Here is a 99,588-nt window from a genome sequence, read left to right as displayed (position 1 = left end):
TAGCCTTTTTCAAGGTATCGGTAGATAGAAGCTCTGGATGCCGAAAGTTCATTTGAGGCGATGATGTGGTTGAGGTGTTGTCCTTTTTTGATGGCAGAAGAGACAATTTCGTCCATGCGATAGAATTCTTCCTTGTTTAGGGCAACACCTGTTCTCGACTCTGAGAGCTTAGCTTCATAATCCAGCTGAGCTCTTTTTGCGTAGTAGAACTGTTTCTGGTATCCGCAGTTGCTTCTCTTTTTCGGACAGGCATTACAAACGTAGGGAGCCTTTTTGAGCAGAGGGCAGGTCTCACAATTGGAGGTACTAGAGTTCTCTTTTATCACCCTATTTCTCCGAACTTCTTTTGAGATTGTGGACGGGTCTTTTCCTAGCTTAGTAGCGATAGCCGAGAAGGGCTTAAGTTGTTCAATTCCTATTTGAATATCGTTGCGATCAGAGAGAGTTAAGTGTTTGTTTTTCATTGTCGATTACCAACTTGTCCCATAGTAAGTTCTACCTTATTTCTTTGTCTCATTCTAGTTTCCAGTTTTTAAGACAGACTAGAACTTACTTTGGGAATTTACTCCTCCATTAAATTATCAGAATATTTAATAAAAAGACTTTACAAGTAGGTAAAAAAGAGTATAATAGGGTGTATAAATTTAAGGAGGTAAGGTATGAAGAAGAGCTTCATTCATCAGCAAGAGGAGATTTCTTTCGTTAAAAATACATTCACACAGTATTTGAAAGACAAGCTAGAAATCGTAGAAGTGCAAGGACCGATTTTGAGTCGTGTCGGGGATGGTATGCAGGATAATTTGTCCGGTGTGGAGAATGCGGTTACTGTTAATGTGAAGTTAATTCCAGATGTGACCTATGAAGTGGTTCACTCACTTGCTAAGTGGAAGCGCCATACCTTGGCTCGATTCGGTTTTAATGAGGGAGAAGGGCTCTTTGTTCACATGAAGGCTCTTCGTCCTGACGAGGATTCCTTGGATCCCATTCACTCAGTATACGTGGATCAATGGGACTGGGAGAAGGTTATTCCTGATGGCCGTCGGAATTTAGCTTACTTGAAGGAAACGGTAGAGCAGATTTACAAGGCTATCCGTCTGACCGAATTGGCAGTTGAAGCTCGTTACGACATTGAGTCTGTTTTACCAAAGAAAATCACCTTTATCCACACAGAGGACTTGGTAAAGAACTTCCCAGACTTGACACCAAAAGAGCGTGAGAATGTGGTTGCCAAAGAATACGGTGCAGTTTTCCTAATCGGTATCGGCGGTGAACTGGCAGATGGTAAACCACATGATGGACGTGCACCAGACTATGATGACTGGACAAGCCCATCAGAAGCAGGCTACAAAGGACTCAATGGAGACATCTTGGTTTGGAACGAAGCACTTGGTTCAGCCTTTGAGTTGTCCTCAATGGGGATTCGTGTAGATGAAGAAGCGCTTAAGCGCCAGGTTGCGATTACAGGTGACGAGGACCGTTTGGAATTTGATTGGCATCGGGCTCTTTTGAATGGTCTCTTCCCGCTTTCAATCGGTGGCGGTATCGGTCAATCCCGTCTGGCCATGTTCTTGCTTCGTAAGAAACATATTGGTGAAGTCCAGTCCAGTGTTTGGCCACAAGAAGTGCGCGATAATTTTGAGAACATTTTATAAGAGATTGGCTTCAATCTCTTTTCTTCTGCTTTCAATCTGCTATCTGAAAACATTTACAACAAGATTATCTGTGATTTTTGCGCCAATCTATGATATACTTTTTTAGTTAAATTAAAATATATAGAGGATATTATGACAAAACTTAGAGAAGACATCCGTAACGTAGCCATTATTGCCCACGTTGACCACGGAAAAACAACCCTCGTTGATGAATTATTGAAACAATCCCAAACACTTGATGAGCGTACGCAGTTGGATGAGCGTGCCATGGACTCAAATGACATCGAAAAAGAGCGTGGAATCACTATCCTTGCTAAAAACACTGCCGTAGCTTATAACGGTACTCGTATCAACATCATGGACACACCAGGACACGCGGACTTCGGTGGTGAGGTTGAGCGTATCATGAAAATGGTTGACGGTGTTGTCCTTGTCGTAGATGCCTACGAAGGTACTATGCCGCAGACTCGTTTCGTATTGAAAAAAGCACTTGAACAAAACTTGACACCAATCGTCGTTGTCAACAAGATTGACAAGCCTTCTGCTCGTCCAGAAGAAGTTGTGGATGAAGTACTTGAACTCTTCATCGAATTGGGTGCAGATGATGACCAGTTGGAATTCCCTGTTGTTTACGCGTCAGCTATCAACGGAACTTCTTCCTTGTCTGACAATCCAGATGACCAAGAAGAAACAATGGCACCAATTTTTGATACCATTATCGAGCATATTCCAGCGCCAGTCGATAACTCAGATGAGCCTTTGCAGTTCCAAGTATCCCTTTTGGACTACAACGACTTCGTAGGTCGTATCGGTATCGGTCGTGTCTTCCGTGGAACTGTTAAAGTAGGTGACCAAGTTACCCTTTCTAAGCTAGATGGCACAACGAAAAACTTCCGCGTTACAAAACTCTTTGGTTTCTTCGGTCTTGAGCGTAAAGAAATCCAAGAAGCAAAAGCTGGTGATTTGATTGCCGTTTCTGGTATGGAAGACATCTTCGTTGGTGAAACTGTGACTCCGACAGATGCAGTTGAGGCACTTCCAGTTCTTCGTATCGATGAGCCAACTCTTCAAATGACTTTCTTGGTGAACAACTCACCGTTTGCAGGTCGTGAAGGTAAATGGGTGACATCTCGCAAGATTGAAGAGCGCCTTTTGGCCGAGTTGCAAACAGACGTTTCTCTCCGTGTTGACCCTACTGACTCTCCAGATAAATGGACTGTTTCAGGTCGTGGTGAATTGCACTTGTCTATCTTGATTGAAACCATGCGTCGTGAAGGCTATGAGCTTCAAGTATCACGTCCAGAAGTTATCATCAAGGAAATTGACGGCGTGAAAATGGAGCCATTCGAGCGCGTGCAAATCGATACTCCAGAAGAATACCAAGGTTCTGTTATCCAATCCCTATCTGAGCGTAAGGGTGATATGTTGGATATGGTTGCGACAGGTAATGGTCAAACTCGTCTTGTTTTCCTTGTGCCTGCGCGTGGTTTGATTGGTTATTCAACAGAATTCCTTTCAATGACTCGTGGTTATGGTATCATGAACCATACTTTCGACCAATACTTGCCAGTTGTTCAAGGTGAGATCGGTGGTCGTCACCGTGGTGCCCTTGTTTCTATCGACCAAGGTAAGGCAACGACATACTCTATCATGCGTATTGAAGAGCGTGGTACCATCTTTGTAAACCCAGGTACTGAAGTGTACGAAGGAATGATTATCGGTGAAAACTCGCGTGAAAATGACTTGACAGTTAACATCACAACTGCAAAACAAATGACCAACGTTCGTTCAGCTACCAAAGACCAAACGTCTGTAATTAAGACACCACGTATCTTGACTCTTGAAGAATCACTAGAATTCTTGAACGATGATGAATACATGGAAGTAACGCCAGAATCTATCCGTCTTCGTAAGCAAATCTTGAACAAGGCAGAGCGTGATAAGGCTGCGAAGAAGAAAAAATTAGCGACTGAGGAATAATTTCTAGGAGAAGAAGCATGTTTTATTTAATCCTTGCCATCATGTTAGTACTTTTTTATATTTTTATTGCACCTCGCAATATTAAGGGGACTATGAATTTGATTGCGGCAGTATTTTTACTGGTAGCATTAGTGATTGCCTTGGTACTTGGATTTTTAAGAATCGTGCAATTTCCAAAGGAAATTTGGGTTGGTCTACTAATGATTCTGATTGGTTTTTGGGCGATGCGGGATATTTATCAATTAAATGACGATACAAAATTTTAGCAGAGTCTTTGATTTTTGAATACCGTAATACGATATTACTAAGGAATTTTATCCAGCTTTTTGGACAGTAGTGGCAATCTATTAGCTAAAGAAATTATATTCTGTGATACATCTTGAAGAAGCTCTCGTTATTTATAATAAATGACAAGCGCATTTTCAAGGTGTTTTTATGTAGATAAATTTTAATACTCAATGAAATCCCCAAAATAGCAAGTTTTTAGTACAGTCATTTAAATTAACTCTGATACATCGCCGCTTTCAGCTTGCCGCACTCTACGAAAGTGACTCGTTTCGCATGTCTTATTTCCAACCTAGAACAGCCTCTAGGCTGTTCTAGCTACCTGCACATCGGTTCCTTGTCTGAAAGCTAATTCATTAGACCATACAAGGCAATGAGCTGCCGCCGCCAACTTTTATCAACATCTTAGCAATTTGCGTTTTACAGTCTGAAGCTGATCTCTATAATTGACGGGAGTGGGAAAGACATCCCTACATTAAAGTAATTAAAGACAAATTAAATAACTATATTAGCCATTAACACCTAAATGAGAGGGATTCGTTTTATAAAATATTGCTAACAGTTTTCCCTTAGAAAACTCATATTACTAGACAATAAATGGAAACTATAGTAAAATACCAAGTATTGTTATTAAGTTGCACCTCAATTTAATTGTATAATATTTTGGTAAAAGAGAGGAAACGCAGATGGATGTAAAAGATCTTCGGAAATTAAAGCGAATTGAGTTATATGAGATTATGTTGGCTCAAAGTGAAGAGATTGATTGCTTGAGAAATCAACTTGAGAAGATTAAAACAGAGTTGGCTGATAGAAGAATTATGATTAGTCAATCTGGCTCCATAGCGGAAGCCTCAATGAGACTGACTAATATTTTTGAAGAAGCGCAAAAAGCTGCTGATTTATATCTCTATAATGTGAAAAACAAAATTGGTGATGTTCATGAATAGTTCAAACCTCAGGGGAAAGGAACTTCCAAAAACTTCAGAATTAAAAGAGCTATATCAGCATGAAAGATATAGACATACATTTTGGAGGACAGTGAAAAGTACAGTGTTTATGTTGGTAGTAGTTGCAGCATTTGCAATACTAATCGCTGTATTATTTTTGCCTATTTTGAGAATATACGGAGATTCAATGAAAGGAACCCTGAATAGTGGGGACATCGTTGTATCAGTAAAGAGCAATGATTTTGAAAGCAGTGATGTTGTTGCTTTTTATTACAATAACAATATTCTGGTCAAGCGCGTCATCGCTGAAGCTGGGGATTGGGTAGATATGGATGAAGAAGGCAATGTATATGTGAATAAGAAAAAACTGGACGAGCCATATTTGGCAAATAGGGATTATGGTCATACAGATATTGAGTTTCCCTATCAGGTACCGGAAAATCGAATCTTTGTCATGGGAGATAACCGGAAAGAGTCCATTGATTCGCGAAACAACGCTATTGGTACAGTCTCTAATGAACAGATTGTTGGTAAATTGGTTTTTAGAGTATGGCCTTTGACAGAGATGGGAGTAATTGATTAAAAATGATGAACTTAAAGTTAGATAGTTAAAGCAATTTAGGGGGAGGAACATGCAAAATAATTTTAAGTTTAAAAGATTATCTTTATGGCAGAAAAAATATAGAAAATTTGTTAATTTTGTAGCTGTTGTGGTTGTATTTGTAACAACGTATGCATTGATTTTACCAGCTCTGACACTGGACCAAGATAAGGTAAATCAAACTTCTGGTATAAATACTGGCTTGGAACAGTTACCATCAGACAGTAGTAGTATATTAGAAACGAGCACTGAAGCTGGGATAAAAGCTGTTGTCGAACCACATCAAACGGAAGCTTCTACTCAAGTTGAATCACCGGTATCAGTATCTGCAGACGAGAGTAGTAAGAATATTTTTGACCAAGAACGGATTACCGAACCAACTACAATGGTTTATAGTTCTCATGATTATGAATTGACTGCTGAATTTGATGCTACTGCTCAATTTCCAAAAGGCGTTGAGTTAATTGTTAGAGAATTGGATAGCCAATCAGAAGAATACCAGGCACATTATGAGAAAACGAAGGAGAATCTTGGGGTTAAAAACTTGGTATATGCACGATTCTTTGATATTCATTTTTCTTACCGGGGGCAAGAGGTCGAGCCGGCAGCCCCTGTGAAGATTAAGATTATAAACAAGGAATTGGTTCGACGACCCGATGATAGTAAGCTGAAAATTGTCCACTTTGAAGAGAATAGCCAGATAGAGTTTTTAGAGGCTGAAACGAAGGAAAATGAGCAACAAATTTCCGAGATTAGTTTTGACGCTAGCCATTTTTCTGTTTATGGTGATGTATTAGCAAATTATTATACTGTCAAGTTTACCTATATTGACACAGCGGGTCAAGAACAAATCATTACGAGCTTGATTGATAAGACTGTAGGGACGACACTCGGTAGTTTGCCAGAAGCGCCTTTTAAAAACGGTTATGTATTTTCGCATTGGATTAATAAAGCTACTGGTGAGCGGATTGATGAAAATACGGTGATTACTGGCGACCTGACTGCTGAAGCGGTATTTAATAACATCAATATTTATACTATTGATGTTACATACTTCTACCACAATGTTTCTAAAAACCAAGATATTACGATTGATAAAGAAACCGTACAGCTGGAAGTTAGTGATACTCCGTATCAACTGACACCACCTGCTTCTACGGAGGTGAGCAATAAAGAGGATCCCTCCTTACCAGCAGTGGCTGTTTACTACCCTGAAAAACCCATTCTTGAGTTCACTGGAGATAAGTTAGAAGAACTAGACTTAGCAGATGGAGTAGATGATAATCGCATTTCTGAACGTGTCAAGTTTGTTCCATATAATGCTGAGTATGAAGTTGTTTATAAACTTAAGAATCTGACTGGTTCAGGATATTCTGATATTCAGACAGTTCCTACTCGTGGAGTTCTAGGTTCAACTGTTACGCCACAAATCTTAACATACAGTTATGCTGACTTTGAGCGCGTTGATACTAAAAAAATCGATAGTGCTAGTGGTCAAAAAATGTATGTTTATTATACTCGAAAAAACTTTACACTTTCTTATAATTCCAATGGTGGGAGTAATGTTTCACAACAATCTGGTCTGTATGATAGCCGGATTAAGATTTCGACAACTACCCCAACTAAAGAAGGATATACATTTGAAGGTTGGTATGATAATCCTGACCTGACTGGTAGCAAGATTACGAATTTCCTCACTTTAAAGAAAGATACAACTTTGTATGCGAAGTGGACACCGAATTCAGTTGCTTATACAGTTGTTTATTATAAGCAACAATACGATAATGCTACGGGAACTATTAAGTGGGTTTACGATAGTGCCAAAGAGGCTACGGCAAAAGTAGGTACGACTGTTTCCGCAACAAATGCACCGACTATTCCCACTAATCTGCCTTATCATGAAGTAGATGCTACTGAAAATGCTACCTCAACTGTTGAGATAGCAGCAGATGGCAGTTCAATTTTGCCGGTTTACTATAAGTTAAAGAGATACACCTTTGTGTTCAACTTGAACGGTCCTGCTTATTGGGATACGGGCCGTATCAGAATTAACAATGTGACCTATAATCTTTCGAATTACACTATTCCGAATGTAGTTTTAGGACAAGATATTTCTAGTCTTTGGCCCTCTTCTTCAGAAGAAGTTTATGATGAGTATGGAAATTACTTTTTTGATTACTGGAGAGAGTCACGTTCTAAAACTAAGCGGTTCGAGGTAACACCTGATCTATTGAACTTGGCAAGTGAAAATAATCTAATCTTTCAAACGGCAGTTTGGATAAATTCTGGGACAAGAGCCTCTGTTGAGTACTGGCTACAATCAGCTGATAATCCAAATCTTTATGTCCTGTCGAATAAATACAGCCAGTCCTTTATTCGAACAGGTGGACTGACAGCTAAGGAAATCTTTGGATATACTTATCAGGGAAATTATACTCCTCCTGGTTATCAAGCGTCTCAAACAAGAGGGAATCCCTATGTATATCGCTTTTACTATAACAGAACAAATTACAAGATAGATTATTACTTTAATGGTAGTCGGTTAAGGACAATTGATAGGATTCCGTTCGAGCGTAGTATTGATGATTCTACTCATAATTACATACCAGAACGATCAAACAATGTTGACCCAGACTATACATGGGGTGGTTGGTATACAGATTCGTTATTGACAGAGAAGTATAACTTTAATAAAATGCCTGCCAATAACTTAGTTCTCTATGCTAAGTGGATTGCTCCAAAATTTAAGGTTGCTTTTGATATCAACGGTGGTAATGGAACCGCCCCTGCCGATCAAAGTGTTGAAAAATACAAATACGCTAAGGCCCCTGCTGATCCAACGAGGGAACATTACAATTTTCTTGGTTGGTCTACAGAAGATGGTAAACTCTATAGTTGGAGTGACCAAGTAACCAAAGATGTCAAGTTGACTGCCAAGTGGGAATTGAAACCTTTGACTTATACTGTTCGCTATCTTGAAGCAGGTACAAATACGCAACTGGCTGCTGATAAAGTGATTACGAGCCCAGCGCTTGTATTGAATCAAGCTATCACAGAAAGGGCATTGGGAATTACAGGTTATCGACCAGATAAGAGTAGTCAAACAATTAACCTGAATTTTAGAGGGAACGAAATAACTTTCTACTATACACCGAAGGTAAAAGATGTTGTTTACACCATCAAGTATGTCTTGAAGGATAACCCAGCTATTGAGGTAGCGCCTACAGTTACTCGTAAGGTTGACGGAAGTATCATCCGTGCGAAAGAAGCTGCTGCAGATGTGAATAAACAGCATTTGCAGAGTCAGTCTGGTGTTACTGCTGAAATGCTGGAAATGGATTACTATCCAACTGTAAATACTCAAAGTTTGATTCTAACTTCTAATGATGCAAATAATGTGATTGTTTTTGAATATGTCGGATTCGATACTCAAACCTTTACGGTAAATTATTTGGATATGGATGGTAAGAAAATCGATGGTCAAGAACCATTGGTAGTTTACCGAAAGAAACCAGGTAGTTTCGTGGTAGATCATAAGACTATAAATGGTTATACCTATGATCATTCGTTAGACAGTGAGAATGCAGCTGATAAGACAGTATACCGTGTAAGTAAGGGTGGCCACATAACCATTGATCTCTATTATAAGAAAAACCTAACACTGACCGCATTAGATAAGTCCAAAGTTTATGATGGCACTGCCCTATCAAGTTCGGGTCTATCTGATTTAAAACCTACTTACAGTACAGCATTGAAAGCAGGAGACAATCTGACTGTCATCCGTTACGATGGTAGCCAAACAGATACAGGAGTTAGTGCTACAACGCCTAAAAATGCTAAAATTATTGACGCGACTGGGGCTGATCGAACCAACTTCTATCATATAACCTATCAGCCCGCTAATCTGACTGTTGAGCAACAACCAGTTGTTATAGTGATTAAAGGTGAGAAGAAGTCGAAGGTCTATGATGGCGAGACAGCAACTATAGGATATAAAGTCACCGAAATCCAAGATACTAGCGGTCTCTATAAAGAATCTGACATCAGCTTTAATGGCGCAAGCGCCGAACAGACAGTTAAGAAAAAGGATGCTGGCATTTACCCACTATCTTTGCAAAATAGATTCTCTAATAGTAATCAAAATTTCAAGGTTGATTTCTTGATTTCTGATGGGGAATTAAGAATAGATAGACGGCAACTGACCATAACATCTGACTCCGCTAGCAAGGCTTATGACGGTAGCGAGCTTCGTGCTGACAATATCACAGTCTCTGTACCTGCTGGTGTTGACTACACAGGTTTTGTCGATGGCGAAGGGATTATACCAACCTTCCTAGGCGGTCCAATCGATTCTGGAATGATGCCAAATTTCTTTGAATATGCTCCAAAATCTGGCACGAATTTAGCTAATTATGAGTTAGATATCCAGTTTGGCCAGCTCAAGGTCAAAGAAGTCATCAAGATTCAGAAAACAGACCTGGCCTGGCAGGCCCTTTCAGGTGGTAAGTTTGAATTGAGCAAATGGGATGGTTTGAACTGGGTTCAGGTAGATGGGGCGCAGGAATTTGCCATAACCAGCAATGATGGTATTCGGATACCAGTAGGCTTGGAAGCTGGTCGCTACCGTCTGCAAGAATTGGCAGCACCTGATGGTTTTATCGTCTTGGATAGCTATATCTACTTCAGCATCAAGGAAATCTTTAACGAAGATAAGACATATTCCTTCTACACAGTTTCCTTGTCTGATGAAGCAGGCAAGGATGCTAGTCCGGAACGAGCAACGCTTACCAAGGTTAGTGGTGATGCCAGTCATCGCATCCAAGTGGCCAATGAGCAAGGCAAAGCCTTGCCAAGCACAGGCGGAGATGGACAGAAGTGGTTTATTCTTTCTGGCCTTGTCCTCATAGCCATCTCCTATCTGATGCATCTGTTTGTTCAATGTCGAAGGTAAAGGAGATAGTGACAATCTCCAAATCCCTTAGTAGTAAATCGTCTCAGCTTTCTAAGTAACGTCCAGTTTCTTAGACCTAATCCAAATAAATAAAAGAAGGAATATTATGAAAAAATTACAACAATTCTTTACATCCCTTGTGGCAGTACTGACAGTCTTCGCTTTTGGTTCCACGGCCTTGGCGCAAACTGTTGATAGCGGAAAAAGTGGAGCAGGCACTATTACTGTCTCTAACGCTTCACAAGGTCAAACTTACACTGCCTATAAACTCTTTGATGCAACTGTAACCACAGATGGTTCTGGTATCTCATACAAACTTCCTGCTGGTAAAACTGCAACGAACTTTGGTGGTGATACTTGGTTCGAAGTGGACAGCAAAGGAAATGTAACTGCAAAAGCAGGAGCGGATCTGACATCTGCAGAATTTAAAGGATGGGCAGTTGCTAATGGCGAGAAGATTGTGTCTGCACAAGCTGAGGACAATACTCTTGTCTTTACTAACGTACCTTATGGTTATTACTATATTGAATCCTCACTAGGTTCCATCATCACAGTTGATAGCACCAAACCGAATGTAACAGTTATTGATAAAAATACCACCAAACCAACCATTCCAGATCCAAATGATGGTGGTGGTAAGAAAATCCTTAGCAATGGTGCTACAACTAGTGAAACAACTGCAAAGATTGGTGATACAGTTAACTTCCAAATTAAGTTTAATGCGACAAACTATCTGACCAAAGACAGACAAACTACGCAAATTGTTTCTTATACAATTACAGATACACCAACAGCCCTCGCAATTAATCAAAATTCTGTTAACGTTAAAGTGGATGGTGTGGATATCACAGCAAAAATTTCGAAGACTTTTGATGCAACAGGCAAAATGAATCTTGTCCTTACATGGGCGGATGCGGCAGCCAATAATAAAACCATCTATAACTCTCCAGTTGAAGTTATTATCACCTACTCAGCAGTGGTGACTAAAGATGCCAAGGAGGGAGAAGCAACCAACTCAGCGACTATTGGTTACAATACAATTGATAATCCAGCAACTCCTCCAACACCAGTTGATCCAGACAAGCCAACTGAAACAACAAAAGTAACCACTCACCGTTTCACTTTGAAGAAAACAAACGAAGCAAAAGCTACTCTGACTGGAGCAGAATTTAAGCTTTATGATGCAGTCAATAATGGAACTGAAATCAAGGTTGTCAAGGAATCTGACGGAGTATATCGTGTTGCGCAGGCTGATGAGCAAGGCGTTGCGATTGAAGCTGGCGAAGTTGTGATTAAAGGTCTGAAACATAGCACGACCTATTATCTTGAAGAAGTGAAAGCACCGAATGGTTATAATATTTTGACAGAGCGTCAAGCCATCGAAGTTACGAAAGATAACACAGCTCAAGCAAATATCGTCAATAAAAAGGGTGGTGTCTTGCCAAGCACTGGTGCGATTGGAACAACTTTATTCTATCTAGTTGGTTCAATTCTACTTTTGGTAGCATTGGTTTATACTATTTCAAAACGTCGTATGAACAATATCTAATTGTCCATACAATACCTAATATTTAGAATCTATCTTCGGAAGTGCAAAAGCAAGAGTGGAAGTATTTCCGAAGATATTTCTTTGGTCTTAACATAAGGAAAGGAGGGGATTTCATGATCAAATGGCTCAAAAAGAAAGTTCCGTCTTTTATCATGCCATTAATTTTTATATTGGGGATTGGACTATTGGCTTATCCATCGGTCAGTGATTATTGGAATTCCTTCCACCAATCAGAGGCCATTATGTCCTATTCTGACACAGTATCAGATATGACAGAGGATCAATACAAAGAAATCATTGATAGTGCGCGCCAGTATAATCAAGAAAACCCCTTAAACTGGAATGTGACTGCATCTGACATTGAAGCCTATAATCAGGAATTGAATTTCAATAAAGATGGCATCATGGGCTATATTGAGATTCCTAAAATTGATGTCAAGTTATCTATATTTCATGGGACAGACGAAACGGTTTTAGAGACTTCTATTGGACATCTAGAAGGAACATCGTTGCCTGTAGGAGGTTTGGGAACTCATAGTGTGCTTTCAGGGCATCGTGGGCTCCCATCTGCCCGTCTGTTTTCTGATTTAGATAAGTTGAGAGAAGGCGATATATTTACCATTCACGTTCTCAATGAAACACTAACTTATAAAGTGGACCAGATTCGAGTGGTTGAGCCATCAGATTTATCGGCTCTTACCATAGAACCTCAGAAAGACTTATTGACTTTGGTAACCTGTACACCCTACGGTATTAATACACATAGGCTATTAGTTCGTGGCTATCGTATTGAAAATGTTAATGGTAGTGCTTTGGTTACCTCTGATGCTATCCAAATTAAAGCAATTTTTATTGCTCCATTTATCGCAACTCCAATTCTATTTGTAATCTTAATTTATATTTTTATAACAACTAGTAAAACATTTCGTTCTTGGAATAGGAATCAAGTGTTGGATGATTTTTTAGTTCCCAAGAAATTTTGAACTATTGAAAATGTTTCAAAGTCGATTTGACTCTGGAACATTTTTCTATTATAGACATTAGACAATATGGCTGAATGAGGTAATTGTTTAACTTCTAACCTCCTGTCAACTCAAATCAATTGCCTAGACCGACGATTGAAACGACTTCTTTCTAGTAACGGACCACGAGAAAAGAGGTGGCAGATGTTGTAGAAATGGCGTTGAGATGTCATACCTAGTTCAGCTTGTAACAAAAGCAAGACAAGGAGCGATTCATCTGAAACTTTGGCTAAGCCAACATTTCGCCGATATTTGAAGGGTAGAAGTGATGACAAATTTGTGATAATTGGCGTACATTCCATTGCAAATGATGAGATTTAGCGGTATACTGTAAGTGGCTCATTTGGACTACCCCTCTGTATGTTTCGTCGCTTACAGTGTAGTCCATTTGGGCTTTTTATTGTATTTTGAAATGAACTAGCACCACGGGTAGAGTTTACTTTTCTGTCCTCTGGCTTGAAAAAGGTCTTCGTAAAGGGTAAAATAAGGTGTTAGAAAGTAAAGGTATTTGAGATGAAGATGATTGATATTGTAAAAAATAAGAAAGTGTTAGTGCTAGGTTTAGCTAAATCAGGGGAATCTGCAGCCCGTCTCCTAGATAAATTGGGTGCTATCGTCACTGTTAACGATGGAAAGCCTTTTGAAGAAAATCCGACTGCTCAATCTTTGTTGGAAGATGGTATTCGTGTTATTTGCGGGAACCATCCCTTGGAATTATTGGATGAAGATTTCGCTTTGATGGTAAAAAATCCAGGAATTCGCTATGATAATCCTATGGTTGAAAAAGCAATTGGAAAAGGAATTCCAGTATGGACAGAGGTTGAATTGGCCTACTTGGTATCAGATGCTCCAATCGTGGGGATTACAGGTTCGAATGGCAAGACAACGACAACGACCATGATTGCAGAAGTCTTGAATGCTGGAAATAAACCTGCAAAATTATGTGGAAATATTGGTTATCCAGCATCTTCGGTCGCTCAAACTGCGACTGCAGAGGATACCTTGGTGATGGAATTATCATCTTTCCAGTTAATGGGGACAGAATCTTTCCATCCGCATATCGCCGTTGTGACCAACCTCATTGCCAGTCATATTGATTATCACGGGACTTTTGAAGACTACGTAGCAGCTAAATGGATGATTCAGCGTCAGATGACGGCTGAGGATTTTGTGGTAATCAACTTCAACCAGAAAGAGGCTAAGGAATTGGCTGGACAGACCAAGGCAATGGTTGTTCCATTTTCAACACAGGAAGTAGTTGATGGAGCTTATTTGGCAGATGGAAAACTCTATTTCAAGGGTGAATACATCATGGATGCTGACCAAATTGGTGTTCCAGGTTCACACAATGTTGAAAATGCCTTGGCAACAATTGTGGTTGCAAAATTGTTGGGAGTAGATCAGCAAGCGATTCAGGAAAGTTTGTCTGCCTTTGGAGGTGTCAAACACCGCTTGCAATTTGTAGGTGAAATCAACGGGGTTTCCTTCTACAATGATAGTAAGTCTACCAATATCTTAGCGACTCAAAAAGCTCTTTCAGGGTTTGACAATAGCAAGGTCATTTTGATTGCAGGTGGCTTGGACCGTGGTAATGAATTTGATGAATTAGTCCCTGATTTGGTCGGACTAAAGAAAATGGTGATCCTTGGTCAATCAGCTCCCCGTGTTCAACGTGCTGCAGATAAGGCAGAAGTGGAAACGATAGAAGCTCTCGATATTGCGGATGCGACTAGAAAAGCCTTTGCCATTGCGGAAAAAGGAGATATTGTCCTTTTAAGTCCAGCCAATGCAAGCTGGGATATGTATGCCAATTTTGAAGTGCGTGGCGATGTCTTCTTACAGACCTTTGAGGAGTTGAAATAATCATGAAAAAAATTGTTTTTACAGGCGGAGGGACTGTTGGGCACGTGACGCTCAATCTCCTTTTGATTCCGCGATTTTTGGAAGAAGGCTGGGAAGTCCACTATATTGGTGATGGGAACGGTATTGAGCATGAGCAGGTTGTGAAATCAGGTTTAGATGTCCATTTTCATTCTATTTCGACTGGGAAATTACGCCGTTATTTCTCTTTCCAAAATATGTTGGACGTGTTTAAAGTTGGTTTTGGTGTTCTTCAATCCTTGGCCATTATTGCTAAAATTCGTCCGCAAGCTCTTTTTTCAAAAGGTGGGTTTGTATCGGTTCCACCAGTTATTGCTGCTAATTTGCTGCGGGTTCCGGTCTTTATCCATGAATCAGACTTAACAATGGGACTGGCCAATAAAATAGCCTATAAATTTGCGACAACCATGTATAGTACTTTTGAGCAACCTGCCAGCTTGACTAAAGTAAAACATGTTGGTGCGGTTACAAAAGTGGGGCAAACGAATGACAAAGTTACACCAATTCAGTTGCCAGAAATTCTCAGTCACTTCGATAAAAGTCTGCCGACCTTACTGTTTGTAGGTGGTTCGGGCGGTGCTAAGGTCTTTAATGATTTAATCAGTCAGAATAGTGCTGCTCTGACCGAACGATTCAATATTATCAACTTGACAGGGGACAGTAGTCTCAACCAATTAGATAAAAACCTATATAGAGTTGACTATGTGACAGAACTTTATCAACCGTTGATGGATTTAGCGGATGTCGTTATTACCCGTGGTGGTTCCAATACTCTGTTTGAGTTGATTGCCATGCAACAACTCCATTTGATTGTGCCACTAGGACGGCAGGCCAGTCGAGGGGATCAAATTGAAAATGCTCTCTATGCAGAGAAAAAGGGATATTCTAAGCAGATTGATGAAAGTCAATTGACATTTGCCAGCCTGTTAGTAGAAGTCGATGAGCTATTGAAAAATAAGGAATTTTATATCCAAAACATGGCAAATTCTAATGAAATTCAGTCAGTAGATAGTTTTTACAATTTGCTTAGAGAAGATATGGGAAGGTAGGTTCTATGACAGAAAAAGATTCAAATGTAGAAGAATCAGTGCTAGAAGTGGAACAGGCATCCCAAGTAGAATTGGATTCAGAACAAATTTCACCAGCAGAGAAAGAATCTGTATTAGCCGAAGAAAAAGGACTTTCTACGGATGTAGACATACCTGAGATGACTGCTCCGGATGATGAAAAAAGTGCCTTTTTCGAACAATGGAAAGCACGCCATCAAGCCTACCTTGCTCATAAAGATGAGGCAGATGCTCAGGCAGTTGACGAAGGGCAGGCGGAACAGAAGAGCCCAAAAGCTAAAAAGAGTAAAAGGGTCCTTTTTCAGGGAATAGAAAGAAAAACAGAGAGTCTGGAATCTAAAAAGGAAACAGGGGAAAAGGTTCAAACTTTAAAAGTTGATATTCCTTCCAAAGTAGTCTGGAAAGCTATTCCGGTTCTTGTGACGAGTTTGTTACTGGCAGCGTCGGCTCTGTATTTTATTTCTCCAACCAGCAAGAAAAAACAGATAGAGGTCGTTGGAAATGAGCGACTGACTGCTGAACAGGTGGAAAATTATAGTCTGATTTCTCCAGATGATTACATTGTAACCATAGCTTTGCATGCAGATGCTTACGCAAAGAATATTAAGAAGAATAGTTCGTCCGTTGAGACAGCAACAATCAAGTTCCAGTTTCCGGCTACCTTTACCATTCACATCAAAGAATACGCTATAATAGGCTACATTCAGCAACAAAACCAGTGGTATCCGGTATTGTCTAGTGGAGAGATTGGCGGTGAACCGATTTCACAGGATTCCTTGCCAGAAGGCTATACAACAATCAATTTATCCGACAAGGAATTAATCAAGGAACTAGCCATTGAATTGGGGAAAATAGATGCAGGAATTCGTTCTGCTATTCAGACAATAAATTTAACGCCGAGTAAAGTGACCGCGGATTTGTTGACATTCAATATGAGAGATGGAAATACTGTATTAATCCCGTTGGGTGAGATTAGCCAGAAGATGTCTTACTATACAAAAATAGCAGCAGAAGTGACTGTTCCAACAACAATTGATATGGAAGTTGGTATTTATAGGTATGCAAGCTGAAATAGATAATTTTGTAAAGAAAAAGGTAAATTCTCAAAGTAAGTTCTAGTTCCCGTCCTTCCAGAAGTTACTTTGAGAAAACTGCATAACACCAACAGAATTTAGTCTCAGACTAAGTTCTGTTTTTGCCTAAAGCTGCAGATTCAAGGAATTTTTAGGGTTGAAAATGTTGAAAAAAAGAGTACACTAAAGTTACTGGCTCTGAGACGTCTCAAAGTAAGTTCTAGCTATTTGGAATTTTGGCTGGGACAAGTTCCTTTCTATTTTGAAATTATTTTTATGATAAAAACGAGCGATTACTTATCTAATAATCGAGGTGATTGGATGACGTTCTCAGGGTCAATTTTAGAGATTCCCAAAAGTGTTGCCAATTCTTCACCGTAGGTAAACGTAAAGAGTTCATAAGCCGATTTTCCGTTGAAAGCAGCTCGTTTGACGCTGTTGACATGCGAACAAACCAGGTTGATGTCCTCCTGTGTCAAGTTGTCAAACGAACTTCCTTTAGGAAGAATGTCTCTGATAAGTGTGTGGTTTTTCTCAATTCTCCCTTTCTGGTCAGAACGATTTGGGTCACAGAAGAATAGCTTAGACTCTCCGCGAACATCCATTTCGATATCGTCTACTCTAGCGAACTCACCACCATTGTCGGTCAGAATGACAGGAAATAGTTCGCAGAAGCTCATCTCTTTCTGGTGCAGGTCATTCTTGATAGCGTAGAGGTGTTTAGCGACCTCATTAGCTGTTTTATTATCCAGTAATCGAGCGAATATAAAGTTGCAGTAGGAGAGATTAAAGGTGAGAAGCAGCTTTCCGCCGATACGTCCAGTAACGGTGTCCATTTCCAGCCAATAGCTGATGCCTTCTTTTGTGAGAAAGCGTTGGAAGTCCTCGTAGGATCGTCCTTCTCTGGCAGATTTAGGAATGGGTTGTAGTTTTCTGGTTCTCCGTTTTCTGAATTTCACGACACGTGGGAAATCAATGGGTTTTGTGGAAAGATAGCCTTTTTCAAGGGATCGGTAGATAGAAGCTCTGGATGCCGCCAGTTCGTTTGAGGCGATGATGTGGTTGAGGTGTTGTCCTTTTTTGATGGCAGAAGAGACAATCTCGTCCATGCGATAGAATTCTTCCTTGTTTAGGGCAACACCTGTTCTCGACTCTGAGAGCTTAGCTTCATAATCAAGCTGAGCTCTTTTTGCGTAGTAGAACTGTTTCTGGTATCCTCAGTTGCTTCTCTTTTTCGGACAGGCATTACAAACGTAGGGAGCCTTTTTGAGTAGAGGGCAGGTTTCACAATTAGATGTCACAGAATTTTCTTTAACCACTCTATTTCTCCGAACTTCTTTTGAGATTGTGGACGAATCTTTTCCTAGCTTAACAGCGATAGCCGAGAAGGGCTTAAGTTGTTCAATTCCTATTTGAATATCATTGCGATCAGAGAGAGTTAAGTGTTTGTTTTTCATTGTCGGTTACCAACTTGTCCCATAGTAAGTTCTACCTTATTTCTTTGTCTCATTCCAGTTTCCAGTTTTTAAGACAGACTAGAACTTACTTTGGGAATTTACTGGTAAAATTCGACTAAAAATAAATACCATTTTATATAGACAAACAAAATACAATATGTTATGATACATTTATGAAAGACGTTGAAAAGAAAAATGAAAATAATTCACTTTTCTTTAAGGAAACGCTTTCATTTTTTTATACTCTATGCTATAATACATGTATCATATATATTAAGGAGTGGTTAGATGGCTCAAAATAAAATGTTAGCTATGATTCTTGCTGGTGGACGTGGAACACGTCTAGAAGGGTTGACAAAAAAAGTCGCCAAACCAGCGGTCGCATTTGGCGGAAAGTACCGCATTATTGACTTTCCTCTCAGTAACTGTGCCAACTCAGGTATTGATATTGTCGGAGTTTTGACTCAGTATGAGCCTGTTCTCTTGAACTCATACGTTGCTCAATCTCAACGTTGGGGGCTTGATGTACAAGGATCTGGTGTCTTTGTATTGCCACCGAGTGAAAAAATCGAAGGTTTCGGACTTTACAAAGGTACAGCCGACGCTATTACACAGAACATCGATTTCATTGATCTTCACGATCCAGAGTACGTATTGATTTTGTCTGGTGACCACATCTATAAGATGAACTACGACAAACTCCTTGATACACATATTCAGAAAAAAGCAGATGCCACGATTGCGGTTATCGAAGTTCCAATCAAAGAAGCTTCACGTTTTGGTATCATGAATACGGACGAAGATTACCGTATTGAAGAATTTGAAGAAAAACCAGAAAATCCTAAGAGCAATTTGGCATCAATGGGTATCTATATCTTCACTTGGAAGACCTTGAAAAAGTACCTTCAAGAAGATGACAAATTGGACACTTCATCTCACGATTTTGGGCATGACATCATTCCGAAATACTTAGAAGATGGCCGCACTCTCATTGCCCATCCATTCCGTGGTTATTGGAAAGACGTAGGTACCGTTAACAGCCTCTGGGAATCCAATATGGACTTGATTGATCACGCTGGAGATTTGGACCTTTCTGATCGCTCATGGAGAATCTATTCAGAGGATAAGGGATCTCCTGCCCAAGTCATTGGTGCGACTGCAACTGTTAAATCTGCCTATATTGATAAAGGAGCAGTTATTGATGGTACAGTAGTACATTCTGTTATTTCAACAGATGTACAGGTCAACCAAGATGCCGTCGTAAAAAATTCTGTCGTCCTGCCTGGTGCTATTATCGGCGAAGGTGTTGAGCTTGACTACGTCATCGTCGCTGAAAATATTAAAATTGCTGACGGAGTTAAACTCACAGGAGACATCGACCATATCCTCTTGATCGACAAGAATGTAACCAAGTAAGAAAGGACTGCTATGCTAAGAAATACTCTCGGAATTGTAAATATTGAAGGAAACAACGTACATTTTGGTGATGTGATGAAGCACCGTGGCGTACAAGCTTTCGGTTTCTTAGGTCGTTATCGCCTAATTGACTTTGCTCTATCCAATATGTCAAACTCTGGAATTACAGAATTCCAAGTGTACATGCCTGCCGAAATGCGTTCAACAATTCAGCACGTTGGTACAGGAAAACACTATAATATCAACAGTAAACGCGGTACCCTTCGCTTGCTCAATAGCGCAACAGACCCAAATAGTGTCTATCGTCACGATATTAATGCTTTCACAGAAAACATCCACTACATCGAAAATTCTACAAAAGATTATGTACTAGTTGCTCCATCTTACTTCATCTATAGCCAGGATTTTTCAAAAGTCATGGATGACCATATCGCAACGGATGCTGATATTACCGTTCTTTATAAAAACGTTTCAGATGCTAAAGAAAATTTCATCGGCTGCCAAACTCTCAAATTTGGTGAAGACCATCGTGTCGTAGCTTTTGAGGAAAACCATGGTAAATATAAAAACCGTCCCGTTTCCCTTGAAGCCTACATTATGAAACGGACTACATTTATCGACTTGATTAAACGTGCTAACAAAGTGTCATCTCTCTACTGGTTAAAAGATATTTTACGTGATACAGTTGACCAGTACAAGATTATGGGCTATGCACATCGTGATTATGTCGCATGTATCAATACGACTGCTTCCTACTTCAATACTCAAATTGAATTGATCGACCAAGATACCCGCAAACTCCTCTTCAAACATGATTGGCCAATCCATACCCAAACAAGTGATAGCTCACCATGTTTGTATGGTCCATTGGCAGAGGTCAAACGTAGCCTAATTTCAAACGGGGCGAACATCAATGGTCAAGTCGAAAATTCAGTCATTGACCGCGATGTTATCATCGAAGAAGGCGTTGTTATCAAAAACTCAATCATTCTCAATGGCGTGACAATCAAGAGTGGGGCGAATATTGAAAATGCAATTATCGATAAAGCAACTAAAATTATTCACCCAATTGACATCAAGGGAAGCGAAACTTCGCCTTCATACTTGAAACCACACCAAATCATTTAGGAGCTAACATGACAAAAAAATCTGTTCTCTTTGTAGCATCCGAGGGACTTCCATTCATCAAGACTGGCGGATTGGCTGATGTTATTGGCTCTTTACCAAAAGAATTGGTAAAACAGGGTTTAGATGTCCGAGTCGTTCTACCACTCTACAAAAAAATTGCAGTAAACAATCACTCTGATTTCGATTACGTATCAAGTTTTGATGTGCGGGCTGGCGACATCCAATCTATGGCAAATGTTTACAGTCAGGTTGTTGATGGAGTAACATTCTATTTTATTGAGCACCGCGATTTCTTTGAACGCGATGAACTATATGGATACGACGATGATGCCATGCGTTTTGGCTATTTCCAACATGCTACATGTCGTCTGTTAGAAGCACTTCATTTCTTCCCGGATGTCATGCACACACATGACTGGCACACTGCTGCCCTTCCATTCCTTTGCCGTACTTTCTATAGCTACCGCGAAGAATTCCGTAATATCAAGCATGTATTCACTATTCATAACTTGGCTTTTCAAGGTATTTTCCACAAACAAGCACTTTGGTCAGCGCTTGGCATGGACTATAGCTACTATTTGGATGGTATTGCACGTTTTCATGATGAATGTATCAGCTTCATGAAGCTTGGTATCCTATACGCTGACAAGGTTACTACAGTTTCTGAAACTTATGCTCGCGAAATCCTAACGGAAGAATTCGGTGAAAACATGCAACATGTATTAGAGTTGCGCAAATATGACTTGGTTGGTATTGTCAATGGTATCGACTATGACAGTTGGGATAGTCAAACAGACCAGTACCTTGTGAGAAATTATAGTCTTGAAACGATTGAAAGTAAAAAGGCTAATAAACTGGCCCTGCAAGCACAATTTGCCCTTCCCCAAGATGAGAATGTCCTATTGATAGGTATCGTCTCTCGTTTGACATGGCAAAAAGGGTTCTACCTCTTGACCGAGGTACTTGGCCATCTTCTTCAAGCCCATGTCCAATTTGTTATCTTAGGAAATGGTGAGGAAGACATTGAAAATGCCTTTAATCACTTTAAACATGCTTATCCTGATAAATTTGCATTCTACCGTGGTTACAATGAACCACTTGCCCACCAAATTTATGCAGCAAGTGATCTCTTCCTCATGCCTTCTATGTTTGAACCATGCGGCATTAGCCAGTTGATTTCAATGCACTACGGAACACTCCCTCTAGTGCGTGAAACAGGTGGCTTGGTTGATACTGTAGCACCATACAATATGTCTACCAAGGAAGGAACTGGTTTTAGCTTTGGAGGGCGTGACGCTTACAATATGCGACAAGTCTATGATTTAGCCCTTCAAACCTACTATGACCGTCCCGATGACTGGTATGCCATGGTTGAACAAGCTATGAAGCGTGATTTTAGTTGGACAGCTTCGGCAGAGAAATACATCTGGCTCTACCGTGAAATTAGTGGTTAGGAAATAAGATGAAAAAATATACTGAATCGGAGTGGGACCCTAGTCCACTCCTTTTCGGCAATGGAGATTGCTATGACAGAATTTACTGACCTAGATTTATATTATATGAATACTGGTGAGCATACCACTCTTTACGAAAAAATGGGTGCTCATATTATAAAAGAAGGAAACAAAATTATCGGAACCCAATTTCGTGTCTATGCCCCAAATGCCAGAGAAGTATTCTTAGTTGGCAACTTTAACGAGTGGCAACGCAGTCACTCTATGGAGCGTGAAATTGATGGAGTATTTCAACTTTATGTAGACGGATTAAAATCCCTTGAAGATTATAAATACCTGATTATCACACACGATGGGAGTGAAATATATAAGGCTGACCCTTATGCATTTTTCAGCCAAGTTCGTCCAGACACTGCCTCTACAACCTACAATTCGCGTTATAAATTCAAAGATGACATCTGGATGTATAATCGTGTTAACTATGATTTTAAAGAACAGCCAGTATCCATCTACGAGGTGCACTTAGGTTCGTGGAAGCAAAAATTTGCTAATAAAAATGAAGGAGGAGCTCCTGTAGAAGCTTTCAATAGTTATAAGGAAATTACTCCACTTCTCATCGAACATATCAGGGAAAATAACTACACACATATTGAATTATTGCCAATTACCGAGCATCCTCTCGATGCGTCTTGGGGCTATCAGGTAACAGGCTACTACAGTCCAACTAGTCGCTATGGCAAGCCAGATGAACTTAAGTATTTAGTTGACCAATGTCACCAAGCAGGAATCGGAGTGATTCTTGACTGGGTACCACTTCATTTCTGTAAAGATGCTCATGGGCTCTACCAATTTGATGGTAGTTGGCTATACGAATACTCCTACGAACAAGACCGTGAAAACCACCAGTGGGGGACTGCTAATTTTGACCTTGGAAAAGGACTGACTCGTTCTTTCCTTCTTTCTAATTTAAAATATTGGTTGGAATATTTCCATTTTGATGGCATCCGTGTTGATGCACTATCTTATCTCCTCTATTGGCGTGGTGAAACAGATGAAGATAAGATAAATCATGCCGCTATTGACTTTATCAAACGTGTCAACGCCATGGTCCATACCGACTATAAGGGAGTCTTGATGATTGCTGAAGACTCTTCAAGCTTCCCTAAAGTCACACATCCTCTAGAAGATGGCGGTATCGGATTTGATATGAAATGGGATCTGGGCTGGATGAATGATACACTAAAATTCGTGGAACGCCCTGCTATTTATCGAAAATATCACTCAAATGAAATCACTTTTGGTATGTACTATAACCAAAACGAGCAATTCTTACTACCACTTTCGCACGACGAAGTTGTTCATGGGAAGCACTCCATTATCGAGAAAATGAATGGCGACTACGAAGATAAGTTCCATCTGGCTCGAGTCTACTACAGCTTTTACTTTGCCCATCCTGGAAAGAAATTACTCTTCATGGGAAATGAATGGGGTCATATCCGTGAATGGCACGAATATACAGAAATGGACTGGGGACTGCTACAATTTCCAATCCACCATTCTTTCTATCAAATGATGAAAACATTATCTACTTTCTATAAAGAACATGATGCTTTCTGGAAATATGACTACCAAGCCTATGAAAAAGGATTTAATTGGGTAAAAATAGATGAAGAAGCAAGCCTGTATGCTTTTTCTCGCACTAGTGATGTGCAAGAAATCTTGACTATTCATAACTTTAATGATCAAGAACTATTTGATGTACACTTGGATTTGCCAGCTGACAGCGAATATAAACTTGTCTTCTCATCTAATGCTATTCCAATGGACACATTTAGCCTCTATCCCGATGAAAATGGAGCCAGAATTACTGTACCACGTTTGACCAGTTTTTATCTAGAGCGTGTGAAATAATTATCTATTGTGAAATAATTATCTATAAAGAATGGAGTATTGAACCGACCCCAATTTTCTGTCTAACTTTTGGGGTGTGGCTCACTTACTCCATTCTTTTTTGCATGCAAAAACAACCACCGTTTCCGATGATTGTTCATTTCTCTTATTCAACACTTGTATATGTTGCAGCTTTCTCAAGGAAAGTATCAAACTCACCACTTGCTTTTACTTCTGCGATAACCTTGTCTATCGCAGTTTTTAGTTCTGTACTACCTTTTGGCAAAGCAATGACTTTCGAATTCTCATCAATCGTTGGAAATTCAACGGATGCAACGGCTAAATCTGAATTCTGTGAAACATAACCAGCAGCAACTGGAGAATCCATTAAAATAGCATCAATTTTTCCTGATTTGAGCTCATTTACAGCTTCACCCATCAAGGTTAAAGAAATTAGGTTAGCTTGACTAATGTTTTCTTGTGCGTAGGCTTCCTGTGTTGAACCCTTTTGTACCGCAAGAGTTTTCCCGCTCATAGCATCAATTGAAGTGAGTGAATTGGCGCTATCTTTTTTGATAAGTAATACATCAGAAATTTGATAGTAACTTTCAGAGAAATCAAAAACTTTTGCACGCTCTTCCGAATAAGATAGACCGGCAATTGCAATATCAGCTTTGCCATTTTGAACGCTAGACAATACATTGTCAAAACTCATTGCTGAAACTTCAAGCTTGACCCCAAGTTCGTCGGCTATTTTTTGAGCCAACATAATATCTGCACCAACAACTTCATTCTTTCCATCAACTAGTGCCTGAAACTCGAATGGAGCATAGTCTGGACTAGTTGCCACTACTAATGTTCCTTTTTCTTTAATTTTATCTAATGCGGATTGTGATGACGTCGAAGAACAAGCTGCCAATGTCAGTCCAGCTAAAACTGTTGCTGCTAATGCCAAGATTTTTTTCATATTTCTTAAATACCTTCTCTTTATTTTAATAAAATACTTATTCTAAAAAACAGAAGCTTATTGATTTTCATTGTATTTTCTTGCAGTTTTTCAGAATGTATTCTCATTTTAATTCATTTTTATACATTTGTCAAGAAAATATTATTTTTATTCACTTTAATTGTATAAAATTTAATTATTAGCAATGGATAATTCATAGGCTTCTTGAACAAATTGATCCATCTGTCCAGATTCCACTAGTTTTGTAATGACAGAGTCAACTTTTTCCTTTAAAGCTGTACTTCCTTTTGGCAAGGCAATAGCATAGGCATCTGAATAGCTACTTTTTATCTCAGTATCTAAAATAACCAAGTCATCATTTTTGGCAACATAGGCTTTCGCAATCGGCTCTTCAAAAATAACTGCTTCTACCTTCTGTGATTTTAATTGATTAATCAGCTCTCCGTTCGAAGCTAGAGCAATAACCGTGGAGGACGGAAGCTGTTCTTTAATAATTTGTTCTTGAATAGAACCTTTTTGTGCTCCTATATTTGCCTCAGCTAGAGAATCAAGCGATGTATATTGTGCAAGATCCTCTTTATTTATAATAACTTTATTGGTTGAGGTGTAGTAAGGAATGGAAAAATCATACACTTTTGCACGCTCTTCAGTGGCTGAAATTCCTGAAATGGCAATATCCGATTGCCCTGACTGGACATTGTTCAAAACATTATCAAAACTCATCGCTGAAAATTCGACTTCTACACCCAATTCTTGCCCAATGGCTTTTGCAAGCTCAATGTCAGCTCCAACGATTGTATCTTTGCCATCAACCAGTGTTCTAAACTCAAATGGTGGAAATTCTGGATTTAATGCAACAATTAGTTTTCCCTTTTCCTGAACATCCTTCAAAGAAGTATCTTCTTGAGTAGCATTTCCACTACAAGCGCTTAGGGTCATCGTTGCCAGTAAAACCAAGCTTGTCCCAATATATTTTTGCATCATCATATTCTCCTTTAAAATAATCCTGTGCATACTTATACCGTTTTTTTATATAAAACATCGGACTTTCATTGTAGTAAAATGCATATTTTTTCTCCTTTTTTGAAAGATAAAAACATTTTATGTCATTTTTATACATTTGTCAACTTATTTATTGTATTTTTATTCAAATGACGTAAAAAAGAAGCTATTTCTAGCTTCTACCTAAAATTCTTATCCCACTCTCCATCTTCATTTTTTCTAGTATAAAAGAACTCGGACAAATCTGGCTCATCCATGACTTTCAGGATTTCTAGTAAGTCATAGGCCAAATCCATCTGAGGCAGTTCCGACTTCTCAACCCAACGCACCTCGCCTTCTTCAGTTGATCGGATAGTTCCTGTAAACTCTGTTGCCTTATAGAGAAATACAATGTAACGATGCCCTTCCTTATCCGGCCAATGTTTAAGACCAACCAAGCGAGCATCAGTGACTGTTAAACCCGTTTCTTCTTGCACTTCTCTAACAACCGAATCATGGAAATTCTCGCCTTCTTCAATATGTCCACCTGGAAAGGCAACACCAGACCAACGATAACGCTTGGGATCTCGAATCTGTACAACGACCTTCCCTTCCTTATCTTCGATTAGACACATGTTAGTCAAAGTGACCATTTCTTTTCTAGCCATTTTTTCTCTCTTTCTGTTTAAAAATCATTCTATATTCTGTACGTTCTGCGCCTAAATTGACCGTTTTTTTGACACCATCAAATCGGAAGCCCACTTTTTCATAGAAGGTAATGGCACGCGCATTCCCCTCCAATACCCAGAGAGTAGCGGTTTCGTAGCTCTGCAATTTTTCCAAAGCTGCCTGCATGAGCTGGTAGCCTATCTTCTGACCATAATAGTCCGCCAAGACATAGAGGGCGTAGAGCTCCCCTGCCCCTTGCAAATCCTCCTGACTAGACGAGCCGTAACAGGCAAAGCCAACCACCTTATCATCCATCACAGCTATCAAGATATTCTGAGGATACCGAACCGCCCAGTCTTGACAGCGTTCTAAGGTGTAAGTATTCTTTAAAAATTCCTGAGGTAACAAGTCAGCATAGGCCTCCTGCCACGATTTCCAATGAACATAGGCCTTGCCTAGCATTTCACTTTTCGTTTCCAGTGGTTTAATCATCATCTAATGTACCTCCAAATTTTTTTCTCTAGTATACATTAAAAAACAAGTTGGCACAAGACCAACTTGTTAATGATTATTTAATTAAAAATCGATGTTCTGAAATCATTTGTAGAGTTCATCAAAGCTTGATAAACTTTCACTTTGAGTGCATGAATACGACTGTTGTTCAAGTTGAGGCTGTTCGCTTGGATGTCTGCCTCCATAGCTTCTTTCATCAAGGTTTGCAACTGTTCAAAGTTTGTGATGGTTACTTCCTTGGTTGAATCAGCAACACCTAATTCGTATTGCATGGTGAATGGTTTGAGCTGGCCAGCTGCTACTTTTGCCAAGCGTTCAGCAAACATTGCTTTCTTGAAGTCAGCCCATGAGGTATATTGACCTTGGAAGACATATTCTAAGACATGGTCATCCGTAATCAAACCAGTGTTCTTCTTGTTCCAAGTATCATAGATGATTGAGCCTTTTTCCATGGCTAGGTCAGACAACTGGCCAGAAGCATACGGCACAAAACCATCTGTGTAGCCTTTGGCAGCAATCAATTCAAAGGCCATACGGCGGAACATGATGTCGCCTGGTGAACCGTTTGAGTTTGAAAGGGCAGAGAAGTTAGCCGCAAACATTGGCACGCTGACATAACTGTTTCGATCCCACTTCTTGCTTGTATTTCCTGTATTGTTTACATATTGGCGCTGAACGATAATACTCTGATCAATCAAATCATTGAAGGACTTCAAGCTTGCAACTTCGTCATCTGTCAATGCACGCGCAGAGTTTCCAGCATGGGTATCAACTCCATTATTTTGGACATAGTAGTTTTCAATCTTACGCAACCAAGCTTTCTTCGCTGCATCCGATTGAGCCAAAATATTTGTCCCTTCTAGGTAATCCAACAAGTACAGCACATCAAACTGGTTATGGTAATACTCATTGAAATCAGCTTCGCTGTTGAAACGTGCAACTGGATCTCCGACATGAACACGGTTGGCAGCATCGCTATTATAGACAGCGTTGAATCCAAGGTTCATCTCAGTGACATTGAAGACGTTTTGCAGAAGACCCTGAGCGTAAACTTCCATACCTTGACCGATTCGGCGGCCATAGCCTTTCAGATAAATATCGCCATCTTGGTTGTGGACCATTTCGTGGGTATAAAGGGCTGTGCCATAATCTGACAGCATATCGTAAGTGATATAGTAGGTCTCACTTCCATCCGCAAAGGCTGTCTTAATAGACGGATGCTCACGGTACCATTTGTTGATAGGACCGTAAAAATCTTGGATAGCATCAACATCGGCTGTCAAGTTGCGATAAGACTTCGTGCCATCTTTACCGTACATGACGTAACCTTCGTTATTGAGGACAGATCTGAAGAGCTTGTCACGGTTGGTTTCGTCCAGCATCTTATACCAGAAGTCCGCATTGTCACGCTGACGTTCTGCCGCCAAATCAACCATCTGACGAACCTTATCACGATTTTCCACTGTTGAATAATCATCCACGTAGTGCTCGTATGAACCAATCGCGATGGTGTTCATGTTGGTAATGATAAAGATATTTTCTTGTGGCAGGGTCAAGAGTGGTAAGAGCATGTGGTTGTACTTCCAAGTTGGGTTAGACACCGTGTCATTCACAATCTTGCTGTAGGCCCCGACATTGTACTTGCTGTAAGTATCTGTCGTTTCCTGCTTAGCAGCTACTTCTGGAATCAAGGACTTACCTTCAACCACATATGCTTTAGTCGTTTGTTTGAACCAATCGTTGTTGGTCATTTCTGGCAAGAAGAGCTGACGATAATCTTCCAGCATATCGAAAAGCTTGGTCTGATTATTTTGTTTACCAATGATGGATGCAAAAGTGGTCACGTTGTTGTGGGCACGAAGAACATCGTAGCCACCATTACCAATTGCAAGAATCATATCAAGAGCAGACGCCGCATCATTTCCGAAGAAGTCAGGTTCAAAGATGGTCAAATCTTTGGTATTCATCTCTCCAAAGTTGATGTCATACCAACGGTTCAAGTAGGTCAAACCGAGCACAAAGGCTTCTTTGTTATTGGTGATTTTCTCTTTGATGTAGTCTTCAGAAGCCTGACCTTGACCATTTAGACTAGCAACCAAAATCTTACGAACGTTGCTTTCTAGGTTGGCCATCACTTGGTCATAGCTTTCACCAAAGTAGAAGTCTTTAGCTGTGCCAGTCTGAGTATCCGCATTCAAAGTCGTTGGATAATTGATAAGCGCCTTCATAGCATCCGAGTCAAGGACAACCGTAGATAAGCTGCTTACCAAGTCATTGACAAGGGCACTTCTGTCATTCAAGAATGATTCTGGCGTGTAAATCAAGTCCGTACCTGAAATGGTGTACTCGACCACATGATTATTCTTGAAGTCTTCTAGATAAGAAACTGTCTTGTAGTCCACAGTGCCGTCTGCATAGTGAAGCATAATCTTATTGATATTAGCCTTCTCAGCGTAGACATCAGCAACTACAGCATTGTCCTTCATTGGAACAACATCCAGCAAACGAACCTTGTTGAGCTTATCGTTGGTTGCAATCTTGTTTCCATAATAGACAAGAAGTTCCTTGTTGTAGAATGGCAAGATTTTCTCCATGTTGTAGTAGGCGATTTCATGGTCAGCCTGTGCCTTATCCAAGGTCAAGTAGTCTACTGAATAGTTGTTTAAGTTGAGCGGTACAGAATCGTTGATTGTCGCTCGAATAGCCATAGCTTCCACTTTTGCTTGCGCTTCTTCATCAGTGATAACAGTGACGTTGGTCAAGCTATCAGATGTTGTAGTGAAACCGTCTTTAATTTTACCAGTTGGATTATCCGGAAGTCCGATAATGCTTGTCGTACCAGTCATATCGCTAATGACATTGTTGACATTACCACTATATCTAGCATAGGCACCCGTTACTTGGTTGGCACCAGCAATTCCGCCGACAATGGCTGCCGATTCAGTCGTCACAATGGAACCAGTTGCATAAGAATTATAGACACTTCCTGGTACATCGTAGACAAGCATGGTACGACCGACAATACCACCAGCTACTTGATTTGCCGTCCCTGGGAGGGTAATGGTCGCATCAACCTTGGCATTTCCGACACTTGCCATCGTACCGTTACCCAAGATACCACCAGTTAGGCTTGCATCGGTTCCGGTTACTTCAATACTACCCTTGAAGGATACATCCTTGATAGTAGAGTTGGTTGCAGAATGAACCAGACCTGATACGTTTTGTGGACCTTTGATAGATGCTTCTACTGCTACGTTTGTAATGGTTGCTCCATTGGCATTGATAGCAATTGTCGCAAGTGGGTTCTTAGAGCTTGTATTCAGGCTTGCATTTTTGATGTCCAAGTTTTGAACTTTACCACCAAGGTTAAAGAACAATGGTGCTTTCAAGTTGCTGATAGAAAAGGCGTAGCCGTCATTTAAGCCATCCAAGGTACCGCTAAAGTTGGTCACATACGATGCAACATCTCCAACAGGAACTTCACTTGCGTCCAAATGCGCTCCTAGTTTGAAGGTGCCTTTTGGATTTGCCTTCATAGCGTCAATCAAAGCTTTGAAGGATGTGTAGGTATTTGCATCAGTCGCCATCTTCGGAATGTAGAATTCACGGTTGGCAACGTATTGGGCATTCTTGTCCTGTACCAATTCATCAAAGGATGAAACTAGTTTGAAGACCGCCTTGCCATTCAAGGTTGTTTCTTCAATGCTTGACACAGGTAGGTATACTTCCTTGAAGCGGTCTGAAGTCACCTTGATAAACAATTCATCGGTGGATGTTGGCAGTTCTTCCAAGAATTCTTGACCGATGTAGCTACCATTTTTGCGACGGTATACAGTCACCGCATCAATATCTTTGACTTCAATCTTTTTATAGACTAAATCAAATTTGCGCATGCTTTCAAGAATAGCTTCTTGTTCCGAGCTTTGTTCCTGCTCTGCCATTGTGTAGAAAATCTTAGTCTTAACAGTGTAATCTGTGTAGAAATCAAGATTTTCAAGTGTCAACTGGCCATTTGGATCCGTAATTGCCTGTTCCTGTACCAAGGCACCTGTATTATCATAGAGGAGAGCAACAGCTCGTTGGAAGTTAGCGGTTTCGTCTGTCAACTTGTAGCTGATTGTCGCTGACTTGGCATCGTCATTTTCAACCAAGTCTGTGATAATCACTTGTGGGACTTTTTCAACCTTTGTACCACGCGCAATCACTTGCTTGACTGGTTGTTTGGTGATTTCTTCTGTTACAGTAGGATTTTCCTGACGAACTCCCTTGATAGTCTGGTAAGTTGTTGTAACTGTCTTAGAGCCATTTACACCCGCCGTTACAACTTTGGTCTTACCTTCTAGCAGTGTCGGGTCATCAACATACTCTGTTTCAAAGGTAATTTCAACTTGATTAGTTTCGGTTTCCGTACCTTCTATTGGTTTTGTTCCTTTGAGAGCCTCTTTCGTTGTTGGCTCTTCAAGGACTCTCTCAGTCACTGTTGGGTTTGGTTGACGGACTCCGTTGATTGTCTGATAAGTAGTGGTAACTTCCTTAGAACCAACCTTACCTTCAGTAATGAATTTTTCTTCTCCAACATAAAGTTCTTCTGTTTCTGTGACTGTCGTTTCAAACGGAAGCTCTTCTGTTGTTACAACGGTTTCAGATCCAATAACATCTGTTGTTTTCGTGCCTACTCTTACAACTTCTGTTACTGGTTCTTTTGTCACTACATCTGAAACTTGTTCGGATTTGATTAGTACACCATCGGCATAATAATTCTTAGTCTCGATTGTCCGAACACCATCTTGTCCCTTCTGTTCAACTTCACGACTACCTTCTGCCAAGTTTACATCATAGATTTCTTGCACATCAAAGGCAAAGACTTCGGTATGAGTAACTGTTTCTTCTGTTAAAGAATTCGTCGAGTTTTCATAACTTGGTTCTGTATCTGGTACTTCTGTAACAATATCATCGGTTGCTTGTTTTGTACCAACTTCAACAATCTTTGGAACAGCAGTTTTTGTAACCGTCGAGGAAATCTCTTCTTCCGAAATAATTTGACCTTTTGAATGGACTTGTTTAATCGTTACAGTACGCTCCCCATCCTGTCCTTCTTGTACCACTCGCTCTGTCCCCGCAGATAATTGGGGATTTTCTACGGTTTGAATTTCAAATGGAATAGTCTCTGTCTTGTTGACAATGGTTTCTGTACGGATTCCTTCTGATGCTGGGAATTCCGCTGTTTTTTCCTCTTCCGAAGTAGTTTGTTCAATAGCTTTGCTATCCTTCAAATATCCTACATAAACGTAGCCATCAATCTCAGCTGGGGTCGGCAATGCTTGTCCTGCAGATATTTCAATAGCATGGTTATATCGAGCCAAAATTTGACTCGTCAATGCGGAGCTAGTTGGACCCAAGAAGCTTGCTCCCGTAGCTGTCAAAAGGATGACACCCGCCAACTCCTTCTTACCTTTTTTACCAAATCTAACAGCCAATAATAGGAGAGACACTCCGCCTGCCACCAATAGTCCAGTTTCTACGGAGCCAGTATTTGGCAAAACTTGAGACGTGCTTGTCGATGGAGTAGATGCTGTGCCAGTAGCTGGACGATAAATCAGGTAATAATTTGCATCCGTTTCCTGAGCTAAGCCAGGCAAGTCACGAATAATCAACTCCTTTTCTGCATCTGTCAACTCTTGCTCTGTCACATAGGAATAATTGATAGACTGAGCACTAGCTGACGGTGCTGCTGCGACCGACGATGCAAAAAACAAACTTGCTACAGCTGCCGAGACAAGTCCAATTGACAGTTTCCGAAAACCGAACCGCTGTCGTTTTTCACCAAAAATATTCTTCATAAAAACTCCCCTATTCCCTAAATAGTATAGAAACCATTATAACCTTTTATAGGGATAAGGACAAATTTTTTGTCCCTAAGTCCCCAAGTAAAAATTTTAAGTATTATAAAAGGTGGCAGGTCAATTTCTACCTGCCGCCTCTTGTAATTTCATTCTACTTAAATCACTGAATTTAGCAACTCTTACTACATATTTTTCAACTCAGTAACTATGTCACGAATCTGGGCTGCCAATTCAAAGTCAAGTACTTCTGCAGCTTCCTGCATTTGACCTTCCAGTTTCTTGATCATAGCCTTACGTTCGTCTTTGTTGAGGGCATTGAAGTCCACCACTTCTTCCTTGTCCTGAGTGACAGCCTTGGTCACGCTAATCAGGTCACGGATTTCCTTTTTAATAGTTTGTGGAATGATGCCATGTTCTTTATTATAAGCCATTTGGATTTGGCGGCGGCGGGCTGTTTCCTCCATGGCCTTCCGCATGGACTCGGTGACCTTGTCCGCATACATAATCACATGGCCTTCAGAGTTACGAGCTGCCCGACCAATTGTCTGGATGAGCCCTCGTTCATTACGGAGGAAGCCTTCCTTGTCAGCATCTAGAATAGCCACCAGACTAACTTCTGGCACGTCAATCCCTTCACGCAAGAGGTTAATCCCTATCAAGACATCAAAGACACCCAGGCGCAAATCACGGATAATCTCCGTACGCTCCAAGGTCTTGATATCCGAGTGCATATACTTGACCTTAACGCCCATTTCTTTCAGGTAGTCAGTCAAGTCCTCTGCCATTTTCTTGGTCAGGGTAGTGATAAAGGTCCGCTCACCCTTCTCAACACGGGCATTGATTTCACCTAAAAGGTCATCCATTTGGCCCATGGTTGGACGGACTTCCACTTCTGGATCCAAAAGCCCTGTCGGCCGAATAATCTGCTCAACAACGGTATCGGTCTGCTCCATCTCATAGTCACCCGGCGTCGCAGATACATAGACAATCTGGTGGACATGACTCTCAAATTCTTCCCTGCGCAGCGGACGGTTGTCCAGTGCACTTGGGAGGCGGAAACCATAATTAACCAACATCTCCTTGCGTGAGCGGTCACCATTGTACATCCCCTTAATCTGCCCCATGGTCATGTGGCTCTCGTCAATCATAATCAGATAGTCTTCAGGGAAAAAGTCCAGCAGGGTATACGGAGGCTCGCCCTCGCTTCGCCCATCCATGTGTCGCGAATAGTTCTCAACTCCGTTGGTGTAGCCCATTTCCCGAAGCATCTCAATGTCGTAGTCGGTCCGTTGTTTCAATCGCTGAGCTTCTAAGAGTTTTCCTTCTGCCTCAAAGACCTTGAGCTGCTCTTCCAGTTCCGCCTGAATCTTGGCAATGGCCGTTTCCATGTGGTCGTCGTTGGTCACGAAGTGGGTGGCAGGGAAAATCGCCAAGTGGTCCACATCGCCCAAAACCTTACCTGTCAGGCTCTCAATCTCACGAATGCGGTCGATTTCATCCCCGAAAAACTCCACACGAAAGGCATGCTCATCACGAGAAGCTGGGAAAATCTCCACCACATCTCCACGTACACGGAAACGCCCCCGTTGGAAGTCGATGTCGTTCCGCTCAAACTGAATATCGACCAGAGAATTAAGCAACTGGTCGCGGGAAATCTCCTGACCTGGGCGCAGGCTGACTACGCTATCTGAATATTCCTTGGGCGATCCCAAACCGTAGATACAGGAAACGGAGGCCACGACGATGACATCATTCCGTTCGAGAAGAGCTGAGGTCGCTGAGTGACGGAGTTTGTCAATCTCATCATTGACCGAACTGTCCTTTTCGATATAGGTATCGCTAGACGGTACATAGGCTTCTGGCTGGTAGTAATCATAGTAAGACACGAAGTATTCGACCGCATTTTCTGGGAAGAACTCCTTGAACTCACTGTAGAGCTGACCAGCTAGAGTCTTGTTGTGGGCGATGACCAAGATAGGCTTATTGACACGGGCAATGACCTGACTCATGGTGTAGGTCTTACCAGTACCGGTCGCCCCCATGAGAATCTGGGCTTTTTCGCCCCCCTCGATGTTATCAACCAAGGTTTCAATGGCTTGGGGCTGGTCACCAGACGGTGCATATTTTGACACAAGTTTAAATTGGTTTTCAGTATTTCGGTTGATCATTTGTTCAATTTTCTTTCTTCTAGTAAATCTTGCAACTTCTCTTCGGAAAAATGCTCAATTGGGCCGGGTTCAATATTAAGAATCGAAGTTTCCGCCGTGTATTTCAATAAATTCTTTATCTTAATTCCATATTGTTTAGCATAAAAGACAGCTCGCTCACTGTCATGAAATAATATCAATAAGTGCGTGTAGGTGTCCGACAAACTGGCCCTTGCACTCGTTTTAGCCCCAGTCGCAAATGCGATTGTCTTCCCTACAGATTCTACTGTTTTTTCAGAAACATTTCCAAAAAGACGGCTCAAGCCTGCTCCTAGCGTCTGCTCTTCTATTCCTATAAACTCAATTTCGTTTATAGGAGTGGACACAGCTTTTCTTCGAAATATTCCCCGATAGAGAACAAAGTGATTCTCTGTCAGTTCAAATGCTTTTAATCCAAAAAAGAGGCGCTGAATAGAAACGATAATAACCAGATGTGAAGACAAGGTTGGAATGCCAAAGATTAGTAAAAACACAATCCCACCGAGGGTCACTGTCGCTACATCTTCTCCCCATAAACTGATAAATAAAACAACCGTTACATAAGACAATGGCAAGCCAAAAAATAAACTCAGACCCAAGGCCAACAAAGATTTCCATCTGCTATAACGAACAATCATCCCCATTCCTTTCACTATTCTATTTTACCACAAGTCTGCTTGAACTTACTCAAAATCAATTGCCCTAAAATATTAAATTTTCTCACATTTTAATGACTTTGTATGTCAGAAATTCTAACATCGCAAAAACCTCGATTTTGCATTAATTGTCAGAATATGATATACTAGGGCAGTTATTTTATAATAGAAGGAGTATGGAAATGAAGAAAAAACTACTCATGTTATTGGCAAGCATTCTGCCAGTATTCTTTATTTTTACTGGCGTTAAAGCTGACGATACTATTGATGTCGTATTTGACAATGCTTACGCCCCATTCGAGTTTAAAGACTCAGATCAAATTTATAAAGGATTAGATGTTGACATCATCAACGAAGTAGCCAAGCGCTCAGGTTGGACCATGAATCAAAGCTTTCCAGGATTTGATGCAGCTGTCAACGCTGTACAGGCTGGATCTGCGGACGCCCTAATGGCAGGTACAACTATCACCGAAGCACGTAAGAAAGTATTTACTTTCTCAGACCCTTACTTCGACACCAAAATCGTTATCGCTACCACAAAGGTAAATACCATCTCTTCATATAAGGACCTTAAAGGCAAGACTGTCGGTGTCAAAAACGGTACCGCAGCTCAAAACTTCCTAGAAGAAAACAAAGACAAGTACGGATACAACGTAAAAACTTTTGATACTGGCGATTTGATGTATAATAGCCTTTCTGCTGGTGCTGTTGATGCTGTAATGGACGACGAAGCAGTTATTCAGTACGCTATTCAACAAGGTCAAGATCTAAGCATTGATATTGACGGCGAAGCCATCGGTTCATTCGGTTTCTCTGTCAAAAAAGGTAGCCAGTATGAATATCTTGTTGAAGACTTTAACAAAGCTTTAGCTGAGATGAAAAAGGATGGTACCTACGAAACAATCATGAACAAATGGTTGGGAGCTTCTACCACTTCTACCGAAAGTGCCGACTACTCATCTCGTTTAAGCTTAACAGGAAACGCATCAGCTAAAGCAACACCTGTCAAATCAAGCTACACAATTGTGGCAGATTCTTCTTTTGCTCCATTTGAATACCAAGATGAATCAGGTAACTATGTCGGTATTGACATGGAATTAATCAAGGCAATCGCTGAACAACAAGGATTTACTATTACCATTCAAAACCTTGGTTTCGACGCTGCACTAAATGCTGTTCAAGCTGGACAAGCTGATGCAGTTATTGCAGGTATGTCTATCACAGATGCTCGTAAGGAAATCTTTGACTTCTCAAACGCCTACTATACTTCAAACATCCTATTAGCTGTTAAAAATGGTAGTGACATCGCTTCTTACGAAGACTTAAAAGGGAAAACTGTTGGGGCTAAAAATGGTACTGCTTCATATAGCTTCTTAGAAGAAAACAAGGCAAAATATGGTTATACCCTAAAAGCCTTCGACGAAGCTTCAAGTATGTATGACAGTTTAAACTCTGGTTCTATCGATGCTCTTATGGATGACGAAGCCGTTCTTCTATATGCCATCCAACAAGGTCGCGACTTTGCAACACCAATCCCTGGCGAAAAATCAGGTGAATATGGATTTGCCGTTAAAAAAGGTGCCAACCCAGAATTGATTGAAATGTTTAACAACGGTTTAGCTGCCCTGGTTGAATCAGGCAAGTATGATGAAATCCTTAATAAGTATTTCAACTCAACGGAAGAAGCAAGCGCAACAACTTCAACTGTTGATGAGACAACGATTGTTGGTCTTTTGAAAAACAACTACGGTCAATTGCTCTCAGGCCTTGGTATCACAATTGGACTTGCCCTTCTATCATTTGCTATTGCAATTGTCATCGGTATTATCTTTGGTATGTTTGCAGTCAGCCCAGTTAAAGCACTCCGTGTTACTTCATCTGTTTTTGTAGATGTTGTTCGTGGTATTCCGCTCATGATTGTCGCTGCATTCATCTTCTGGGGTATTCCAAACTTAATCGAGTCGATTACTGGTCAACAATCTCCAATCAATGACTTTGTCGCTGGTACGATTGCCCTATCCCTCAACTCTGGTGCCTATATTGCTGAGATTGTTCGTGGCGGTATTCAGGCAGTTCCAGCTGGTCAGATGGAAGCATCTCGCAGTTTGGGTATTTCCTACGGAACAACCATGCGTAAGATTATCCTACCTCAAGCTGGTAAAATTATGTTGCCTAACTTTATCAACCAGTTTGTTATTACTCTGAAAGATACTACTATCATTTCTGCGATTGGTTTGGTAGAACTCTTCCAAGCAGGTAAAATCATTATTGCACGTAACTACCAATCCTTCCGTATGTATGCAATTCTTGCCATCATTTACTTGGTAGTTATCACACTCTTGACTCGCTTAGCACGCAAACTCGAAAAAGGAGGCAAATAATGGCTCAATTAAAAATCAACGTCCATGACTTACACAAGTCTTATGGAAAAAACGAGGTCCTCAAAGGTATTACTGCTAAGTTCTATGAAGGCGATGTTGTTTGTATCATCGGTCCTTCTGGTTCAGGTAAATCGACCTTCCTTCGTACAATGAACTTACTTGAAACCATTACAAGTGGTCAAGTAACAGTCGATGGATATGACTTAACCGATCCTAAGACAGATGTTGATGCCTTCCGTTCAAATGTCGGAATGATATTCCAGCACTTTAACCTTTTCCCACACATGTCAGTCCTAGACAATATCACATTTGCGCCAATCGAACACAAATTGATGGACAAGTCTGAAGCTGAAAAGGTCGGCATGGAATTATTGGAAAAAGTTGGATTGGCAGACAAACGCGACGCTATGCCAGACAGCCTTTCAGGTGGTCAGAAGCAACGTGTTGCCATCGCTCGTGCCCTCGCTATGAACCCAGACATCATGCTCTTTGACGAACCAACTTCCGCCCTTGACCCTGAAATGGTCGGAGACGTTCTTAACGTAATGAAAGACTTGGCTGAGCAAGGTATGACCATGTTGATCGTCACACACGAGATGGGCTTCGCCCGCAAGGTTGCTAACCGCGTTATCTTCACGGATGGCGGCGAGTTCCTTGAAGATGGTACACCAGAGCAAATCTTTGACAACCCACAACATCCACGTTTACAAGACTTCCTAGATAAGGTATTGAACGTGTAAAAATACAAAAAGCCTTTGACCAAGTGTGTCAGAGGCTTTTTAACATCTCACAATTAATACCTATAACATCTTTTTGTAAGAACATCCTTTCTCTGTCTTCTTTACTGCTTCAAAACCACATTTCTCAAACAGCTTTCGTGAACCAAGATTCCAATCGTAAATTTCTTCGACAAGTATTTCCACAAAGCTAAGCTCCCTTGCACGTTCTACCATTCGCTGCAATACCTTGGTTCCAATTCCTTTGTTCCAATACCGCTTATCTCCAATGGCAATGGCAAAATCATCTGCAAACAACGTCACATCACCAATTGGGATAAACTGATCGTCTTCAAAAATTTCAATAAAGTAACATTCGCCATTTTTAGACAAATAATCATACATACGATCGAGCAAGTCAAGACTATAACGTTCTTGATCACCATCAATCAGCCAGACCAATTCTAGATCTTGGTGCCATTCAAAAGCAAAATCATGCTGACCATCATACCGACGTAAACGGACTTGTTTGTCTATTTCTAAAATGTCTGCTTGCTCAATTCCAGTGATTGCCATTTCGGATCCCCTCTCATTTACAATAAGTTCATTTTAACATATATCTCTATCAAAATCTATGAATATTATAGCACGCTGATTGACAAGCTTCTATCGATATGCTATATTAAAACAAATAAAGTATGCGAGGTAAGGAGAAATGGACAATAACAAGTAAACTCAATTTAAGTTCTATACTTATTTAGTAGTTTTCTTGCGTCCATTTTTCTGTTCCCTCTATTCCTTGAATAGGGTCTTTTTGAGCAGATTTCGACACACTACTAAATAGGTAGTGTGTTTTTTCTTGTAAAGGAGGCCTTATGCTACTAATCACTCACCACCTATCCCTCGACCATCAAAAAGATTTGCGAAATCTAGTTCATGACCTAAACCTCATTGTCAACCCTGGCGATAAAATAGCCATCATCGGCGAAGAAGGAAATGGAAAATCCAGTCTATTACTAACCTTAATGGATTCAACTCTTGTCACAGATTACCTACTCCTATCAGGCAATATTCAACGAAATTTTTGCTCACCCATCTATATTCCCCAAAGTCTTCCACTGGAAATAGCAGAGCTGACATTGAACGACTACTTCTTCGCTGACATGGACAGTGACATTGATTACGGCCTACTCTACCTCTATGCTGACCAGCTTCAGTTTGACAGCGAGCGATTTGCCAGTCAACAATTGATTGGAAGCCTGTCAGGTGGCGAAAAATTAAAAATTCAGTTAATCAAATCTTTAGCAACTCCATCTGATATTATTTTTCTGGATGAGCCGTCCAATGACTTGGATTTAGATACCTTACTTTGGCTTGAAAACTATATCATCACGAGTCCTAAAACCATATTATTCGTTTCTCACGATGAAGACTTCCTCAGTAAAACAGCTACAAAAATCATTCACCTAGAATCGGTTAAAAAGAAAACACTTGCTCAGACCAAGGTTGAAGATCTTGACTACCAATATTACGCATTGGGACGCCAACAAGCCTATCAGAAGCAAGTCCAACAAGCTCGGAACGACAAAAAAGAATTTGACAAGGCTATGAACAAGCACCTACGTCAAAAATCACAGGTTCGTCATACCTTGCTCAACACCCACGATGCCACACTAGGACGGCTCATAGCCAAGAAAATGAAGAATGTCTTATCACGTGAAAAACGCTATGAAAGAATGAAGGAAAATCTCACACAAGTTCCTTTTCATGAAGATGCCATTTCCCTCTTCTTCTCAGACATTTCTCCACTACCAGCTAGAAAACAAGTGCTTGACTTAGAAAACTTCCAATTGAACATTAGAGGGCGACAATTAGTTCAAAATATCCATTTCAACTTAAATGGACAAGAGAAAATTGGCATCATTGGACAAAATGGAATTGGTAAATCCAGTTTTCTAAAGTTAATCTATCAAGAACTCAGGCAACGAGCGGACATAAACTTGGGCTACATGCCCCAGCACTATTCAGAAGTCCTTGATGAGTCTAAAACTCCACTTGATATTTTATTAGAAAATGGCAATTGTGAGCAGGAACAACTTATCTTAACACATCTAGCCAGTCTGCAGTTTACACGACAAGAAGTTCATCACAAGATCTGTGAACTTTCGGGGGGACAAAAAGCCAAGTTACTCTTGTTAAAAATGGTTCTTGATCAAGCCAATTTTCTCTTATTAGATGAACCCAGTCGAAACTTCTCTCCTACTTCTCAGCCATATATTCGTCAACTATTTGCCGATTATCCAGGTGGCTTGGTATGTGTATCACACGACAGACGTTTTTTGAAAGAAGTTTGTCAAAGAATCTACCGACTAAGTGAGAATGGACTGGAAGAACTAGAACAGATATAAAAAAGGAAATTGGCACACACGCCAAATTTCCTTTTCTAATAGTATTTCGAATATATTCGCTTTACAGCTTATAGTTTATCAAGAGCAAGCTGTAAGTCCTCAATCAAATCATTGACATTTTCAAGTCCGATGGATAGGCGAATTTGATTTGGTGTGACCCCAGCAGCAAGTAAATCTTCTGGAGCTAACTGAGCATGCGTGGTTGTAGCTGGATGAACTACTAGTGATTTAGCATCGGCAACGTTTGCTAAATTGGAAAAGATTTCCAAACTATCAATAACCTTACGCGCTTCTTCTGCTCCGCCTTTTACTTGGAAAGAGAAAATAGAGCCAACTCCCTTAGGCAGATATTTATCCGCCAAAGGCTTATAAGGACTATCTGGAAGTGATGGATAATTGACCGACTCTACCTGAGGATGACTAAGTAAAAAGTCAACAATTTTTTCAGCATTAGATACATGACGCTCTACACGGAGAGACAAGGTTTCTAACCCTTGCAAAAGCAAGAAGGCGTTGAATGGAGAAAGGGCAGCACCTGTATCACGAAGTAATTGTACACGAACTGCTACAATAAATGCAGCTGCACCAATATCACGAGTATAACTAATGTTATGATAGCTTGGATCTTCTTCAACAAATTGCGGAAACTTACCAGATGCCGCCCAATCAAACTTGCCGCTATCGACAATCACACCGCCAATGGTCGTACCATGCCCACCGATAAACTTGGTTGCTGAATGGACGGCAATATCAACACCATGAGAAAATACATTAATCAAATATGGAGTTGCGAAGGTATTATCTGAAACAAGCGGGATGTGGTGGGGGTGTGCAATTTCTGCCAATTTTTCAAGATCAGGAATATTGATAACAGGATTTCCCAAGGTTTCAATAAATACAAGTTTTGTATTATCTTGAATGGCAGCTTCTACTGCTTCAAAGTCATCAATATCTACAAAGCTTGTTGTAATACCATAGCGAGGAAGAGTTTCTTTGAATAGGTTAAAAGTCCCACCATAGAGTGTCGTTGCCGCCACAATATGATCACCAGCATGTGCTAATGCTAGAACAGTGTATGTGATAGCTGCCATTCCTGAAGAAGTGGCCAAGGCACCAATGCCACCTTCTAGAGCTGCCACACGATTTTCAAAAGTAGAGACCGTCGGATTAGTGATACGAGTATAGATATTCCCTGATTTACGCAAGGCAAATAAATCTTCTGCTTCTTGAGCGTCTTCAAAAACATAGGAAGTAGTTTGATAGATGGGTACAGCACGTGATTTTGAAGCAGAATCAACTTCTTGTCCAGCATGGAGTTGAAGGGTTTCAAATGAAAATTCTCTAGTCATAAAGGTACTCCTTTGGTCTTTTTCTGTATTCTACCTCATTTTTACCATCTTGACTAATACTTAAATATTAGATATATATATAGTTAACAACTATAGCCATAGGATCAGTTATTCTAGAAAAATAATATTCATTTTCCTTGAATAAAATAAGGACAAGATTTACAATAAGATTATGAATACCTTAATAGAATATATCGGTCCGATTACCCTCCTAGTACTAATAATCTCTTACAGCATCTATCGCAGATGCCATCCTAATAATATGGACACTAAACAAGCGCTCAAATGTCCAAAATGTAAGTCAATAAAACTGCAAACTTACGTTCCAACACAAAAAAGATATTCTCGTAAAGCCGGTATGATTGGTCATGCAATCAATGGCATAGAGGGAGCTATGTTTGCAATGCTCTATGAAGCTGATCGGACTTATTATCGTTGTCAACATTGCAGTTACCGATTTTCTAGAAAGGAGAATCGTTTTATTTCTAACATCGAATAACCTCCCTAATTTAAATAACTATAATGCAAAAGTATTCTCTCCAATTTTTATTAGCTGAAATATAATCCCATAAACGCATCATTAGACTTCTTCCTTTAAGATTCTAAGCTGATGCGCTTTTTTATTTATCTGTTACTCCAATCAGCATGAGATGTTTTCCTACAACTGTATCGGTTAACTGACTAGCTTAAAAATTCCTGTCCAATTTAGAAATGCCTTTCGACGCATTTGTTCAATTTCACAGCGAAATAATCCTGCTAAGGTTGCTCTATTTAAAACAATATCATTCTTACGAGAAAGGCTAGTTACTTTATTTACAAGCGTCTCGACTTCTTCACCATCTCTAATTCCCATATCCCATAACTCTTGAAGTACTGATTTTTTATACATTTTCTCATATTCTGCCATACCTTGTAGAGTCCAGTAACGTTCATTATTCTCAACTTCTAACCATTGCCACACAATTTCTGTATCAGCTACATTAGGTTTTTCATGCTGACAGGATAGACAGAGGACCATCTCATTAGCCAGGCTCGTATCCTTGCTCCATTTGCTTGATACAATCTGACACACAGCTACACCATGAAAACTTTTACATCTCCAACATTTTCCTTCAAGCAATTCATCAGCGCTCAAAATTCCTCTTTCTATCAAAGTATCATTCCAATACTCTGCAACTTTCGATACTTCAGCATTCTTATACAACAAATTAAACATTTTCATTCTCCTATTATAATTACTTTTCTAATATCTGCATCCGAACCATACTTGCCTGCAACATTGCTAACTCAACTACACAAGAATAATGGCTCAAATCAAGATTTTCCAACAAACGATAAGATACAAATAACTTCGGTTGCAATCGTGTGAGAGGTTTTGACCATATTACTGCTTCTGACTGGAATTGTTTGAGTGCCTGAAAATAAATCTGATTGACTGTAAGATAGGCTCTACCATTTAGTAAATATGCGTAATCTTGTATTAAATCTCTACAAAATGAAGCTACCCAAATAGCTGCGGTCTTCTCAGAATCAGTATTGTAATCGGCTAATAAGTCCAGCGTAATCAGACTTCCTTTTCCGAAATCCTTCGATTTCTGATCTCGCAATTTTTCAGCATTTATCGGAGTCGTCAAACCAAAATGATTAGCATAGGTTTCCCACTCTTTATAAATATCATTCCAAGAAATCTCTGTCATCCTTTTCATTTGCGACTCCTATTTTTCTTTTTGTGAGATTATCATAACACCGTTTTGATTTTTTGTCAAACATGTTAAACAAAATTTGCAAAAAATATTTTTTAATGGTATAATTGGTTAAACAGATAAGGAGACAACCATGATTTTAGGTGATATTTTAAAAGAATACCGAAGCAAGAATAAATTATCAATGGATAAATTCGCTGAATTATCTGGTTTAACAAAAGGCTATATTTCTATGTTGGAAAAGAACCAGCATCCCAAAACCAAAAAAGCTCTCCTGCCAACGATGGAGACGCTAGAAAAAGTCGCTAAGGGCATGGCTATATCGGTTGGTGAGCTAATCGAGCAACTAGATTCCAATCAGGATATAGCTTTAACGATTACTCCTTCCCAATTTAAACTCTTTCAACAGCCTATTCATCCAGAGATTCAAACCTTGGACAATGAATTAAAGGGTGATTTCCATGCACGATGGTTAACTTTTGGTCAAGAACAGTTAGCAGCTATGCAAACTGCCTCAGTTACTCCTTCTGCTTCTATTCTTCACTTGGATGACTACCGGGAGCGAATCGAATTACCTGTTCCTGGTAAGGTTTCTGCCGGTACAGGTTACTGGCAGGATGTAGATATGAACAATCTTGTATCATTCTATAACGATGAGATTCCGAATAACCAATCTTATGATACAATCGCTCAGGTTGTGGGAGATTCTATGGCTCCGCATATCAAGGATGGAGACTATCTCTTCATTCGCCTAACTCCTCATATTCCTCTAAATACGATTGGAATTTTTTCAGTCAATGGCGAAAATTTTGTTAAAAAGTTCAAAGGTGACTATTTGCAATCACTCAATTCTGACTATGATGACATCTATTTTAGCCCAGAAGACGATATTCGACCTATTGGTCAAGTTGTAGATATTTATAGTCCAGATTGATTTCTAAGCCTAGTTAATCACTAGTTATATTGGCTACATTCCTCCATCTAGTTTTGGAAAGTCTGTTTGTATAGCTGGCGTTTTTTCCTACTGAAAACAAACTGAAAAGCACAGTAAAGGGGGGCTATGACAGCCTCCCTTTTATATGTCAAATTGGAAAAGTCCATTACCAGATAGTTATTTGACAACAAGTTAATGATTAAATAATTATTCTGCTACCCTTATGTCTCTGATTGTCCTCTTACTATTTGTCTAAAGTGTGGAGATTGCTTATTATGATGAAAATCGCTAGAGGTTTTTGTGATTTTCTAAGGTTATGTTCAAAAGTTACAACATCTTGAACACATAGTAGTTACGACACGAATAATCTTAGCCTACTTCTGATTGAACCGGGTAGCAAGGCTAAATAATGAGTTAATGCTATGCATTTGACAATGGATATCACAAATAGATATAAAACAGGGATAACGGACTTTTCCCCCTACTAGCATCCCTCTCTTTTTATTAGAGAAAGATGACTAATAGTATATACACTTCTACGAACGCTAAAGAACTCCTTTCAGCAATTCAGATGGCGTTCAACATCTTAACTAACTATTTCCTTTTTTCAATTAGATTATACCACTATTATAAAACGCTTTCAAATAATTATGTGCTCCAAAGTTAATTTTTTTGCTTTTCTTTTTCCTTGATAAAGTTTTCCCACATTTTTTGTTGCGGCTTAGCAAATGGGTAGGTAGGAAAATCTTCTACAGAAACCCATTTCAATTCTTTTGATTCTGGAAGGTTAAGTGTTTCTGCCACACCTTCTACCATTTCTATCTGCCATTTGCGGTGACTAAAAATGTGCTGGACGATGCCAAATTCTTGCTCTTGCCAATTAACAGTCAGACCATAAAGTTCCGTAAAGCTCTGCCGAATATCTGGCTGAACAACTTCTTCTGCAACTTCAAAGAGAGAGACTTGTTTGTCAACGATTGCTCCTTTTTCCAAAAGCGGAAAAGACCAGAAACCTGATAGAAGACCTGCTTCATTATTTTTTTCCAATAAAAATTGATTGTCTTTATTTCTGATGAGAAATCCCTGGTAGGCCACGGGAATCGGCTTTTTCTTTGGTGCTTTGATTGGATACTTATCCATTGTACCGTTTAAGTAGGCTGCGCTAAAGGCTTTGACTGGGCTGTCCTGGGGACGTGGATTAACTGGCGATTCAATATCCGACCCCAGATCCATCAGGGCTTGGTTGAAATCGCCCGGTCGCTCTGGATCAATCAATAGCTCCATCATCGCTTGGAAAATCTTACGATTGGCAGGCAAACCAATATCATAATCAACCTCAAACAAGCGGCTGAGAACCCGCATCACATTACCATCTACCGCTGGTTCTGGCAAGTCAAAAGCAATACTGGAAATTGCTCCAGCAGTATAGGGACCAATGCCCTTTAGGCTTGAAATGGCTGCATGCGTGGTCGGAAATTGCCCATCAAAATCTTCTACCATTTGCTGTGCTGCCTCTTGCATATTCCGCACGCGCGAATAATAGCCCAATCCCTCCCAGAGTTTGAGAATGACCTCCTCTGGTGCTTGTGCTAAATCACTAATCGTAGGCAAGTGATGGAGAAAACGTTCATAATAAGGAATGACCGTGTCTACTCTTGTCTGTTGAAGCATGATTTCAGAAACCCATATAGCATATGGGTCCCTTGTCCTTCTCCAAGGCAAGTCACGTTTATTAGCATCATACCAATCTAAGAGTGCCTTGCGAAAAGCTTGAATCTTTTCCTCCGGCCACATTTCGATTCCATATTCTTTCAAATCTAACATACATCTAGTATAACACAAAGAAAGGGAGCCAGCTTTTGCCAACTCCCTTATATCGTTTATAATCAAAATCAAACTAGCTCCAAAGGTTTGGGGAAACTTTGGAGATTGGAAATAGAGCGAACGAAGTTCGTCTCTACAAAGGTTTGGGGAAACTTTGGAGGTTGGAGATTGAGCGAATGAATTTGTTTCTCTAAATCTAGCCAAGACTGTCTGTTTTTGATGTTCGAAGAATTTTATTCTACTTTACCTGTTACAAACATGGTAAAGCTTGCTGAAGCAAGTAGCTGTTTATCTTGGTTTTCTATCTTAACTTCGACGACCTTTGTCCTGCTTCCATCATGTGTGCAAGAGCCTATTACTGATAAGGTATCACCAAGTTTAGCTGCCTTTATATAATGTATATTGGACTGTAGGGTGACAGAATAAGAACCCCCTGCTACCGTTGTCAGACCTGCAACTGAATCTGCCAATGTGAAAAGAAAGCCTCCATGTGCTATGCCGTATGGATTGAGAGATTTTTCCGTCACCTTAGTAGTCAGTAGCACCTCTTTCTCATTGAGCATTGTAGCTTGATAGTCATCTAAAACCGTAATCGGTTGTAAGTTTAATTTATCTAACACTTTCATCCTCCTCTGTCTGCTGACTTGTTTGCATTTGATAATAAACGCCTTGTTCAGCCATCAATGCTTCATGATTCCCTTGTTCAACAATTTTTCCGTCCACCATGACCAAAATCAAGTCAGCTGATTGAATGGTTGATAGGCGATGAGCAATAATAAAGCTGGTCCGTCCTTCCATCAATTTGGCAAATGCTTCCTGTACTAAAATTTCTGTCCGTGTATCAATAGAGGAAGTCGCCTCATCTAAAATCAGGATTTTAGGTATTTTAACAAAGACACGCGCAATAGACAAAAGCTGACGTTGTCCCTGGGATAAGGCTTCACCTCCATCTGCCAAAACTGTATCGTACCCCTGCGGAAGCTGACGAATAAAGAAGTCTGCATTGGCCGCCTTAGCCGCCTCAATGACCAATTCCCGCGTGGCATTTGGATAGCCATAGGCAATATTATCATGAATGGTACCAGATTTGATCCATGTCTCCTGTAAAACCATCCCAATCTGTCTGCGAAGATCCTCACGACTGTACTGGCTAATCGGAACTCCATCTAAAGTAATTTGACCAGCTGTTACATCGTAGAAACGCATAAGCAGGTTAATCATGGTTGATTTACCAGCACCAGTAGGTCCAACAATGGCTACCTTTTGTCCAACTTTGACAGCAATATCCAGATGTTCAATCAGAGAACGGTCAGGACTATAGGAAAAAGACACATTTTCAAAGGAAATAGCTCCCTTCAGCTCCTCTGAATCAATTTTCCGCTCAGCCTGATCATCAATGCTATCTAGAGCCAAGATAGCAAACAGCCTGTCTGCACAAGCTAAGGCGCTCTGCAATTCCGATAGGACCGAGGAAATATCATTAAAAGGCTTGCTGTACTGACTAGCATAATTGAGAAAAGTTGTCAGAGACCCCACTGTAAAATTTCCTGCCATAATTCTCAGAGCTCCAAGTCCTGCAAGTAAGGCATAAATAATAGCATTGATAAACCGCGTACTTGGATTGACCGTTGAAGAGGCAAAGATAGCCTGTTGGGAATAGGTCGCATACTGTTCATTCACAACTTGAAAACCTTGCGTAAATTGCTCTTGAGCATTGAAAGATTGGATCAAGGTCAGTTGACTGATGGACTCTTCCAAATGCTGAGATTGCTTCCCACGTGCCTGAGTCTGTTGTCTATAATAACCATAGGATTTCTTAGCGATATAGCGTGCCACAAGCAGAGACACGGGAGTCAAGGCAACTACAACCAACATCATGGTCATGTCTAGTCTAGCCATAGTAAAAATGGTTAGGAAAATGGTCAAGATACCAATGAAAAATTGATTGAAAATCATCAAGAGACCATTTGTTAATTGCTCACTATCACTTGAAAAACGAGCCACCAAATCACCAACTGAATGACGATCCAGATAAGATAGGGGCATCTGGTGCAGCTTCACATAGACCTGTTCACGCAAATCGGCCACCATTCCGTAAACCAAGCGATTGGTTACCAAAGGTAAGTACCATTGCACCAGCGTATTAAGCAAGATAACCATCACCATTTTGCCTAAGATACCGAGCAAGACCTGACCATCCGATATCAATACTGCATCGACTGCCTGACCAATCAAGATAGGCAGATAAACTGTCAGAAGCACTTGCACCAAAGTTCCCACCAACATCAAGGACATTCGAAGGGGCTGTTGTAAAACCAATCTGACCAGTTCCTTAAAACTAGATTGTCTCATAGCTATCCTCCTCTCCTTGTTGTTGCGATTGGTGAATTTCTTGATAAATAGCAGAGCTTCTCAGCAAGTCCTCATGGCGACCAAGTCCAACTTGACGCCCTTGTTCCAAGACTAAAATCTGATCAGCTGTCCGTAAACTATTGGTTCTTTGTGACACCATGATTAAGTTTTGACCTGGTAATTCCTGGCGAATAGCCACTAATAACCGACTCTCCGTCAAATAATCCAGAGCAGATGTTGCATCATCCAAGATTAAAATCGGTGCTTTCTGTAAAATAGCGCGTGCAATGGTCAAACGTTGACGCTGTCCACCAGAAAAATTCTTACCAAAGGCTTCGACAGGGCTATCCAAACCACCTTTATCCTCTATGAAAGATTTAGCCTGTGCAATTTCTAATGCAGACCATAGGTCACTATCAGATATTTCTTCCAATCCTAAAGATAGATTAGAACGAATAGTTCCAGCAAAAAGCTGAGCCTGTTGCGGAACGATGGCAATTCGCTGCCGCCATTCTTTTAAATTCTTGGGACTTTTTCCATCAATGAAGAGAGAGAGCTGATTTGTTGGCACTGAATAGAGTGCCTGCAATAAATCTACTAGGGTGGACTTACCTGACCCAGTTCCCCCGATAATTCCCATAAACTGTCCCTTACGTAAGTCAAAAGCAATGTCAGACAGGGACTCCTCAGCAGATTTTGGATAAGAAAAGGAAAGATGGCGCACAGAAAAGATGATCTCCTTATCCTCACTAACCACTTTTGGCAAACTAGACTCTACATCCTCAGATGTTTGGTCAAAAACCTCTTGAATACGTTGCGCTGAAATATAGGTCTGGTTGAGAGTAGACACGACCATAATCATCTTGACCAATTCTACTAAAATTTGAAGAAGGTAGTTGATGAGAGCGACCAACATCCCCTGTTCCAACAAATTGTGTGAAATGGCTATATTCCCCTGCCAGATGAGAATGAGTAAGGTGCCGTTGACCACTAAAAATGTCAATGGTGATAAAAGACTAGACCAAAAACCAGCCTGCAGCTGTTGCTTCTTATAAATCTGATTTATGCCTTGAAAAGCCTTAATTTCCCGCTCTCTTTGTCCAAATGCACGAATCACTCTCCAGCCAGTCACTGTCTCACGTACCTGCCCCACCAAACCATCTAATTCTTTTCGCATCGATTGATAAATACGGCTGGTTATAACAGAAATGACTGTCACTATAAAAATCAATAGGATAATCATTCCTAGAAAATAGGCAGATAGACTTGGGCTAATATAGAATGCCATGATGAGCGAACCAAATACGACAATTGGAGCACGTAAAAACAAACGAAGAAAAGTATTAATACCCGTTTGAATTTGTAAAGTGTCGCTGGTCAATCGTGTCAGCAAGCTGGATGAGGAAAGAATATCTCGGCTAGACTTGGGAAGGGAAAGAACCTTCTGATACAAGTCATTCGTCAGCTCTTTAGTCACTCCAACCGCTGCTTTAGCTGAATAATATTGCGCTATTAGTGAAACAATAATTCCAATACATGCTAGACCAACCAGTAAAAAAAGCATAGCAACCAGGTTTCCCTGGCTGCCATTTGGAATAATTGTATCAACGATATAGGCGATAATTAATGGTACCAAAAGCTCAAAACAAGCTTCCAATAGTTTGAAAACTGGACCTAATATGGATTCCTTAATATAGTCCTTAAAATATCGTGATAAAAATTTCATATTAACGGTGCTCCAAAGCCTGAACCGCAGTAATCAAGGTCAAGTTGTAAACATCATCAGGGTTACAACCACGAGACAAGTCGTTTACAGGCTGATTCAAACCTTGTAAAACAGGACCTACCGCTGCAAATCCACCCATACGTTCGGCAATTTTATAACCAATATTACCAGCTGAGATACCTGGGAAGATAAATACAGTCGCTTGACCAGCAACACTCGAACCTGGGGCTTTTAATTTACCTGTGGTAGGAACAAAGGCAGCATCAAATTGTAATTCACCGTCCAAATCCAACTCAGGACGCAATTTTTGAGCAATTTTTGTAGCTTCAACAACCTTATCTACTTTAGGACCAGCACCTGAGCCTTTTGTAGAATAGCTGAGCATCGCTACTTTGGGATCAATACCAAACATTTTAGCAGTACGTGCTGAGTTGATAGCGATTTCTGCCAAGGTTTGAGCATCTGGATCAATGTTGATAGCACAGTCACCAAAAATATAACGCTCTTCACCTTTTACCATCAAGAAGGCACCTGATGTTTTCGATACACCTGGCTCTGTTTTAATGATTTGAAGAGCTGGACGAACTGTTGAAGCGGTTGAATGAATCGCACCAGATACCATACCTTCTACTACGCCCATATATACCAACATAACACCAAAGTAGTTAACATCTTTCAACAACTCATGTGCCTGCTCTTCTGATACCTTACCTTTACGGCGCTCTACCAAAGCAGCTACCATCTCATCATATCTATCATAATGAGCTGGGTCAATAATTTCAAAACCTTCTGTAATCCCTTCAATGTCAAGGTAAATCTTAATACGATCTGGGTTTCCAAGCAAGACGGGTACTACATCCGACTCATTTACCAAACGTTTTGTCGCTTGCAAGATACGTGGTTCTTCACCTTCTGGCAATACGATACGTACTTTTTTACCCTCTAGCTTTGTAGCTAATTGCTCAAAAATTTTCATGAACAAACTCCTTAAATTTATTTACTTATTAACTGATTGATAACAGCCTGAAAATCCTCAGGAAGCGGTGCTTCCAAATCAATCCTTTCGGCTGAAAAAGGATTGTCGAAGGCTAAATTATAACAATGTAAGGCTTGACGTTCTATCCCACATTCCAAACTTCCACCATACATATCATCTCCTAACAATGGAAATCCAATGTGAGAAAAATGAACACGAATCTGATGAGTCCGCCCAGTATGTAGTTGAATATCTACTAAATGAATATCTCCCCAAGATTGTACAACACGATAGGAAGTATGAGCATATTTTCCATTCTTTGTCACACAACGGGTAATGATGCTATCTTCTGGACGACCGATAGGGGCAATAATATCCCCTGTCTCTTCTAACTGCCCATTCCCCTTCACCAAAGCATAATAACGTTTATGAATAAGCTTGGCCTGTAACTGCTTATCGAGTCGTGCGTGGGCATAGCCGTGCTTGGCAAACAGCATGACGCCTGATGTATCCCTATCCAGACGAGTCACAATATGAACCTGCTTATTCTCATAATTCTGCTCAATAAGATAACCTTTTACAAAATTTGCGATTGTGGATGAATGCAAGGCAGAAGGAATGGAGGCGTAGCCAACCGGCTTATTTATCGCCAGAAAATGATCATCTTCATAGACAATATCCAACGGAAAGAAAATCGGTTTTAAACTACCAGTCAAATCCTCTTCAGCAGGTATGTCAATTGTAACCCTATCTCCAATATCAAGCAAGTAAGTTGCATTTTGCTCAATATCGTTGACCCAGACATTGCCGCCGGTATACTTAATCTTCGCTAATAGGCCTTTAGAGACACCGTGTTTTTTAAGGAAAGTCTTTATTTTCGTATGCTGGTCAGCAATGAATTCAAACCGCATTACTCCACCTCTCCAATAAAGGCGTCCTTAACCCGATTCCAAAAACTAGTATGGCTCGGTGTTGCAACAAAATGAATCTTACTATTGTCTATCTGATACTCTATACTTTCAATACTATCATAGACAAAAGTCTTATTGTCCACCGCAATCGAGTAACGGTCACTATGCTTTGGTTCAATCACAATCTTGTCTTTTTTAGGGACAACAACGGATGAACCCAAGGTGCGGTAAACACGATTGTTCAAACTAGCCACTTCTGCTATTTGCAAGGCTTCAATGGTCGGATGCAAGACCGCGCCACCTAAAGACTTGTTGTAAGCTGTTGAACCAGTTGGGGTCGAGACAGAAATTCCGTCACCTCGAAAACGTTCAAAGGGAACATTATTGATGATAATATCTGCCACCATCGTTTTAGATAAACGCTTGATTGTCGCTTCATTTAAGGCACGCGCCTCGACAATGCGGCCATCTGTCATCTTGACCTTAGCATTTAAAATCGGATACGATACTCTAGCACCTGTATCAAGCTTAAGATTTTCAATCAGCTTGTCCACTTCAAAATCGCGATAATCTGTATAAAACCCCAAATGACCCGTGTGAATTCCTACAAAACGTACACGATCAATTAACTTTTCATACTTGTGAAAAGCAGATAAAAGCATCCCATCTCCACCGATAGAAATGACAATATCTGGATTTTTAGGAGTCAAAATAAAATTTGCTTCTTTTAACTTTGTCCATAATTCTTTGGACACCGCTTCACTCTTAGGATTTCGACTAGCGAGCAGAGCGATTTTTTTTCTACCTGTATTCTTCATCTGTATCATCACTGTTACCCACACCATCATTCAGTTTGCGATAGGCAGGATCAAATAAGGCCTGCGCTTCTTGAATGTCGTTGCGGATTTTTCGCATCTCCTCATCTAATTCATAGGCAATTTTTGCTGTAACTTCCAAGCGTTTCTTGATTTCTTCTGGAAAATTCCCCTTATATTTATAATTCAGAGAATGTTCAATTGTAGCCCAGAAATTCATGGAAAGGGTTCGAATCTGGATTTCTGCCAGAACCGTCTCGTTGCCATTTATAGTATCCACAGGATACTCAATCACCACATGATATGAACGGTAGCCAGAGGCTTTCATATTGTTGATATAATCCCGTTCATGCACAATTTGCATATCCTTGCGTTTCCGCAAAATAGCTAATACTTCTTCAATGTCGTCCACAAATTGAACCATAATCCGAAGACCGGCAATATCTTGCATATCTTGAGCAAGATTTTCCAATTTGATATGTCGCAGGGCCATTTTTTCTTTAATGGATTCAATCGGTTTTACCCGTCCTGTGACAAACTCAATTGGAGAATGCCGATTAGCCTTGCGATACTGCTTGCGAATCCCCCGCAGTTTGATTTTCAATTCACCAACTGTCTGAATATAGGGGTCTAAAAATTCTTCCCAGTTAAAGTCCATACGGCCCCTTTCTTGTCAAAACTTTTAAATTGTATTAGAATAACACAAAGACTAATCTATTATAACACATTGAAAGGGTTTACTGCATGAAAAACCACCTTGAAATTGAGTATAAAACCTTATTGACCAAATCCGAATACAAACGCCTGCTTACTGACTTTTCAGATGTGAGCCCAATTCTTCAAACAAACCACTACATTGATACCCCAGACCTAGATATGAAGAATCACCGCTTTTCACTCCGTATTCGTACATTTGAAGACTCAGCAGAACTAACCTTAAAAATTCCACAAGAAGTCGGAAATCAAGAATATAACCAAGCTCTAGACATCCAAACTGCTCATCATTTACTGGAAAATTTTCAACTACCAGCAGGACAAATTTCTGACATTATTTCTGCAACAGAGATTCCACTTGATAAACTTGCTGTCTGGGGAAGCCTCACGACAAAACGCTATGAGAAACAGACATCTATAGGTCTTATGGCTCTCGATGAAAATGATTATGTGGGACAAAAAGATTATGAATTAGAAGTCGAAGTGACCGATGCAGATGCAGGGAAAATTCTTTTTGATGAATTCCTTAAGAAGAAATCAATTCAATTCAAATATGCTAGTAGTAAGGTCGCACGAACAGCTGCCTACATCAAATAACTATAAAAAATCAGCCAAATAAGGTTGATTTTTTAGTTTCACTACTGAAAATTTTTCATTTTTTTGATAGAATAGAATTATCTATTGTAAAAAATACTTTTATGTCATCATAAAAGCTCAGTGTGTAAAAGGAGTTACTTTAAAATGGTACAACCACTCGGTGAACATAACATTAAATTATTCTCACTCAATAGCAACCGTGATATTGCTGAAAAAATTGCTGATTCTGCTGGAATTCCTCTTGGAAAACTGTCTTCTCGTCAGTTTTCTGATGGTGAGATTCAAATTAACATTGAAGAATCTGTACGTGGCGTAGACGTCTACATTATCCAATCAACAAGCTATCCGGTCAATAATCACTTGTGGGAATTATTGATTATGATCGATGCTTGTAAACGTGCTAGTGCCAACACCATTACAGCGGTCATCCCTTATTTCGGCTATGCTCGTCAAGACCGTACCGCTTCTCCACGCGAACCAATTACAGCTAAATTAGTTGCAAATATGCTGGTTAAAGCTGGTGTCGACCGTGTATTGACTCTTGATTTGCACGCTTCACAAATTCAAGGTTTCTTTGATATTCCAGTAGACAATCTCCTTACAGAACCACTTTTTGCAGCCTACTACATGGAAAAAGGACTCTGCGGAGAAGATGTCGTCATTGTGAGTCCTAAAAATTCTGGTATCAAACGAGCTCGTAATATCGCTGAATTTCTAAATGCACCGATTGCGATTATCGACTACGCTCAAGATGATTCTGAACGTTCTGAAGGCTATATTATTGGCGATGTTGCTGGTAAAAAAGCTATTTTGGTGGACGATATTCTCAATACTGGTCGCACTTTCTCACAAGCTTCAAAAATTGTCCAAGAAGGTGGTGCTACTGAAATTTATGCAGTTGCCAGCCATGGTCTCTTTGCGGGAACTGCAGCCCAACTCTTAGATGAAGCACCAATTAAAGAAATATTAGTTACCGATTCTGTTGCAAGCAAAGAACAGCATCCTAAAAATATCGCCTTCCTAACAGCTAGTGACTTGATTGCAGATGCCATCCACCGCATCCAAGAACATCAGCCACTCAGCCCACTTTTCAAATTTACTAGTCCTGAAAAAGAAAACTAGGAGTAAACTCTTTGATTTATTTAGATAATGCAGCAACCACTGCTCTATCTCCTGCTGCACTCCAACGGATGATGGAAGTGGCTCAAGAAAATTATGGAAACCCCTCCAGTATCCATCAAAGCGGTCGGAAAGCCAATCAATGTCTTAGACAAAGTCGTCAAGAGATTGCACAGATTCTCTCCGCCTCTCCTGAACAAATTATTTTCACATCTGGAGGCTCCGAAGCTGATACTTTAGCTATTCAAGGCTATGCACTTGCTCATCAATCCAAAGGAAAACACCTGATTACTACGGCTATCGAACACCATGCTGTCCTCCATACCATGCAATATCTAGAGGAGCGGTTTGGGTTCGAGGTTACCTATATCCAACCAGTCGATCAAGTAATCACCGCTCAACAAATTCAGGATGCCCTTCGACCAGATACTATTTTAGTCAGCGTCATGTTTGCTAACAATGAGACCGGTCAGCTACTCCCCATCAAGGAAATTGGAGAGCTCCTAGCCGATCATCAGGCCGTCTTTCATGTAGATGCTGTCCAAGCAATTGGAAAAATTGCAATTGCTCCCTCTGACTACGGAATTGACTTCCTCGCGGCCTCTGCCCATAAATTCCATGGTCCAAAGGGGATGGGATTCCTGTATAGTAAAGTTCATAAATTTGATTCCTTGATCCACGGCGGAAAGCAGGAACAGCAACATCGAGCAGGTACTGAGAATCTCCCTGCTATTGCTGCTATGGCGACTGCCCTAACAGAACAATATGAGTCCTTAGATACGCATCATAAGCATGTCAGTGAACTGCGACAACATATTATCGAGGGGGTGTCTGGCTTAGACTATTATCTCAATCAGGCTGGACCTCATCTCCCTCATGTCCTTAATATCGGTTTTCCTGGTAAACTTAATGAACAACTACTCATGCAACTAGATTTGGCAGGTATCGCTGTTTCTAGCGGTTCCGCATGTACGGCAGGTGTTGTCCAAAATAGCCATGTTTTAGAAGCTATGTATGGAAAAGACTCCCATCGTCTGAAAGAATCCATTCGTATCAGCCTATCTGAAATCAATACAAAAGAAGAGATAGATACTCTTATCATCGAACTAAAGAAAATACTTGGAGGTTAAAATGGCATTCCAACAATCAGTTACCTTAAAAGATTGTAATTTTACTTATCACATTAGCTCTGCTATCAAAAAATATACACTCCGTGATAGCACCTTTGAACAAACCAAAGCAGGCCACTATCAGCTTACACGTCTTCTGGAAGAAATTCCAAATTCAAACCAAGGATTCCTCTTGAAAATTATTATCAATCAAGACCTAACTGGTTTTAAAATTAACATTACCGACAAGTCTGGTCTTCATCTGGTAAACATTTTTAAGCCAGAAAGTAACAAGGTTATTCAAGAAAAATTCTATTTCCTCATGGATAGCTTGATTGACCGTGACATCTTTACAAAAGAGGGTTAGTATGATTGAAATTCACTATCTTGACGCTTACAAGCAAGAACGTATCCAAACATTTGAGAATAAAGATGCAGCCATTCTGGCTTTTTCCGGTTGCTTAACCCTCCCAGACTATTATCCAGTTACCAGCATTACACAAGACGGACAAGCTCTGGATTACAAAGGGACAATCGGGGATCTCTATCGCTATTTACAAACACTAGATTAGACAGTTTCCTGTTTAATCTTTTTTTAAAATCAATCTGTTGATTTTTTCACAAACTTGGACTAGAATAGAATAAAGAACTGTTTAATATATAAATAATCGATAAAGCGTATTCTATCGAAATAAAGGAGTCTAAAGTGAAAAACGATAAAAAATCTGATATTCCACGCGCTACTGCCAAACGTCTATCCCTCTACTATCGCATTTTTAAACGTTTCTATGCAGGAAATATTGAAAAAGCTAGTTCAAAAGAAATTGCTGAAGCTATCGGAATCGATTCGGCTACCGTCCGCCGAGATTTTTCCTATTTTGGAGAGCTTGGTCGTCGTGGCTTTGGCTACAATGTCAAAGAGTTGATGGATTTCTTTGCGGATATTCTAAATGATACCTCCATCACCAATGTTATGCTTGTTGGAGTCGGGAATATGGGGCGGGCCTTGCTACACTATCGCTTCCACGAACGAAATAAAATGAAAATAGTCATGGCTTTTGAAGCAGATGATAATCCAGCTGTTGGAACGACAGATGAAAATATCCCAATCCATGCAATCTCAGAGATCAAGGAACGTATCAGCGAAGCAAACTCTCAGACAGCCATTCTAACGGTACCCAGCGTCAAGGCACAAGAAGTGACCGATATTCTTGTTGAAGCTGGTGTTAAGGGAATTCTGAGCTTTTCACCAGTTAACTTGTCTGTCCCAAAAGACGTCGTTGTCCAGTATGTTGATTTGACTAGTGAATTACAGACACTACTCTACTTTATGCGAAAAGGATAAGCAATGAAAAAACCAGTTATTGGTATTTCTGGAAATGAATATAAAACAGGGGATCATACAGAACCCCTGCTTTCTTATACCCAGACTTGCCTCGTACAAGCTATTGAAGATGCTGGCGGGCTCCCATTCATCCTTCCTGCTACAGAGCCAGATTTGGCAAAATATTATATTCATCTTATTGACAAACTCATCCTAACAGGAGGACAAAATGTCCAGCCAAGTTACTATCATGAAGAAAGGACTATTGACAGCGATAATTATCTACCAAAGCGTGACGAGTTTGAATTGGCCCTCATAAGGGCTGCCCAAGAAAATCAGAAACCTATCTTCGGTATCTGCCGAGGTCTACAGCTCTACAATGTAGCTCAAGGTGGTAGCCTTCATCAATCAATTTCTGAACATTGGCAAGACATAGACGGACAAGAAGTCAGTCAAACGATTCAACTGACTCAAAATAGTCCACTTTACGACATATATAAGTCCGATCCGAGTGTAAACTCATTTCACCGTCAGGCTATCAACGACTTAGCACCTGACTTAGAAATCATTGCACTATCAGATAATCAACAGATTATTGAAGCAGTTCATTCAGCCTACCCAACTAAATTTTTAGGGGTTCAATGGCATCCTGAACTACTCTACGGTAAACGTGAGATTGAAAAAGACCTCTTCCACTATATTGTCAATAAACTTTAAAATAACTCACTTTCTTCTCTAAAAGAATAGTAATCCTTATTTCCAACAATTAAATGATCTAATAATACCAGTCCTAGCTTTTCGCAGGACTCTTTTAAATTCTCCGTAAATAGCAAATCATTCCTACTAGGTTGTACTGAACCCGACGGGTGGTTGTGAACGATGATAATCGATGTTGCCATACATTTTACTGCGTAATGCAAAATTTCACGTGGTTCTGCAATGCTACGATTAACACTCCCAATAAAAATCGTTTTTTGGCTGATAATCTGGTTCTGTGTATTGAGATAAAGTGCAACTAGGTGCTCCTGCTTCTTATGCCCGATTTCATGAATCATCTTACGTCCCAACTTCTCACTTCCCAAAATCCTCTCATTTAAGAGTAGCTCTGATTGATTGATACGTTTTCCAAGTTCAATCATAGCCTTAATTTCAATCGCCTTGACGCGCCCAATTCCAGTCAAACTTTGCAATTCTTCAATTGATAGTTCTCTTAGAGCCGCTAAACTCTCCAAACGATTCAATAATTTATTGGAGAGAATAGAAACAGGTTCTTTTTTTGTCCCAGTTCTAATAAAAATTGCTAGTAGTTCCTGATTACTGAGCCGCTCAGCTCCAACTTCTACTAAACGTTCTCTAGGTAGAATGGCCTCTTCTTTAAATTCAATTTGATACATAATTTCCTCCTCACCTATCTATTCGTAAAATCTTATAAAAAAGAAGCCATATAAAACCAAAGAATATCTCCTCAGTTTTATACCACTTCTTTATTCTTAATATATAGATGTTTTATTGTCCATAATCATACTGATTATAACTTTTATTGAAGGAATCTAAGATGTCTTTTGCCGTTTCATTATATGGAGTGGTTGATTCAAGAACTCCTTTTACAACAATACGTTGCGTAGCATAATAGTCCGTACATGTCACTAACGTAACTTCTGTACGTCCTTCTACATCATCAATGACATAGACACTTTCAGGCGAAACAATTTCCACACTATCAATAACGTAGGTGTAAACATTGGTCTTGTCAGTAATGTAGATTTTCATGCCGTTTTTAGCGCGATCAAGCGGTGAAAAGAGAACATCTGCCGCACCAGTTACACCAAAAATATGGTGGCTGGCCAACGCATAATTTCCTTTCCCCATCTCTTGGTTTTCCTTCATGGTACCAGCTCCATACATGAGCGAAGTATTGAAGACCCCTTTAAAAATAGGAAGGTTGATACCAAGCTCGGGAACCGCAATCCCACCAATTACAGGTAAGCGTTGTGCATCCCACTGAGCTGCTAAAATAGCTTCTGTAGAAATAGACTGAACCTGTTCGAAATCAAATGTTGTCTCAGCCTGTTTATTCTTTTCGATATCCTCTGTCGTAACATTGCTAATCTGGTATTTATTCGTATTCCAGCCGATAATAAAATTACGGATAGAGGTATTAAATATCAATGCCAAGGAAATCAGTATCAATACAACTGTTAAAAAATTGCGCCAAAAAGAACCTTTACGCTTCTTCTTTTTTTCACGTTTTGACATGATTATTTATTCCTTTTCTTCTTTAATTTCGGCAGCATCTACCAAGGCAAAGGTCATGATTTTCGCTTCATCATTCAAGCGCATCACTTTTACACCCATGGTTGAACGACCAGTTTGAGAGATATTGGCAACACTTGTACGAATAATCACACCAGTATCGGTAATAACCATAATATCTTCATCACCAGATACCGTTGTCAAACCTGCCAGAGAACCATTCTTATCAGCAACTTTAAGAGTCTTGATCCCCTTACCACCACGACCTTTGGTTGGATACTCACTGGCTGGTGTACGTTTACCAAAACCTTTTTCCGTCAATACGAGTACTTCTTGGTCATCAGAAATCATAGTAGCGCCAACTAACTGATCTCCCTCGCGTAAATTGATACCACGAACACCTGTTGCCGTACGGCCCATATTACGAACATCTGTTTCAGTGAAACGTACAGAATAACCGAACTTAGTCCCCATAATAATGTCTGCTTGGCCATTTGTTAAGAAAACATTGATGAGTTCATCGTCTTCTTTCAAATTCAAAGCTTTCAGACCGCTCTGGCGAATATTGGCAAATTCTGACACACTAGTCCGTTTTACAACACCTTGGCGGGTTGCAAAGAAGAGATAGCTATCTGCCTCCTGGTCCTTAGTTACATTGATAATGGTTTGAATTGCCTCGTTTTCTTCCAATTTAAGCAAATTGACCACTGGAAGTCCCTTTGCAGTACGCCCATATTCTGGGATTTCATAGCCTTTGAGACGGTAAACACGTCCCTTATTAGTGAAGAAAAGCAAGCGATCATGAGTGCTTGTAGAGACTAATTCTCGTACAAAATCATCATCCTTGACACCAGTTCCTTGAACCCCACGTCCTCCACGTTTCTGAGCTTGAAACTCATCCTGTGCCAAACGCTTGATGTAGCCTTGGTTTGACAAGGTGATTAAAACATCCGTTTCTTCAATCAAGTCCTCATCTTCAAGGGATAGAACTTCACCAACCATCAATTCTGTACGGCGTGGGTCAGCATATTTACGTTTGACTTCTTCTAATTCGTCTTTAATAATCTGAACAACACGCTCAGGCTTAGCTAGAATGTCAGCCAAATCTGCAATCAAGGCCACTAACTCATCATATTCTGATTGAATCTTGTCGCGTTCCAAACCTGTCAAACGACGAAGACGCATATCAAGAATAGCCTGACTCTGACGTTCAGAAAGATCAAATTTCTCCATCAATTCAGCTTGAGCAATAGCATCAGTTTCTGAATTACGGATAATACGAATGACTTCATCAATATGGTCAAGAGCAATCAGCAAACCTTCTAAGATATGAGCACGCGCCTCAGCCTTTTCTTTATCAAATCGTGTACGACGAGTGACTACTTCTTTTTGGTGTTCAATATAAGACTCTAGAATCTGACGTACAGAAAGGATTTTCGGTACACCATTTTGGATGGCCAACATGTTGAAACTAAAGTTGGTTTGAAGCTGTGTTTGCTTGAATAGGTTATTCAAAATAACGTTAGCAGAAGCATCACGACGAACTTCGATAACAAATCGTACACCCTCACGGTTGGATTCGTCTCGAACAGCAGTGATTCCTTCAATACGTTTTTCTTGGACTAATTTGACAATATGTTCTTGAACCTTGGACTTATTGACCATGTATGGAAACTCTGTAACAACAATGCGTTCACGACCATTTCCATATTCTTCAATTTCTGTGCGGGAACGAAGAACTATTGAACCTTTACCAGTTTCATAAGCACGGTGAATTCCAGATTTCCCCATAACCAAGGCACCTGTCGGAAAATCTGGTCCAGGCAAGACTTCCATAATCTCACGTGTTGTTACCTCGGGATTGTCCATAACCAGCTTAACTGCCTCGATAGTCTCACCCAAGTTGTGTGGAGGAATGTTGGTAGCCATACCAACGGCGATACCAGTCGTTCCGTTAACCAGAAGGTTAGGGAAACGAGCAGGTAAAACCTCAGGCTCACGTTCACTCGCGTCATAGTTATCCGCAAAATTTACCGTGTTCTTGTTAATATCACGAAGCATTTCAAGCGCAATCTTGCTCATGCGTGCTTCTGTATAACGCTGAGCGGCTGCTCCGTCGCCATCCATGGAACCAAAGTTTCCGTGACCATCAACTAACATGTGACGGTAGCTCCACCATTGCGCCATACGAACCATTGCTTCGTAAATCGCACTATCTCCATGCGGGTGATATTTACCCATAACATCCCCTGTGATACGGGCTGATTTTTTATGTGGTTTATCCGGTGTAATTCCTAATTCATTCATCCCATACAAAATACGGCGATGAACCGGCTTCAGACCATCACGTACATCAGGCAGAGCACGTGAAACGATAACACTCATCGCATAGTCGATGAAGGATGATTTCATCTCATTGGTCAGATTAACCGTTACTAAATTTTTATCTTGCATTATATGCCTCTTTCAACAGTCATTGTGCTTCTATTATACCATATTGGCGAATAAATTTCTTTGTTGGAAACTAGCATGTAAACATTTTCAAAGGCGCTTTCACAAGTGACAAAAAGCTTAAAACATGCTAGAATGTATTATGGTCGGGATGAAGTCATCCCCAAATAAAACTAAGGAGATGTTTAGCAATGACTGCAACTAAACAACACAAAAAAGTAATCCTTGTCGGTGACGGTGCCGTAGGTTCTGCTTATGCTTATGCTCTTGTTAACCAAGGGATTGGTCAAGAATTGGGTATCATCGATATCAACAAAGACCGTACTCAAGGTGATGCAGAAGACTTGAGCCACGCATTGGCCTTCACATTCCCTAAAAAAATCTACTCTGCTGAGTATTCAGATGCTCATGACGCAGACTTGGTTGTATTGACAGCTGGTTTGCCACAAAAACCAGGTGAAACTCGCCTTGAATTGGTAGAGAAAAACCTTCGTATCAACCAACAAATCGTTACAGAAATCGTTAACTCTGGTTTCAACGGTATCTTCCTTGTTGCTGCTAACCCTGTTGACGTATTGACTTACTCAACTTGGAAATTCTCTGGTTTCCCTAAAGAGCGTGTTATCGGTTCTGGTACTTCTCTTGACTCAGCTCGTTTCCGTCAAGCATTGGCTGAGAAAATCGGTATCGACGCACGTTCAGTTCACGCTTACATCATGGGTGAGCACGGTGACTCAGAATTTGCAGTTTGGTCACATGCCAACGTTGCTGGTGTGAAATTGTACGACTGGTTACAAGATAACCGCGATATTGATGAGCAAGGTCTTGTTGACTTGTTTGTATCTGTTCGTGATGCAGCCTACTCAATCATCAACAAAAAAGGCGCAACTTACTACGGTATCGGTGTTGCACTTGCACGTATCACTAAAGCAATCTTTGATGATGAAAATGCAGTACTTCCATTGTCAGTTTACCAAGCTGGCCAATACGAAGGTGTTGAAGATGTCTTCATCGGTCAACCTGCTATCATCGGTGCCCACGGTATCGTTCGTCCAGTCAATATCCCATTGAGCGAAGCTGAATTGCAAAAAATGCAAGCATCTGCTAAACAATTGAAAGACATCATCGATAATGCTTTCGCAAACCCAGAAATTGCAGCTGGTGTAAAAAACTAATTATATAAAATAGTAAAAAAGGTGAGCAATAGCTCGCCTTTTTTACTTTCTAATATCATAACGTAACATAGCAATTCCATCTGTGACAGTTGACTCTACCAAGAGCAATTTCTTTTCTTCCAAAAGTGAGGCGAAAAGTGGAATACCGTCACCCAAAATAGTAGGAATAATCCCAATAATAAGGTGATCAATCACTCCCGCCTCTAAACAGTCCTGAACCAGACTTGCTCCACCAAACAACCAAATATCTCCACCTTCTTGAGAGCGAAGTTCCATAATCTCCCCGATGACGTCCCTTACGAAACGCACATTACCATAGTCCGTCTGCTCAGTATGACTCGCAACGATAAATTGCTTTTCCTGATGTCCTTCAATCATTTCCAACGGACAATCTTCTAATGATTTTCTCCCCATCGAGGCTGGGCAAAAAGCCCAGCACCGCTTCTCAAAGTTAGTGTCAACATCTCAGCGCAGTGGTTGATTGGCAGATTTGTTCGTGTTTTACACTCCAAATCTAACCTAATCAACTGTGCGGGGGTGGGAAAACGAACTCTTCTATGAATGGTTGAGTTCTTTCCCACTCCCTAAAGAATTTTTGATTATCAAACTGTAAGACCGTATCGTATTTATCGGTACCATGTCCTTCAATTCAATCGTAGCTTCCATCCTTATGTGCAATAAATCCATCTAAACTCATTGCAATATTTAACACCAATAGTCTCACAATTACCTCATTTCATACCTTAGTGACAAACTATTATACCAGTCATTCTTCCTATTCTCAACCAAAAGTCCCTATAACTCCTCTTCCTTTGAATAGGACAATTATTCATTTCCTATACAGCAAAGAACATGATAAAAAGGTCCATTGGACCTTATTCGCTTCGTATTTTCGAGCTCATGATAAAAAGGTCCACTGGACCTTTTTATTTAGATTTGATATAGTTGATACCGTCTGCTTTAGGAGCGACTGCTTTACCAAAGAAAGCAGACAGGGCAATAACAGTAATCAAATATGGTGCAATTTGAAGATAAACCGTTGGAATATCTTTTAATCCTGGTAATTGTCCACCCACTACTGCTAAACTTTGCGAAAGACCGAAGAATAGACTGGCAAGCATAGCGCCAATTGGATTCCACTTACCGAAAATTACAGCTGCTAGAGCGATGAAACCTGAACCTACGATTGTTGTTGCAGAGAAGTTGATATTCACTGATTGAGCACTTACAGCTCCACCAACACCACCAAGGAAACCAGCAATCAACACACCTGCATAACGCATAGCGTAGACATTGATTCCCAAAGTATCCGCTGCCTGCGGATGTTCACCTACTGAACGAAGGCGCAAACCAAACTTGGTTTTATAAAGGATGAACCAAGCAAGAAATGCTGTTGCAATAGCTACATAACCCATCAAGCTTGTATTTTTGAAGAAAATTTCACCAATGATTGGAATATCTGCCAAGATAGGGAATGAAAATTTACCAAATGATTCAGTAATACTATCAGTTTGACCCTTATTATAGATAACCTTGACTAGGAAAACTCCCAATGCTGGAGCCAAAAGGTTCAACACCGTACCAGAGACAACGTGGTCTGCACGGAAATTAATCGTCGCCATCGCATGAATAGCGGCAAAGATAACACCAGCAAGACCTCCTACAATAACAGCTAATAATGGAGTAGCATTACCAAATGTCCCTGCAAATTCGATATTGAAAACAACACCAGCAAAGGCACCGATAACCATGATTCCTTCTAGACCAACGTTTACAATACCACCGCGTTCAGAGAAAACTCCTCCAAGACTGGTAAAGATTAAGGGTGCTGAATAAATCAACATTTGCGAAATGAGTAAGGCAAGAATTGAAACATTCATCTTATTTCGCTCCTTTCGCTTTATTTCTAGATTTTAATAATTGTTCAAAAATAAATTTCACACCGATAAAGAAAATGATTGATGCCGTAACAACGTTGATCAATTCAGGTGGAATCTGTGCACGTACCATACCTGGGGCACCGACAGAAAGAACACCGAATAGAAAGGCAGCCAATGGAATACCTAACGGTGAATTAGAAGCTAAAAGCGCTACTGACATACCATTAAAACCAATATCCAAGTTACCGCTTTGGATATAAACGTTTTGGAAAGTACCCAAACCTTGGATAGCTCCCCCAAGACCCGCAAGAGCACCTGAAATAATCATAGATAGAATAATCGTACGTTTCGCAGACATACCCGCATAATCCGATGCTGTTGGGTTAAGCCCCACTGAGCGAATCTCAAAACCAAGAGTCGTTTTGGTCAATAGGAACCAAATCACAAAAACTGCAATAATGGCAAAGAAAATACCAATATTCATACGTGAGTTATCTGTCAATGCACGGAGCCACTCTGTTTGGTAAGAGGCATTTGCTGACACGTTAACTGTCGAGTCTGTATTCTTCATCAAACTATCTGAAAATACATCACGAATGATATAGTTACATGAATAGAGTAAGATGTAGTTCATCATAATCGTAACGATAACTTCACTTGTTCCCAAATAGGCACGTAGAATACCTGGAATAGCTCCAGCAATACCGCCTGCCAACATGGCAATTAAGACTGTTCCCAAAATCAAAACTGGACGCGGTAAGTCAGGATTTGCCAAGGCAAACCATCCAGCAAAAACCCAACCAACATAGGCCTGACCAGACAAACCAACGTTGAAGAAACCTGCACGACTAGCTACTGCGAAACCGAGAGCAGTGAAAACAAGTGGTGCCATTGCACGGAAAATTTCACCAATTGATTTGATATTACCAAAAGCTGAATAGAATAACTCTTCATAGCCCCAAATTGGATCGTAGCCAAAAACAAGCATGACAATCGCTCCAAGTAGGATACCACTGACCACAGCCATTAATGGAAGGGCCAAATTCTTATATTTATTAAGCATGCTCTTCTCCCTTCTCAATATGTCCACCTGCCATCAAGACACCTAACTCTTGTTTATTGGTCTTAGCAGGTTCAACAATACCATGGATGACACCATCATGGATTACAGCAATTCTATCTGATACATCCAAAATTTCATCCAATTCGAAGCTGACAACAAGAACAGCCTTACCCTTATCACGTTCTGCAATGAGACGCTTACGAATATACTCAATAGCACCAACGTCCAAACCGCGTGTTGGTTGGCTAACAATGAAAAGGTCTGGGTTGCGATCGATTTCACGCGCGATGATAGCTTTTTGCTGGTTACCGCCTGAAAGAGCCTTGATTGGAACGAGTTCGCTCGCCCCACGAACGTCAAATTCTTCCATTAACGCGCGTGCTTTTTCATTAATGATATTATAGTTCAAGATACCATTTTTTGAAATCGGTTCTTTATAGTAAGTTTGAAGCGCAAAGTTCTCAGCAACAGTCATCGGAAGAACGAGTCCATCGCGATGACGATCTTCGGGAACGTGGCTCACTTGCATTTCTGTAATTTTACGTGGAGTTTTACCAACTACTTCCTCACCTTTGATAGTGATTGAGCCAGATTTTACCTTACGTAAACCAGTGATTGCCTGAATCAACTCACTTTGACCGTTTCCGTCGATACCGGCAATACCAACAACCTCACCTGCTCGAACATCAAGCGATAAGCCCTTAACTGCTGGGATACCACGGTTTTCATTGACAACCAAATCCTTAATGGACAAAATGACTTCTTTAGGATTTGCTTCAACTTTCTCTGTTTTAAAGGAAACGGAACGTCCAACCATCCACTCAGCCAAATCTTGGTTTGTTGCTCCTTCAACAGCAACTGTTTCGATTGATTTACCTCGACGAATAACTGTTACACTATCGGCAACTGCACGAATTTCATCCAATTTGTGCGTAATCAAAATAATAGATTTACCTTCTTCAACCAAGGCTTTCATAATTTTCAAGAGCTCTGCAATTTCCGCAGGGGTCAATACAGCTGTCGGCTCATCAAAAATTAAAAGGTCTGCTCCACGGTAAAGTGTTTTAAGGATTTCTACACGTTGCTGTGCACCCACAGAAATATCTGCAACCTTTGCAGTTGGATCAACTTCAAGACCATATTTAGCAGAAAGTTCTTTAATTTCTGCGATAGCTTTTTTAAGGTCAATCACGCCACCTTTGGTAGTTTCAGAACCAAGAATGATATTCTCGGCAACTGTGAAAGCATCAACCAACATAAAATGTTGGTGCACCATACCAATACCCAATTGGGCAGCTTTGGATGGAGAGTCAATCTTCACGGATTGACCGTTGATAACAATTTCACCGCTTGTAGGTTCCAACAAGCCAGCAAGCATGTTCATCAGAGTAGATTTACCCGCACCATTCTCACCAAGAAGGGCATGGATTTCACCAAGTCTGACATTCAAATTGATGTGGTCATTTGCTACAAATTCACCAAATATCTTAGTGATATTGCGCATTTCAATGACATAATCCTTAGTCATAATCTATTATCCTTTCTGACTATAGCTTTCTGAAAATTCTTCAGTACTACTTTGAGTACTTAAAAACTCTTCATCAACTATACCATTTTTGTCAGTAAAACCTACCATAGCTGATAGGCTTTACTGAGAAAAATCTCAGCCCGAAAACGGCGCCCCGTCGGGTCGCCGAATCGGAATTGTCGAAAAGAAATTCATTAAGGTTTTTCAGGAACTTCTACTTTGCCATCCAAAATTGCTTGTTTAGCATCTGCAACTGCTTTAGAAGCATCTTCTGAAAGATTAGTTTCTGCCAATTCAACCCCTTTATCTTTCAATGAGAATTGAAGTACTTTACCGCCAGGGAAATCACCTGCAGCTGCCTTAGTTGCAATATCTTTAACTGAAGTACCAACTTGTTTCAATGTTGAAGCCAATACAAAGTTAGAAGACTTACCATCTTTAGAAGTGTATGTACCTTCTGCTGATTGGTCACGGTCAACACCGATTACCCAAACTTTATCTGCTTCATTACGAGTTTCATTTTCTGCTTTAGCAGCAGCAAATACACCGTTACCAGTACCACCAGAAGCGTGGAAAATAACGTCTGCACCTGCAGCATATTGAGCAGCTGCAAGAGTTTGACCTTTGGCAGCATCACCAAATGAACCTGCATAGTCAACTGTAATCTTGATGTCTTTGTTTACAGACTTAGCACCAGCAACGAAACCAGCTTCAAAGCGATCGATGATAACACCTTCCATACCACCGATGAAACCTACGTGATTTGTTTTAGTTGATTTAGCTGCAGCAACACCAGCAAGATATGATGCTTCATGGTCTGCGAAACCTACGCTAACTACATTGTCTTGATCTGGAACAACACTATCCACGATTACATAGTGTGTATTAGGATTATTTGGTGCAACCTCCGCAATCGCACTCTCCAAGGCAAAACCAATACCGAACACAAGATTGTAACCACCAGCAACAGCTGAATCAAGGTTTGTGATATAATCTGATTCACTAGCTGATTGGAAGTAATCGTAGCCATTACCTTTGGAAAGACTAGCTGCTTTACCCCACTCTTGAAGACCTTCCCAAGCAGATTGGTTAAATGAACGGTCATCAACACCACCAATGTCAGTAACGATAGCAGCTTTCACAGATGTGTCCGCTGATGAAGATGCTTCTGAGCTACTGCTTTTTGAAGCACGGTTACCACATGCAGCCAAAGATACAGCCGCAACAGCTGCTAGACCAAGTCCTACAAGTTTCTTGTTCATTTCTGAACCCTCCTAAAAATCTTTTTGCAACTAAATTGTTGCAGAGTAATATTGCTACAGTCAAATGACTGTCATACAGACTATGTTAAGTCTGTAAAGGAATATGGTAGTAATTCCCCGACTGTCGTCTCGACTGTCGATTTATCTTTAGCGACCAAGGTCACTTTTAAATCCTTATCAAAAAATTCTGCCATAACTTGGCGACAAGCTCCACAAGGAGATATTGGTTTTTCTGTTTTACCATAAATTACGATTTCAGAAAAATCTTTCACACCTTCAGAAATGGCCTTGAAAATAGCTGTCCTTTCAGCGCAATTGGTCAAACCAAAACTTGCATTTTCAATGTTTACACCTGTAAATATTTCCCCAGTCTTAGCTACAAGAACTGCACTAACTGGAAACTTTGAGTACGGTACGTATGCTTTTTGACTGTTTTTTACAGCTAATTCAATTAAATCAATAGTCTCCATCCGCCTGTGCTCCATTCATGATTGCCACGCCTGATGACGCACCAATACGAGACGCTCCTGCTTCGATAAAAGCAATAGCATCTTCATACGAACGTGCACCACCAGAAGCCTTCACTCCCATGTCAGGACCTACTGTTTTTCTCATCAAGGCAACATCCGCTACTGTAGCACCACCTGTAGAAAATCCTGTAGATGTTTTAACATAGTCCGCACCAGCTTCTTGAGATAATTGACAAGCCTTCACTTTCTCATCGTCAGTAAGGAGACATGCTTCGATGATAACTTTGACTAGTTTATCGCCACTTGCTTCTACAACAGCTTTAATATCCTCCAAAACCAAATCGTAATTTCCAGTTTTCAGAGCACCGATATTGATAACCATGTCAATCTCATCTGCTCCATTTGAAATTGCGTCTTTTGTTTCGAATGCTTTTACAGCAGGTGTGTTTGCTCCGAGAGGGAAACCAATAACCGTACAAACTTTTACATCACTATCTTTCAAGCTTTCAGCTGCTAAAGCAACCCAAGTTGGGTTAACACAGACACTTGCAAAATCATATTCTTTTGCTTCTGCTAAAATTTTTTCAACCTGCTCTTGTGTTGTCTCAGGTTTCAAGATTGTGTGGTCAATATATTTATTCAATTTCATAGCTTTCTCCGTACATTAAGAAATAATCTCGATGATTTCTTTCGTTTTTACACTTTCTTTATCTATTTTAACATTTTTTTGGAAATTTGTAAGCATGTTTTCCGAAATATTTTCATTGGCATAAATCGTTGCGATTTGCTCGCCTTTAGAAACAGCTTCCCCCACTTTCTTATTGAAAACAATACCTGTTTCATAATCTAAATTGTCAGTCTTGACTGCACGACCTGCACCAAGTTTCATTGCAAAGAGACCAAATTCCAAAGCAGGAAGCCCCACAATATAGCCATCCTCTTCCGCAAGAACTGGAACTTGCTGTGTAACCTGAACTGGGCGATATAAATCTTCTAAGTCACCACCTTGAGCACGGACCATCTCTTCAAATTTCTTCAATGCTGCACCATTGTCAATATGCTGGCGTACTTCTTCAATGCTTTTCTCAACATTAGCAAGCCCCAACATAATTTGGGCTAGTTCACAGATAAATTCGGTAACATCTTCTCGACCTTTACCCTGTAAAATTTCAATAGCCTCTAAAATTTCCAAACGATTTCCAATCGAAGTTCCAACTGGTTGAGACATGTTAGTTAAAACAGCAACTGTCTTACGACCAACCGCCTTCCCAAGATCCACCATGGTTTGAGCTAGAACCCGTGCCTCTTCAACAGTCTTCATGAAGGCACCTTCTCCCACCGTGACATCTAAAAGAATCGCATCCGCACCTGCGGCAATTTTCTTAGACATTACTGAGCTGGCAATCAGCGGAATAATGTCAACGGTTGCTGTCACGTCACGAAGGGCATAGAGTAGTTTATCAGCTTTGACAAGATTATCTGACTGACCAATAACTGCAACACCAGTATCTTGAACTTGCTTGATGAAATCTGCTTGGCTAACTTCAATCTGGTATCCTTTGATTGACTCTAACTTATCCAAGGTTCCACCAGTATGACCAAGCCCACGACCGCTCATCTTTGCAACTGGAATATCAAAACTTGCTACCAATGGCGCTAAGATGAGTGTAACCTTATCTCCGACACCACCTGTAGAATGCTTATCTACCTTGATGCCTGGGATTGCAGACAAATCAATCTGTTCACCCGTTGCAACCATGGACATTGTCAAATCAGAAATCTCACGTGTTGACATCCCTTTAAAATAAATCGCCATCGCCAAGGCTGACATTTGATAATCCGGTACTGTCCCAGCTACATATCCATCAATCAACCATTTGATTTCTTCAGACGATAGTTCTAAGCCATCACGCTTTTTTTGAATTAAATCAACTGCTCTCATTCTTTCACACTTTCAAGGATGTAGTAACCCTTATCTTTCTTTATAATCTGGCAGTTGCCGAACACCTCTTCCATCTTAGCTTTGGCACTCGGAGCACCTTGTTTCTTTTGAATGACAATGGACAAGGTTCCGTGTGCCTCTAAGCGTTGAAAGGCCCCAGCAATTACTTCATGTACAACCGATTTTCCGGCTCGAATAGGTGGATTTGAAACAATATGATTGAATGTTTCGTCCACGTTTTCGTAGATATTGGATTGATAAATTTTAGCGATAACACCATTCCTCTCTGCATTTTTTGTAGCTAAATCCAAAGCTCTGCTATTAATATCAATCAGCGTTGTCTTGGTGCTAAACACCTTAGCAAGTGTCAAACCAATTGGTCCATAACCACAGCCAACATCCAACACCGATGCCCCTTTTTCAAAATAAAGGGTTTTTAAAAGCACTTGACTACCATAATCAACCATCTTCTTGCTAAAAACACCTGCATCTGTCATGAAAGACATTGGGGTGTCTAGTAAGTTTACGTGGATTTCATGAATATCATGTGCTATTGTAGGATTTTTTTCGTAATACATATTGGACATGTACTTATTATAACATTTCCTAAAAACGTTTTCAAGAGTTTTTCTTACATGAAAAATATGATAAAATGAAATCGATATTGAAACGCTTACCTATAGGAAGAATTATGTATGAAAAATGAATTTTTAAATTTTGAACAAATTGACCGAGCCACTTGGCAACAACTACATCGTAAGACTACCATTCCACTTAGTCAAAGCGAACTAAATTCTATTAAAAGTTTTAACGACCGCATCCAATTACATGAGGTTTCTGACATCTATCTTCCTTTGGTTAATCTTATCCATATCTATCGGAAAGCACGCAAAGACCTAAATTTTACGAAGAGTTTATTTCTACAGAAGACTATCAAGCCACAACCATTTATCATTGGCGTTTCTGGAAGTGTTGCTGTCGGCAAATCAACAACTAGTAGATTGCTGCAAATTCTTATCGCTCGGACATTTAAACACGCCAAGGTTGAATTAGTGACAACGGATGGATTTCTCCATCCAAATGCGGTTTTAGAAGAACGGCAACTGTTAAATAAAAAGGGGTTTCCTGAGTCCTATGACATGGAGAAATTGATTGATTTCCTTGATAAGATAAAAAACGGCTACGACTGCCAAATCCCTGTCTATTCACATGAAATCTATGATATTGTCCCCAACAAAACTCAGGAGATTAAGTCTCCAGATTTCTTGATTGTTGAGGGAATCAATGTATTTCAAAATCCACAAAACCAGCGCCTCTATGTCAGTGACTATTTTGACCTATCTATATACGTTGACGCTGATGTGGAACATATTGAAACCTGGTACTTGGAGCGATTCCAAAAATTGTTAACATTGGCAAAAAATGACCCTAACAACTATTACCATCGTTTTACCCAGATGACGTACCCTGAGATTCTATCTATTGCCCAGAATACTTGGAAAAACATTAATCTAGCTAACTTAGAAAAATTCATTGAACCAACCAGAAACCGTGCTGATATTATTCTTCATAAGGCCGAAAACCATGAGATTGATAAAATTTATCTAAAAAAATAAATTTCACTTGTCAAAAATACTCTTTTCAGATATAATGGTATAGTTAGTACAAGAAAGGGTGGAGGTGAAACCATTGGCAAACATTAAGTCAGCTATCAAACGCGCTGAATTGAACGTTAAACAAAACGAGAAAAACTCAGCACAAAAATCAGCTATGCGTACTGCAATCAAAGCATTTGAAGCTAACCCATCTGAAGAGCTTTTCCGTGCTGCTAGTTCAGCAATCGATAAAGCAGAAACTAAAGGTTTGATTCACAAAAACAAAGCAAGCCGCGATAAAGCACGTCTTGCATCAAAACTTGCTTAATTAAAAAAGAAACCTTTGGGTTTCCTTTTTTTATTTTTTCCATCATAAGGATGCGGGACAAAGTGGATCAATTTTTCCCTCGATGAATAACATCATTAACTCGTCAACCACAAAGCCCTCACTAAGATTATACACCTAGTGAGGGCTTTATGTTCGTTTTCATTATTCTGTGGGTGAAGGCGGAGCCATCATGGATGTCTTTCTCGCTCCCTATTTTTTTTATTATTAGGGAAGAACACGTTCCTTAAGATTCAAACTAATTCGTTAGAACCAATCTGCCAGTTCAAATGTATAGGTTTGATCATTATAATAGTACTGATACTCTCCTACATCGCCCAAAGCCTGAAAAATAGCATTATTTTCAGTAGAGGCCAATGTAATCATTTGTTGCATTGCTTCTGCTGTTCCGAATTGCAAGACTACTTTATCCGTACCTTGTAGTCGCTGATCAGTGATAGACTGTAAAATTGCTGCTTCATCAAAGCTTGTGAAATAGACTCCCTTTTGAACATAGTAATTCAATGAATTATCTGTGCACTTTGGATAGGTCAATGCTCTAGGTTCGTAATATTGTTCTTCTCCCCAGTAGTCGAGGAGGTCGGTATCAGCAATTCTACTTCTCTCTAAGATTTCATCAGGGACACATAGATAATCGTATGAAATATCTGTATGCGCTTCTCCACTTATAGCTTGATCAAAAACTGGGTCTCCCCAAGTCGTATCAACACCATAGTATTGTCCATTTATCTTGACCAGATTCCAAGCATGCCCAAACTCACCGTTTTGCCCATTTTTTGCAATCCCTGTAACATAAATACAATCAATGCCTGCTTTTTTACATAGATATTGGAAGGTGCGACTATAGCCGGCACAAACCGATTTCTTATCTAATAGCACGCTGGTAATTCCTTGACTTCTCCACGTGACAGATTTGGTCTGCAGGGCTTCAAGGTCGTAATCCGTTTGCTTTATAATCACCTCGTAAAAATATTTAACCTTCTCATAGTCCGATCCTTTTGGTGTCTGAGCAAGTATCTTACTCACTTCATCTTCTATTTTATTTTGTGTCGGAGATAAATCACTCGGATACACCGGCTCTTCTAAATCCAATATATCAATTCCACCAGCCATTGCTGCTTCATCTGTTAGCCAGTAAAATTCTGGATAATCATGAGCGACAGAAAAATAGACGCGTGAATATATTTCATCATTAACAGAATCAATATCGATCACTTGCATCCGCTTGCTGAGTCCATTAACAAATTGGAGATAGACACGACGTTCCTTATCAGTATCCAATTGTTGGTAGTAAAAATTTCCTTGAACCTCTTCTTTTAATGCTGTTAATTCTGCTTCTAGTTGCTTTTTTTCTTTAGAAAATTCAACTTTAGCCGCTTCCAAATGTTCACTTAAATTTTTCCCTCCACCTGAACAAGCAGAAAGGACTGTCGCCGATAATAATATTGTTAAAATGCCACGAGAAACTTTCCTCATATTTACCTCCATTCTTGTTTAAGTATAACATAATTAGGAGGCATCTGACAAACTACACAAAACAAAAAGGGAGTGGAAAGAATTCAATAGATCGAAAAGAGTTCCCTCACTTCTAAACATTTAGGTTCGATTTTCTATGGTCACTTTCTTATTTTTAGGTGACCAGCTGAAACAGTTCCCCGAACTGTTTCACTCCACTGGACTATTTTGAAATAAACTTCGTTTGTTTTATTTCCTCACTCAAACAGTCACAGTCACTACTCTGACTGTTTGACCTCCCGCCCCCGTATAGCTCCAAAGGTTCCCCGAACCTTTGGAGGCTGGAGATAGAGCGAACTTTGAGAAGAAAGGCTGGACTTTTTACCCAGCCTCTAATCTTGATGAATAGTTAGTTATTTGGGTAAACGTACCTCAAAAATAGTTCCTTTCGGTTGGTTATCTCTCACAGAAATCTCACCATCTAAATTCTTAATAATTTGTTGAGCTAAAGATAAACCTAAACCAAATCCACCTTTTTGACGTGTTCTAGCCTTGTCAACTCGGTAAAAGCGATCAAAGATTTTCTTTTTATCGGCATCGCTGATTCCCAAACCATTGTCAATAACTGTAAAACAAACTAGTTTGTCCTTGATATTAGCTGCTATTTGAATTGTCCCATCATCATCGGTATACTTCATAGCATTGTCAAACAAAATGGTGAGCAACTGTTTAATCAAAACCTTGTCTGTTCGAATTGGCTGATGAATCAAATTATTAACTGTTAGAGTTTTTCCATTTTCTTCGGCAATCATAAGGTAATTAGCAAAGATTTCATCAAAATAGTTGGGTTGGACATCGATCATATCGACTTTTAAGCCATCATCACGACGAGCCAAATTAAGTAAATTTGTTGTCAATAGTCGCATATTTCGCACTTCTTCTAAACTAGATCCGATGCTTTCACTACTTTCCAAAATAGTTGTCTCGGGATGACGAAATAGACTTTCCAGGCGATTTTGAAGAACTGCCAACGGTGTGCGTAACTCATGACTAGCATTTTCAACGAAGTCTTTTTGTTTTTGATAACTGATTAGGATTGGACGCATGCTAAGATTCGATAGGTAAATACTTGCTAGTATAGAAATCAACCAAGCTGATACCATAACAATAGCAACTGTCGATTCATAGCTCTCAATGGAAGATTTAATTTGGCTGACATTCACCAAAATTGTCGCATATTTTATATCATAGGACGAATAATAACCTAGTTCATCTGTAGCCAGCCCAATCGTTATATAGCGATAATCTTCAGACATACCAAAACTTGATTCAACCGTCGTTTCCTTAATTTCACCCAATTTTTCCTTGTCTAATGATAAGTTGGCCAAACCAGTAAAAGTATCTGGATTAATCATCTCTCCACTTTTACTATAGAGTAAAACATGAGTATTGGCACCTAATCTCAGCTGATCTCCAGCTCTAGTATTTTTTTGATTTTTAGGAACAGGCATGCTATCTGAACTAGAGCTCGTAGTTTCTTCACCAGTTGGACTATCTTGAAGGATAAATACAGAATTGGGCTCATAGGTTCTTGCGATTGCAAAACCAACAGCCAGCGCTGGTTCTTTCTTAATGCGTTTCAAGGTGTTATCTGAATTTTGGTACATAGTTGAACGCATTAATTGAAAAATGATGGCTGTCATTAAACCAAAAATCAGAGTAAATACTGCAAAATAACGGATAAAGAAAGAAAATTTATCCGTGTACATTAATCTTTTAAATCGCTTAGGCATTTTTTAGAATGTATCCGACACTACGCAGGGTTTGAAGATTTTCCCCAAAAGTCGTTCCTTTCAACTTTTTCCTAATTTTAGAAACATATACTTCTACTACTGAAATTGTAGTATCACTGTCAAAGCCCCAAATACGGTCAAAAATTTGTGTTTTTGGCAAAATAACATTTTGATTTTGCAAGAAATAAACTAGTAGGTCAAATTCTTTTCCTAGCAGTTCAACTTCTTCACCATTTACCATCGTCATATTTGTAGATAGGTCAACTGTCACATCTCCAAAGGTTAGTGTGTTTTCATTAAACTTACCCGCTCGTTTTAATAGAGCTTGAATTCGCATCTTCAATTCTTCTAAATAAAACGGTTTTGTCAAGTAGTCATCAGCTCCCAATTCAAAACCATGGCCTTTATCCTCTAGACTTTCCTTGGCTGTGGTAATCAGAACAGGTGTCGTAACCCCCTTTTCACGTAACTCTTTCAAGACTTGAAAGCCATCTTTGTCAGGCAACATCAAATCCAAAAGAATCAAATCATAAACGCCTGTTTCCGCCTCATAAACGCCCTCCTCACCATCAAAAACCTGCATAACATCTGCAAAATCATCTAAGAAATCGAAAACAGAATTTGATAGACTTAAATCATCTTCCACTAACAATATTTTAATCATCATACACTTCCTTACATTTCGGTTTAATAAACAAACCAAAGACCTGGGACAGGTCACGGTCTTTAAGAGAAATGGTTAGATAAAGTACTACTATGACCATCTGAAAAATGAATGATAAGGTAGTCTTTATCTAACTATTTATTGATACGAGTTCATTATATCATGGAATAAGTAAAAATCGAAATCTCAATATTTATTGATTAGAAGAACTACTATCTCCTGAAATTTGAGATTTAATTTCTTGATTCCTCTTTTTTAAAGCATTCACTTCATCAGAAGAAGTACTCGAGTTTGACTGGGTTGCTCCACTTGTCGCATCAGGAGGAGTTGTACCTTGTCCAGATGGCATGCCTTGTGTAGGAACTCCTTGACCTGGTGGCATACCTTGGGTAGCTACTTGTCCACTCTTAGCTACGGAACCATTTTGCGCCAAACTTGCTTGACTTTGTATTGAAACTCCTGCTGAGCTTTTAGAAATACTCATTCCCCCTGCAAAGCCCAAGGTAGCAGCTGAAATAGCAACAGCAGCTAGTACTGTTTTTGACTGTGACTTAAATTGATTAATAAATGACATGAAATTCCCATTTTCAATAGAATATTATCAGAATGAGACCCGTTAAATAACTCCTCTTTACCTGATGATAATAGTATAGTATTGAAAACTTAAAACAAGCTAAAGAAATTCAGCATTTTTTATAAAAGTCCATTACACAAAAAGAAGCCCTCTCGGACTTCTGAATTACAACTCTGTAATATCACCTGTGCGTAGATAAACAACCCACTCACAAATATTTTTAGCATAATCACCGACACGTTCCAAGTAGGTTAAAACTTGGTAATAGTCGCGACCAGCAACCAAGGATTCTGGATTCTTCTTGATTTCTTCTGTTGTCAATTCTTGAATAGTTGAATAGAATTCATTAACAACCTCATCACGTGCTGCTACTTCATAAGCGCGCTCCATATCAGCATCACCTAAGTAGAGTTCCAATGTTTCTTCTACTAATTGACGAACTTCACGTCCCATTTTCTTGATTTCTTCTTCAACTACTGGGATGCGAACTTCTCCCTTCATACGGATAGCTGCTTTAGCAACTGAGACTGCATGGTCTCCCATACGCTCCAAATCACTAGTTGCTTTCAAGACTGTAATAACGCGACGAAGATCTGTTGAGACAGGTTGTTGGAGAGCAATGATTTCAAGTGATTTTTTCTCTAATTTCACTTCGAAAGCATTGATTTTCTTATCTGCTTCAATGACTTCTTTTGCTAATTCACGGTCATGAGTTGTAAAGGCACGAACAGCATTATTAATCTGAGCCAATACTTCATTTCCCATGGCGTAAAATTGGTTATGAAGTTTCCCTAATTCCTCTTCAAATTGAGCTCTTAACATGTGAACCTCTTTCTTTTTCTTATAGGCCTTAGCCGAACTTACCTGTAATATAGTCTTCTGTTTCTTTATTGGCAGGATTCAAGAACATTTCTTTTGTCAAATTGTATTCTATCAAATCGCCATCAAGGAAGAAACCTGTTCGATCTGAAATACGTGATGCCTGTTGCATAGAACGTGTTACTAGCACCATTGTATACTTATCTTTCAGACCATAAAGTGTGTCCTCAATTTTACCAGCCGAGATTGGGTCAAGGGCTGAAGTTGGCTCATCCAACAAAATAATTTTTGGGCTTGTCGCCAATACGCGGGCCACACATACACGTTGCTGCTGACCACCTGAAAGTCCAACTGCTGAGTCATGCAAGCGATCTTTCACTTCATTCCAAATAGAAGCACCAATCAAGGAACGCTCAACTGCTTCGTCCAAGACTTGCTTGTCCTTGATACCGTTAATACGTAAACCATAAACGACATTCTCGTAGATAGACATCGGGAATGGGTTTGGTTGTTGGAAGACCATACCGATTTCCTTACGAAGATCAACAGTATCCGTACGAGGACTGTATATGTTCTTTCCGTTGTAATCAATCGCACCTGTCAATGTTACCTCTGGGTTTAAATCTCCCATACGGTTAATAGAACGCAAGAGGGTTGACTTACCAGAACCAGATGGTCCAATCAAAGCAGTAATTTCATTTGGATAGAAATCGATTGACACATTATTCAAGGCTTTTTTCTTGTTATAGTAAACAGACAAATCTTTTACTTGTAAAATAGGTGATGTCATTTGTTTCCTTTCTATCCAAAATGTCCTGAAACGTAGTCACTAGTTGACTTGAGTTTTGCATTCTGGAAGACGTTTGCTGTCTTATCATATTCAATCAAGTCACCCAAATAGAAGAAAGCTGTGTAATCACTTGCACGAGCTGCTTGTTGCATATTGTGCGTAACAATGATAATGGTGTAGTCCTTCTTCAATTCAAACATAGTTTCTTCCAACTGCATAGTCGCAATCGGGTCCAAGGCTGATGCGGGCTCATCCATAAGCAAGATTTGTGGTTTTACAGAGATAGCTCGTGCAATACACAAACGCTGTTGCTGTCCACCTGATAAGGTAAAGGCTGACTTGTGCAAGTCATCTTTTACCTGATCCCAAAGTGCCGCTTGTTTCAGAGAAGTTTCAACAATCTCATCCAAAACCTGCTTATCTTTCACGCCTGCACGTTCATGTGCGAATGTGATGTTACGATAAATAGATTTTGCAAATGGGTTGGGACGTTGGAATACCATTCCGATATGCTTACGAATTTCGTAAACGTTCATATCTGGTCTGTTAATATCGATTCCTTCATAAAGAATTTGACCGGTTACCTTAGCAATATCAATAGTATCATTCATACGATTAAGACTGCGAAGATAGGTTGATTTCCCACACCCCGATGGTCCAATCAAGGCTGTAATTTTATTTTTTTCGAACTGCATATCAATGCCCTTGATTGCTTCATTTTTACCATAGTAAACATGAACATCTTTTGTCGAAAGGGCGATATTCTCCTCTGGAAAAGTAATGATATGGCGTTCATTCCAGTTGTAATCTGCCATTTTTTCTCCTTATAAGTCAGACTTCTAGGCTGCTGAAGTCATTTTCGCATGAAGTTTCTTACCGATATATCGTGCAGAAAGGTTGAAAATCAAGATGAAAACCAAGAGGATTGCTGCTGAACCAGCAGAAACTTGGGTTGCATCTGGGATTGTACCTTCGCTGTTTACCTTCCAGATATGAACCGCAAGGGTTTCTGATTGACGGAAGATAGAAATCGGACTAGTAACACTCAATGGATTCCAGTTTGACCAGTCAAGAGCTGGAGCTGACTGACCAGCCGTGTAGATAAGAGCTGCTGCCTCACCGAAGATACGACCAGATGCCAAGACGATACCTGTTACAATCCCTGGAAGTGCTTCTGGAATAACAACATGGAGAACAGTTTCCCAACGTGATAGACCAAGAGCCAATCCTGCTTCACGTTGCGTATGGTGGACGTGGCGAAGGCTATCTTCTACGTTACGTGTCATCTGTGGCAAGTTAAAGACCGTAAGGGCCAAGGCACCTGACAAGATTGAGAATCCATACTCAAACTGAACAACGAAAATCAAGTAACCAAACAAACCAACGACAACGGATGGTAGGGATGACAAGATTTCAATACAGGTACGAATGAAGTTTGTCAAAGGACCTTTTTTAGCATATTCTGCCAAGTAAATTCCTGCTCCTGTTGACAAGGGAACAGAAATTAAGAGCGTTACAACCAATAGGAAGAATGAGTTGTAGAGCTGAATTCCAATACCACCACCTGCTTTGTAAGATGAAGATTTACTTGTCAAAAAATCCCAGCTTACATGTGGCAGACCACGTAGCAAGATGTAAAGAATCAGTGACGTCAAGATAACGACAATCACACCAGCGATTGAGTAAAGAATACCAGTCGCCAATTTATCAAATTTTTTAGCGTGCATAGTTTTTCTTACCCTCTCTCGTAATAAATTTCATAATCATGTTAAAGATAAGGCTCATCAAGAGCAAGACTAGGGCCAAGGACCATAGGACGTTGTTCTGAACAGTTCCCATAACCGTATTACCGATACCCATTGTCAAAACAGAAGTCAAAGTCGCTGCTGGCGTTGTCAAGGAAGTAGGGATAACCGCAGAGTTACCAACCACCATCTGAATCGCCAAGGCTTCACCAAAGGCACGCGCCATACCAAAGATAACGGCCGTAAAAATACCTGGCTTAGCTGCGTTCAAAATAACACGCCAAATCGTCTGCCAGCGAGTGGCTCCCATAGCCAAACTTGCTTCGCGGTAGTGACGAGGTACTGCACGCAAACTGTCAACCGTCATAAAGGTTACTGTTGGCAAAATCATAACGAAAAGTACAAATACACCCGACAAGATACCGAAACCTGTTCCACCGAAGATTGAACGTACAAATGGTACAACTACTTGCAAACCAATGAAACCATATACAACCGATGGAATACCAACCAAAAGTTCGATAACAGGTTGTAAGATTTTTGCACCACGTTTTGGTGATATTTCTGTCATGAAGACCGCTGCACCGATTGCGATAGGGGTCGCAACAACAGCTGACAGAATCGTAACAATGAAAGAACCTGAAATCATTGGCAGGGCACCAAATATTTTCGAGCTTGGTTCCCACTTGCTTCCAAATAAGAAATCAGTGATGCTCACACCGTCAACAAAGAAAGTCGATAATCCACGCTGTGCAACGAAAATCAAAATCATTGCAACAATAAAGACAATCAATGATAGACAAAGGAATGTAATTACCTTACCAAACTTCTCTAATCGAGAGTTTTTAGATGGAGACGATAACTCTTTTGCTAGTTGTTCGTTTTTCATGCTTACTCCTTCTCAGTCACCGTGCCATCAGCACTTTTCACAACTTTCATATCGTTGATAGAAATGTATCCCATACTTTCAACGATACCATTTTGAACTTCATCTGACATCATGTAATCTAAAAATTCTTCTGTCAAATCAGTCGCTTTTCCCATCGTATACATATGCTCATAGGACCAAATTGGCCAATCATTTGTTGCTACATTTTCAGCAGTTGGTTCAAAACCGTTTAACTTAATTGTTTTAACGGAATCATCTAGATAAGCAAATGATAGGTAGGAAATTGCACCTGGTGTCTGAGCAACAATAGATTTTACCATACCGTTAGAATCTTGTTCTTGACTCTGAGTTGCGGTTTGTCCATCCATGATAACACTATCAAAGGTCGCACGTGAACCTGAACTAGCTGCACGGTTAATGATTGAAATTTCCAAATCCTTACCGCCCAGCTCTTTCCAGTTGGTAATCTCACCAGTAAAAATTTTACGCAGATCTTCTGTAGTAATATCTTTAACCGATACCTGCTCATTTACAATAACGGCCAAACCAGCTACTGCTACTTGATGGTCAACAAGTTTACTTGCATCAATACCATCTTTTTCCTCAGCAAATACGTCAGAGTTACCAATCTGAACAGCTCCAGACTGAACTTGTGACAAGCCAGTACCTGATCCACCACCCTGAACGTTGACGGATTTACCGATATTGACACTACCAAATTCATCTGCTGCCGCCTCAACAAGTGGTTGAAGCGCTGTCGAACCTACGGCTGTAATAGACTCTCCTCGATCGATCCAAGAAGAACAACCAGAAAGAGCCATACTACTCAAAAGAAACAAAGCTGCAATTCCAAGCTTCTGCTTTTTTTTCATTTCGTTTTTTCCTTTACATTTTTCAGTGGAATCTCCTAAAATTAACTCTGTATTTTACATAGAATTTACAAGATATTTCCACTCATCCACTATATCATATAAAAAGACAAGTTGCAAAAAAAATTTGCTGATTTATTTTAAAATCTCAACCCTTTTGGAAAGCCGTTTTTAAGCGTTCCAGATACAATTTTTGCGAAACCAAGACCGTTCCCCTGGACTGCTACCTGATACCAGCCATTAGCTAAATCCTTGGACACAGCTATTGTATGTCCTGCAGTATAGGACGAGAATTCTTCTAAGCTGATTTCCACTCGATTTTTAACCTCCGAACTATGGAGTGCTAGACCTAAAGCAAAACTGGGTTCAAATCGTTTTTTCTTAAACGTCCCCAAGTGAAGACCATTTCGAGCAATCTTTACTTTTGACAAATCAGGAAGGCCGTGTGGCAATAGATAGAGATTGTCACCAAAAACCTGCAGTAAACCATCCAATTGAACCCTTAAATGCTTCTGTTCAAATTCTTTCCAGAGAGCTTGCTGTTCTCTATTCAAATTGGATTTTCCTGGTTTTAATTTTTTCTGACTGGCTTCCCCTAGAAATCTAAATTTGGCAACGAACTGACCTTCTCCTGCAAAATGGTGGGGATACATACGAGCAACTTCTGTATATCCGATTCCTTCTACCATTCCATTGATTTTAGGAATGTCTATTAGTTCCAAATCATACTGTTCTAAGAGCCACGTCACTACTTCTTCATTTTCCTCTGGTGACCAAGTGCAAGTAGAATAAATCAATTGACCATCTGGAGCCAACATGTTCAAGGCCGATTCTAAAATTTCACGCTGTAAGCTTGCACATTGTGCTGGATAATGTTTGGACCAATATTGAATCGCATCGGGGTCTTTTCGAAACATCCCTTCACCTGAACAGGGAGCGTCTAGGACAATCATATCGAAATATCCTGGAAAGACCTTTTCCAAGCGGTCTGCTGATTCATTTGTAACAACAACATTCCTCGCTCCGAAACGCTCAATATTTTCAGCCAATATCCTTGCTCGTTTGTTAGAAATTTCATTACTAACCAAGAGCCCCGTATTTTCTAAGTATGAAAGCAAGTGAGTAGACTTTCCTCCTGGCGCTGCTGCCAAGTCCAATACTTTCATACCTTTTTCCGGAGCTGTAATCTGACCGACAACCTGTGCAGCTGGCTCTTGTGAGTAGACTAAGCCAGTTACATGTTCTGGAGACTTCCCTGAAATCTTACCATAGTATGACCAAGTCATATTAGGGATTGGTTGCTCAAAGTCCAATTGGCTTTCTTTAAGAGGATTTGTGCGAAATCCTGAGATTGGGTCTTGTTCAAAACTCTCAAAAAATGCTTGGGCTTCACTACCAAGCAAATGATTATATTTATCTATAAAATCCTGTGGTAATTGCATTAGAATATATACCCCTTCGCTTCCTCAAGATGGGATTCTGATACTAGCATGACAAACTCTCGCTTATCATAGGCCAGACTCGGACCATCAAAACTTAACATGACTAAGCCTAAAGAGGAACCAATAATACTGGCTGCTGCGTAGTCCCATGGACACAGATAAGAAGCATAGGCAAATAATCTTCCTTCCAGAACGTGGGCGAAACCAATCCCAGCACTTCCTACAGATCTTGTACCTAAACTTTGATTTGCTAATTCTGCCACTCCATGTACATTGCCTGCGTACAACTTTGCATTGACTCCTATCAAACTCTGACGAAGAGGGCGCAGCTCTGGTTTCTTTAAGCGTTCTTGATTGCAATAAACAGGGAATGAATCTCCTCCATGGAAAAGTTTGTCTCGCATGACATCATAGATGATACCGAACTTTCCTACTCCATTTTCAAAATAGGCAATCATAATGGCAAAATCAGTTTTCTGAGCAATAAAATTTGTGGTGCCATCAATTGGATCAATAACCCAAACATTTCCCTCATGAATAGAAGAAACGTCCCCACCTTCCTCGCCTAAAATCCCATCACCTTGATAGCGAGATTGAATCTGTTGAGTCAACATTTCTTGCACTTGTTTATCAAGGTGTGTTACCAAGTCTGTAAAGTCACCTTTTTCTTCAATCTGAAGATCATCATGTAAATGCTGTCGGAGAAAATTTCCAGCTTCCAGGACAATCGTTTGGGCAAAGTGATACTTAGTTTCCAAAACGAATAACTCCTTTCCCCCTATCTCGAGCAGCCTTAACAACTCGATAAGTTGAATAACCAGAAACTGCTTCAAAGTCACGATCAATTTGACGTTCCTGTCCCTTACTTTTAACAACATCTTTGAAGCTTTTATAACTAGCTAATATAGCTACCGCATCTGCACCTTTTTCATAAGCTGCCTCCACCTGATTCAAAAAAGAAAGCACGGAGGAAATCTCCTCTGTGCTCCACGAAAAATCAAGTGGATATGAATAATTTTTGTTCATATCTTTTATCTTTCTTATCCTATTTCTGCTCTCAATGTAGCATTTTTTAGTTCTTGTTTGCGATACTTCCGCGGAAGAAATGCACGAATTTCATCTTCGTTAAAACCAATCTGCATCCGCTTCTCATCCAAAATAATCGGACGCCGTAAGAGACTCGGATAGGTTTCGATTAACCCAATAAGCTGCTTCACAGAAAGCTCATCAACATCAATATCTAGTTTCTGAAAAACTTTTGAACGGGTAGAGATCAAGTCATCTGTCCCATTTTCTGTCAATGCTAAAATGTTCTTTAATTCCTCAGCAGTTAGAGGGCTAGTCATAATATTGTGCTCAATAAAAGGGACTTCGTGACTTGTCAGCCAAGCACGAGCTTTACGACAACTGGTACAACTCGGTGACAAAAATAAAGTAATCATGTCTTCCATCCCCTCTAAAAACATTTTTCTTCTTATTATTATACTCTAACTTAAAAGAGTTTTCAATAGTAAATCTAATCTCTTCCCTGTAATTCACCTAATTTTTCTAAAGATTCTATTTTTTTCTCTAAGCGTAATAATGTTTCGTTTTGTTCATCAATTTTTGCCATCAAGATATCCAACTTCGTTTCTCGCTCTGTTTCAGAGAAAAAACGAGTTATTGTGGAGGTAACCATACCAAAAGTACAAATACCAACCAACATCAAGAGGATGGCTATAATTTTAGAAATCGTATCTTGGGGGACAATATCTCCATACCCTACAGTTGTCATCGTTACAATGGACCACCAAAGTGCATCGAAAAATGATTTTCCTTCAATCACTGATAATAAGACACTTGAAACTAGCACTGCTGAGCTATTTAGCATCAATACCTTGGATAAACTGTTGGTATGCAAAAGCTTGTTGATTGTATCCCAGAATCGATTAGACAGGGCAAATATTCTCGTTACTTTGACCAATCTGAAGAGTCGTGCAAGTCTTCCCAAGCGAAGAAAACTGAAGAATGAATCAAATGGAATAATGGCAATTAATTCCAAGATATGCCCCTGTACATATTCAAGTATGTCATCCGCATAATAAAGCTGAGCAAAATAATCGCAGACAAAAATAAACCACAGGAGCCAATCCAGTACCCGATAGCCACTAGAATTGGCAATACTAGCATCCATTAATTCAAGTACGATAAGAAATACATAGACTACAGCTATGTAGGTCATAGCCTTCTCATAAAAAGGATGACGAATTAATCGTTTAAGCATGTTTTCCCCATTGCAAGGCAAATTCCTCATCAGATTTCATCTGCTCCATCAAACCTTCAATCCCATCAAATTTGACCATATCTCGAATTTTTTCAAGCCAAAAAATAGTTATTTTTTCTCCGTAGATAAAGCGGTCAAACCCAAAAATATGGGCTTCTATCCGCATCTCAGTTCCATCAAAGGTCACATTTTTCCCAACGCTTGTCATAGCTCGATAGCGTTTCCCATCTACTTCGACATCAGCGACGTAGACTCCCTCAGATGGTAAATGGACACGGTCAAAAGGAGCCAGATTTGCAGTCGGATAGCCGATGGTGCGTCCTCTGGCATCTCCATGCACCACAATTCCCTCCGTCATAAATGGATAACCTAAAAGTTGATTAGCTAGAGAGACATCCCCTGACTGGATAGCCTGACGAATGCGAGTTGAAGAAACTTTCTCTCCGCCCAGGCTCACTTCACTTACAATTTCTACCTGTCCATCAAATAGCTCTGTCAAATCTTTGACATCTGCTCTGCAATTCCCAAAATGATAATCAAATCCAGCAACTAAGACTTGTGCATTCAACCCCTTAACATACCGCTCAATAAATTCTTCTGGAGTATTACTGGCAAATTCGCTAGTAAATGGCGTCATTACCAGTTGATCTACACCATATTTCTCCAATAACTGATGACGCTGTTCCTGGCTTGTCAAATGCAGTAAAAGTTCTGGGCTAAAGCGAGAAAAAGCCAACCGAGGTGACTCTGGAAAGGTCAAAATAGTTACTATCAAACCTTGCTCATCTGCTACTTTCCTTGCTCGATCAAGTAAAGCTTTGTGCCCAAGATGAATCCCATCAAAGTAGCCTAGTACTAAAACCGTCGGCTCCTCTTGATTCAATTCACTATAATGTTTAATTGTTCTAATGTTCATGTTTTCTATTTTATCACAGTTATTGAGAAATTTCTTAGACCAAAACCTTGCTTGGTTTATACAGCTGGTCGCGTTTTTCAAAAATAGCAATCAACTGACCATCATGAAAGCCTGCTAAACGCTCTGCTTCTGCATTCAATTCTACAAATCGACCAAATGTAGCATCTTGCACCTGCTCTTCTTTCAATTCTACAACAGGTAAATCCCCGATACCACGTTCAATAGGTTGGAGAAATGAAAAATTATTTTCAGCTACCAGCGAAGAAATTTCTTCCAAAGTTAAGGCGTCCGCTAGGTCCATTCCTGCTGCCCCAGTTCGTTCCAACTTAGACATGTGACTGGCGTAGCCTAACTTAGCCCCTAAGTCAACAGAAAGAGTACGGACATAGGTGCCCTTTCCACAACGAACTCGGAAGGTAAATCGTGCACAATCATCTGCCAATTCAATAGGACTGGTACGTTCAAAACTATATATGTCAATTTGGCGTTGGGGACGTTCGACTTCTTCACCCGCTCGTGCGTACTCATAGAGCTTGCGGCCATTTACTTTGACGGCGGAATACATAGGCGGAATCTGGGTAATAGTACCGACAAAACTAGCCATAGCCTCATCAACTACCTGCTCTGCTATGTCCAAAACCGATGTCCGCTCAACAAGGTCACCCGATGCATCTTCTGTCGTGGTAGAGTAGCCAATGGTAATCTCCCCCTCGTAGATTTTCCCCTCTTCCTGCATGAACTCAATCATACGAGTAGCCTTGCCGACCGCAATCGGAAGAACCCCTGTCACATCTGGATCTAGCGTACCACCGTGACCAATCTTCTTCTCTTTCAGAATCTTCCGGAGTTTAAAGACTGCATCATGCGAGGTCATCCCCGCCTCTTTTTTTAAATTAATAATTCCTGAAATCATGTTTTCATTATAACACACAGGACCGCTCTTGTGGGCGGTCCGGTATCAATCACTCATCGTAAAAAATCAAAATAGTCTGTTTTTTGGTTCTTATCCTCGCTCCTAAGAACACCCCAAAATTGGTTATTTTCATTGGTATACCCTAACATAATTTTAGGATGTCTGGCACCGATAAATTCAAATAAATTTTCTATGTTAGGGTCTGCAACTCTGGAAGTACCTAAAATTGGTAAGCTCAACAAGGTATGGCGATCATTCAAAACTGTACCGACCATTAAAGTCTGAGAATAAATTGAGGCAAAGCCGCCCCTTAATATATGGAGGTAAAGCCATACAACTTCAGCGAGATGGAAAACCTTAATACCATCTTTGAGGCTAACAATGAGATGCTTATAAACGACTATCCCTATTGCAGAATCATAATAATCTGCCTTGTCAACTAATAATTGCAAATTATTCTGTAATTCTGGGTACCTGTCATACATTTTATTGTACATCTTAATTGTTGTTTCCCTACGATACTTGACATAGAAAAATCCAAGACCAGCTACGATTAAAGGCGGTACAGATAAAATAATATTCAGTCCACCTGCTGTTCCTGCAAACAGTAATAACGACACTCCCATTAACAAACTAAAACTGGCTATTCCAAGCGGAATAACTGTTCCTTGATTCTTTTTTTCTTTCAAATTTTTCATAAAAAATCCTCTATTTTCCTCTATCATCCACTGGTGACCTTTAAATTTCCCGATGAAAATCGCTGTCAATTTCAAAAAATGGTTGGATATTTTGGACGTATTCCAAGACGCCTTGAAACTCTCCCTGTTCATCACGCACGGCCTTATAGACCACATAGACAAACTTGCCCATACTCTCGGACTTGAACCACATGGTCACCTGGTCTTTTTTCCCTGTGCGGAGCAGTTCAAAAATCTTCTTGACCTTGTCTAAGATTTTGGGTGGATGGCAGAGCTCCACATGACGTCCAATCTGGCTCGGAGTACGTTTGAAAATCATGTCTTCAACAGGGTGGCTGTCATTATAATATTGGAAAATGCCATCATGTTCATTGCTATCTTCCTAGTAATCCATCCAATATTTCAATCAATTTTTCTTTTTCCTGACTCTCATTTGTTTTAAACCTGATTAGGGGGATGTTGCATTTTTTCAAAATGTTATCCTTCATAATATCACGTTCAAACTGCTTAGAATTACCTTTGTGGAATGCATATCCATCTACTTCTACAGCTAGTACAGGTGCTTTGGTAAGTCTATTGATTATCAAAAAATCAAGGTGCGTATTTCCATGCCTTGCATACTTCGCTTCCACTTCTGTTAGTCGAGTAAAATCCTTCACAAGATTATGCAGTTTATAGTCATGTATAACATCTAGACTATTATATTTTTCATCGCTCATAAATACTTCCTTAATCCGATGATACATTAAATTCTCAGAATCATATCGCGATATCCGTTTTCGTTTTCTAAAATATTCCTCCTTTTCTTGCTCATACTGTTTGTATAAGTAATCGAAGATGGAATATACAGGGCTCTCTCTTACTTCAAAATTATTATATTGTATATATCCCAATAAATCACTAATATTTTTATCTAATGATTGCTCATTCCCAGTCATGACAAGAAATAATTTATTTTTAGCTCTTGATATCGCCACATTTAGTAAGTACGGATCATCCGTAAAACGTGTTATGCTGTTATCAACCGTGGAGATGATTATCGTATCTTTTTCTTTTCCCTGAAACTTATGGACTGTATCGCTTTCCAAATCATCAATTTGCTCTTGCAACTTCTCTTTCTGCTTTCGATAAGGCGTGACAACTCCTGTCCGCTCCCGATAGATTTCATAATTTGGAATAACATCTTTCAGAATTATATCAATCTCTCTCTGACTATAGTGATCACGAGCGTGATTTCCCTTAGGTGTTCTAATAGCCTGAAGAACATCTTTTTCCCCTTTATCACCTGTCATAATCACTAAGTCACCATTATAAAACTTTTGATTGCAGAAATTGATAATTTTGGGATGACATCTATAATGCTCTCGTAATAGCGTTTCTGGAATATTCGGAATCACTTTTAGTACCGATTGAAGAAAACTGTTTGTGTATTCATAACCACTATGAACACCATATTTATGGAAAAGCTGAGCACTACTTTCTTTGACATCTTTTGTGACAATATGCGGTAGCTGTTTACTATCTCCAACAACTACAACATTTTTAGCACAGGATAATGCTAGTGCCCCAGTTGTAATATCCACTTGTGAGGCTTCATCTATGATTAAATAATCATAGGTAATATTCTTTCCTAAACTTGTTGTTGATGAAAATGTTGTACTAAGAACAATAGGATATTCTAGAAGAACTCGTTTCGATTGTTCCCTTAAATCTTCCTTTGTAAACTGTACTCTATTTCTTCCATTCCCATACTTACTAACTAGAAAATTTTTGAAAATCTTTAATGAATCACTGGTCAAATTGTTTAAAACTTCCGTACCATTTAAGTGAACCAATTCTTCTTGAAGAGTTTCTAATTTATTCCTTATTTCTGTTTGTTTATGCTGGTAAAATAGGTTCTGAAATTGTATTGTCAAATCAGATAATTCTTGTTTATAAAGTTCCCAGTTTTTAACACCATATAATAAAAAGTTTTTTATCTTAAAAATTAAACCTAACCTTTTATTCTTTTTATAGAATTCCTCAAATTCATTCCAAAGCTTAAATAACTTCTTAGCAGAATATAGGTTTAATTCTATAGGCGATATATCTATGTGCTCAAAAAAATCCTTGAAATGATGATATTCCGTTTCTAGTTCTGAGAGTTCTTGTCTCAGATTAGCCACTTCTTCCTGAATTTCAAAAATACGAGGAAGCCTACGAATCTTTTCATTTAATTCCTTATCAAGACTTTCCATACCATTATCTTTTAATCTCCACGAAGAAAAATCAGGGTACATACTATACTGATTGAGAATAAAATTATTTTTATTTTTTTCACTTCCAAGATAAGCCACGGGAAAGTCAAGACCATAGTTCTTCAGTTTTTCGTAAATATTATCAATGGCTGCATTATTATTAGAAACAATTAGAACCGTCTTATTCTGTATCACTATATTAGCTATAATATTCAGAATCGTTTGTGTCTTACCAGTTCCAGGAGGTCCTTGAATGACACTAAATTGATTTATTAAGGCATTTTTTGTTGCTTTATATTGACTATTATTGCAACCAAAAGGAAAAATCAGTTCCCCATGAAACAGCAAGTTATTCTTCTTACTGGGACTTAGATAGCTCGCTAAAGCAACTGTTTTGTCTACATAATCCAATTCCTCATACCTTTTTAACAAGAGCAATTGATCGGTCTCAGAGTTTCTCAGAGGATTCAGCTTGGATAGTTCCGTCAAATAACTAAAAACATGACGACTATTCGAATGTGTCAACTCATTTTGCCGTATTTCTAGGTCTCTCCCCATATATAATTTTCCAGTGCCATTTTTGTAGCGGATGATATAAGCCCGTGAGTGCGTTCCATTGAATTCAACAATTGACTCAATATTATTTAATAAAACCCCATCTTGCCTTCTATAAACTCCTATCTCTGAAGGATTCAACTGTTTGGAAAACTTCAACACCTCAACTCTCTGCATATTGTAGCGATAAGGTTGGACATTATTTTTAAAATAAATCTCAAAGTAGAGTTTCCCTTTGTAACGAATCAATTGAAGCGATTCGATATTTTCTGACTTGTCCTCTCCATCAATCAAAATTATTTTTCTATCTTTCACCGATTTCCACTCTCACTTTCAATCTTAATCTTCCTCCTCCCTCAACGCCTCAAACTTAGCTTTCATGGTTGGGTTATTGCGGGTTAGTTTTTTGACGGAGACGTCGTCTAGCTTATTATTGGCTAGGCGAAGCTGGTTTTCGCTGGTGGTCAGGGCTGCTTTGACGGCTTCCATTCGCTTGATTGCCTTGTCAATTTCATCAATAGCCTTTTGGAAATTGGTGCTGGCTGACTGGTAATTCTTGGCAAAGGCTGTTTTGAAGGTCGCCAAATCTTCTTCAAAATGGGTAATGTCGATATGCTGTTCTCTGACAAAAGCCAACTCCTGTTTGTACTTCAAACTGTTGAGCGCAGCATTTCGTAAAATTCCGATTAATTGGATAAAGAACTGTGGCCGAATAACATACATCTTCTCATATTCATGACTAACATCCACAATCCCTGTATTGTAATAGTCATTGTCCGCCTCTAGCATGCTGACTAATACAGCATATTCGCATTTTTTCTCCCGACGGTCCTTATCCAACTCCTTAAAGAAATCAGCGTTTTTATGCTTGGTCTTGGTCGTATCTGCCTCGTTTTTCATTTCGAACATGATGGAAATAAATTCCAAGCCCGACTCGTCAAAATCACGGAAGATGAAATCTCCTTTTGAACCGGACGCTGATACTTCGTTGTCCTTCGCAAATTTGGCACGTGGAAAAGCATAGGAACGAACCTTGTTAAACTCCGCCTCAGCAAATTGCTCCAAGCTCTCTCCAATTGCCTTGGTCGATTGCTGGGCCTTGAAATTTTTGTAAAATTCCACCTGCTCATCCGCCGCCTTGAGCCGTACTTCGTACTCCTGACGAGTGGTCGCCAGGGCTAACTCTTGCTTTTGTTCCTGCAAAACCAAAGCATTTTGTGCCGCATCCCGCTCTTTTTCCACCTGAGCTACCGCCTGCTGCAACTCCAAGTCCTTGGCAAGACCGATTTGCCCCAACTGTGCCTTAAGCTCTTGGATTTCTTGGTCTTTTTGGGAAATAGCAGAGCTGATTTCCAGTTCCGTCTGACTAGCAAATTTATCAAGTTTTGCGGTCAGTTCCAGAATCTCCTTATCCTTATCACTCAATCTAGCCTGCAAATCATTTTCAGCCTTCTGGCTTAATAATTCTCGTTCCCGCTCCAAACGGTCGTGGATTTCCTTGTCAAACTCCGCACCACGCACCTGGGCTAAAAGCTGACTATATTCTGTTTCATTGACCTGAAAGGCCGTCCCACAATGGGGGCAAGTAATTTGATGCATATACTCTCACTTTCTTCTTTTTAAATAAGATATTAATTTATGTAAAACCGTAGCTACTCCCAGCGCCAATAAAAAATAAAAGAAACGAACTGCATTTCTAGCGTCTGGAAGTGATAGAGCCCAAAGGACAAAAATCGTTATGGCAGTCGGCCATCTCCAGCCCCAGGTCATCTTCCGTTTGATAAACCATTCCATCCAATCTTCATTAGAATCAAACCGTGTTTCATAATATTCTTCTTTCAGTTGTTCCCACCACTTTTTCATAACAACCTCCTTTCAGATCACAGACCTTCTAATTCAAGCTCCAAAAAAGTCTTCCACTTTTCCTGCAAGGGTTGACGCACAGGCGGCTCCTGACCTCCTAAGACTTTTTTGATACATTCATTTTGCACCAACCATCCTGTCATGTCTTTTTGAGCATTCGCAAATTCATTACCAAAATCTTCTGGAATTCGTTCTTCAAAAGTAATCAAGGTCTGATTTTCTAGCTGAGACAGTGCAAATGAAACTGTTGCTGAATCCCACGTGTAGGCAATTTTCTCATTTTTTCGATATTCCAGTAAATCCATAACTTCACGGAATCCTTCCATTTCAAAAACCAGCGTATTTCCTACAATGTTCAACTGTGGAAACCAGCGAACAAAGCCACTATTCGTTGCCAACAAATCCCATGCCTCCACCAAACTAGACGATACAGAATAGCAAATGCTGAGCAGGTAGTGCCCCGCCTCTTTCTTCACACTAATCTTCATATCATACTCCTATTCTATCCTTCTATTATACCAAAAAACACCGGTCTATAACCGATGTTCTCCATTGTCTATAATTTTTTAATCATCAGCAAGCAGGGATTCCATTCATCCCAGAGGGTCGGAAATACCTCTAACTTGACAAAACCGCAAGATTTATAAAAAGCAATGGTCTGGTCGTATTCTTTATAATGCCCTTCATCCACTGTCTTGACTTGCAAGTAGGCATAGTCCTTCCGAGCCTCTTCCTCCAAGGCTTGCATGAGCAAACGTCCAATTCCCTGGCGATGATAGGCTTTCTTGATGGCCATACAATGAACATCTCCGCAAGCCTCCGAAGAATTAGTCAGGGTCACAAAACCAACAGCTTCATCAGCATCATAGGCAGCCCACAACAGCAAGGCAGAACCGTCTTTGATATACTCTTTGGTACTCTCAGGCAATCCAAACCATTCTGGCAAGTCTGCCAGCACCTCTTCAATAATCCTTGCCTTGTCAGCAACAGTTGATACAGTTACAATCTTCATTTCTACTCCTTTTGGGAGATTAGTTTCTGATAACCTCCCCTTGATTCATTTTTTCTGCAACAATTCTATTTTTTAATACTTTCATCTCAATCGTCCCCCTTTCTATTTTGTTGTATTATACAGCATTTCTTTTAGTATTTCAATCATTCCTTTCTCATTTTATGCTATACTAGATGTATTGAAAACAAGGAGGTTTATATGATTAAACTAATCGCTCTTGATATGGACGGAACCCTTTTAAACGAGAAAAAAGAGCTGATGCAGCCACAGATTGATGCCATTCATCAGGCTGTTGAAGCGGACGTCAAGATTGTTCTTTGTACTGGTCGGCCCTTGGCTGGTGTTAAACCTTTCGTAGAGCAGCTCGGCTTTGACACCGAGGAAGAATTTATCATTGTCAATAACGGCTGTTCAACCCATTCGACAAAGGATTGGAGCCTGATTGACTGGGAAGAACTATCTATCTCTGATATTGATTATCTTTCTACTTTTATTGAAAATGATGATGTGCAAATTTCTCTCTTTGACGAGGAAGACTACTTCGTTCTTGCAGAAAAAGCCAATGCACGCGTTAATTTAGACGCAGGTTTGGTAGGAATGACTCCTCAACCAATTGATTTAAAAGAAGCCAAGTCAGGTCAGCATCGCTTCTTTGAAGCCATGTTCGTCGGTGAAAAAGAGCATATTGATGCCTTTGAAAATCAACACAATCCTGTACTCAGCCAAGGCTATTCCACCGTTCGTTCACAGGACTATCTCTTGGAAATTTTACCAAACGGTGCAAGCAAGGCCACTGGTTTGAAAAAACTGGCAGACCGCCTCGGTATCCTTCCAGAAGAAATCATGGCTATGGGAGATGCCAACAACGACCTGGAAATGATTGAATTTGCTGGACTTGGTATTGCCATGGGCAACGCTAACGAGCAGGTCAAGGCTATCGCCCAGGACATCACAGACACCAATGAAAACAACGGCGTTGCCAAGGCTATTGAAAAACATATTTTGAACAAATAAGGAGACAATATGAAATACCCAACACTCTTAGACCGCTTTTTAGTCTATGTCAAAGAAAACACCCGCTCAGATGAAAATTCGACAACCACTCCTTCTACCCAAAACCAAGTCGAGTTTGCACAGAATATCCTTCTGCCTGAAATGGAACGCATCGGCTTACAGAATGTCCACTACCTACCAAACGGCTTTGCTGTGGGAACACTGCCTGCCAACGACCCAAGTTTGACACGTAAGATTGGCTTCATCGCCCACATGGATACGGCGGATTTCAACGCAGAAGGTGTGAATCCTCAGATCATCGAAAACTACGACGGTAATCCAATTGCCTTGGGAACTTCTGGCTACGAATTGCATCCAAAAGACTTCCCACAACTTGCCAACTACCAGGGTCAAACCCTGATTACCACAGACGGTACCACCTTGCTAGGCTCTGATGACAAGTCAGGAATTGCAGAAATCATGACAGCGGTTGAATTCCTAGTCCAAAACCCTGACATCAAGCACTGTGAAATCCGTGTCGGCTTTGGTCCTGACGAAGAAATCGGTGTTGGTGCAGACAAGTTTGATGTAGAAGACTTCGATGTGGACTTTGCCTACACTATGGACGGTGGACCGCTGGGCGAACTCCAGTACGAAACCTTCTCAGCAGCAGGTGCCAAGATTGATTTCCTTGGACGCAATGTCCACCCAGGTTCAGCAAAAGACCAGATGATTAATGCCTTCCAGTTGGCTATTGATTTCCACAATGCCCTTCCTGAAGCAGACCGCCCAGAAAAAACTGAAGGGTATGAAGGTTTCTTCCACTTGATGAACATGGAAGGCAGTGTCGATACTGCTTCTACCACCTACATCATCCGTGACTTCGAGGAAGAGGATTTCCTTGCCCGCAAACAGCTCATGCTGGACATCGCTGAAAAGATGAATGCCAATTTTGACACTCCACGTGTCATTGTCAACCTACATGACCAATACTACAACATGAAGAAAATCATCGAAAAAGACATGACCCCAATCAATATCGCTAAAGACGTCATGGAAAATCTAGGTATCAAGCCACTGATTGAGCCTGTTCGCGGCGGAACAGACGGCTCCAAGATTTCCTTCATGGGCATTCCAACGCCAAATATCTTCGCAGGTGGCGAAAACATGCATGGCCGCTTTGAGTTCGTCAGCCTCGAAACCATGGAAAAATCCGTCGATGTCATTCTCGGAATCGTCTCTTACAAATAAAATTTCAAACGGCTTTCAATAGAAAGTCGTTTTTTTCTGAAAAAATTTTAAAAAAATGCAATTTTATATTGTGTTATTGAACTAATACTGGTATAATAGAACTATAAAAAAAGAAATGGAGTTTTATTATGACAGAAGAAACATTAGCACAGGGAATTCTCATTGGCATTTGGGGTACAACACTACTATTTTCATTTATTTGGTATATTCTTGTTGCTATTTCCAACTACATCCTCTTCAAAAAAGCAGGCTACGCTGGTTGGAAATCATTGATTCCAATCTACAATCTCTATATCCAACAATGCATCACCTTTGGCTATGAAAAAAGATGGTTCATTCTATTCTTACTGATTCCACTAGCAGGGCCATTATATGGCATCTATCTCGTTTACAATTTTGGTCGTAGCTTCGGTTTATCAGCTGTACAAGCTATCTTCTATGTTCTTCTTACACCTATCTTTAACCTCTACATCGCCTTTAATGATGGAAGTCGTTACCAAGGTCCACAAGAATTCTTTATTGACTAATCATGACCACCCGTCAAACGGGTGGTTTGAACAAGGGCTGTAAGCCCACATCACCAGCCAGCGCCTAAAGACGCTGGCTTTCACTTTGTTCAAGCCTCACTACTTTTGACTCGTCACTAGCCTCTTAAAGAGGCATTCGTACTACTTGCCATTATCCCTAAAGGGATCTTCATACTCTTTTACACTCAATTTATCAAGTGCTATATCATGCTTTTCCTGCTCTTGAATA

At 40.0% G+C, this 99,588-nt stretch carries 88 protein-coding genes and 4 pseudogenes; 33 read left to right on the top strand and 59 right to left on the bottom strand.

Annotated features, from left to right (window positions below; all coding sequences use genetic code 11):
• A partial coding sequence (locus ODU50_RS06290) for a helix-turn-helix domain-containing protein (RefSeq protein WP_398581362.1) occupies positions 1 to 464 on the bottom strand: 464 nt, incomplete at its 3' end.
• A 195-nt stretch (positions 465 to 659) separates the two neighbouring features.
• Between ODU50_RS06290 and asnA the strand changes: the two genes are divergently transcribed.
• The 8 genes from asnA (at position 660) to ODU50_RS06250 (ending at position 12,948) form a co-directional block, all read left to right on the top strand.
• Positions 660 to 1,652, top strand: a complete 993-nt coding sequence (gene asnA / locus ODU50_RS06285) for an aspartate--ammonia ligase (RefSeq protein ID WP_105152840.1) — start codon at positions 660 to 662, stop codon at positions 1,650 to 1,652.
• 132 nt (positions 1,653 to 1,784) lie between these two features.
• Positions 1,785 to 3,632 (top strand): translational GTPase TypA, encoded by a 1,848-nt coding sequence (gene typA / locus ODU50_RS06280; RefSeq protein WP_024388233.1) that lies wholly within the window; start codon positions 1,785 to 1,787, stop codon positions 3,630 to 3,632.
• A 17-nt stretch (positions 3,633 to 3,649) separates the two neighbouring features.
• Complete coding sequence (locus ODU50_RS06275; RefSeq protein ID WP_105105551.1) at positions 3,650 to 3,898, top strand: DUF3165 family protein; 249 nt, start codon at positions 3,650 to 3,652, stop codon at positions 3,896 to 3,898.
• A gap of 705 nt (positions 3,899 to 4,603) precedes the next feature.
• Positions 4,604 to 4,864: a DNA repair protein gene (locus ODU50_RS06270; RefSeq protein WP_024412663.1), complete on the top strand. Its 261-nt coding sequence runs from the start codon at positions 4,604 to 4,606 to the stop codon at positions 4,862 to 4,864.
• On the top strand, positions 4,857 to 5,447 hold the full coding sequence (gene lepB / locus ODU50_RS06265; protein WP_136670715.1) for a signal peptidase I: 591 nt from the start codon (positions 4,857 to 4,859) through the stop codon (positions 5,445 to 5,447). Before ODU50_RS06270 ends, lepB begins: the two co-directional genes overlap by 8 nt.
• A gap of 49 nt (positions 5,448 to 5,496) precedes the next feature.
• Positions 5,497 to 10,416: an InlB B-repeat-containing protein gene (locus ODU50_RS06260; protein WP_275576613.1), complete on the top strand. Its 4,920-nt coding sequence runs from the start codon at positions 5,497 to 5,499 to the stop codon at positions 10,414 to 10,416.
• 106 nt (positions 10,417 to 10,522) lie between these two features.
• Positions 10,523 to 11,965, top strand: a complete 1,443-nt coding sequence (locus ODU50_RS06255; protein WP_105152841.1) for a SpaH/EbpB family LPXTG-anchored major pilin — start codon at positions 10,523 to 10,525, stop codon at positions 11,963 to 11,965.
• Between the two features lie 113 nt (positions 11,966 to 12,078).
• Positions 12,079 to 12,948, top strand: a complete 870-nt coding sequence (locus ODU50_RS06250; protein ID WP_105152842.1) for a class C sortase — start codon at positions 12,079 to 12,081, stop codon at positions 12,946 to 12,948.
• Positions 12,949 to 13,061: 113 nt separating this feature from the next.
• Here ODU50_RS06250 and ODU50_RS06245 read toward each other — a convergent pair.
• Positions 13,062 to 13,330: pseudogene (locus ODU50_RS06245) on the bottom strand (IS982 family transposase); the annotation flags it as partial.
• 170 nt (positions 13,331 to 13,500) lie between these two features.
• On the opposite strand from ODU50_RS06245, the gene murD reads away from it, so the two are divergent.
• From murD to ODU50_RS06230, 3 genes are read left to right on the top strand one after another with little or no spacing between them, the layout of a single operon-like run.
• Positions 13,501 to 14,850, top strand: coding sequence for a UDP-N-acetylmuramoyl-L-alanine--D-glutamate ligase (gene murD / locus ODU50_RS06240; protein ID WP_105152843.1), 1,350 nt, complete (start codon positions 13,501 to 13,503; stop codon positions 14,848 to 14,850).
• 2 nt (positions 14,851 to 14,852) lie between these two features.
• Positions 14,853 to 15,917, top strand: coding sequence for a UDP-N-acetylglucosamine--N-acetylmuramyl-(pentapeptide) pyrophosphoryl-undecaprenol N-acetylglucosamine transferase (locus tag ODU50_RS06235; RefSeq protein ID WP_032500041.1), 1,065 nt, complete (start codon positions 14,853 to 14,855; stop codon positions 15,915 to 15,917).
• Between the two features lie 5 nt (positions 15,918 to 15,922).
• Positions 15,923 to 17,005: a cell division protein FtsQ/DivIB gene (locus ODU50_RS06230; RefSeq protein WP_105152844.1), complete on the top strand. Its 1,083-nt coding sequence runs from the start codon at positions 15,923 to 15,925 to the stop codon at positions 17,003 to 17,005.
• Between the two features lie 296 nt (positions 17,006 to 17,301).
• Here the strand turns inward: ODU50_RS06230 and ODU50_RS06225 are convergent.
• A pseudogene (locus tag ODU50_RS06225) lies at positions 17,302 to 18,465 on the bottom strand (IS30 family transposase).
• Positions 18,466 to 18,753: 288 nt separating this feature from the next.
• Between ODU50_RS06225 and ODU50_RS06220 the strand changes: the two are divergent.
• The 4 genes from ODU50_RS06220 (at position 18,754) to glgB (ending at position 24,374) form a co-directional block, all read left to right on the top strand.
• A complete protein-coding gene (locus ODU50_RS06220) occupies positions 18,754 to 19,881 on the top strand; it encodes a glucose-1-phosphate adenylyltransferase (protein ID WP_105178540.1) in 1,128 nt (375 codons plus the stop codon).
• 12 nt (positions 19,882 to 19,893) lie between these two features.
• Positions 19,894 to 21,009, top strand: a complete 1,116-nt coding sequence (gene glgD / locus ODU50_RS06215; RefSeq protein ID WP_009909890.1) for a glucose-1-phosphate adenylyltransferase subunit GlgD — start codon at positions 19,894 to 19,896, stop codon at positions 21,007 to 21,009.
• Positions 21,010 to 21,017: 8 nt separating this feature from the next.
• Positions 21,018 to 22,463 carry a glycogen synthase GlgA gene (glgA, locus tag ODU50_RS06210; RefSeq protein ID WP_009909891.1) on the top strand — a complete coding sequence of 482 codons (1,446 nt, stop codon included), beginning with the start codon at positions 21,018 to 21,020 and terminating at the stop codon, positions 22,461 to 22,463.
• A gap of 72 nt (positions 22,464 to 22,535) precedes the next feature.
• Complete coding sequence (glgB, locus tag ODU50_RS06205; RefSeq protein WP_105153587.1) at positions 22,536 to 24,374, top strand: 1,4-alpha-glucan branching protein GlgB; 1,839 nt, start codon at positions 22,536 to 22,538, stop codon at positions 24,372 to 24,374.
• A 145-nt stretch (positions 24,375 to 24,519) separates the two neighbouring features.
• Here glgB and ODU50_RS06200 read toward each other — a convergent pair whose 3' ends face one another.
• The 7 genes from ODU50_RS06200 to ODU50_RS06170 form a co-directional block, all read right to left on the bottom strand.
• Positions 24,520 to 25,320: a transporter substrate-binding domain-containing protein gene (locus ODU50_RS06200; RefSeq protein ID WP_105153588.1), complete on the bottom strand. Its 801-nt coding sequence runs from the start codon at positions 25,318 to 25,320 to the stop codon at positions 24,520 to 24,522.
• 171 nt (positions 25,321 to 25,491) lie between these two features.
• Entirely contained in the window at positions 25,492 to 26,301 is an 810-nt protein-coding gene (locus ODU50_RS06195) for a transporter substrate-binding domain-containing protein (RefSeq protein ID WP_105153604.1), read from the bottom strand.
• A 200-nt stretch (positions 26,302 to 26,501) separates the two neighbouring features.
• On the bottom strand, positions 26,502 to 26,969 hold the full coding sequence (locus tag ODU50_RS06190; RefSeq protein WP_105153589.1) for an 8-oxo-dGTP diphosphatase: 468 nt from the start codon (positions 26,967 to 26,969) through the stop codon (positions 26,502 to 26,504).
• Entirely contained in the window at positions 26,962 to 27,465 is a 504-nt protein-coding gene (locus ODU50_RS06185) for a GNAT family N-acetyltransferase (protein ID WP_161947078.1), read from the bottom strand. Before ODU50_RS06185 ends, ODU50_RS06190 begins: the two co-directional genes overlap by 8 nt.
• A gap of 77 nt (positions 27,466 to 27,542) precedes the next feature.
• On the bottom strand, positions 27,543 to 33,323 hold the full coding sequence (locus ODU50_RS06180; protein WP_398581361.1) for a ZmpA/ZmpB/ZmpC family metallo-endopeptidase: 5,781 nt from the start codon (positions 33,321 to 33,323) through the stop codon (positions 27,543 to 27,545).
• A gap of 185 nt (positions 33,324 to 33,508) precedes the next feature.
• On the bottom strand, positions 33,509 to 35,494 hold the full coding sequence (gene uvrB / locus ODU50_RS06175) for an excinuclease ABC subunit UvrB (RefSeq protein WP_398581360.1): 1,986 nt from the start codon (positions 35,492 to 35,494) through the stop codon (positions 33,509 to 33,511).
• Positions 35,491 to 36,150, bottom strand: a complete 660-nt coding sequence (locus ODU50_RS06170) for a hypothetical protein (protein ID WP_105153592.1) — start codon at positions 36,148 to 36,150, stop codon at positions 35,491 to 35,493. The genes uvrB and ODU50_RS06170 overlap by 4 nt, the downstream gene beginning before the upstream one ends.
• Positions 36,151 to 36,350: 200 nt before the next feature.
• Here ODU50_RS06170 and ODU50_RS06165 point away from each other — a divergent pair, with 200 nt between their 5' ends.
• A complete protein-coding gene (locus ODU50_RS06165) occupies positions 36,351 to 38,549 on the top strand; it encodes an ABC transporter substrate-binding protein/permease (protein WP_105153593.1) in 2,199 nt (732 codons plus the stop codon).
• Complete coding sequence (locus ODU50_RS06160; RefSeq protein WP_398581359.1) at positions 38,549 to 39,289, top strand: amino acid ABC transporter ATP-binding protein; 741 nt, start codon at positions 38,549 to 38,551, stop codon at positions 39,287 to 39,289. The genes ODU50_RS06165 and ODU50_RS06160 overlap by 1 nt, the downstream gene beginning before the upstream one ends.
• 60 nt (positions 39,290 to 39,349) lie before the next feature.
• On the opposite strand, the gene ODU50_RS06155 is transcribed toward ODU50_RS06160, so the two are convergent.
• Positions 39,350 to 39,841 carry a GNAT family N-acetyltransferase gene (locus tag ODU50_RS06155; protein WP_105153594.1) on the bottom strand — a complete coding sequence of 164 codons (492 nt, stop codon included), beginning with the start codon at positions 39,839 to 39,841 and terminating at the stop codon, positions 39,350 to 39,352.
• Positions 39,842 to 40,140: 299 nt separating this feature from the next.
• On the opposite strand from ODU50_RS06155, the gene ODU50_RS06150 reads away from it, so the two are divergent.
• Complete coding sequence (locus ODU50_RS06150; RefSeq protein WP_105153595.1) at positions 40,141 to 41,673, top strand: ATP-binding cassette domain-containing protein; 1,533 nt, start codon at positions 40,141 to 40,143, stop codon at positions 41,671 to 41,673.
• 68 nt (positions 41,674 to 41,741) lie between these two features.
• Here ODU50_RS06150 and ODU50_RS06145 read toward each other — a convergent pair whose 3' ends face one another.
• Entirely contained in the window at positions 41,742 to 43,022 is a 1,281-nt protein-coding gene (locus ODU50_RS06145) for an O-acetylhomoserine aminocarboxypropyltransferase/cysteine synthase family protein (RefSeq protein WP_105153596.1), read from the bottom strand.
• Between the two features lie 262 nt (positions 43,023 to 43,284).
• Here ODU50_RS06145 and ODU50_RS06140 point away from each other — a divergent pair, with 262 nt between their 5' ends.
• Positions 43,285 to 43,521 (top strand): hypothetical protein, encoded by a 237-nt coding sequence (locus tag ODU50_RS06140; RefSeq protein ID WP_162564171.1) that lies wholly within the window; start codon positions 43,285 to 43,287, stop codon positions 43,519 to 43,521.
• Positions 43,522 to 43,695: 174 nt separating this feature from the next.
• On the opposite strand, the gene ODU50_RS06135 is transcribed toward ODU50_RS06140, so the two are convergent.
• Together ODU50_RS06135 and ODU50_RS06130 are read right to left on the bottom strand one after the other, a co-directional pair.
• On the bottom strand, positions 43,696 to 44,238 hold the full coding sequence (locus ODU50_RS06135) for a hypothetical protein (protein ID WP_105153598.1): 543 nt from the start codon (positions 44,236 to 44,238) through the stop codon (positions 43,696 to 43,698).
• A 19-nt stretch (positions 44,239 to 44,257) separates the two neighbouring features.
• Positions 44,258 to 44,728 carry a hypothetical protein gene (locus tag ODU50_RS06130; RefSeq protein WP_105153599.1) on the bottom strand — a complete coding sequence of 157 codons (471 nt, stop codon included), beginning with the start codon at positions 44,726 to 44,728 and terminating at the stop codon, positions 44,258 to 44,260.
• A 130-nt stretch (positions 44,729 to 44,858) separates the two neighbouring features.
• Between ODU50_RS06130 and ODU50_RS06125 the strand changes: the two genes are divergently transcribed.
• Entirely contained in the window at positions 44,859 to 45,659 is an 801-nt protein-coding gene (locus tag ODU50_RS06125; protein WP_105121014.1) for an XRE family transcriptional regulator, read from the top strand.
• A gap of 663 nt (positions 45,660 to 46,322) precedes the next feature.
• Here the strand turns inward: ODU50_RS06125 and mutY are convergent.
• From mutY to ODU50_RS06085, 8 genes are all read right to left on the bottom strand, one after another.
• Positions 46,323 to 47,483 (bottom strand): A/G-specific adenine glycosylase, encoded by a 1,161-nt coding sequence (gene mutY / locus ODU50_RS06120; protein WP_161947079.1) that lies wholly within the window; start codon positions 47,481 to 47,483, stop codon positions 46,323 to 46,325.
• Between the two features lie 233 nt (positions 47,484 to 47,716).
• Entirely contained in the window at positions 47,717 to 48,109 is a 393-nt protein-coding gene (locus ODU50_RS06115; RefSeq protein WP_192873050.1) for a PaaI family thioesterase, read from the bottom strand.
• Entirely contained in the window at positions 48,093 to 49,835 is a 1,743-nt protein-coding gene (locus ODU50_RS06110) for an ABC transporter ATP-binding protein (protein ID WP_105153601.1), read from the bottom strand. The genes ODU50_RS06115 and ODU50_RS06110 overlap by 17 nt, the downstream gene beginning before the upstream one ends.
• The gene (locus tag ODU50_RS06105; protein ID WP_105153602.1) at positions 49,822 to 51,561 is read right to left on the bottom strand and encodes an ABC transporter ATP-binding protein; all 1,740 of its coding nucleotides are present in this window, start codon (positions 51,559 to 51,561) and stop codon (positions 49,822 to 49,824) included. The genes ODU50_RS06110 and ODU50_RS06105 overlap by 14 nt, the downstream gene beginning before the upstream one ends.
• Before the next feature lies 1 nt (position 51,562).
• On the bottom strand, positions 51,563 to 52,537 hold the full coding sequence (pta, locus tag ODU50_RS06100) for a phosphate acetyltransferase (RefSeq protein WP_002935239.1): 975 nt from the start codon (positions 52,535 to 52,537) through the stop codon (positions 51,563 to 51,565).
• A gap of 17 nt (positions 52,538 to 52,554) precedes the next feature.
• Positions 52,555 to 53,448, bottom strand: a complete 894-nt coding sequence (locus ODU50_RS06095; RefSeq protein WP_105135528.1) for an RluA family pseudouridine synthase — start codon at positions 53,446 to 53,448, stop codon at positions 52,555 to 52,557.
• The gene (locus ODU50_RS06090) at positions 53,448 to 54,266 is read right to left on the bottom strand and encodes an NAD kinase (RefSeq protein ID WP_105135527.1); all 819 of its coding nucleotides are present in this window, start codon (positions 54,264 to 54,266) and stop codon (positions 53,448 to 53,450) included. The genes ODU50_RS06095 and ODU50_RS06090 overlap by 1 nt, the downstream gene beginning before the upstream one ends.
• Positions 54,250 to 54,921, bottom strand: coding sequence for a GTP pyrophosphokinase family protein (locus ODU50_RS06085; RefSeq protein ID WP_002935242.1), 672 nt, complete (start codon positions 54,919 to 54,921; stop codon positions 54,250 to 54,252). Before ODU50_RS06085 ends, ODU50_RS06090 begins: the two co-directional genes overlap by 17 nt.
• Positions 54,922 to 55,007: 86 nt before the next feature.
• Between ODU50_RS06085 and ODU50_RS06080 the strand changes: the two genes are divergently transcribed.
• From ODU50_RS06080 to ODU50_RS06050, 7 genes are all read left to right on the top strand, one after another.
• Positions 55,008 to 55,574, top strand: coding sequence for a CYTH domain-containing protein (locus ODU50_RS06080; RefSeq protein WP_105135526.1), 567 nt, complete (start codon positions 55,008 to 55,010; stop codon positions 55,572 to 55,574).
• 144 nt (positions 55,575 to 55,718) lie between these two features.
• Positions 55,719 to 56,696 carry a ribose-phosphate diphosphokinase gene (locus ODU50_RS06075; protein WP_012775438.1) on the top strand — a complete coding sequence of 326 codons (978 nt, stop codon included), beginning with the start codon at positions 55,719 to 55,721 and terminating at the stop codon, positions 56,694 to 56,696.
• 11 nt (positions 56,697 to 56,707) lie between these two features.
• The gene (locus tag ODU50_RS06070; protein ID WP_029179036.1) at positions 56,708 to 57,823 is read left to right on the top strand and encodes a cysteine desulfurase family protein; all 1,116 of its coding nucleotides are present in this window, start codon (positions 56,708 to 56,710) and stop codon (positions 57,821 to 57,823) included.
• Position 57,824: 1 nt separating this feature from the next.
• The gene (locus ODU50_RS06065) at positions 57,825 to 58,169 is read left to right on the top strand and encodes a DUF1831 domain-containing protein (protein ID WP_105135525.1); all 345 of its coding nucleotides are present in this window, start codon (positions 57,825 to 57,827) and stop codon (positions 58,167 to 58,169) included.
• A gap of 1 nt (position 58,170) precedes the next feature.
• A complete protein-coding gene (locus tag ODU50_RS06060; RefSeq protein WP_024378702.1) occupies positions 58,171 to 58,374 on the top strand; it encodes a DUF4649 family protein in 204 nt (67 codons plus the stop codon).
• 134 nt (positions 58,375 to 58,508) lie between these two features.
• The gene (locus tag ODU50_RS06055; protein ID WP_002935251.1) at positions 58,509 to 59,147 is read left to right on the top strand and encodes a redox-sensing transcriptional repressor Rex; all 639 of its coding nucleotides are present in this window, start codon (positions 58,509 to 58,511) and stop codon (positions 59,145 to 59,147) included.
• A gap of 3 nt (positions 59,148 to 59,150) precedes the next feature.
• Entirely contained in the window at positions 59,151 to 59,843 is a 693-nt protein-coding gene (locus ODU50_RS06050) for a gamma-glutamyl-gamma-aminobutyrate hydrolase family protein (RefSeq protein WP_105135524.1), read from the top strand.
• Here ODU50_RS06050 and radC read toward each other — a convergent pair.
• The 3 genes from radC to gyrA all read right to left on the bottom strand — a co-directional run bounded on the left by radC (position 59,840) and on the right by gyrA (position 63,833).
• Positions 59,840 to 60,520, bottom strand: coding sequence for a DNA repair protein RadC (gene radC / locus ODU50_RS06045; protein ID WP_002935253.1), 681 nt, complete (start codon positions 60,518 to 60,520; stop codon positions 59,840 to 59,842). The two genes, ODU50_RS06050 and radC, sit on opposite strands and share 4 nt — an antisense overlap.
• A 112-nt stretch (positions 60,521 to 60,632) precedes the next feature.
• Positions 60,633 to 61,382 carry a class A sortase gene (locus ODU50_RS06040; protein ID WP_002935254.1) on the bottom strand — a complete coding sequence of 250 codons (750 nt, stop codon included), beginning with the start codon at positions 61,380 to 61,382 and terminating at the stop codon, positions 60,633 to 60,635.
• 6 nt (positions 61,383 to 61,388) lie between these two features.
• Positions 61,389 to 63,833 (bottom strand): DNA gyrase subunit A, encoded by a 2,445-nt coding sequence (gene gyrA, locus ODU50_RS06035; RefSeq protein WP_024383413.1) that lies wholly within the window; start codon positions 63,831 to 63,833, stop codon positions 61,389 to 61,391.
• Between the two features lie 188 nt (positions 63,834 to 64,021).
• On the opposite strand from gyrA, the gene ODU50_RS06030 reads away from it, so the two are divergent.
• Positions 64,022 to 65,005, top strand: a complete 984-nt coding sequence (locus tag ODU50_RS06030) for an L-lactate dehydrogenase (RefSeq protein WP_105139909.1) — start codon at positions 64,022 to 64,024, stop codon at positions 65,003 to 65,005.
• Positions 65,006 to 65,047: 42 nt separating this feature from the next.
• Here the strand turns inward: ODU50_RS06030 and ODU50_RS06025 are convergent, their stop codons facing one another.
• From ODU50_RS06025 to ODU50_RS05985, 9 genes are all read right to left on the bottom strand, one after another.
• Complete coding sequence (locus tag ODU50_RS06025) at positions 65,048 to 65,419, bottom strand: dihydrofolate reductase family protein (RefSeq protein ID WP_079267443.1); 372 nt, start codon at positions 65,417 to 65,419, stop codon at positions 65,048 to 65,050.
• A 512-nt stretch (positions 65,420 to 65,931) separates the two neighbouring features.
• The gene (locus ODU50_RS06020; protein WP_002940834.1) at positions 65,932 to 66,885 is read right to left on the bottom strand and encodes an ABC transporter permease; all 954 of its coding nucleotides are present in this window, start codon (positions 66,883 to 66,885) and stop codon (positions 65,932 to 65,934) included.
• A 1-nt stretch (position 66,886) separates the two neighbouring features.
• A complete protein-coding gene (locus ODU50_RS06015) occupies positions 66,887 to 67,948 on the bottom strand; it encodes an ABC transporter permease (protein ID WP_044680726.1) in 1,062 nt (353 codons plus the stop codon).
• Complete coding sequence (locus ODU50_RS06010) at positions 67,941 to 69,476, bottom strand: ABC transporter ATP-binding protein (RefSeq protein WP_398581358.1); 1,536 nt, start codon at positions 69,474 to 69,476, stop codon at positions 67,941 to 67,943. Before ODU50_RS06010 ends, ODU50_RS06015 begins: the two co-directional genes overlap by 8 nt.
• 194 nt (positions 69,477 to 69,670) lie before the next feature.
• Complete coding sequence (locus ODU50_RS06005; protein WP_044758722.1) at positions 69,671 to 70,738, bottom strand: BMP family protein; 1,068 nt, start codon at positions 70,736 to 70,738, stop codon at positions 69,671 to 69,673.
• Positions 70,739 to 70,818: 80 nt separating this feature from the next.
• A complete protein-coding gene (locus ODU50_RS06000; RefSeq protein WP_024415456.1) occupies positions 70,819 to 71,208 on the bottom strand; it encodes a cytidine deaminase in 390 nt (129 codons plus the stop codon).
• Positions 71,195 to 71,857 carry a deoxyribose-phosphate aldolase gene (deoC, locus tag ODU50_RS05995; protein WP_024418109.1) on the bottom strand — a complete coding sequence of 221 codons (663 nt, stop codon included), beginning with the start codon at positions 71,855 to 71,857 and terminating at the stop codon, positions 71,195 to 71,197. Before deoC ends, ODU50_RS06000 begins: the two co-directional genes overlap by 14 nt.
• 15 nt (positions 71,858 to 71,872) lie before the next feature.
• Positions 71,873 to 73,150 (bottom strand): pyrimidine-nucleoside phosphorylase, encoded by a 1,278-nt coding sequence (locus ODU50_RS05990; protein ID WP_105153603.1) that lies wholly within the window; start codon positions 73,148 to 73,150, stop codon positions 71,873 to 71,875.
• The gene (locus ODU50_RS05985) at positions 73,147 to 73,737 is read right to left on the bottom strand and encodes a class I SAM-dependent methyltransferase (RefSeq protein ID WP_024405804.1); all 591 of its coding nucleotides are present in this window, start codon (positions 73,735 to 73,737) and stop codon (positions 73,147 to 73,149) included. The genes ODU50_RS05990 and ODU50_RS05985 overlap by 4 nt, the downstream gene beginning before the upstream one ends.
• A gap of 108 nt (positions 73,738 to 73,845) precedes the next feature.
• On the opposite strand from ODU50_RS05985, the gene coaA reads away from it, so the two are divergent.
• Positions 73,846 to 74,766, top strand: coding sequence for a type I pantothenate kinase (gene coaA / locus ODU50_RS05980; protein WP_002935283.1), 921 nt, complete (start codon positions 73,846 to 73,848; stop codon positions 74,764 to 74,766).
• A gap of 58 nt (positions 74,767 to 74,824) precedes the next feature.
• Positions 74,825 to 75,073, top strand: coding sequence for a 30S ribosomal protein S20 (rpsT, locus tag ODU50_RS05975; RefSeq protein WP_012027069.1), 249 nt, complete (start codon positions 74,825 to 74,827; stop codon positions 75,071 to 75,073).
• A 264-nt stretch (positions 75,074 to 75,337) separates the two neighbouring features.
• Here rpsT and ODU50_RS05970 read toward each other — a convergent pair whose 3' ends face one another.
• The 24 genes and pseudogenes from ODU50_RS05970 to ODU50_RS05855 all read right to left on the bottom strand — a co-directional run bounded on the left by ODU50_RS05970 (position 75,338) and on the right by ODU50_RS05855 (position 96,588).
• Positions 75,338 to 76,567 (bottom strand): transglutaminase domain-containing protein, encoded by a 1,230-nt coding sequence (locus ODU50_RS05970; protein WP_105152828.1) that lies wholly within the window; start codon positions 76,565 to 76,567, stop codon positions 75,338 to 75,340.
• Between the two features lie 392 nt (positions 76,568 to 76,959).
• Entirely contained in the window at positions 76,960 to 78,339 is a 1,380-nt protein-coding gene (locus ODU50_RS05965) for a cell wall metabolism sensor histidine kinase WalK (RefSeq protein ID WP_105148221.1), read from the bottom strand.
• A complete protein-coding gene (locus ODU50_RS05960; RefSeq protein WP_024400692.1) occupies positions 78,332 to 79,003 on the bottom strand; it encodes a response regulator transcription factor in 672 nt (223 codons plus the stop codon). The genes ODU50_RS05965 and ODU50_RS05960 overlap by 8 nt, the downstream gene beginning before the upstream one ends.
• 193 nt (positions 79,004 to 79,196) lie before the next feature.
• Positions 79,197 to 79,577, bottom strand: coding sequence for a hypothetical protein (locus tag ODU50_RS05955; protein WP_398581357.1), 381 nt, complete (start codon positions 79,575 to 79,577; stop codon positions 79,197 to 79,199).
• A 165-nt stretch (positions 79,578 to 79,742) separates the two neighbouring features.
• Positions 79,743 to 80,399 (bottom strand): phosphate signaling complex protein PhoU, encoded by a 657-nt coding sequence (gene phoU / locus ODU50_RS05950; protein WP_002937611.1) that lies wholly within the window; start codon positions 80,397 to 80,399, stop codon positions 79,743 to 79,745.
• Between the two features lie 28 nt (positions 80,400 to 80,427).
• Positions 80,428 to 81,186, bottom strand: a complete 759-nt coding sequence (gene pstB, locus ODU50_RS05945) for a phosphate ABC transporter ATP-binding protein PstB (RefSeq protein ID WP_002937614.1) — start codon at positions 81,184 to 81,186, stop codon at positions 80,428 to 80,430.
• 11 nt (positions 81,187 to 81,197) lie between these two features.
• The gene (gene pstB, locus ODU50_RS05940) at positions 81,198 to 82,001 is read right to left on the bottom strand and encodes a phosphate ABC transporter ATP-binding protein PstB (protein ID WP_002940866.1); all 804 of its coding nucleotides are present in this window, start codon (positions 81,999 to 82,001) and stop codon (positions 81,198 to 81,200) included.
• Positions 82,002 to 82,025: 24 nt separating this feature from the next.
• Entirely contained in the window at positions 82,026 to 82,913 is an 888-nt protein-coding gene (pstA, locus tag ODU50_RS05935; protein ID WP_014635996.1) for a phosphate ABC transporter permease PstA, read from the bottom strand.
• Positions 82,903 to 83,820 carry a phosphate ABC transporter permease subunit PstC gene (gene pstC / locus ODU50_RS05930; RefSeq protein WP_002937619.1) on the bottom strand — a complete coding sequence of 306 codons (918 nt, stop codon included), beginning with the start codon at positions 83,818 to 83,820 and terminating at the stop codon, positions 82,903 to 82,905. The genes pstA and pstC overlap by 11 nt, the downstream gene beginning before the upstream one ends.
• Positions 83,821 to 83,822: 2 nt before the next feature.
• Positions 83,823 to 84,692 (bottom strand): phosphate ABC transporter substrate-binding protein PstS family protein, encoded by an 870-nt coding sequence (locus tag ODU50_RS05925; RefSeq protein ID WP_002937620.1) that lies wholly within the window; start codon positions 84,690 to 84,692, stop codon positions 83,823 to 83,825.
• A gap of 137 nt (positions 84,693 to 84,829) precedes the next feature.
• Positions 84,830 to 86,131, bottom strand: coding sequence for an RsmF rRNA methyltransferase first C-terminal domain-containing protein (locus tag ODU50_RS05920; RefSeq protein ID WP_398581356.1), 1,302 nt, complete (start codon positions 86,129 to 86,131; stop codon positions 84,830 to 84,832).
• On the bottom strand, positions 86,131 to 86,889 hold the full coding sequence (locus tag ODU50_RS05915) for an inositol monophosphatase family protein (RefSeq protein ID WP_174853721.1): 759 nt from the start codon (positions 86,887 to 86,889) through the stop codon (positions 86,131 to 86,133). The genes ODU50_RS05920 and ODU50_RS05915 overlap by 1 nt, the downstream gene beginning before the upstream one ends.
• Complete coding sequence (locus ODU50_RS05910; RefSeq protein ID WP_024383710.1) at positions 86,879 to 87,157, bottom strand: UPF0223 family protein; 279 nt, start codon at positions 87,155 to 87,157, stop codon at positions 86,879 to 86,881. The genes ODU50_RS05915 and ODU50_RS05910 overlap by 11 nt, the downstream gene beginning before the upstream one ends.
• Positions 87,158 to 87,171: 14 nt before the next feature.
• The gene (locus tag ODU50_RS05905; RefSeq protein ID WP_009909989.1) at positions 87,172 to 87,573 is read right to left on the bottom strand and encodes a Spx/MgsR family RNA polymerase-binding regulatory protein; all 402 of its coding nucleotides are present in this window, start codon (positions 87,571 to 87,573) and stop codon (positions 87,172 to 87,174) included.
• A 74-nt stretch (positions 87,574 to 87,647) separates the two neighbouring features.
• Positions 87,648 to 88,394: a potassium channel family protein gene (locus ODU50_RS05900; RefSeq protein WP_029176613.1), complete on the bottom strand. Its 747-nt coding sequence runs from the start codon at positions 88,392 to 88,394 to the stop codon at positions 87,648 to 87,650.
• Positions 88,387 to 89,310, bottom strand: a complete 924-nt coding sequence (locus tag ODU50_RS05895; protein WP_105106216.1) for a bifunctional riboflavin kinase/FAD synthetase — start codon at positions 89,308 to 89,310, stop codon at positions 88,387 to 88,389. Before ODU50_RS05895 ends, ODU50_RS05900 begins: the two co-directional genes overlap by 8 nt.
• A 34-nt stretch (positions 89,311 to 89,344) precedes the next feature.
• A complete protein-coding gene (truB, locus tag ODU50_RS05890; RefSeq protein WP_398581363.1) occupies positions 89,345 to 90,220 on the bottom strand; it encodes a tRNA pseudouridine(55) synthase TruB in 876 nt (291 codons plus the stop codon).
• Between the two features lie 56 nt (positions 90,221 to 90,276).
• Entirely contained in the window at positions 90,277 to 90,921 is a 645-nt protein-coding gene (locus ODU50_RS05885; RefSeq protein ID WP_105096070.1) for a hypothetical protein, read from the bottom strand.
• A gap of 40 nt (positions 90,922 to 90,961) precedes the next feature.
• Positions 90,962 to 91,285: pseudogene (locus tag ODU50_RS05880) on the bottom strand (PAS domain-containing protein); the annotation flags it as partial.
• Between the two features lie 10 nt (positions 91,286 to 91,295).
• A complete protein-coding gene (locus ODU50_RS05875; protein WP_105152834.1) occupies positions 91,296 to 94,028 on the bottom strand; it encodes an AAA domain-containing protein in 2,733 nt (910 codons plus the stop codon).
• Between the two features lie 24 nt (positions 94,029 to 94,052).
• Complete coding sequence (locus ODU50_RS05870; protein WP_105152835.1) at positions 94,053 to 95,312, bottom strand: DUF2130 domain-containing protein; 1,260 nt, start codon at positions 95,310 to 95,312, stop codon at positions 94,053 to 94,055.
• Positions 95,313 to 95,318: 6 nt separating this feature from the next.
• Positions 95,319 to 95,576: a hypothetical protein gene (locus ODU50_RS05865; RefSeq protein WP_002940881.1), complete on the bottom strand. Its 258-nt coding sequence runs from the start codon at positions 95,574 to 95,576 to the stop codon at positions 95,319 to 95,321.
• Between the two features lie 17 nt (positions 95,577 to 95,593).
• Entirely contained in the window at positions 95,594 to 96,064 is a 471-nt protein-coding gene (locus ODU50_RS05860) for an ATPase (RefSeq protein ID WP_105152836.1), read from the bottom strand.
• A gap of 68 nt (positions 96,065 to 96,132) precedes the next feature.
• Positions 96,133 to 96,588: a GNAT family N-acetyltransferase gene (locus ODU50_RS05855; RefSeq protein WP_105152837.1), complete on the bottom strand. Its 456-nt coding sequence runs from the start codon at positions 96,586 to 96,588 to the stop codon at positions 96,133 to 96,135.
• Between the two features lie 198 nt (positions 96,589 to 96,786).
• Here ODU50_RS05855 and ODU50_RS05850 point away from each other — a divergent pair, with 198 nt between their 5' ends.
• From ODU50_RS05850 to ODU50_RS05840, 3 genes are all read left to right on the top strand, one after another.
• Positions 96,787 to 97,602 carry a Cof-type HAD-IIB family hydrolase gene (locus ODU50_RS05850; protein WP_105152838.1) on the top strand — a complete coding sequence of 272 codons (816 nt, stop codon included), beginning with the start codon at positions 96,787 to 96,789 and terminating at the stop codon, positions 97,600 to 97,602.
• A 9-nt stretch (positions 97,603 to 97,611) separates the two neighbouring features.
• Positions 97,612 to 98,832 (top strand): peptidase T, encoded by a 1,221-nt coding sequence (gene pepT, locus ODU50_RS05845; protein ID WP_105152839.1) that lies wholly within the window; start codon positions 97,612 to 97,614, stop codon positions 98,830 to 98,832.
• Positions 98,833 to 98,960: 128 nt separating this feature from the next.
• The gene (locus ODU50_RS05840) at positions 98,961 to 99,359 is read left to right on the top strand and encodes a DUF5684 domain-containing protein (RefSeq protein WP_012028234.1); all 399 of its coding nucleotides are present in this window, start codon (positions 98,961 to 98,963) and stop codon (positions 99,357 to 99,359) included.
• 141 nt (positions 99,360 to 99,500) lie between these two features.
• Here ODU50_RS05840 and ODU50_RS05835 read toward each other — a convergent pair.
• A pseudogene (locus ODU50_RS05835) lies at positions 99,501 to 99,588 on the bottom strand (IS200/IS605 family transposase); the annotation flags it as partial.

The organism is Streptococcus sp. 2020WUSS084 (assembly GCF_044427445.1).
Classification (GTDB): Bacteria; Bacillota; Bacilli; order Lactobacillales; family Streptococcaceae; genus Streptococcus; species Streptococcus suis.
This window is presented reverse-complemented; position numbering and strand designations above follow the sequence as displayed.

Coding starts and splice junctions, on each gene's coding strand:
- ODU50_RS05955 (WP_398581357.1), bottom strand. CDS start 79,577: ATGTCATTTATTAATCAATTTAAGTCACAGTCAAAAACAGTACTAGCT.
- ODU50_RS06005 (WP_044758722.1), bottom strand. CDS start 70,738: ATGAACAAGAAACTTGTAGGACTTGGTCTAGCAGCTGTTGCGGCTGTA.
- ODU50_RS06200 (WP_105153588.1), bottom strand. CDS start 25,320: ATGAAAAAAATCTTGGCATTAGCAGCAACAGTTTTAGCTGGACTGACA.
- ODU50_RS05985 (WP_024405804.1), bottom strand. CDS start 73,737: ATGTCCAATATGTATTACGAAAAAAATCCTACAATAGCACATGATATT.
- ODU50_RS06235 (WP_032500041.1), top strand. CDS start 14,853: ATGAAAAAAATTGTTTTTACAGGCGGAGGGACTGTTGGGCACGTGACG.
- ODU50_RS06255 (WP_105152841.1), top strand. CDS start 10,523: ATGAAAAAATTACAACAATTCTTTACATCCCTTGTGGCAGTACTGACA.
- ODU50_RS06150 (WP_105153595.1), top strand. CDS start 40,141: ATGCTACTAATCACTCACCACCTATCCCTCGACCATCAAAAAGATTTG.
- ODU50_RS06065 (WP_105135525.1), top strand. CDS start 57,825: ATGGCATTCCAACAATCAGTTACCTTAAAAGATTGTAATTTTACTTAT.
- ODU50_RS06050 (WP_105135524.1), top strand. CDS start 59,151: ATGAAAAAACCAGTTATTGGTATTTCTGGAAATGAATATAAAACAGGG.
- pstC (WP_002937619.1), bottom strand. CDS start 83,820: ATGAAAAACGAACAACTAGCAAAAGAGTTATCGTCTCCATCTAAAAAC.
- ODU50_RS06130 (WP_105153599.1), bottom strand. CDS start 44,728: ATGAAAAGGATGACAGAGATTTCTTGGAATGATATTTATAAAGAGTGG.
- ODU50_RS06030 (WP_105139909.1), top strand. CDS start 64,022: ATGACTGCAACTAAACAACACAAAAAAGTAATCCTTGTCGGTGACGGT.
- uvrB (WP_398581360.1), bottom strand. CDS start 35,494: ATGATCAACCGAAATACTGAAAACCAATTTAAACTTGTGTCAAAATAT.
- ODU50_RS06135 (WP_105153598.1), bottom strand. CDS start 44,238: ATGTTTAATTTGTTGTATAAGAATGCTGAAGTATCGAAAGTTGCAGAG.
- ODU50_RS05900 (WP_029176613.1), bottom strand. CDS start 88,394: ATGCTTAAACGATTAATTCGTCATCCTTTTTATGAGAAGGCTATGACC.
- ODU50_RS06125 (WP_105121014.1), top strand. CDS start 44,859: ATGATTTTAGGTGATATTTTAAAAGAATACCGAAGCAAGAATAAATTA.
- ODU50_RS05905 (WP_009909989.1), bottom strand. CDS start 87,573: ATGATTACTTTATTTTTGTCACCGAGTTGTACCAGTTGTCGTAAAGCT.
- ODU50_RS06185 (WP_161947078.1), bottom strand. CDS start 27,465: ATGATGATTAAACCACTGGAAACGAAAAGTGAAATGCTAGGCAAGGCC.
- ODU50_RS06025 (WP_079267443.1), bottom strand. CDS start 65,419: ATGGGGAGAAAATCATTAGAAGATTGTCCGTTGGAAATGATTGAAGGA.
- ODU50_RS06145 (WP_105153596.1), bottom strand. CDS start 43,022: ATGACTAGAGAATTTTCATTTGAAACCCTTCAACTCCATGCTGGACAA.
- ODU50_RS06010 (WP_398581358.1), bottom strand. CDS start 69,476: ATGACTAAGGATTATGTCATTGAAATGCGCAATATCACTAAGATATTT.
- ODU50_RS05910 (WP_024383710.1), bottom strand. CDS start 87,157: ATGAACAAAAATTATTCATATCCACTTGATTTTTCGTGGAGCACAGAG.
- pstB (WP_002937614.1), bottom strand. CDS start 81,186: ATGACATCACCTATTTTACAAGTAAAAGATTTGTCTGTTTACTATAAC.
- ODU50_RS06160 (WP_398581359.1), top strand. CDS start 38,549: ATGGCTCAATTAAAAATCAACGTCCATGACTTACACAAGTCTTATGGA.
- typA (WP_024388233.1), top strand. CDS start 1,785: ATGACAAAACTTAGAGAAGACATCCGTAACGTAGCCATTATTGCCCAC.
- ODU50_RS06000 (WP_024415456.1), bottom strand. CDS start 71,208: ATGGAGACTATTGATTTAATTGAATTAGCTGTAAAAAACAGTCAAAAA.
- ODU50_RS06155 (WP_105153594.1), bottom strand. CDS start 39,841: ATGGCAATCACTGGAATTGAGCAAGCAGACATTTTAGAAATAGACAAA.
- ODU50_RS06275 (WP_105105551.1), top strand. CDS start 3,650: ATGTTTTATTTAATCCTTGCCATCATGTTAGTACTTTTTTATATTTTT.
- deoC (WP_024418109.1), bottom strand. CDS start 71,857: ATGAAATTGAATAAATATATTGACCACACAATCTTGAAACCTGAGACA.
- pepT (WP_105152839.1), top strand. CDS start 97,612: ATGAAATACCCAACACTCTTAGACCGCTTTTTAGTCTATGTCAAAGAA.
- ODU50_RS06230 (WP_105152844.1), top strand. CDS start 15,923: ATGACAGAAAAAGATTCAAATGTAGAAGAATCAGTGCTAGAAGTGGAA.
- ODU50_RS06190 (WP_105153589.1), bottom strand. CDS start 26,969: ATGGCTAGAAAAGAAATGGTCACTTTGACTAACATGTGTCTAATCGAA.
- ODU50_RS05860 (WP_105152836.1), bottom strand. CDS start 96,064: ATGAAGATTAGTGTGAAGAAAGAGGCGGGGCACTACCTGCTCAGCATT.
- pstB (WP_002940866.1), bottom strand. CDS start 82,001: ATGGCAGATTACAACTGGAATGAACGCCATATCATTACTTTTCCAGAG.
- radC (WP_002935253.1), bottom strand. CDS start 60,520: ATGTATCAAATTGAATTTAAAGAAGAGGCCATTCTACCTAGAGAACGT.
- ODU50_RS05865 (WP_002940881.1), bottom strand. CDS start 95,576: ATGAAAAAGTGGTGGGAACAACTGAAAGAAGAATATTATGAAACACGG.
- glgB (WP_105153587.1), top strand. CDS start 22,536: ATGACAGAATTTACTGACCTAGATTTATATTATATGAATACTGGTGAG.
- ODU50_RS05870 (WP_105152835.1), bottom strand. CDS start 95,312: ATGCATCAAATTACTTGCCCCCATTGTGGGACGGCCTTTCAGGTCAAT.
- ODU50_RS06260 (WP_275576613.1), top strand. CDS start 5,497: ATGCAAAATAATTTTAAGTTTAAAAGATTATCTTTATGGCAGAAAAAA.
- ODU50_RS06075 (WP_012775438.1), top strand. CDS start 55,719: ATGGTACAACCACTCGGTGAACATAACATTAAATTATTCTCACTCAAT.
- ODU50_RS05990 (WP_105153603.1), bottom strand. CDS start 73,150: ATGAGAGCAGTTGATTTAATTCAAAAAAAGCGTGATGGCTTAGAACTA.
- ODU50_RS06040 (WP_002935254.1), bottom strand. CDS start 61,382: ATGTCAAAACGTGAAAAAAAGAAGAAGCGTAAAGGTTCTTTTTGGCGC.
- coaA (WP_002935283.1), top strand. CDS start 73,846: ATGAAAAATGAATTTTTAAATTTTGAACAAATTGACCGAGCCACTTGG.
- ODU50_RS06105 (WP_105153602.1), bottom strand. CDS start 51,561: ATGAAATTTTTATCACGATATTTTAAGGACTATATTAAGGAATCCATA.
- ODU50_RS05850 (WP_105152838.1), top strand. CDS start 96,787: ATGATTAAACTAATCGCTCTTGATATGGACGGAACCCTTTTAAACGAG.
- ODU50_RS06270 (WP_024412663.1), top strand. CDS start 4,604: ATGGATGTAAAAGATCTTCGGAAATTAAAGCGAATTGAGTTATATGAG.
- murD (WP_105152843.1), top strand. CDS start 13,501: ATGAAGATGATTGATATTGTAAAAAATAAGAAAGTGTTAGTGCTAGGT.
- ODU50_RS06110 (WP_105153601.1), bottom strand. CDS start 49,835: ATGAGACAATCTAGTTTTAAGGAACTGGTCAGATTGGTTTTACAACAG.
- ODU50_RS06060 (WP_024378702.1), top strand. CDS start 58,171: ATGATTGAAATTCACTATCTTGACGCTTACAAGCAAGAACGTATCCAA.
- ODU50_RS06165 (WP_105153593.1), top strand. CDS start 36,351: ATGAAGAAAAAACTACTCATGTTATTGGCAAGCATTCTGCCAGTATTC.
- ODU50_RS06250 (WP_105152842.1), top strand. CDS start 12,079: ATGATCAAATGGCTCAAAAAGAAAGTTCCGTCTTTTATCATGCCATTA.
- mutY (WP_161947079.1), bottom strand. CDS start 47,483: ATGTTAGATTTGAAAGAATATGGAATCGAAATGTGGCCGGAGGAAAAG.
- ODU50_RS05895 (WP_105106216.1), bottom strand. CDS start 89,310: ATGAACATTAGAACAATTAAACATTATAGTGAATTGAATCAAGAGGAG.
- ODU50_RS05855 (WP_105152837.1), bottom strand. CDS start 96,588: ATGAAGATTGTAACTGTATCAACTGTTGCTGACAAGGCAAGGATTATT.
- ODU50_RS06115 (WP_192873050.1), bottom strand. CDS start 48,109: ATGAAAGTGTTAGATAAATTAAACTTACAACCGATTACGGTTTTAGAT.
- ODU50_RS06195 (WP_105153604.1), bottom strand. CDS start 26,301: ATGCAAAAATATATTGGGACAAGCTTGGTTTTACTGGCAACGATGACC.
- glgA (WP_009909891.1), top strand. CDS start 21,018: ATGACAAAAAAATCTGTTCTCTTTGTAGCATCCGAGGGACTTCCATTC.
- ODU50_RS06090 (WP_105135527.1), bottom strand. CDS start 54,266: ATGAAGAATACAGGTAGAAAAAAAATCGCTCTGCTCGCTAGTCGAAAT.
- asnA (WP_105152840.1), top strand. CDS start 660: ATGAAGAAGAGCTTCATTCATCAGCAAGAGGAGATTTCTTTCGTTAAA.
- ODU50_RS06140 (WP_162564171.1), top strand. CDS start 43,285: ATGGACACTAAACAAGCGCTCAAATGTCCAAAATGTAAGTCAATAAAA.
- ODU50_RS06220 (WP_105178540.1), top strand. CDS start 18,754: ATGGCTCAAAATAAAATGTTAGCTATGATTCTTGCTGGTGGACGTGGA.
- ODU50_RS05885 (WP_105096070.1), bottom strand. CDS start 90,921: ATGAAAAATTTGAAAGAAAAAAAGAATCAAGGAACAGTTATTCCGCTT.
- ODU50_RS06170 (WP_105153592.1), bottom strand. CDS start 36,150: ATGATTGTTCGTTATAGCAGATGGAAATCTTTGTTGGCCTTGGGTCTG.
- phoU (WP_002937611.1), bottom strand. CDS start 80,399: ATGTTAAGAGCTCAATTTGAAGAGGAATTAGGGAAACTTCATAACCAA.
- ODU50_RS05840 (WP_012028234.1), top strand. CDS start 98,961: ATGACAGAAGAAACATTAGCACAGGGAATTCTCATTGGCATTTGGGGT.
- ODU50_RS06020 (WP_002940834.1), bottom strand. CDS start 66,885: ATGAATGTTTCAATTCTTGCCTTACTCATTTCGCAAATGTTGATTTAT.
- ODU50_RS05925 (WP_002937620.1), bottom strand. CDS start 84,692: ATGAAAAAAAAGCAGAAGCTTGGAATTGCAGCTTTGTTTCTTTTGAGT.
- ODU50_RS05970 (WP_105152828.1), bottom strand. CDS start 76,567: ATGAGGAAAGTTTCTCGTGGCATTTTAACAATATTATTATCGGCGACA.
- pstA (WP_014635996.1), bottom strand. CDS start 82,913: ATGCACGCTAAAAAATTTGATAAATTGGCGACTGGTATTCTTTACTCA.
- gyrA (WP_024383413.1), bottom strand. CDS start 63,833: ATGCAAGATAAAAATTTAGTAACGGTTAATCTGACCAATGAGATGAAA.
- ODU50_RS06015 (WP_044680726.1), bottom strand. CDS start 67,948: ATGCTTAATAAATATAAGAATTTGGCCCTTCCATTAATGGCTGTGGTC.
- ODU50_RS05920 (WP_398581356.1), bottom strand. CDS start 86,131: ATGCAATTACCACAGGATTTTATAGATAAATATAATCATTTGCTTGGT.
- pta (WP_002935239.1), bottom strand. CDS start 52,537: ATGAAAATTTTTGAGCAATTAGCTACAAAGCTAGAGGGTAAAAAAGTA.
- glgD (WP_009909890.1), top strand. CDS start 19,894: ATGCTAAGAAATACTCTCGGAATTGTAAATATTGAAGGAAACAACGTA.
- ODU50_RS05965 (WP_105148221.1), bottom strand. CDS start 78,339: ATGCCTAAGCGATTTAAAAGATTAATGTACACGGATAAATTTTCTTTC.
- lepB (WP_136670715.1), top strand. CDS start 4,857: ATGAATAGTTCAAACCTCAGGGGAAAGGAACTTCCAAAAACTTCAGAA.
- ODU50_RS06080 (WP_105135526.1), top strand. CDS start 55,008: ATGAAAAACCACCTTGAAATTGAGTATAAAACCTTATTGACCAAATCC.
- ODU50_RS05960 (WP_024400692.1), bottom strand. CDS start 79,003: ATGATTAAAATATTGTTAGTGGAAGATGATTTAAGTCTATCAAATTCT.
- ODU50_RS06085 (WP_002935242.1), bottom strand. CDS start 54,921: ATGGACTTTAACTGGGAAGAATTTTTAGACCCCTATATTCAGACAGTT.
- ODU50_RS06095 (WP_105135528.1), bottom strand. CDS start 53,448: ATGCGGTTTGAATTCATTGCTGACCAGCATACGAAAATAAAGACTTTC.
- ODU50_RS06180 (WP_398581361.1), bottom strand. CDS start 33,323: ATGAAGAATATTTTTGGTGAAAAACGACAGCGGTTCGGTTTTCGGAAA.